This window comes from Dyadobacter sandarakinus, from assembly GCF_016894445.1.
Classification (GTDB): Bacteria; Bacteroidota; Bacteroidia; order Cytophagales; family Spirosomataceae; genus Dyadobacter; species Dyadobacter sandarakinus.
This window is the reverse complement of the sequence record NZ_CP056775.1, coordinates 870,001-985,343: the sequence shown is the minus strand read 5'-3', so window position 1 is coordinate 985,343 and position 115,343 is coordinate 870,001. Positions and strand designations below refer to the sequence as shown.

Annotated in this window: 83 protein-coding genes, 1 tRNA gene and 2 rRNA genes (2 of these 86 only partly in view); 26 read left to right on the top strand and 60 right to left on the bottom strand. The window is 50.0% G+C overall.

Translation table 11 applies throughout. The annotated features are described in order from the left end of the window. On the top strand, window positions 1-744 hold the 3' portion of the coding sequence (locus HWI92_RS03905; RefSeq protein ID WP_229248839.1) for a hypothetical protein. 9 nt of this gene lie to the left of the window's left edge; 744 of the gene's 753 nt are visible here — the last part of the coding sequence; the start codon falls outside the window, past its left edge; the stop codon is at window positions 742-744. Between the two features lie 235 nt (window positions 745-979). Here the strand turns inward: HWI92_RS03905 and HWI92_RS03900 are convergent, their stop codons facing one another. After that, window positions 980-2,644: an IS1182 family transposase gene (locus tag HWI92_RS03900; RefSeq protein WP_204660873.1), complete on the bottom strand. Its 1,665-nt coding sequence runs from the start codon at window positions 2,642-2,644 to the stop codon at window positions 980-982. 134 nt (window positions 2,645-2,778) lie between these two features. Between HWI92_RS03900 and HWI92_RS03895 the strand changes: the two genes are divergently transcribed. After that, window positions 2,779-3,033, top strand: a complete 255-nt coding sequence (locus HWI92_RS03895; protein WP_204660872.1) for a hypothetical protein — start codon at window positions 2,779-2,781, stop codon at window positions 3,031-3,033. 941 nt (window positions 3,034-3,974) lie between these two features. On the opposite strand, the gene HWI92_RS03890 is transcribed toward HWI92_RS03895, so the two are convergent. The 8 genes from HWI92_RS03890 to HWI92_RS03860 all read right to left on the bottom strand — a co-directional run bounded on the left by HWI92_RS03890 (window position 3,975) and on the right by HWI92_RS03860 (window position 10,796). After that, entirely contained in the window at window positions 3,975-5,153 is a 1,179-nt protein-coding gene (locus HWI92_RS03890) for a hypothetical protein (protein WP_204660871.1), read from the bottom strand. 174 nt (window positions 5,154-5,327) lie between these two features. Further along, window positions 5,328-6,329 (bottom strand): response regulator transcription factor, encoded by a 1,002-nt coding sequence (locus tag HWI92_RS25480; protein ID WP_310589513.1) that lies wholly within the window; start codon window positions 6,327-6,329, stop codon window positions 5,328-5,330. A gap of 2 nt (window positions 6,330-6,331) precedes the next feature. Next, window positions 6,332-6,583 (bottom strand): GNAT family N-acetyltransferase, encoded by a 252-nt coding sequence (locus HWI92_RS25550; RefSeq protein WP_204660870.1) that lies wholly within the window; start codon window positions 6,581-6,583, stop codon window positions 6,332-6,334. Between the two features lie 265 nt (window positions 6,584-6,848). Beyond that, window positions 6,849-7,103 carry a tyrosine-type recombinase/integrase gene (locus tag HWI92_RS25235; RefSeq protein WP_229248837.1) on the bottom strand — a complete coding sequence of 85 codons (255 nt, stop codon included), beginning with the start codon at window positions 7,101-7,103 and terminating at the stop codon, window positions 6,849-6,851. Continuing rightward, a complete protein-coding gene (locus HWI92_RS03875; RefSeq protein ID WP_229248835.1) occupies window positions 7,100-8,080 on the bottom strand; it encodes a site-specific integrase in 981 nt (326 codons plus the stop codon). Before HWI92_RS03875 ends, HWI92_RS25235 begins: the two co-directional genes overlap by 4 nt. Window positions 8,081-8,336: 256 nt before the next feature. Continuing rightward, a tRNA-Lys gene (locus HWI92_RS03870) sits at window positions 8,337-8,409 on the bottom strand. 484 nt (window positions 8,410-8,893) lie between these two features. Then, window positions 8,894-9,142 (bottom strand): hypothetical protein, encoded by a 249-nt coding sequence (locus HWI92_RS03865; RefSeq protein ID WP_204660869.1) that lies wholly within the window; start codon window positions 9,140-9,142, stop codon window positions 8,894-8,896. A 97-nt stretch (window positions 9,143-9,239) separates the two neighbouring features. Continuing rightward, window positions 9,240-10,796, bottom strand: coding sequence for a glycoside hydrolase family 43 protein (locus HWI92_RS03860; RefSeq protein ID WP_204660868.1), 1,557 nt, complete (start codon window positions 10,794-10,796; stop codon window positions 9,240-9,242). 192 nt (window positions 10,797-10,988) lie between these two features. Here HWI92_RS03860 and HWI92_RS03855 point away from each other — a divergent pair, with 192 nt between their 5' ends. Continuing rightward, entirely contained in the window at window positions 10,989-12,815 is a 1,827-nt protein-coding gene (locus HWI92_RS03855; protein WP_204660867.1) for a sulfatase family protein, read from the top strand. Between the two features lie 87 nt (window positions 12,816-12,902). Here the strand turns inward: HWI92_RS03855 and HWI92_RS03850 are convergent, their stop codons facing one another. Next, a complete protein-coding gene (locus HWI92_RS03850) occupies window positions 12,903-13,223 on the bottom strand; it encodes a hypothetical protein (protein ID WP_204660866.1) in 321 nt (106 codons plus the stop codon). An 88-nt stretch (window positions 13,224-13,311) separates the two neighbouring features. Between HWI92_RS03850 and HWI92_RS03845 the strand changes: the two genes are divergently transcribed. Further along, a complete protein-coding gene (locus tag HWI92_RS03845; protein WP_204660865.1) occupies window positions 13,312-13,833 on the top strand; it encodes a GNAT family N-acetyltransferase in 522 nt (173 codons plus the stop codon). 152 nt (window positions 13,834-13,985) lie between these two features. Next, entirely contained in the window at window positions 13,986-15,578 is a 1,593-nt protein-coding gene (abc-f, locus tag HWI92_RS03840; protein ID WP_204660864.1) for a ribosomal protection-like ABC-F family protein, read from the top strand. A gap of 48 nt (window positions 15,579-15,626) precedes the next feature. Here the strand turns inward: abc-f and HWI92_RS03835 are convergent, their stop codons facing one another. Next, on the bottom strand, window positions 15,627-16,178 hold the full coding sequence (locus HWI92_RS03835) for an HPP family protein (protein WP_204664230.1): 552 nt from the start codon (window positions 16,176-16,178) through the stop codon (window positions 15,627-15,629). Window positions 16,179-16,353: 175 nt separating this feature from the next. Between HWI92_RS03835 and HWI92_RS03830 the strand changes: the two genes are divergently transcribed. Continuing rightward, window positions 16,354-16,542, top strand: a complete 189-nt coding sequence (locus tag HWI92_RS03830; RefSeq protein ID WP_204660863.1) for a DUF3606 domain-containing protein — start codon at window positions 16,354-16,356, stop codon at window positions 16,540-16,542. A gap of 71 nt (window positions 16,543-16,613) precedes the next feature. Here HWI92_RS03830 and HWI92_RS03825 read toward each other — a convergent pair whose 3' ends face one another. The 5 genes from HWI92_RS03825 to HWI92_RS03805 all read right to left on the bottom strand — a co-directional run bounded on the left by HWI92_RS03825 (window position 16,614) and on the right by HWI92_RS03805 (window position 22,547). Continuing rightward, a complete protein-coding gene (locus HWI92_RS03825; RefSeq protein WP_204660862.1) occupies window positions 16,614-17,366 on the bottom strand; it encodes an OBAP family protein in 753 nt (250 codons plus the stop codon). A gap of 18 nt (window positions 17,367-17,384) precedes the next feature. Beyond that, window positions 17,385-19,562, bottom strand: a complete 2,178-nt coding sequence (glgX, locus tag HWI92_RS03820) for a glycogen debranching protein GlgX (RefSeq protein ID WP_204660861.1) — start codon at window positions 19,560-19,562, stop codon at window positions 17,385-17,387. Window positions 19,563-19,632: 70 nt separating this feature from the next. Beyond that, window positions 19,633-20,298, bottom strand: coding sequence for a DsbA family oxidoreductase (locus HWI92_RS03815; RefSeq protein ID WP_204660860.1), 666 nt, complete (start codon window positions 20,296-20,298; stop codon window positions 19,633-19,635). Window positions 20,299-20,899: 601 nt separating this feature from the next. After that, complete coding sequence (locus HWI92_RS03810) at window positions 20,900-21,382, bottom strand: hypothetical protein (protein WP_204660859.1); 483 nt, start codon at window positions 21,380-21,382, stop codon at window positions 20,900-20,902. Between the two features lie 7 nt (window positions 21,383-21,389). Then, window positions 21,390-22,547: a zinc-dependent alcohol dehydrogenase gene (locus HWI92_RS03805; RefSeq protein ID WP_204660858.1), complete on the bottom strand. Its 1,158-nt coding sequence runs from the start codon at window positions 22,545-22,547 to the stop codon at window positions 21,390-21,392. Window positions 22,548-22,716: 169 nt separating this feature from the next. On the opposite strand from HWI92_RS03805, the gene HWI92_RS03800 reads away from it, so the two are divergent. The 5 genes from HWI92_RS03800 to HWI92_RS03780 all read left to right on the top strand — a co-directional run bounded on the left by HWI92_RS03800 (window position 22,717) and on the right by HWI92_RS03780 (window position 32,196). Continuing rightward, entirely contained in the window at window positions 22,717-24,306 is a 1,590-nt protein-coding gene (locus HWI92_RS03800) for an FAD-dependent oxidoreductase (protein WP_204660857.1), read from the top strand. Window positions 24,307-24,778: 472 nt separating this feature from the next. Next, window positions 24,779-25,861: an efflux RND transporter periplasmic adaptor subunit gene (locus HWI92_RS03795; RefSeq protein WP_204660856.1), complete on the top strand. Its 1,083-nt coding sequence runs from the start codon at window positions 24,779-24,781 to the stop codon at window positions 25,859-25,861. A 28-nt stretch (window positions 25,862-25,889) separates the two neighbouring features. Next, complete coding sequence (locus HWI92_RS03790; protein ID WP_204660855.1) at window positions 25,890-29,096, top strand: efflux RND transporter permease subunit; 3,207 nt, start codon at window positions 25,890-25,892, stop codon at window positions 29,094-29,096. Further along, complete coding sequence (locus HWI92_RS03785) at window positions 29,086-30,525, top strand: TolC family protein (protein WP_204660854.1); 1,440 nt, start codon at window positions 29,086-29,088, stop codon at window positions 30,523-30,525. The genes HWI92_RS03790 and HWI92_RS03785 overlap by 11 nt, the downstream gene beginning before the upstream one ends. A gap of 150 nt (window positions 30,526-30,675) precedes the next feature. Next, complete coding sequence (locus HWI92_RS03780) at window positions 30,676-32,196, top strand: GH3 family acyl-acid amido synthetase (protein ID WP_204660853.1); 1,521 nt, start codon at window positions 30,676-30,678, stop codon at window positions 32,194-32,196. On the opposite strand, the gene HWI92_RS03775 is transcribed toward HWI92_RS03780, so the two are convergent. From HWI92_RS03775 to HWI92_RS03755, 5 genes are all read right to left on the bottom strand, one after another. Beyond that, the gene (locus tag HWI92_RS03775) at window positions 32,191-32,787 is read right to left on the bottom strand and encodes a hypothetical protein (RefSeq protein WP_204660852.1); all 597 of its coding nucleotides are present in this window, start codon (window positions 32,785-32,787) and stop codon (window positions 32,191-32,193) included. The two genes, HWI92_RS03780 and HWI92_RS03775, sit on opposite strands and share 6 nt — an antisense overlap. Window positions 32,788-32,970: 183 nt before the next feature. Further along, entirely contained in the window at window positions 32,971-35,352 is a 2,382-nt protein-coding gene (locus HWI92_RS03770) for an ABC transporter permease (RefSeq protein ID WP_204660851.1), read from the bottom strand. 192 nt (window positions 35,353-35,544) lie between these two features. Then, window positions 35,545-37,917 (bottom strand): ABC transporter permease, encoded by a 2,373-nt coding sequence (locus tag HWI92_RS03765; RefSeq protein WP_204660850.1) that lies wholly within the window; start codon window positions 37,915-37,917, stop codon window positions 35,545-35,547. Window positions 37,918-38,078: 161 nt separating this feature from the next. Next, window positions 38,079-40,511 carry an ABC transporter permease gene (locus tag HWI92_RS03760; RefSeq protein WP_204660849.1) on the bottom strand — a complete coding sequence of 811 codons (2,433 nt, stop codon included), beginning with the start codon at window positions 40,509-40,511 and terminating at the stop codon, window positions 38,079-38,081. A gap of 117 nt (window positions 40,512-40,628) precedes the next feature. After that, window positions 40,629-43,031 carry an outer membrane beta-barrel family protein gene (locus tag HWI92_RS03755; protein WP_229248830.1) on the bottom strand — a complete coding sequence of 801 codons (2,403 nt, stop codon included), beginning with the start codon at window positions 43,029-43,031 and terminating at the stop codon, window positions 40,629-40,631. Between the two features lie 424 nt (window positions 43,032-43,455). On the opposite strand from HWI92_RS03755, the gene HWI92_RS03750 reads away from it, so the two are divergent. Next, window positions 43,456-45,567, top strand: coding sequence for an outer membrane protein assembly factor BamB family protein (locus HWI92_RS03750; protein WP_204664227.1), 2,112 nt, complete (start codon window positions 43,456-43,458; stop codon window positions 45,565-45,567). Between the two features lie 59 nt (window positions 45,568-45,626). On the opposite strand, the gene HWI92_RS03745 is transcribed toward HWI92_RS03750, so the two are convergent. From HWI92_RS03745 to HWI92_RS03715, 7 genes are all read right to left on the bottom strand, one after another. Further along, window positions 45,627-48,305 (bottom strand): T9SS type A sorting domain-containing protein, encoded by a 2,679-nt coding sequence (locus HWI92_RS03745; protein WP_204660847.1) that lies wholly within the window; start codon window positions 48,303-48,305, stop codon window positions 45,627-45,629. A gap of 414 nt (window positions 48,306-48,719) precedes the next feature. Next, window positions 48,720-49,313: a DUF4833 domain-containing protein gene (locus HWI92_RS03740; RefSeq protein ID WP_204660846.1), complete on the bottom strand. Its 594-nt coding sequence runs from the start codon at window positions 49,311-49,313 to the stop codon at window positions 48,720-48,722. Between the two features lie 95 nt (window positions 49,314-49,408). Then, the gene (locus HWI92_RS03735; protein ID WP_204660845.1) at window positions 49,409-50,827 is read right to left on the bottom strand and encodes an efflux transporter outer membrane subunit; all 1,419 of its coding nucleotides are present in this window, start codon (window positions 50,825-50,827) and stop codon (window positions 49,409-49,411) included. 24 nt (window positions 50,828-50,851) lie between these two features. Next, window positions 50,852-54,016, bottom strand: a complete 3,165-nt coding sequence (locus HWI92_RS03730) for an efflux RND transporter permease subunit (RefSeq protein ID WP_204660844.1) — start codon at window positions 54,014-54,016, stop codon at window positions 50,852-50,854. A gap of 208 nt (window positions 54,017-54,224) precedes the next feature. Then, entirely contained in the window at window positions 54,225-55,409 is a 1,185-nt protein-coding gene (locus HWI92_RS03725) for an efflux RND transporter periplasmic adaptor subunit (protein ID WP_204660843.1), read from the bottom strand. 91 nt (window positions 55,410-55,500) lie between these two features. After that, window positions 55,501-56,133: a TetR/AcrR family transcriptional regulator gene (locus HWI92_RS03720; protein ID WP_229248828.1), complete on the bottom strand. Its 633-nt coding sequence runs from the start codon at window positions 56,131-56,133 to the stop codon at window positions 55,501-55,503. A 66-nt stretch (window positions 56,134-56,199) separates the two neighbouring features. Then, window positions 56,200-57,075 (bottom strand): response regulator, encoded by an 876-nt coding sequence (locus HWI92_RS03715; RefSeq protein WP_204660842.1) that lies wholly within the window; start codon window positions 57,073-57,075, stop codon window positions 56,200-56,202. Between the two features lie 577 nt (window positions 57,076-57,652). Here HWI92_RS03715 and HWI92_RS03710 point away from each other — a divergent pair. After that, window positions 57,653-58,972, top strand: coding sequence for a sensor histidine kinase (locus HWI92_RS03710; protein WP_204660841.1), 1,320 nt, complete (start codon window positions 57,653-57,655; stop codon window positions 58,970-58,972). A gap of 59 nt (window positions 58,973-59,031) precedes the next feature. Here HWI92_RS03710 and HWI92_RS03705 read toward each other — a convergent pair whose 3' ends face one another. The 10 genes from HWI92_RS03705 to HWI92_RS03660 form a co-directional block, all read right to left on the bottom strand. Then, window positions 59,032-60,237 (bottom strand): amine oxidase, encoded by a 1,206-nt coding sequence (locus HWI92_RS03705; RefSeq protein WP_229248826.1) that lies wholly within the window; start codon window positions 60,235-60,237, stop codon window positions 59,032-59,034. Between the two features lie 93 nt (window positions 60,238-60,330). Continuing rightward, window positions 60,331-61,485 (bottom strand): glycosyltransferase family 1 protein, encoded by a 1,155-nt coding sequence (locus tag HWI92_RS03700; RefSeq protein WP_204660840.1) that lies wholly within the window; start codon window positions 61,483-61,485, stop codon window positions 60,331-60,333. 120 nt (window positions 61,486-61,605) lie between these two features. Continuing rightward, window positions 61,606-63,264 (bottom strand): DUF8832 domain-containing protein, encoded by a 1,659-nt coding sequence (locus tag HWI92_RS03695; RefSeq protein WP_204660839.1) that lies wholly within the window; start codon window positions 63,262-63,264, stop codon window positions 61,606-61,608. Then, complete coding sequence (locus tag HWI92_RS03690) at window positions 63,261-64,412, bottom strand: hypothetical protein (RefSeq protein WP_204660838.1); 1,152 nt, start codon at window positions 64,410-64,412, stop codon at window positions 63,261-63,263. The genes HWI92_RS03695 and HWI92_RS03690 overlap by 4 nt, the downstream gene beginning before the upstream one ends. Window positions 64,413-64,464: 52 nt before the next feature. After that, window positions 64,465-65,784: a glucuronyl esterase domain-containing protein gene (locus tag HWI92_RS03685; RefSeq protein ID WP_229248824.1), complete on the bottom strand. Its 1,320-nt coding sequence runs from the start codon at window positions 65,782-65,784 to the stop codon at window positions 64,465-64,467. Window positions 65,785-65,925: 141 nt separating this feature from the next. Further along, the gene (locus tag HWI92_RS03680) at window positions 65,926-66,456 is read right to left on the bottom strand and encodes a 2'-5' RNA ligase family protein (RefSeq protein ID WP_204660837.1); all 531 of its coding nucleotides are present in this window, start codon (window positions 66,454-66,456) and stop codon (window positions 65,926-65,928) included. Window positions 66,457-66,527: 71 nt separating this feature from the next. Next, window positions 66,528-68,186, bottom strand: coding sequence for a carboxylesterase/lipase family protein (locus HWI92_RS03675; protein WP_204660836.1), 1,659 nt, complete (start codon window positions 68,184-68,186; stop codon window positions 66,528-66,530). Between the two features lie 147 nt (window positions 68,187-68,333). Next, a complete protein-coding gene (locus HWI92_RS03670) occupies window positions 68,334-70,580 on the bottom strand; it encodes a xanthine dehydrogenase family protein molybdopterin-binding subunit (protein WP_204660835.1) in 2,247 nt (748 codons plus the stop codon). A gap of 30 nt (window positions 70,581-70,610) precedes the next feature. Next, complete coding sequence (locus tag HWI92_RS03665; RefSeq protein WP_204660834.1) at window positions 70,611-71,594, bottom strand: FAD binding domain-containing protein; 984 nt, start codon at window positions 71,592-71,594, stop codon at window positions 70,611-70,613. Further along, window positions 71,591-72,223 (bottom strand): (2Fe-2S)-binding protein, encoded by a 633-nt coding sequence (locus HWI92_RS03660; protein ID WP_204660833.1) that lies wholly within the window; start codon window positions 72,221-72,223, stop codon window positions 71,591-71,593. Before HWI92_RS03660 ends, HWI92_RS03665 begins: the two co-directional genes overlap by 4 nt. A gap of 231 nt (window positions 72,224-72,454) precedes the next feature. On the opposite strand from HWI92_RS03660, the gene tal reads away from it, so the two are divergent. Further along, complete coding sequence (gene tal, locus HWI92_RS03655) at window positions 72,455-73,549, top strand: transaldolase (RefSeq protein ID WP_204660832.1); 1,095 nt, start codon at window positions 72,455-72,457, stop codon at window positions 73,547-73,549. Window positions 73,550-73,643: 94 nt separating this feature from the next. Here the strand turns inward: tal and HWI92_RS03650 are convergent, their stop codons facing one another. The 4 genes from HWI92_RS03650 to HWI92_RS03635 all read right to left on the bottom strand — a co-directional run bounded on the left by HWI92_RS03650 (window position 73,644) and on the right by HWI92_RS03635 (window position 80,775). Continuing rightward, window positions 73,644-75,233 carry a SusD/RagB family nutrient-binding outer membrane lipoprotein gene (locus tag HWI92_RS03650; protein ID WP_204660831.1) on the bottom strand — a complete coding sequence of 530 codons (1,590 nt, stop codon included), beginning with the start codon at window positions 75,231-75,233 and terminating at the stop codon, window positions 73,644-73,646. Window positions 75,234-75,271: 38 nt separating this feature from the next. After that, a complete protein-coding gene (locus tag HWI92_RS03645) occupies window positions 75,272-78,460 on the bottom strand; it encodes a SusC/RagA family TonB-linked outer membrane protein (RefSeq protein WP_229248822.1) in 3,189 nt (1,062 codons plus the stop codon). Window positions 78,461-78,602: 142 nt separating this feature from the next. Beyond that, the gene (locus HWI92_RS03640; RefSeq protein WP_229248820.1) at window positions 78,603-80,267 is read right to left on the bottom strand and encodes a mechanosensitive ion channel family protein; all 1,665 of its coding nucleotides are present in this window, start codon (window positions 80,265-80,267) and stop codon (window positions 78,603-78,605) included. Window positions 80,268-80,370: 103 nt separating this feature from the next. Next, the gene (locus HWI92_RS03635; RefSeq protein WP_204660829.1) at window positions 80,371-80,775 is read right to left on the bottom strand and encodes a hypothetical protein; all 405 of its coding nucleotides are present in this window, start codon (window positions 80,773-80,775) and stop codon (window positions 80,371-80,373) included. 308 nt (window positions 80,776-81,083) lie between these two features. Here HWI92_RS03635 and HWI92_RS03630 point away from each other — a divergent pair, with 308 nt between their 5' ends. The 6 genes from HWI92_RS03630 (at window position 81,084) to HWI92_RS03605 (ending at window position 89,655) form a co-directional block, all read left to right on the top strand. Then, window positions 81,084-81,806 (top strand): thioredoxin domain-containing protein, encoded by a 723-nt coding sequence (locus HWI92_RS03630; protein WP_204660828.1) that lies wholly within the window; start codon window positions 81,084-81,086, stop codon window positions 81,804-81,806. A 90-nt stretch (window positions 81,807-81,896) separates the two neighbouring features. Continuing rightward, on the top strand, window positions 81,897-82,247 hold the full coding sequence (locus HWI92_RS03625; protein ID WP_204660827.1) for a nuclear transport factor 2 family protein: 351 nt from the start codon (window positions 81,897-81,899) through the stop codon (window positions 82,245-82,247). Between the two features lie 113 nt (window positions 82,248-82,360). After that, window positions 82,361-84,553 carry an Ig domain-containing protein gene (locus tag HWI92_RS03620; RefSeq protein WP_204660826.1) on the top strand — a complete coding sequence of 731 codons (2,193 nt, stop codon included), beginning with the start codon at window positions 82,361-82,363 and terminating at the stop codon, window positions 84,551-84,553. Between the two features lie 44 nt (window positions 84,554-84,597). Beyond that, window positions 84,598-86,709 carry a T9SS type A sorting domain-containing protein gene (locus HWI92_RS03615; protein WP_204660825.1) on the top strand — a complete coding sequence of 704 codons (2,112 nt, stop codon included), beginning with the start codon at window positions 84,598-84,600 and terminating at the stop codon, window positions 86,707-86,709. 180 nt (window positions 86,710-86,889) lie between these two features. After that, on the top strand, window positions 86,890-88,260 hold the full coding sequence (locus HWI92_RS03610) for a hypothetical protein (RefSeq protein ID WP_229248818.1): 1,371 nt from the start codon (window positions 86,890-86,892) through the stop codon (window positions 88,258-88,260). 144 nt (window positions 88,261-88,404) lie between these two features. Further along, window positions 88,405-89,655: a dipeptidase gene (locus HWI92_RS03605; protein WP_204660824.1), complete on the top strand. Its 1,251-nt coding sequence runs from the start codon at window positions 88,405-88,407 to the stop codon at window positions 89,653-89,655. Between the two features lie 73 nt (window positions 89,656-89,728). On the opposite strand, the gene HWI92_RS03600 is transcribed toward HWI92_RS03605, so the two are convergent. From HWI92_RS03600 to HWI92_RS03590, 3 genes are all read right to left on the bottom strand, one after another. Continuing rightward, complete coding sequence (locus HWI92_RS03600; protein WP_204660823.1) at window positions 89,729-90,862, bottom strand: PepSY-associated TM helix domain-containing protein; 1,134 nt, start codon at window positions 90,860-90,862, stop codon at window positions 89,729-89,731. A gap of 30 nt (window positions 90,863-90,892) precedes the next feature. After that, a complete protein-coding gene (locus HWI92_RS03595; protein WP_204660822.1) occupies window positions 90,893-93,262 on the bottom strand; it encodes a TonB-dependent receptor in 2,370 nt (789 codons plus the stop codon). Window positions 93,263-93,396: 134 nt separating this feature from the next. Next, the gene (locus HWI92_RS03590; RefSeq protein ID WP_204660821.1) at window positions 93,397-93,774 is read right to left on the bottom strand and encodes a hypothetical protein; all 378 of its coding nucleotides are present in this window, start codon (window positions 93,772-93,774) and stop codon (window positions 93,397-93,399) included. Between the two features lie 96 nt (window positions 93,775-93,870). Between HWI92_RS03590 and HWI92_RS03585 the strand changes: the two genes are divergently transcribed. Further along, window positions 93,871-95,229, top strand: coding sequence for an MATE family efflux transporter (locus HWI92_RS03585; RefSeq protein WP_204660820.1), 1,359 nt, complete (start codon window positions 93,871-93,873; stop codon window positions 95,227-95,229). A gap of 20 nt (window positions 95,230-95,249) precedes the next feature. Here the strand turns inward: HWI92_RS03585 and HWI92_RS03580 are convergent, their stop codons facing one another. From HWI92_RS03580 to HWI92_RS03560, 5 genes are all read right to left on the bottom strand, one after another. Further along, complete coding sequence (locus tag HWI92_RS03580; protein WP_204660819.1) at window positions 95,250-96,275, bottom strand: LLM class flavin-dependent oxidoreductase; 1,026 nt, start codon at window positions 96,273-96,275, stop codon at window positions 95,250-95,252. Window positions 96,276-96,451: 176 nt separating this feature from the next. Then, window positions 96,452-96,688 carry a hypothetical protein gene (locus tag HWI92_RS03575; protein WP_204660818.1) on the bottom strand — a complete coding sequence of 79 codons (237 nt, stop codon included), beginning with the start codon at window positions 96,686-96,688 and terminating at the stop codon, window positions 96,452-96,454. 150 nt (window positions 96,689-96,838) lie between these two features. Then, entirely contained in the window at window positions 96,839-98,050 is a 1,212-nt protein-coding gene (locus HWI92_RS03570) for an MFS transporter (protein WP_204660817.1), read from the bottom strand. Window positions 98,051-98,495: 445 nt separating this feature from the next. Continuing rightward, window positions 98,496-99,839, bottom strand: a complete 1,344-nt coding sequence (locus tag HWI92_RS03565; protein WP_204660816.1) for a M56 family metallopeptidase — start codon at window positions 99,837-99,839, stop codon at window positions 98,496-98,498. A gap of 100 nt (window positions 99,840-99,939) precedes the next feature. After that, a complete protein-coding gene (locus HWI92_RS03560) occupies window positions 99,940-100,314 on the bottom strand; it encodes a BlaI/MecI/CopY family transcriptional regulator (protein ID WP_204660815.1) in 375 nt (124 codons plus the stop codon). A gap of 200 nt (window positions 100,315-100,514) precedes the next feature. Here HWI92_RS03560 and HWI92_RS03555 point away from each other — a divergent pair, with 200 nt between their 5' ends. Further along, the gene (locus tag HWI92_RS03555) at window positions 100,515-100,988 is read left to right on the top strand and encodes a hypothetical protein (protein WP_204660814.1); all 474 of its coding nucleotides are present in this window, start codon (window positions 100,515-100,517) and stop codon (window positions 100,986-100,988) included. Window positions 100,989-101,161: 173 nt separating this feature from the next. Beyond that, window positions 101,162-104,884, top strand: coding sequence for a DUF4347 domain-containing protein (locus HWI92_RS03550; RefSeq protein WP_204660813.1), 3,723 nt, complete (start codon window positions 101,162-101,164; stop codon window positions 104,882-104,884). A gap of 172 nt (window positions 104,885-105,056) precedes the next feature. Here HWI92_RS03550 and HWI92_RS03545 read toward each other — a convergent pair whose 3' ends face one another. From HWI92_RS03545 to HWI92_RS03530, 4 genes are all read right to left on the bottom strand, one after another. Continuing rightward, the gene (locus tag HWI92_RS03545) at window positions 105,057-105,704 is read right to left on the bottom strand and encodes a hypothetical protein (RefSeq protein WP_204660812.1); all 648 of its coding nucleotides are present in this window, start codon (window positions 105,702-105,704) and stop codon (window positions 105,057-105,059) included. A 220-nt stretch (window positions 105,705-105,924) separates the two neighbouring features. Then, window positions 105,925-106,677: a beta propeller repeat protein gene (locus HWI92_RS03540; protein WP_204660811.1), complete on the bottom strand. Its 753-nt coding sequence runs from the start codon at window positions 106,675-106,677 to the stop codon at window positions 105,925-105,927. A 241-nt stretch (window positions 106,678-106,918) separates the two neighbouring features. Next, entirely contained in the window at window positions 106,919-107,893 is a 975-nt protein-coding gene (locus HWI92_RS03535) for a helix-turn-helix transcriptional regulator (protein WP_204660810.1), read from the bottom strand. Between the two features lie 114 nt (window positions 107,894-108,007). Further along, complete coding sequence (locus HWI92_RS03530; protein WP_204660809.1) at window positions 108,008-108,400, bottom strand: RidA family protein; 393 nt, start codon at window positions 108,398-108,400, stop codon at window positions 108,008-108,010. 345 nt (window positions 108,401-108,745) lie between these two features. Between HWI92_RS03530 and HWI92_RS03525 the strand changes: the two genes are divergently transcribed. Further along, window positions 108,746-108,994, top strand: coding sequence for a hypothetical protein (locus HWI92_RS03525; RefSeq protein WP_204660808.1), 249 nt, complete (start codon window positions 108,746-108,748; stop codon window positions 108,992-108,994). Window positions 108,995-109,021: 27 nt separating this feature from the next. Next, window positions 109,022-109,363: a hexameric tyrosine-coordinated heme protein gene (locus tag HWI92_RS03520; RefSeq protein ID WP_229248816.1), complete on the top strand. Its 342-nt coding sequence runs from the start codon at window positions 109,022-109,024 to the stop codon at window positions 109,361-109,363. Window positions 109,364-109,505: 142 nt separating this feature from the next. On the opposite strand, the gene HWI92_RS03515 is transcribed toward HWI92_RS03520, so the two are convergent. Genes HWI92_RS03515 through HWI92_RS03505 form a run of 3 tightly spaced genes read right to left on the bottom strand, consistent with a single transcriptional unit; the run spans window position 109,506 to window position 111,125 of the window. Continuing rightward, on the bottom strand, window positions 109,506-110,084 hold the full coding sequence (locus tag HWI92_RS03515; RefSeq protein WP_204660807.1) for a MarR family winged helix-turn-helix transcriptional regulator: 579 nt from the start codon (window positions 110,082-110,084) through the stop codon (window positions 109,506-109,508). Between the two features lie 16 nt (window positions 110,085-110,100). After that, window positions 110,101-110,832 carry a hypothetical protein gene (locus tag HWI92_RS03510; protein ID WP_204660806.1) on the bottom strand — a complete coding sequence of 244 codons (732 nt, stop codon included), beginning with the start codon at window positions 110,830-110,832 and terminating at the stop codon, window positions 110,101-110,103. Between the two features lie 59 nt (window positions 110,833-110,891). Then, a complete protein-coding gene (locus HWI92_RS03505) occupies window positions 110,892-111,125 on the bottom strand; it encodes a thioredoxin family protein (protein WP_204660805.1) in 234 nt (77 codons plus the stop codon). 236 nt (window positions 111,126-111,361) lie between these two features. Here HWI92_RS03505 and HWI92_RS03500 point away from each other — a divergent pair, with 236 nt between their 5' ends. Next, a complete protein-coding gene (locus HWI92_RS03500) occupies window positions 111,362-112,780 on the top strand; it encodes an aminotransferase-like domain-containing protein (RefSeq protein ID WP_204660804.1) in 1,419 nt (472 codons plus the stop codon). Window positions 112,781-112,952: 172 nt separating this feature from the next. Here HWI92_RS03500 and HWI92_RS03495 read toward each other — a convergent pair whose 3' ends face one another. The 3 genes from HWI92_RS03495 to HWI92_RS03485 all read right to left on the bottom strand — a co-directional run. After that, window positions 112,953-113,849: an NmrA family NAD(P)-binding protein gene (locus tag HWI92_RS03495; RefSeq protein WP_204660803.1), complete on the bottom strand. Its 897-nt coding sequence runs from the start codon at window positions 113,847-113,849 to the stop codon at window positions 112,953-112,955. A 344-nt stretch (window positions 113,850-114,193) separates the two neighbouring features. Next, window positions 114,194-114,305, bottom strand: a 5S ribosomal RNA gene (gene rrf, locus HWI92_RS03490). A 155-nt stretch (window positions 114,306-114,460) separates the two neighbouring features. Then, window positions 114,461-115,343, bottom strand: a 23S ribosomal RNA gene (locus tag HWI92_RS03485) (it continues 1,941 nt past the right edge of the window).

Sequence of the window (115,343 nt, the reverse complement as noted above, 5' to 3'; positions counted from 1 at the left end):
TTTGAAGGTAAAGAGAGGCTGGCGGCGAGTATCGCAGAAAACGGGCGTTTTGTGAGTTTGTTAAAAGGTCCCTTAAGTATATCCTCCAACATAGTACTCTACAACAATAAAAATGCGTATTTTGTATTAAAAGTGCGTCAATCGGCGAGCTGCCTGCAAGCATTGACCGACCGTAACCTATCGACAAAAACATCGACAATGGAAATAGGACAGAAATTTAATAAGCTGACTTTGAAAGAGTATTTCTTTTATATTGACAATTATAAAAAATATACAGATTTTAATACGTTAGGGCTTTATCGTTCAATTATTGAAAATGATAAATTACACCTTGCCGACAAGATTGAGGTTCGAGAATACGCTCACAAGATTTTTAAAAATACCTTTGACTTTCTGCAATTGAAAGACCCAAAAACATATTTTGACATTACAACAATTGGGCAAGAGCTAACAAAAGCAGACGAACGACAACTTTGGAACAACATTATTGATAATCAACAAAAAATATTAGCAGACAAAAAATTTGGATACCGAAATTTTGGAGACTATTCAAAACACAATTGTGGTTATGAAACTTGTCCATTAAACGGACTTATGATTAGACAAGGTTCAACAATTTCAGAAGCACATATGACATTTAATTCAGACAAAAATAAATATGCCGCAAAAGACAAATCGGATAGACGAAAAACAGACAGAAAAAACGAGAAAGAAATTATTAGGGCAATCATTGGAATCGGATAATGCGAGCAGGTAACAGAGGATTATATTTATAGTAGACTGAATAAAAAAGACTTAAGCTCTGTTTTTATTATTAGTATAGGGTAAGGCTGACATTCCCCGATTTTCCGTAATCTGCCATACTTGATAAGTGACAAGTTTTAGTTTCAGTGCTCACTTCCTTTGCACTATCCTAAGAACTTCCCCAAAAACCCTTTCACCCCCTTGTTCTGTGTTTTGTTATTTAACATAAAGAGGGTTATCTGAACAAAACATGAGTTTGAGGTAAACGTTTTATAATATGGTCGTTAGCAGTATAAGTGTCGCACATAACGCTCGTGGCTGTTGCACAACTATGCAAGTATTTTACTGCACTGGTTCCAGCTCGGATCATATGAACGAAAAGCCAATTTCTGCACCCAAAGTGTAAGTTAAAATTGTCAAGTTGCTCTGAGAGATAATCTTTGGCTCTGTGAAGGGCATTTTCGGCGAACTTCTTGGTGTGACACTTCATGTATTTTCTAATGTTAAAGGCAATTGCTGCCATCAGCATCGTCTTGTGGGCCCCATCAATTCCGAGTACTGGAATCTTGTTGAGCCCATAATACTGAGTCAAGCTGCCGAAGACCGGTTCAACTGTTCCCTGTCTTAAACCTTTCATGCGTTTCCCGGTTGTCGTATGTTGGCGCAAATAAGCACGCTGGTATTCTTCCTCGTAGATCGTCTTCGCAATTCTTTTTGTGCCAGCCTTAGGAATACATTTCTGTTTCAGTGGGCATGCCGCGCAGTCACTCCTGGTAGTCCAATATGCCTTAAAGGGCTTACCTTCTTGGCTGTATTCGAGGGACCGAAACGGCAACTTTTTCCCATTAGGACAAGTGTACGAATCTGTTGCTTTATCGTACTCAAAGCCATCCACCTGCGGTCTGAACTTTCCAAAGACTGGGATCCAGCCCGTAATTTTGCGTTTTTCCAGGAATCGATAATTGTATCCATTTGAATAGCCAGCATCAGCCATCAGATCAGTTAGTCGCAAATGGTTTCTCCTAAGTCTATCCTGCAAGACACTCACAACTCTCGGTAAATATTGGCTATCCCGGCCGTCAGCAAAGTCGGCCTGAATATGACTTATAACCCCTTGGGCAGCATCAACTGACATTGAACAGTGATAGTTGAGTTTTCTAGCCTTGCCCGGTTTGATTGAAATTCGGGCATCCGGATCGTGTGGGTTGTAGTGCGTTTTATTACTAAGCAACTGCGCTTTTTCGTTACTAGCTCCCGGTCGTTTGGCCTTGGTAGCAATCAAGTTCTCTTGATGTTTTGCCAGGCTTTTGAGCTGACTTGCACTAGCAGTTATAGCCGCCTTATCATCTTCGTCACTTTCTTTCTCACTCAAATTGTCAGCGTCAACTGCTGTGAGATGCGCCTTAACTGACTGTGCAGGAACTCTTAAATCAAGATTTTCTATCGAGGCGTTTGCCTTCACAGGAGCTGAATCGACGGCGTGAGTGTGACCTGCTACCATTCCTTTTTCAACACACATGGCAAAGACTTTTTCAAACAACGACTCAAAAAGCGCGGTGGAATATAGTTGCCTGGTCCTGCTGACAGTAGAATGCCACGGCAGCGGTTCGTCAATATCATAGCCGATGAAGTACAGAATATCCATTCGCATCGAGCAATGATCCATAAGTCGACGATCCGATGTGATGTTTTCCAGATACGCAGTTAGCATCAGTTTAAAGAATACGAGCGGATCGATCGAAGGATTACCAGTTTTGCCATACAGCTCACGCGTGTCATTGTATAGAAACTGTAAATCCAGCGTTTCGCCAAGCCTGCGATAGAAATTTTCCTTAGGAACGCGGTCTGAAAGTTGGAAGCTGACGAACAGTTTTTCCGAGTAATTTTTCCTTCCTTGCATTCCTGAAGTTACAAAATTTCAGATGCATTGTGAAGGATTTAGTAGTCAGTTTTTGTTAAGAGCGGCTGCATACGATCATGAAGCATCGGAACTTGATTGAAGTACATCAATGCCTGTCCTACAATACAGTTGATATGAAAAAGGTACCAGTTCCAACGGAGGATGCATTCAAAGAGGCCCTAAATAATCCCGGTGGGTGGGTTTATGTCATTGACGAACCATATCAGGGCAAAGAAGACGTTCCTTCTGAACACATTTTGGGGGCTTGGAAAGTAGATAATGAGGGAAACCTTTCAGAGCTGTTCGAATTTAATCCGAACTACAAGTCGACAAGCAAAGGATTTTGGCGAAAAGTCAAGCGAGTATTCATGCGCGGTGAAGGAAAATAAAAAGATTATTTTTTGAGTTGTGCAACAGCCACGCTCGTTTTAAGCTACAGCAATCATCTACGACGTTAATACCACAGAAGTGACGTGGGCATTGCACAACTTCCGATTGCAGTTCAAATTTGATTTTGGCAGGCTACACATTAAACTTGGAGAGTACGAGTTAAACGAAGTGGAGATAGAGTACTCAGATACGTGTAAAAATGACCTTTACTCAGCCATTCGAGTTCATAACGATACCCACAATAACAAACCGAGGTTGACAGCGAGAAGAAGGGCCATGCACGCATAAGTAATCCGATCTGAGTTTTCATCAGACTGTTCCATACAAGATCTATCAAAATGGTCTTCCATAGTTGTACTTTAAATTATAGTTACTACTAATACATCAAAGTAAGGATATATGTTAAAGCAGTTCGTTTTAACGAAATTGCAATGTCGATGAATTTCTCATAGTAATATAGAAAATATCTAACCGCATTCAAGCACAACTTGGTATAGCCATGAAAATTTCCCATACGATGTTGTTAGCATCAATAACAGTACTAACTGGATGCGAAAGAGAAAACTCCATCCCTGTGCCCCTATACAACCCACTTTCAGGAGTTTACATTGGGGAAGTTACTTATGTTGGTCTTGATGGATCAGGCAATGTTGACCTCGAATTCCCACAAAAAAACATACTGTAAAATTTGAAATCGAGGGCGTAAACTTCAACCGACCTTAATGCGGCTGTGCCGGCGCAATTGCTGTCAATGAAACCGAGGCAACAGTGCAATTTACAAGCAAGGAAGGCGATTATCTGGGGATTCTTTATTGTCCCGTTGGCGCTTGTCTGGCTCTTTTGTTGAGTCGGCAACTTTTTTAGGTCCTGGCTTAATTCCCATGTCTATAGATGTTATTCTGTAATTAATCAATGATAAAGGCAAAAAAGATATGCCAGCTTAAAGCTCTTCAATTTGCCGGGTCAGTTTGGTGAGAAAGCTAAGAAGTTGCTCCTCATCACGTCCCTCGACGGAGTAACTTTTCGATCTTAAACTTCCGTGAGAAATGTCTTCTTTGTACGGAGTTGATAAGTAGGGCGCGACCGCTTGGAAAATAGCAGAAAGCGACTTAGCGGCGATAATTTTTGATTGGTCGGCTGCCTTGAAAAAAAGAGCTAACTGATCTACCGTTAATTTACAAAGTACCTTATCGGCAGTCTTTTTAATACAGCCATTTGACTTGGTAGCCGTGCTCGGGGCTTCCCTGCCTTTCCCTGTATTGCTTCGAGACCTGAATTCTATTTCGCATATAAACCAGTTGTTGATAGTCAGCGACAGGTCATCATGTTGTAGGTCGTAAGCCAATCCCTTGATTACCGGTATTTGATTGAATAACTTTTGTATGTAGGCTAACTTCTCGATACTATTACCAGATGCATATTCCTCCATGTGGCTGGTAAAGCGATTCGTTAGATATTTGACAAACTTCGTGGAGTTGAAATTCCTCTCAATGAGTAACAACTCTAAGCTGCAAAAATATTCATCACCGGGATTTTGCTGTTCGGGAGTGCATATTTGGTCATTGAGATCTTTCCAGTGCTTCGCCTGTCGTGGGGTGATGTTTGCCAGATTACCTGTACTAAATACTGCGTCAAATTCATCTTCTATTAAGGACGCAAGCGCCGGATGATTAGACAATAAGATGTTGTCTGTCGGTTGAGCAAAATCAATGACTGGCACCGCTAAATTGTATTTTCTTAGTGGCTCATCTGGATTTATACTAACTGTGTACCTGTTCAAAAGAAACGTATGAATGTCGGCCAAGCTGGCGAGGACAAGCTCTAGCGCTTTCTTCGAGATCACTGATTCACTGGCTATCAGCTTCAAGTTGAGCCTTGCATTGTCAATCAGATTATTCAGCGCACTGAAATATAAATCTAAAACTTCCTGGAATTTTCGCTTTTTAGGATACTGGAAGGCAAGCTTCTTTAAATAAGCAATCTGTCTGGCCGTTTCATCCATAACCTCCTTCAAAAAGGATTTAAAGCGATGATCCTCAAAGTTCGCAGACTGCGTTTGTGTAGGGTTGAATTCATTAATTGCACGATCCAACCATTCTAATACATACCGCTTTTCCATATCAATCTTCTATTCGTTTCGCATCCGTGGACTACTTGTCTGATGGTATGTAAAACTCGAAGATTAGGCGAGGAAAGTAAATACGAGAAAACAAGTATTTAGAGGGTTAACCGCTACGCATTATAGCGTATTTCGACTACGCATAAACACGTATATGACGGTTATTGGACGAATTTAGCCATTTTCCCAAATTTCTAGCCGACTAAGTAATTCAATTTTATTGGAGACGCCGAGCTTTTCGAAAACGTTCTGAATGTGCTTACTCACCGTCCGCTCTGAAATGAAAAGTTGGTCTGCTATGGACTTATATGACTTTCCTTCTCGGACTAAGCGAACAACATCTTTTTCACGGGAAGTTAGCCCAACTGTCCCGAGATTTATCTCAAAACGTTGGGCAGGCGAAATGCCGCTGGCTTCCAACTGACGAATCATTTGATCGATTAAATCGAGCTTGGACATTGACACCTTTTCATCTCCACTCGCCAATTTGCTCAGCCGATTGTATTCCTCCCTGCTCTCCTGGATTGACCTTCTTATGAAAAGCACAGTGATTACGATGAAACCCACATTAGTAAGAAGTGCTTCCGGCACTTGATGAATGCGGAAAAACGCGAAAAAGGGCAATGATGCCCAGGGGATCACTGCGAGATAAACGGCTGTTACTTCAAAGAAACGGCGGTTCTGTATTTCTTTTTTGTATTTGTCCTGAATGGAACGTTGAATAGTGTAAAGGAGCACCAGGGCGTATCCAGCCGGGATTATCATGCCATAATTAATCGCTGAGTCTATGTTTCCATCGAATACGAATTTGCCAGGAAAAATGATTACAAATGGCAAGAGGATAAACAGAGGCACGCCATATAGTGCGTGCCAGCGCAGGCGGCCAAGTTCGAACGCCTTATAGAAATAGTAAGGAAAATAAGCACCCATCAAAAACCCCATTCCGTAAGCAATAGCGTATTGCGCAACTAGCGGAGGGTAGTTCAGATTTGGATCTGGAAAAAAACCGCTCGCTATGTTTTTTAGTATGAGGAAAGACAATAAGCCGACGTAATACAGCCTCCGCTTATCCTTTGGATGGGATAAATAGAAAAATACCTGATACACGAACATGATCAGTTCGAGTATGATAAACACGAGTGTCACAACGTGCATATCTGTGCCTCCGACGCGCATTGCTATTGACCATTTCTGATGAGAAAAAGATTGTATCCAAAGTCTAATTGATTGTAGACGTTGAGTCCAAACTTCTTATACCAGGGCAGATTTTTGACTGTGGAGGTTTCCAGATAAATGGGCCTTTTCATCCGTTCCGATTCAGCGACAAGCTCATTCATAAGCTGTTTGCCGACCCCATTGTTTTGACTATCGGGCCGAACGCCAATAAACCAGAGATAGAGCCCTTCTAACAGTGGCCCCCGAATAGCCAAAAGGAAACGGAATAAGTGCCGGAGGCTGGCGGTCTTTTACTACATCATATATCAATGAGATACCGCCATTATGCCGTAAGCTTTTGGCTAACCTTATCGACAGGCTCGAATAATGGGCCACTTATTTAGCTGCCCTTTGGCCGAGTTTTGTTTGTCCAAACATGATATCTTATTGGCAATTGCTCTTCTTAAAATCTTAAATACTTTGAAACAAAGAGAACCGCCAAATCTGGTTTGACGGCTCTACCTTTTCTGACATACTTTGCTATTGACCTGTTCCGGCCTTCTTGGCTAATCGACCTTTTAGGGCTTGCATATCTTCACTCAGCTTCAAATCCAGGATTTTAGCATAGATCTGTGTCGTGCGGATGTTCGTATGACCTAACATCTTCGAAACGCTTTCGATCGGTACACCATTTTGCAAAGTAATTGTTGTCGCGAATGTATGCCTGGCAACATGGGAAGTAAGAACTTTGTCAATCCCACAAACCACCGCTATCTCCTTTAAGTAATCATTCATTTCTGATTGCTCGGAACAGGGAGAACTAGTTCGCGTGACTGAGAAACTGGATCTTCTTCATAACGCCTAATTATCGCTGGTGCCTCGGGAAGGAGGGGAATGTGAGATTTTACATTTGTTTTTGTCCGCTGAGTAAAAATCCATTGCTCACCATCAATCCCTCTTGAAATGTCGCTTCTTTCCAGACTCTGGATGTCTGAATATGCAAGACCCGTGTAACAGCAGAATAGAAAGGTATCCCTGACCTGGGTAAGTCGATCGCTCGCAAACTCTACTCCGGCGATCGCGTCAAGCTCTTCCTTGCTAAGAATTGCTTTATCGACTTTTTTAAATTTGCCCTTGAAGTTTAGGTACGGATCAAGGCTGATCCAGCCGTTTCCGAGGCAGATATTTACGATCTTGCGAAACATCTTCATATGTTTAACCACGGCATTGTTTCCCATTTTGCGAACTGAGCGTAGATAGAATTCATAGTCCGCGATGAAAGCAAAATCAATGCGTCTAATATCGAAGTCCGTGACATTGTAGTTTGCCTTAAGGAAGCTTTCGGTGTGGCGTCTCAGCACCTCGTACCGCTTGAAAGTTCCAATTGCGTATTCTTGGCCAATCAACGAATGCAATCGTCGATTGTGCTCTACAACCACCGCCATTAACATTCGTTGTTTTGGCCCGATCCCGAGAAACCTATTTTTTATGCTCTCGGCAGTGGCGAATTCTCCTTCCCGAACCAGTGATGCCTGAGCATCCAAGAATTGCTGTTCAAGGTTTCCAAGATATGCGTTAAGCGATTTCACCACTTCCTTGTTACCGAGCATACGGCCAGCTGCGGCATTCCACACTTTTGGCTCACATTCCCGTCCCGTCGCGATCTCTGACCTTTTACCATCAACAGTAACTCTTAAATAGATGGGTATTGATGCATCCTGATAATTTCTCGGCTTCTTCAAATAGAAAAGCAGACTCAGCTTTGTTTTCATAACCATTCTCTGGTTTAAAGGTTAAACAAATGTAGTCTTGCAAGCCTAGTCAGCGCAAGATGTCCATTGCGTGGACATATTGTCTTTCAATTAGTTACGTGATTTCTGGTGAGTAAACTTTGCAGACTGATTGACTCACCGAAGTACTCACCAAAACTTTGAGAATATTTGAACGTTTTGGTATAGTTGCAGCAAACAAAAAAGCCTGCAATCTGTTGATTTGCAAGCTTTTGATGCATTTTGTTACTTCTTGAAGTGATCCCGCTGGGATTCGAACCCAGGACCCATACATTAAAAGTGTATTGCTCTACCAGCTGAGCTACGGAATCTTGTTTTGCTGCTAACTTCACCTGTGGTGGGATTCGAACCCAGGACCCATACATTAAAAGCGGTCCGCCGCGCGGTGTCGGTTCGCCGAAGCGATTGCTCTACCAGCTGAGCTACGGAATCGGCATGCTATGTGCGGAAAACGTTCTCGGGGAATGTCGCTGGTATTTACTAGCCCGCAACCGTTTTTCGTGGTGCAAAAGTACATGTTGGAACATCAAAGTCAACATTCAGGCGATATTTTTTATGTGTAAATGTGAAATTAATTTTCCGGATGCTGACTATGAGCGACTTGTAAATGCTGTTTTTTTCGAAATTCACAGCATTGCTGTATACAATAAATGGAAGCCTGATACAGACTTCCATTTACGCCTCAATAACCCTTAACTAGCTCGTCAACTTAAACGTTCAAGAGTAATTCTACAAAAAGAATGCCAGGAACGAACATATTTTATAAAAATATTTATTTTTCTTGTAGTACTCGTGCTATGTACGCCCTTTATGGTCCCAGTGATCCTTCAACACCTTTCCGCTGGCATCACGTATGATGTTCCGAACAAAACGGTTGCCCCTGACCTGACCATCCGGCTTCAATGTCCCAATAAACAGCAAAATTGGATTTCCTTCGCTATCGGTTTTGAATGCCAGATCGTAACGCTCAAACCGGCTGTTGATCATGCTGTCGGGCTGGTATTTCTTGCTGAGTTCTTTTAACAACTTATCCCCTATCTTCATCTGTCAAAGCGATTTAAAAAAATCCAGCTGCTGCCGGGTGCATGGCTGTCATACAAAAATGTGCCAGATCAGCCTGCACGCATCGCTCAACAAATAGTTATTCATACCGCATTTGTACGGCACGGATGTCGCTTGTACCCGGTTTGTCGCCAGTTACGTTTACGCCCACACGTGGCGCACGGTCCCAGCGCGGCAGCCACGCCGCTTCCAGCCGGACCGGACTTGCCAGCGAATCGATCTTCTGACCTTTTACCCCCCAGGTAAATTCGAAAAACCGCCCGTACCGGCTGTTGACCGCAAGTTCGACCACCCGATACCGCTCCGGGATCTCTTGGGTGCGGATCACTTCCTTTTTTCCGTCTTTCAGCTGCCATAATTCAAGCATGTGCTGCCGTACCCCGAACCCAATCGCATTATCCGCATCGCCATAAAGCACAATGTGCTGCGCCAGCTCACTCATGCCAACTTCGGCACTGAATGTATAATTACCTTTTTTTACAACCATCCCCAGAAAGTTTCCCGTCAGCGCATGGTTACTGTTTTCAATCTGCAGAGCACCGTAACGCAGCGCATAGTTAGGTTTAGCAAAGTGGGCGTCGTACACCCATGGCAGCTGTAATGTGTCACGCTCGTAATCCACGGAAACATTTTGATTGACAATCATACTGGCGCCGAAAGGTGCCTCAGCCTGCGCCGGAACCGCCTTTCCATAGCGGAAGAGCGGCCATTTGGTCACCTCATCCCATACCAGTTCGCTCAGTACACCCTGGCGGCCACCGAAGGTAAAATCAACCCCGTTATAAGCATGATGCAGGTAAAAGTAGCGCTGATCAGCCGTGGTGACGACGGTGCCATGGCCCGGACATTTCCAGGTTTCGTCACCGAAAAGCACGGGGTTTCCCGCAAACTTTTGCCACGGCCCTTGCAGCTTTTCAGCTCTTGCAAAACCTACCTGGTAGTCGCACTGCTCGCCGCAGCATGCATTGCCCGAATAAAGCATATACCAGTAATTTCCGCGCTTGAATATGGCCTGTCCCTCAGCACCGCCGCCTTCCCAGCCCTGCTGATCCGCCTTGATAAATGAAAACTCCTTACCGGTCACCTTCAGCCCGTCCGACGAAAGCTCAGCCCCGAGCAGCTCGATGCTCCTTCCTTTGTCGAGACCATAGGCTTTCCAGGTCATAAAAAGCTTACCCTTATCCTCCACCACATATGCATCAATGGCTTCATTCGTCCATTCGAGCAGGACGCCGTGATCCCTGAAACCTTTCTTCAGGTCTTTGGTACTCGCCACGCCAATCACCGATTTTTTATCAGACTTGCGGCGGGCCGTGTAGTACACATAAAAAGTACCGTTCCGGTAAAACAGCTCCGGTGCCCAGTAACTTCCCATGGTCCAGGCAGGCAGATCTTTGAAAACCGGACCTACATACGTCCAGTCCACCAGGTTTTTGGAGGTATAAAGCGGATAGGCCGGCCCCCATTCCGAGGAGGTGCCGGCGGCATAAAACGTGTCCCCCACGCGTATGACCGAAGGGTCTGCAAAGTCGCCGGCAATGACCGGATTGCGGTAGGTAATCACAGGACCTTTTTGTCCGGATGCGAAGGACAATGCAAGAAGAATCTGGAAAATGGTCAGCGTAATATATCTCATGGTTGGGCCGGATGTTTGGCTTGGATGTGGTTTATGCAAAAATAGACATGTAACCAGGATAAACCAGCCACACCACATCCTTTAAACACAGAGGATATTTTACAAAATCTATAAATCCGATGGAGTAAATAAATTTTCATAAATTGCCGCTAGTACTTCGCAGGATTTCAGTTTAACCCATGTTCCGCTTCTATGAAACACTTGCTACCCATACTTACCATGCTGCTGCTGTCGGCAGCTGCACTCCACGCCCAGGAACCCGACAGGCCCAATATTCTCTGGATCGTCAGTGAGGACAATACAACCCTGCTGGGCTGCTATGGCGACAAATTTGCGACTACCCCGAACCTCGACCAGCTGGCCACCCAGGGTGTTTTGTACAAAAATGCATTTGCTACTGCGCCGGTCTGTGCGCCGTCGCGCTGCACACTGATCACCGGTATGTACCCGCCTTCACTGGGCACGCAGCACATGCGAAGTACCTACCCAGTTCCTGATTTCGTCACCTTTTTCCCGAAGTACCTGCGCGATGCAGGGTACTATACCACCAACAATGCCAAAAAAGATTACAATACGACCGACCAGCCCGACGCCTGGAACGAGTCGAGTACCAAAGCAACCTACCGCAACAGAAAGCCCGGACAGCCGTTTTTTGCCGTCTTCAATCTCAATGTATCCCACGAAAGCAGCATCCACACATCTGTTCCGGATGCTGAGCTGAAACATGCCCCGGAAAAGGTCCCGCTCCCGCCCTACCATCCTGATACGCCTGAAATGCGCCACGACTGGGCCCAGTATTATGATAAGGTGGAGGAAATGGACCGCCAGGCTGGTGCACTCCTGAAAGAACTGGAAGAGCAGGGTTTGGCAGAGAATACAATCGTGTTTTACTATGCCGATAATGGTGGCATCCTGGGACGCAGCAAGCGGTTTATGTATGAATCGGGCCTGCATATTCCGCTCATTATCCGTGTGCCGGATCGGTATCGCGCACTGGCCGGGGGAGCGCCGGGTACGGTTACCGACCGCATTGTGACTTTTCTGGACTTTGCACCTACCCTCCTCAGCATCACCGGCCTGAACATTCCCGCGTACATGCAGGGCAAGGCTTTTCTTGGAAACAAAAAAGAGCCTGAGCGTACCTATGCGTATGGATTCCGCGGAAGAATGGACGAGCGAACCGACCTTTCCCGCAGCGTGCGCGACAAGAAGTTCCGCTACATCCGCAATTACCTGCCACAAAAAATCTACGGGCAGCCGCTCGAATACCTCTGGAAAGCACCCTCCATTCCGTCGTGGGAAGCCGCCTACAAGGCAGGCAGGCTGAATGAGGTACAGCGACGGTTCTGGGAGGAAAAACCTGCGGAAGAGCTGTTCGACGTTGAAAAAGATCCGCACAACATTCATAATCTTGCGACTGAACCGAAGTACCGGGCGGAGTTGCTCAGGCTGCGGAAAGCCAATCACGATTACCTGCTCGAAACACGTGACGCAGGTTTCATACCCGAGCCGCTCCTCAGCGACATTGCCGGGTCTGTGCCGGTGTATGATTATGCAAAAAGTGGCAGGTACAACTATGCCCGGGTGATCGAAACCGCTGAAATGGCTTCACTAAGAGATAAAACGAAGTTCCCGGAAATCCGCAGGAGACTGGAAGACAAGGATCCGATGGTACGGTACTGGGCTGTGATCGGTACAATTGTGCTGAAAAAATATGCAGCTCCGGCACGGCAGTCACTCGAAACCTTGCTGGACGACAGCGACATCAGCGTCCGGATTGCTGCCGCCGAGTCGCTGCTCAATTTGGGAGAAACAACAAGGCCCGTCAGCGTGTTAAGTGCTGCATTGAAAAGCCCCAACCTGATGGCCCGGGTGTATGCTCTTGACGTGCTGGAAAACATTGGTCCCAAGGCCACACCCGCATTTGAAAATGCACGTACATTGCTCAGGGAAAACTCCAAAGAGGCCGATTACGACGTACGTGCTGCCAAAAAGTTATTACAGTCAGCCGGCAAGTAAGCTGGCGGCACATCTTTTTTCTGATTATTTTAAAATAAAACAGTCCCGGCGCGTACTCGTGCCGGGACTGTTTTATTTTGAACCATACTATTGCTGACCGTCCTTTTTTGCCGGCTGACCTGGCTGGGTTTTGGCCTTGGATGCGCTGGTAGCACCTTGCGAGGCATTACCCGGCTCGGCTCCCCTGGAAGCTCTTCCCGGCTGTGAAGCCTTGGAGCTGCCGCCTGGCTTATTGCCCTGGTGGGTACCGTCTTTGGTCTTCCGCTGACCGGTTGTGGTGGTGGTTGAGTCGCCACCGCCCGCGCCTGCTCCCTGCTTGGGATTTGTTGAATTAGTGGTACTCTGGGCCATAGCCGCTGCGGACATGAGCATCATACCGAATAGAGAACAAATAATTTGCTTTTTCATAATGCACGTTTTTAGAAAACTATGGCCTCATTACTATAAGAACTGTACCAAATTTTCTTATTTGCAGCATTACTATACTGATGAACGCATGCAGCCGGATATCCAGCCCACGCTCGAAAATGATCAGGTAATCCTGCAACCTCTGCGGGAGCACGATTTTGACGAACTTTATGCAGTAGCATCCGATCCCAAGGTGTGGGAGCAGCATCCCAACAGGGACCGGTGGAAAAAAGAAGTCTTTCAAAACTTTTTTGAAGGTGCGCTTGAAAGTGGCGGGGCTTTTAAAATTGTTGACAAAACTACCGGACATGTGATCGGCAGCACGCGGTACTACGATTATGACGATAGCGCCCGGAGCATTTACATTGGCTACACATTCTACGGCACCATGTACTGGGGAAAAGGGATCAACAGCCAGGTAAAAAAGTTGATGCTCAACTATATTTTCCAGTTTGTGGAACGCGTGCTCTTCCAGGTTGGCGCTGAAAATGTACGCTCCCAGATTGCTGTCGAACGCATCGGGGGCATCAGGACGGGTGAGCTGGACGTAGCTTATTACGGCGAACCTCCCCGGCGCAATTACCTGTACGAGATCCGCAGGCCGCAGTAAGACTGGTCACAGCGCTTCTGATTTTCGGTCCGGGATACTATCTTTGCGGTTACAAATCACTCAATTCGGTGTAAGAGCATCATTTTCTTTTGGCATAAAAAAGGCCTGTCGCATTGCGTCAGGCTGATTTTCTCATCCTCAAAGAACAACTGATGCTTACTTTGCACAACCTCACATACCTGCACCCCAACCGGGAGCTGCTGCTGGACGACCTTTATCTCACGGTCAACAAACACGAAAAAATCGCACTGGTCGGTAACAATGGCTCAGGCAAGTCAACCCTGCTGAGGATCATAGCCGGCGAGCTGCAACCTGCTGCCGGACAGGTAAAAACCGGATCCCTGCCCTACCTGGTACCCCAGATCTTTGGCCAGTACAATCACCTCACCATAGCCGGTGCCCTGCGGGTAGACCGCCGGCTGCATGCATTGCAGGAGATCCTGACCGGCAACGTAAGCGAAGAAAACCTGGCCCTGCTGAACGACGACTGGACGATTGAAGAGCGCATTGACCAGGCACTGCACCACTGGCAGCTGCCGGATCTTGATCTGTCACAAAAGTTAGGTACCCTCAGCGGCGGACAAAAAACGAAAGTTTTCCTGGCGGGAATAACCATTCACCAGCCTGAGCTGATCCTGCTCGACGAGCCGAGCAACCACCTGGATAGTGCCGGCAGGCAGCTGCTGTATGATTTTATCAAAAACACGGGTAAAACACTGGTGGTCGTAAGCCATGACCGGCAGCTTCTCCAACTCGTGAATTTGGTTTGTGAGCTGGACAAGGGCGGGATCTCGGTATACGGCGGCAACTACGATTTTTATCTGCAACAGAAAGAATCCGAACGCGAGGCATTGAACCGGGACATACAAAACCGGGAGAAAGCCTTGCGGAAAGCGGAAGAAAAAGAGCGTGAAACTTCCGAGCGCCAGCAGAAGCTCGATGCACGCGGCAGAAAGAAACAGGAAAAGGCAGGCGTCGCCCGCATTATGATCAACACGCTCCGGAACAATGCCGAAAACAGCACATCCAGGCTCAAAAGCGTGGATACCGAAAAGATTGAGGGTATTTCACAAGAGCTGAACGAGCTCCGCTCAGCCCGGCCCGATCTTGACCGTATGAAGTTCGGGTTTGACCATGCTGCCCTGCATAAAGGAAAGGTACTGTTTGCCGCCACGGAAGTAAATGCTGGCTACGGAGCACCATTATGGAAAGAAAACCTGACTTTTCAGATCACAAGCGGTGAACGTATCGCGATCCGGGGAACGAACGGATCGGGTAAGACGACGCTGCTCCGGATTATCCTGGGTACCGCCGAACCACTTACCGGAACGGTTTTCAGGGCAGAAAGCAGGACGGTGTACATTGACCAGGATTACTCCCTCATAAATCCCTGTCTAAATGTGTATGCACAGGCACAGCACGTTAATACGTCGGCATTGCAAGAGCATGAGGTGAAGGTCAGGCTGAGCCGGTTTTTGTTTACAAAAGATGACTGGGACAAACCGTGCCACGCACTCAGCGGGGGCGAAAAGATGCGGCTTGCGCTATGTTGCCTGACCATCAGCAGCGAGGCTCCGGACATGATCGTACTGGACGAGCCCACCAACAATCTTGACCTGCAGAACATTGAAATCCTGACAGCGGCTATTCATGAATACCGCGGCACGCTGCTGGTCGTATCCCATGACGAAGTGTTCCTGCGGCAAGTGGAAGCAGACCGGATCCTATCCTTGTCGCCAAGGTGATAAACCCGGAATCGGTGTGCTGATTTAATCCGGAAAACAAGCGGCCGCTCAGCGGTACCGGCGCTGCCAGACTTTAAACCAGTTTTTGTTTTTAGGGTAGTGCCGGTGGGCTGCGCGGTTGTTGACCAGTATTGCAACGATCAGCAGGATCAGTGCACCGGTAAGTACCGGGCTGAGCACGTACAGAAACCCCAGACTCTTGATTTTTTCGGAACCAATGTTGGCAATGAGCGCGGTGGCCCCACCGGGCGGGTGTAAAGTCTTGGTCATTTGCATGGCCACAATGGAGAGCGACACGGCAAAAGCGGATGAAAGCCATACTTCGCCGGGCACAAGCCAATGCACCAGCACTCCGATGAAAGCAGAAAAAACATGACCCCCAAGCAGGTTGCGGGGCTGCGCCAGCGGACTGTTCGGAATTCCGTAGATCAGTACCGAAGAGGCGCCGAAAGAACCGATCAGGAAAACATTGTCCGTTTCGGTGAACTGAAAATCATTGAGCAGGCCAATCAAACCGATGCCTGCAAATGAGCCGAGGAATGTCCACAAATGGTCCCGGAAATCAACAAGCGTTTCTTTGTATACCACATACCGCGCCATGCGGATATGCTTTCTGAATCTTTTTCTCAAAACCTGGGCAGCTATTGGATGCGCAAATTTACCGAATAAATGCTCGTGTGATTCAGTAAAGGTGCTGGTTTTGGTTCGCTGCAAATGCAAGCATGGTTTTTGTGTAAAAACACGCCAATATTCAAAACCATCAACATAAACGCACATGGCAGACGACAAAACCAAGAGAGACTTCCGCGACAGAAACCGGGTCTCCGCAGACGAGGACTATGAGCTCAGCTATCTTGCTGACAAGATGGGCGTAGACAAAGATGCCGTACGCGCCGCCATCAATGCAGTAGGAAACGACAGGCACAAGCTGGAAAGCTACATTCAGGAACAACGTCCGGCCTGACTATCCAGAAAAGCCTGATACCGGAGCTAATGCATCCGGTATCAGGCTTTTTTCTTTTGTAAAAACAAATGTTAATGCTTGTGCAGCGCAGAATCGGGCTTGCTGGAAATCACGAGCTGGCGCACCTGGCCTTTTTCCCAGGCATTGGCAAGCGGGTCTACCTGCGGCATCGGTATGTCGGCGCGGTTCTCCCTTTTCTTTGCGGTGGATACGCCGAAACGTTTGTCGCGCTGGTCGAGCAGCGGCTTTTTGAGCTGACCTTCTTTTGTAAATCCCATCATGATCATCGGCGCGCCCACGGGCAGGCTGCGCTCCTGGTCGGTATGCCAGGTATGGATCGTTTTACCATACGTCGATACCAGCTTTTCCATGAGCTCGTGCTCAGCCACTTCGGGTATGCCCGGCGCAATCAGACTACCTGATTTCACCTCGTGATGATGGCTGTGCCAAAGCAGCTTTTCACGGGGATCCAGCTGTTTGAACAACTTTTCCGTAATGATATACTCTACACCCATCAGCTTTGCATCGGCGGCATTACCGTCAAAAATAATGGCCTGGTACATATCCTCATTCAGCTGGCTGACGTAGTGATGCGCCTCCATCTGGGAGTTGATGTTTCCATTATAAAAGTGAAATCCATCCAGGTAAGCGTTGAAGCTTTTGAGGGGTGTTTTATCCTGCATGAGCTTGGCCCCTGCTTCCAGCACCTTGTCCTTTGCCGGCTTCTCGTCGCCGGGAGCCTGTACGTTGGAGCCGGTATTTTCACCCCCGCACCCGGCCAGTGTACACGCAGCAAATATCAGCAGCAAACTATTTCTGAACATAAACCTGTTTTTTTGAGGTCAACAATGGGGATTCAAAGCACATTTCAGCACCAGTACGGATCGCGCCTCCACTGACAGTGGCTCACCCGGCCTGATCTGCTCATCCTTTTCGCCAATGAAACCTTCACTGGTGCTGATCACAATGTGCCACCCGGTACCGCATTCTTCGGCCGGCAGCATGAAGTCGGCAGGCTCGTCGGTTGCATTAAATGCAATATAAAAATGATCATCCACAAGCCGCTCTCCGCGCATGTTTACACACCGGATACCTCTGCCGTTGAGGAACACTCCGAAAGCTTCTGCCACGGAATCCTCCCATCCATCTTCGGGAATCTGTCTGCCGCCGGGCTCAAACCACATGATGTCCTTGATTTCCGATCCGGTTACGGGCAGGTCCTGAAACCATCGCCGCCGCTGAAATGAGGGATGTTTTTTACAGAAATGGATCAGCTCGCGGGTAAAATCCAACAGCGAATGATCGACTTTATCCCAGTTAAGCCACGATATTTCATTGTCCTGGCAGTATGCATTGTTATTGCCGTGCTGCGTACGTCCCCATTCATCACCGGCTACGATCATGGGCACGCCCTGCGACAGCATGAGGGTCACAAAGAAATTCCGCTTTAACTTATTACGCAGTGCATTGATGTCCGGGTCGTCCGTCGGGCCTTCGACACCGCAGTTCCAGGAATGGTTGTTATTTTCACCATCCTTGTTATCCTCTCCGTTGGCCTCATTGTGTTTTTCCTCATAGCTCACCAGGTCGTGCAGCGTATAGCCGTCATGGGCAGTCAGGAAGTTGATACTGGCCGTCGGACGCCGGTAGGTATTGTGATAAAGATCAGGACTGCCTGTAAAACGTTGTGCAAATTCTGTCATCAGCGTTTCGCCTGCAAGCCAGAAATTCCGCACCTGGTCGCGGTACATGCCATTCCACTCGCCCCAACCTACCGGAAACTTGCCCACCATGTAACCTTCTTCCCCAATGTCCCAGGGCTCGGCAATGAGCTTTACCTGTGAAATAACCGGATCCTGGTGTATAATGTTGAAGAATGAGCTCAGGTTATCCGTATCGTGCAGCGTGCGGGCGAGCGCGGCCGCAAGGTCAAACCGGAAGCCGTCCACATGCATTTCCGTGATCCAGTACCGGAGGCTGTCCATGATCAAAGCCAGCACATTCGGCAGTTGCACATTCAGCGTATTTCCCGTACCGGTGTAATCCATATAATAGCGCTGGTTCTCCTCGGTCAGGCGGTAGTACGATGCATTGTCAAATCCTTTGAAGCTCAGGGTCGGGCCCATATGATTTCCTTCCGCAGTGTGGTTGTACACCACGTCAAGAATAACCTCAATCCCGGCTTTGTGAAACTCCCGCACCATCGTTTTAAACTCCCTCACCTGCTCACCAGGCTGGTGGCACCGGCAATACCGGGGGTCGGGTGCGAAAAATCCGAGTGTGTTGTAGCCCCAGTAATTGGTCAGGCCTTTTTCTCCCAGGTACCGGTCGGCCACAAACTGGTGTACGGGCAGCAGCTCGATGGCCGTAATACCCAGTTTTTGCAGGTAATCAATCACCGCAGGGTGAGCCAGGCCTGCATATGTGCCGCGAAGTTCCTCAGGCACGTGCTCAAATAGCTGGGTAAAACCTTTTACATGCGTCTCATAGATAACGGTTTCGTGGTAAGGCCTGTCAATTTTGCAATCATTTTCCCAGTCAAAATCTTCGTTGATCACGACTGACTTGGGCATAAAAGGCGCACTGTCGGCCGCACTGAAACTAAGATCCTCATCGTCGCTCCCCACCTGGTAGCCAAACAAGGCATCATCCCATTTGAGGGTACCGCTCAGGGCACGTGCATAAGGGTCAACCAATAATTTGGACGGGTTGAAGCGGTGCCCGTTTTCCGGTTCATAGGGGCCATGTACCCGGTAACCGTAAAGCTGACCGGGTTCAAGATCCGGCACATACACGTGCCATATATGGTGTGTTACTTCTTCAATCCTGATTCTGGCGTATTCTTCGTCTGTATCGTCAAACAGGCAAAGTTCGATACTATCTGCATTCTCCGAGAATACTGCAAAATTTACTCCTTTTCCATCCCAATGGGCACCCAGTGGGTAAGGTTTACCCGGGAAAGCCTCAAGTTGGCCCGGCTCATTGAACTCACTTACTTCATTTTCTACGTGCGGATCCATACAAGTACTTTTATGCTGAATAATAGCGGGCGCCCTGGTAATTTTCATGCCACGGGCCTGCGGGCGGCAGCTACCCTACGGACAGTACCTGGCGTAATGCCCCAACCAGCGTTTCAAATGGTCTGAAACCTGTAATCATCAACCCTTTGCCGTTCAGTGTGAAGGTAAATGTGGGGAAGCGCTGGATGCCGTTACTGCGTACTTTGCGGATATCGTCCTTGAAAGCCAGGCGACTTTCCCGTCCATTGAAGTCGGCTCCGAACCGGTGCATATCCAGCAGGCCCGGATTGGCGGCACTGGTCTGGCGGGCAACATCAAATAAAACCGAAGTACTCGAAATATTAAGTCCCTGCACCATTGCAGCTTCCCGCAGGTTGGAAAGGTACTTTTCAGCTGCCAGGTGCGACTGCAAACCGGCAGTTTTTACGGCAAGACAGGCCGGGTAGGAAGAAGAAGGCGGATCTTCAGCCCAGAGTTTTTCATTCAGCGAAATGCCTTGTTCCTGCTGCACCTGCGCCCAGAGCGCACCCATTTCGGTAGGATTGCTGATCGGGTTGGCCGGATCATTGAACTGCTTCCAGTCCTGGATCATGCCGGCAAGACAGTACTGGTAGGAAATTCTCGCTTCGTAGGTCTGGATAAACTGCTGCCAGCTTTTTTCCATAGCCCAGCTCCAGCAACAGAGCGGGTCTGTGTAATAAACGATTCTTGCTCGTTGTGAACTTCTGTTCGCCATATTAAAGTATTGTGGATGAACGACCGCCGGTTGTCGCTTGCTGGATATTACATGCTGAACATCCTGCCGGCGCATCGTTTTTTCGCCGCGTTTTGAACAAATAACTGTTCCATACAGAACCGGCGAAATGCCCGAAATCCTGCGGCGTACAGGATGTACCGGGCTCGTTACCGTAAGTCGAACGCAGGTAAGTATACGCACGTCGACGTATTTTATCTTACAACAACCTGGGTTACAGAAAAAAACCAGCTACTCATCCACCAACAAAATGGTGGTATGCCGGGCTGTAAACGAATAATCAATAGTGAAGATGTAACTGCAAAGAAACCTGTGAACACATTAGATAATGCCCGGCTTAGCCGTGCCACGAGCTATTTGTAGAATGATGGCGCCGGTATATTCCCCAGCGATTGTGGAACGGCGGCCACAAACAGGTACTTTGCCCGGGCTTTTTACCCTGGAACGATTCTTACAATGCGTGACGCCATTTTTTTGGGTACCGGCTTCACATCAATGTCGTTGTGAAGCCGGTGTTGTTGTATGCATAGAGGACTTTAACCGCCTCTTTTGTACTTACACGGCATTATGCCGTTTTCGGATCTTAATTGTTCTTTCTGATCAATGCGGTTACTACCAGTACCAGGGCAAGACCCACAGCTGCTTTCCTGGCTACACCTGCCGGATTGTGTTTCAGCTCCGACTTCCCTCCCAGCTCAGCAAATACATTTGGAACATGGCCTTTGCGGAAATCGTCAGCCACACCTTCAAACATATTGATACGGTCGGCGGCAAGGAGCAGGAGCCAGTGTGCCACGTGCGATTCACTGTACTTGAATGCATACCTGCGTATAGCGCCGCTCAGGCCGGAAGGCGGGTTGGGAGTACCAAATACGGCCGTCAGGTTGGGCCGCTCATTGGAATGCAGCACCTCCACCGTGGCAGGCTGTTGCGACGGACGTTCCCAGATCATGCCTTTGTTGTCGTTCTCTGTCCGCTTTTTCATCGGATATGCTGGTACGTCAAGCGGATCTGCATCGATGCCCCAGCCATTGATATGGTCGAAATTACCTTGTGTCCTTTTCATATTTGATCTATTTTCTTGCCGATGGCGGTATCAGGATTGGTTTGATGCAATTGTCGAGCTTGGCTGAAAAAATATGGTAAGCATCAGCTACTTCTTCCAGCGGTACCCGGTGCGTGATAATTTCGCGGGGAACGATGCGGCCTGCGCGTACATGCTCCACAAGGCGCGGCAGCAGGCGCTTCACCGAAGCCTGGTTTGCACGGAGCGTAATACCCTTATTTACCACATTCCCGATCGGAATCAGATTGGCGGTAGGCCCATAGACGCCCACGATTGATACTACGCCGCCTTTTTTCACAGCATTGATCGCCCAGTGAAGTGCTGTGGCAGAGCCTGCCTGCAGCATGAGCTTCCGACCGGTTATTGTTTGCACGGCGCTGCCGGCTGCCTCGCATCCGACGGCATCAATGCATACATCCGCACCGATCCAGTCTGTTGTTTTTTTGATAAACAGTACAGGATCTTCCAGCGACCTGAAATTATAGGCTTCGCACTGGGCGTACCTTTTTACAAATTCAAGACGGTACTCGATATGATCTATCACGATTACCCTTCCTGCCCCGAAGAGCCAGGCAGACTTGGCCGCCATAATCCCGACAGGTCCTGCACCAAAAACCACTACCGTATCACCCGGCTTGATAGCAGCCATTTCGGCCGCCTGGTAACCCGTAGGCACAACATCGGTGAGGAGCACGGCGTCGTCATGGTCCATGTCGTCAGGAATGACCATCGGTCCTACATTGGCATAGGGCACGCGCACATACTCAGCCTGTCCGCCATCGAAGCCGCCGGCGGTATGCGAGTATCCAAAAATGCCGCCCACTGCAGTTGCCTGGGGATTGGATTCGTGGCAGTTTCCAAAAAGGCCCTGCTCGCAGAACACACATTTTCCGCAAGCTACATTAAAGGGAACAATGACATTATCACCGACTTTGATGTTGGTTACCTCTGCACCAACTTCTTCCACAACGCCTATGAACTCGTGCCCGAAAGTGGTACCTACCCTGGTATCCGGAACCAGGCCATGGTACAGGTGAAGGTCAGATCCGCAAATACAGGAGCGGGTAACACGCACTATCGCGTCACCCGGATGCTCGATCCGGGGCATTGGCTTATCCCGGTCGACCCGGACCCGGTAGGGTCCGCGGTAATTCATTGCAATCATAATGCAGTAGTTTGGTTGATGATGGTTAATGGTACGCAGCAAACACAAAAAGCATTCCAACCAAGCCCGGATCAGGAACCTGGTAGTCTGTATCCTGATAGTCACCTGCTAACCCGTCAATCTGGTATGATATTTTGCAAATCACAGCCAAAAAATCTCATCAACAACCATGAACCAGGAAAACCGACCAGAAACTGACAAGAACCTTCCCAGGCGCGACGGCCGAAACGAGAGTTTGTGGCAGCAAAGTGCAGGCACAGACCTTCACACCACCCAGCAGCCCGAAACCGATACATGCGATGTACTGGTAGTAGGTGCCGGAATTACAGGACTTACTGCTGCCCTCCTGATGCAGCGTGAGGGTAAAAAGTGCATTGTATGTGACGCATTCCAGGCCGGATACGGCACCACGGGCGGTACAACTGCACACATTAATACTTTTGCCGATACCACTTATGCCGAAGTTGAACAAAAGTTCAGTGAGGAAGCCTCCCGGCAATTTGCAGAAGCCATCGCCAGGTCAGTCGGCACGATTCACAACCTGGTGACTACCTACTCCATCGACTGCGATTTTGAATGGAAGGACGGGTACGTGTATGCTGAGGATGAGCAGGAAACCAAAGAACTGCAGGATTTGTACGAGAGTGCACTCCGTGCCGGCGTAGAAACGGAGCAGGTAGCGGATGCACCGGCTCCACTACCCTACCAGGCGGCCGTCAGGTTCCCTAAACAGGCGCAGTTTCACCCACTGAAATATATCCGGGGTTTACAGAAGGAATTCTTGTCCCTGGGCGGCCGTGTAATTGAAAATACACTGATCGACTCGGTTGAAAAGGATGGGGAGTACCTCATCGCCAAATCGGGCGAGCGAGAAATCAAAACAAAGGCTGTTGTATATGCCACCCACATTCCGCCTGGCGGCATTAACGTGCTTCACATGAGAAATGCCCCGTACCGCAGCTATGTGATCGCGGCAACCCTTAAAGAAGACGTTTATCCGGAAGGCCTGATCTATGACAGCCAGGATCCCTATCACTACTTCCGGACCCACGTCATTGATGGTCAGAAATACCTGATTTCAGGCGGGCACGACCACAAAACAGGCCATGGAGATCCAGAGCAATCCTTCGCAGACCTGATTGCGTATACTTCCAAATGTTATCCGGTAGACCAGGTAACCACCCAGTGGTCGTCGCAATACTATGTGCCCTCGGACGGACTTCCGTACATCGGCCACCTGCCGGGTACTTCGGACGGGATTTATGCGGCAACGGGCTACAATGGTAATGGAATGATACTCGGAACGGTAGCGGCCATGGTCATGAGCGACCTCGTGGTGAAAGGCAGCAGCCCCTACGAAAAACTGTTTAACCCTGCGCGGGTGAAGCCGATGGGCGCATTTACGGAGTTTATCAAGGAGAATGCGGATGTAGCCGGGCGATTCATTGCAGACCGGTTTGGGATCGAGGAAATGGAATCTGTGAAGGAGATCCCCGCCGACTCGGGTAAACTCGTCGAGTTTCAGGGACAGAAACTGGCGGTCTACAGGGACAAAACAGGGACTGTGGAAGCACTTAACCCTGTGTGCAAGCATGCAGGCTGTATTGTCAATTGGAACAACTCCGAAAAAACCTGGGATTGTCCGTGCCACGGCGCGCGTTATGACCAAAAAGGGAATGTACTTACAGGTCCGGCGCGTGAAAAGCTCGACAGGGTCGCATTCCCGGACCTAGAAGCAGCCAGCGCACAAAAATCCTGAGGCACGGCCGGGTTCCGGCTAATATACAAACATACAGTAAAAACAGCTGTCGGGTCCTGCGGGACAAGGCAGCTGTTTTTTTTGTTTTTACATACTTATAAAAATACAAAAATAAAATACCTGAGTACCAGACCGGCTTCGGCACAATGCATCGCTGTACAGCTCACATTCATACCACAACAAGCAGAAAACCAGCCCACCACGTAAGGTAAACGACTGACCTGTAATATCTTGACTTCTAACATTAAAACACCGGCAAAAACTCTCAGGTCATTTTAATGCCTTTTTAACTTGCTTTTAACATGCAATTAAGGATTAGTAGCGGTTTTTGTATGTGTTTTATCCAAATCCGGTTCTATGAAAAGTTTAATTTCAAATCCCCTACACCGGCCGTCAAGCCCTCAGTGTTCCTGCACATCCCAGCAAATCAACATTTCAGTAACATCATATCGAAGAAAATAGAATAATCACCATGAGGAAAGTAATCATGCTCATGAGCTTGTGTGCCCTGTTTTTAAACACAAGCTGTGAAAAGAAAGAAGAAAAGAAGGAAGAAGAGACAGACTTCCTGGTCACCAGCCCCTTGCCAAAGGACACGCTGGTCACCAAGGAGTACGTTGCCCAGATCCGCGCCATCAGCCACATCGAATTGAGGGCTTTGGAAAGAGGTTATCTTCAGAAGATTTACGTGGATGAAGGGCAGACTGTTAAAAAGGGGCAAATGATGTTCCAGATCATGCCGATGGTATACCAGGCCGAAGCACAGAAAGCGGAGGCAGAAGCCAATTTTGCAGAAATCGAATTTAAAAATACCAAGTCGCTGGCCGACAGTAATGTGGTTTCGAAAAACGAGCTCGCGCTGGCCAAAGCGAAACTTGACAAAGCCAAAGCAGAGCTGGGATTGGCAAAGGTGCACCTCGGATTCACCGACATTCGTGCTCCGTTTGACGGTATCATGGACCATTTTCAGGTAAGGCTGGGAAGTTTGCTTGATGAAGGCGACTTGCTGACAACCCTCTCGGACAACAGCAAAATGTGGGTTTACTACAATGTTCCTGAGGCGGAATACCTGGATTACAAAACCAAAATCAACAAAGACGGTGGCCTGAAAGTGCAGCTGCTTATGGCGAACAACAAAATGTTCGACCATCCCGGAATTGTTGAAACCATTGAGGCTGACTTCAATAACGAAACGGGTAACATTGCTTTCAGGGCAACATTCCCGAATCCGAGCAGACTTTTGAGACATGGTGAGACGGGTAACATCGTTGTGACGCTGCCCTACAAAAACGCACTGCTCATTCCTCAGAAAGCGACTTTCGAAGTACTTGAAAAGAAATATGTCTTCGTAGTGGATAAAAACAATGTGATCAGGTCGAGAGAGATCAAGATCGCCGCTGAATTACCTCACATTTTTGTCGTGAGCTCTGGTTTGAACAAAGATGATAAAATCCTGCTGGAAGGGTTGCGTCAGGTGAAGGAGAACGAAAAGATACACACCAAGTTCGTAAAGCCTGATTCTGTGATCTCGAATTTAAGTCTGTATGCTGAATAGTCAGGTATTTTAAAAAGCACAAAAAGACATGTTTAATCAATTCATACGAAGACCTGTATTTGCGATTGTGATTTCGATCATGATCGTCTTTATAGGCATCCTGGCGATTGAGAAATTACCGATTTCCCAGTTTCCGGATATCGCCCCGACGACCGTAAACATTTTCATCGCCTACCCGGGTGCGAGTGCCGACGTACTCGTAAAATCCACGCTGATCACGCTGGAACAGGCTATTAACGGGGTGCAGGACATGCGTTATATTGCAACGGATGCAACCAGTGCGGGGGAGGCGACGCTCAGGATCATCTTTGAGCCCGGGACCGACCCCAACGTAGCGGTAATCCGGGTGAAAACGAGGGTGGACCAGGTTATGCCACTTTTGCCGGAACTGGTACAACGTGAGGGGGTAATTATCACGCCGGTACAGCCGAGTATGTTGATGTACGTCAACCTGTACTCGAAGGCCGAGACGATTGATGAAAAATTCCTATTCAACTACGCTACCGTAAAAATGATCCCCGAGCTGCAACGTACCAAAGGTATCGCGCGGGCGCAGATCCTGGGTAGCCGCCGGTACGCCATGCGTCTGTGGCTGAACCCCGAGCGTATGCGTGCTTATAACGTTTCGACCGAGGAAGTTATGAAGGCCGTAGGCGAGCAGAGTATCGTGGGCCGTCCCGGCCGTATCGGACAAAGCTCCGGTATCGCCGCTCAGTCTCTGGAATATGTATTAACCTATAAAGGCCGGTACGATAAGCCGGAAGAGTACGAAGGCATTATTATCCGTGCCAATGCGAATGGTGAAAGTATCCATTTAAGGGATATCGCCAAAGTGGAGCTCGGTAGTGAGTTCTTCGATATCTATTCTAACTTGGACGGACACGCTTCTGCGGCGATCGTTTTACGCCAGAACTATGGTAGTAATGCGAGTGACGTAATTGAAGAAGTGAAACAAAAGCTCGATGTGATGAAGAAAACCTTCCCTCCGGGCGTGGATTACAAAATCAGCTATGACGTATCTCAGTTCCTCGACGCGTCTATTGAACAGGTAATCGACACTTTGCGGGATGCATTCATCCTGGTAGCCCTTGTGGTGTTCATATTCCTGGGCGACTGGCGTTCCACACTGATCCCGATCCTTGCGGTACCGGTATCACTCATCGGTGCATTCTTTGTGATCCAGGGTTTTGGTCTGTCGATTAACCTGATTACGCTTTTTGCACTTGTATTGGCGATCGGTATTGTGGTCGATGATGCGATTGTCGTCGTCGAGGCCGTGCACGCCAAGTTTGAGGAGGAGCCGGGTATCTCACCATTTAATGCGGTGAAAAAAGTATTGGCAGAGATCAGCGGCGCGATCATCGCAATCACTGCGGTCATGGTTTCGGTATTTCTTCCGATCTCCTTCATGTCGGGCCCGGTGGGTACATTCTACCGCCAGTTCTCGATCACGATGGCTAGCTCTATCGTAATCTCGGCCCTTATTGCCTTGACATTGACGCCGGTACTTTGCGCCATGCTGCTGCAAAACCACCACGGACATCCGAAAAAGAAAAATATCCTGACCAAATCACTGGACGCTTTCAACCGGGTATTTGACAGGTTGACCGGACGATATGTAGGCTTGCTGAAAAGAATCGTAAGCCGCCGGGTAGTTACCTGGGGTGTATTGCTGGCCTTCTGCGCGGGTATTGTGTATGTCAACAAAGTGCTTCCCTCAGGCTTTATTCCGAATGAGGATCAGAGTACGATCTATGCGATCATTCAGACCCCTCCGGGATCGACGCTGGAAAAAACCAATGAGGTTTCAAGACGTCTTCAGAAGATTTGCGAAGAAGTGGAAGGAATCGAGTCCGTATCTTCTCTGGCAGGTTACGAGATCATGACCGAGGGTCGTGGTTCGAATGCAGGTACCTGTTTGATCAACCTGAAACCCTGGCACGACCGTAAGGAAAACGTAAAAGAAATCATGGAAGAGCTGGAAGGCAAAACCAGAGGACTTGGAGCGGTCGTTGAATTTTTCGAACCACCAGCTATTCCAGGTTTCGGTACTTCCGGTGGTTTCTCGATGCGTTTGCTGGATAAAAATACGGATACAGACTACGCAGAATTTGATAAGATCAACAAGAAATTCATGGAAGATCTGGCCAAACGTCCTGAACTGACCGGCTTGTTTACCTTCTTCGCTGCCAACTATCCGCAGTATGAATTGCAGATCGACAACCAGCTGGCGATGCAGAAAGGCGTATCGATCGGAAAAGCGATGGACAACCTGAACATCATGATTGGTAGTACTTACGAACAGGGTTTCACAAGATTTAACCAGTTCTTTAAAGTATATGTGCAGTCCGACCCAAGTTTCCGGCGGCTTCCATCCGATCTTCTGAAGCTTTTCGTAAAAAATGATGCAGGTGAAATGGTGCCTTATTCATCTTTCATGAAACTGAAAAAAGGACAGGGACCCAACGAGATCACCCGTTTCAACCTGTATAACTCAGCTGCGATCCAGGGATTGCCTGCCAAAGGGTACACCACGGCTGATGCGATCGCCGCGATCCGCGAGGTAGCTGCCAAAACATTACCTACGGGTTATGACATTGCATTTGAAGGTCTTTCTTATGATGAATCGATCCGCGGAAATGAGTCGCTGGTGGTATTCATGATCGTACTGGCATTCGTTTACTTCGTACTTGCGGCTCAGTATGAAAGCTTTATCATTCCTTTCGCGGTCGTGTTATCACTGCCGGTCGGGGTGTTTGGTTCATTCCTGCTGCTGAAACTGATGGGCCTGGAAAACAACATCTATGCGCAGATTGGTCTGATCATGCTTGTCGGGTTGTTGGGTAAGAATGCGGTATTGATTGTGGAGTTTGCCGTCCAGAAGCGGCACCAGGGAGAGACGATCCTGAATGCGGCTATTGAAGGAGCGAAAGTACGTTTCCGCCCGATCCTGATGACTTCATTTGCCTTTATCGCCGGTTTGATCCCATTGATCAGCGCGACGGGTGCAGGTGCGATCGGTAACCGTACCATCGGTGCTTCGGCACTAGGAGGTATGCTGTTCGGTACCATTTTCGGGGTCATCATCATTCCGGGATTGTACGTCATATTTGGCTCTCTGGCCGACGGCAGAAAAATGATTAAAGGTGAGGACGACGGCTCGTTGTCTGAACAATTTGTTCACGCGGTCGACGCTTTCCCTCAAACGCAAGAAACTCAAAACAATGCGCAATAAAAGAATATTGAAGTATGTCGGGGTAGCATTTGTTGCCCTGACGTACTACGGTTGCAATGCTCCGTCGATGGTGCAGAGAACGCCTAATCCAGCTTTGAATGCAAGCTATAATGCTACCCAGGACACGGACTCAACCAACACAGGCAAAGTAAAATGGAGGGATTATTTTACAGATCCTTACCTGGCCGCCCTGATTGACACTGCATTCAACAACAACCAGGAGTTGAACATTACCCTGCAGGAAATTGCAATTTCGAAAAACGAAATCCGTGCAAGACAAGGGGAATACATGCCATTTGTAGGTCTGCGTGGCGGTGCAGGCGTGGAGAAAGCTGGCCGCTACACGCAGGTGGGTTCCAGTGAGGCTACTACCGAGATCAAGCCGGGCAGAGAAACGCCCGAGCCTCTTCCGGACTTCGGGATCAATCTGGTTGCGCGTTGGGAAGTCGATATCTGGCATAAACTGCGCAATGCGAAAAAGGCAGCAGTTTACCGGTATCTGAGCTCGGTCGAAGGCAGAAATTTTACCATGACCAATTTGGTATCTGAAATCGCGAACTCCTACTATGAACTCCGCGCACTGGATACGCAGCTGAATATTGTAACTCAAAATATTGAGATCCAGAACAATGCGTTGAAAATTGTGAAAATGCAGAAGGAAGCGACACGTGTTACCGAACTGGCAATTCGGCGGTTTGAAGCGCAGGTGCTTAATACCACCAACCGGCAATATGCAATCAGGCAGCAGATTGTGGAAACGGAAAACCGGATCAACTTTCTGCTGGGACGATACCCGCAGCCTGTTTTAAGGGATACTACCAGCCTTGAGAGCCTTGTACCAAATGTAATGCAGGCTGGTATCCCGACCCAGCTGCTGCAGAACCGCCCGGATGTTCGCCAGGCGGAGCAGGAACTGGAGGCGGCAAAACTCGACATTCAGGTGGCAAGAGCTAACTTTTATCCATCGCTGGGCATTTCGGCTGCACTGGGTATACAGGCATTTAATCCAATTTATCTTGGCAATGTCCCCAAGTCAATCATGGGCGCTCTGGTAGGAGACCTTGTAGGGCCGCTGATTAACAAAAATGCAATCCAGGCAACTTATTACAGTGCCAATGCAAGACAAATCCAGGCGGTATACAACTACGAGCGGACTGTATTAAATGCTTACATCGAGGTAGTGAACCAGCTTTCAAATATCAATAACCTGAGCCAGAGCTATGACACCAAGCTCCGTGAGGTACAGGCCCTGAACGAGTCGACCAACATTGCAAACCGGCTTTTCACCTCCGCCCGTGCCGATTATATGGAAGTGCTGCTCACCCAGCGTGAAGCCCTGGAATCGAAATTTGACCTGATAGAAACCAAAATGCAACAGATGAATGCGACGGTGAATATTTACCGCGCATTGGGCGGCGGCTGGAACTGACAGGATTATCTTTCATCAATAAATGCTGAAAAGCTTTCCCCAATGCGCGGGAAGGCTTTTTTGTTTTGTATAAGCCGGGCTTCCCTGTTCGTATAGTGGTATGGATTTTTTTATCCGCGCTACAAACGAACAAAAAACTCCAAAACTGAAATGGCTGTAATCGGAGAGATTATCAAAAAAGCAATTGACCTCACAGGCAAAATCATCAGTGAGCCCGACCCGGTTGAAGCGCAGAAAGAAACGTTAAGAAAACTCCTTGATACGGCCAGGCTGACTGCTTTCGGCAAGGCCCATGAATTTTCAGAGATCCTGGCCAGTGAAGACATTGTTACTGCGTTTCAGGCAAAGGTTCCGGTGCATGATTATGATAAAATGTATGCAGACTGGTGGCATTACCTACTCAAAGGACATCAGAATGTAACCTGGCCGGGCGGACAGCGCTACTTTGCACTCAGCAGCGGCACTACCAGTGCCAGCAAGCACATTCCGGTCACAGACGATATGCTCAGCTGTATCCGCAAGGCAGGCATTTCAGAAATCACCAACCTGGGTGCATTCAACCTGCCTGCTGAATTTTTCACCAGACAGATCCTCATGCTGGGCAGCAGTACCAGCCTCATTCAAAAGGACGATCATGAGGAAGGCGAGATCAGCGGGATCAGCGCAAGCAACCTGCCCGGCTGGTTCGGAGGCATCTACAAGCCCGGACTGGAAATCGCATCCATTGCCAATTTTGACGAAAAAATAAAAAGGATAGCCGAAGAAGCCCCGAAATGGGACATCGGCTGCATTTCGGGTATTCCTGCATGGGTAGACCTCATGCTCAGGGAGATTATCAGCCACAACAAACTCAGCAACATCCACGAAATATGGCCCAACCTGATGGTCTACACGACGGGGGGTGTTGCTTTTGAGCCCTACCGGAAGAGCCTGGAGAAGCATTTCGCATTTCCGCTGACTTACATTGATACCTACCTTGCCTCGGAGGGTTTTATTGCCATTCAGAAGCGTCCGGATACACCGGCTATGGCGCTTTTTCCGGACAATGGGATCTTCTACGAATTTGTCCCTTTCACCCCTGAAAATGTGGACGAGGACGGACTCGTAAAACCGGGCGGAACCGTATTGTCACTGGCAGAAGCGGAGGAAAATACGGAGTACGTACTGCTTATTTCAACTGTGTCGGGAGCGTGGCGGTACATGATCGGCGATACGGTTACGATCACAGACAAGGCCCGGGCAGAAATACAGATCACCGGACGTACCAAGCATTACCTCAATGTGGTAGGGTGCCAGCTGGCTGTCAATCAGATGAATGATGGACTGCGAGTTGTGGAGCATAAGCACGATGTGGTCATTAAGGAATTTATTGTTGCGGCCGTGCACCGGGACGATGAATACATCCACAGGTGGTTTGTAAGCTGCGACAAGGATACAGACTGTGCTTCCGTAGCCCGCACCCTGGATGACACTTTGAAGGAAAATAATAAAAACTATAAGGTGGCCCGGAGCCGCGCACTGAAGGATGTCGAGGTTGAACTGATCCCCGAACATATATTCTATCAGTGGAGTGAAGAAACCCGGAAAAAAGGCGGTCAGGTCAAGATTCCCAGGGTAATGAAAGAAGCCGATTTTCTGGAATTTGAAGCATATGTCAGGGCGCACTTATGACGGCAGCACGCGCGTAGCTTCGAGCTTACGCACCTGCTCCACAATATCATCCGGCGATAGGTACAGGCGGGCTATTTTCCGCTTGTATTTGTCGGATAATGCCGCATGATTCAGAATGAAGTGCTTGGTTTTGAGAATGTAATTTCCCAATCCGTGATTAACGGCAAAAGTATCGGCGACACGTTCAGCCTCTCTGACAAACCTGCGCGAGAAAACATACCCCAACCCAAACCTGATCATGCTGACCGTGCTCCGGCACTCATAATCCATGACATGCCCGAGCTCATGCCCTATCCAGCCCACAATCACATCCGAAGGTATCTGCTGTATGGGAATGGCCGAATGCGTCAGCCTGAACATGGCGCTGATATTGATATTGTACGCCCTCGTACCACGCAGCATGGTACTGAACTTAGGCTGCGCCTGCATGACCGAGCCACGTATTTTTCTTTTAAACACAAAGAATATGGGTGTTTCTTTCAGCTCCGGGTAGCAGGAAAGTGCACAAAGAATCTCTTTTTCCAGAATCTTCGGAATGCATTTGTTGGTTCTGAAAACCTCATATGCGCTGGTATCTGATGTCGGCAGCATGTGTAGTGTATTTAGGGTTACTACTTTTTAGCAGACGAAGTAAAAATTGGGCCAGAAGTGGGGAGGGAGAATGGAGGAAAGGAGGATGGAGGATGGGACGAAGGAGAAAAGGAATAAAGGAGGAAGGAACAATCGCCCTTCCTCCTTTTCTCCATTCCTCCATCCTCCCGTACTCCCTACTTTCTATTCACTCCTCAACGACTTCACCGGGTTCATCAAAGCTGCTTTAATACTTTGGAAGCTGACGGTGAGGAAGGCTATGGCGAAGGAGAGACCCGCGGCAACGGCGAAAATCCATAGGTAAATATCCGTGCGGTAGGCGAAGCTCTGCAGCCATTTGTTCATGCCGTAGTAGGCGATTGGTGAGGCGATGACAAAGGCCAGTACCACCAGCTTCAGAAAATCCCGGGAAAGCAGGCCCACAATGCTGCCCACCGAGGCGCCCATCACTTTTCGTACCCCGATTTCCTTGGTACGCTGCATGGTACTGTACGAAGCAAGCCCCAGCAAACCCAGGCAGGAAATGAAGATCGCGAGCACGGCAAAGTTGAAAAACAGCTTTTCAAACCGCTCCTCAGCCCGGTACTGCCTATCGAAAAATTCATCCAGAAAATAGTAGCTGAACGGACGGTTTGGAATGACCGACTTCCACTTGTCCTCCATCGCCGCCAGCACGCCCCTTACCTTACTTCCTTCAACCTTCACGGCAACCAGCTGGGTACCATTGGGCTCAATGCGCATGGTGAGGGGTTTGATGGTTTCCTGCAAAGACCTGAAATGAAAGTCCTTGATAACCCCGACGATTTTACCTTCCCTGCCCCACTGCCGGAACCGACGGCCGATCGCCTGCTCGGGCGAGCTGTAACCGAACAACTTGACGGCCGCTTCGTTCATGACCATCGCCTGTGTGGTATCGGTACCGAATTCGCGCGAAAACGGCCTTCCGGCTACCATTTTTAACCCGAAATTCGGAATGTAGTCGAAATCCACGAAGTAGAGATCCAGGTTGGCAATCTGAAGATCCCCGCTTTTGTTTTCAATCTCCGAATAAGCACCCGGGTTGCCGCTGCCGGGCACACTGGACGATGCCGATGTACTTTTAACGCCTGCCAGGTTCATCAGGGACTGCCTGAAAGATTCTTTGTTGGGATCGCCTTCGGTATTGACAATCACCATCTGCTCTTTATTAAAACCCAGATCGCGGTTACGCATGAAGTTCATTTGCGTGTACACGATGATCGTCGCGATGATTAGTGCAATGGATATGGCAAATTGCAGTGTAACCAACCCTTTCCGGAGTAAAATACCCTTTACACTGGTCGTAAAACGACCTTTCAGTACTACCACAGGCTCAAAAGAAGACAATACAACGGCAGGATAGCTGCCCGCCAGAACCCCGATCAGTACCGCAGCCAGAAACATGACAGGCAGGAAAGCGACATTACCGAAAATACCTGTCGTGACTGTCTTCCCGGCGAGGTCGTTGAACAAAGGTGCCACTACTGCCGAAAGTACAACCGAAAATACGAAGGCGATAAGGCACAGGAGGACTGACTCCGCAATGAACTGGGTGGCCAGCAGCGATTTACGTGCACCTACCACCTTGCGTACGCCTACTTCCTTGGCGCGCTCCACGGAACGTGCTGTCGTCAGATTGATGAAGTTGATACACGCAATGAGCAGGATGAAAACCGCCACGGCGGAGAAGATGTACACATTGTTCATACTGCCGCGCTCCTCCGAGTCGCGTGTGGAGTGCAGGTACACGTCGCGCATGGGTTCCAGGAAAAGCTTATAATACATCTGCGATTCTTTCATCGTCTTTCCTGCGCGGTTTTGGAGGAAGGCGGGCAGTTTCTTTTCGAGTGCCGTAGCGGAAGTACCGGGTTTCAGCAGCAGGTAAGTTATCGCCCCGAAGTTCCCCCATTGATCGTCCAGTCCCTTATTGAAGCGCTGGGTCATGGACACCATCGACACGATCATCTCACCCTTGATCTGCGAATTTTCGGGAATATCCTCAATAACGCCTGTCACCTTTGCAGGCAGCCCATCGCCCGAAAGCAGGAGGGTTTGTCCGATCGGATCAGCGTCGCCGAAGTACTTTTTAGCTGTTTTTTGTGGTAAAACAATGCTCAGCTGATCCTTTAAGGCTGTTTTAGGATCCCCGGCAATCATCTTGAAGTCGAATACCTTAAAGAGTGTGGAGTCTGCAAAAAGGGTTTTGTCTTCCTGGAATTTGATATCTCCTTTCCGCACCAGAAAACTACCGCTGCTCACGCGCGTAACGGCTTCCACCTCTGGAAAATCGGCCTTGATGGCAGGTGCAAAAGCCCAGGAAGTGACACTGGTGTTGATGGTTTCTGAGGGCGTCTTGATGTCCGTCACCAGCCTGTAAATCCGGTCTCCCTTCGTATGGAATGCATCATAGCTCAGCTCAAAAGACACATACATGAAGATCAGAAAGCAGGCCGACATACCGACGGTCAGGCCCATTACATTCAGAAAAGAAAACACCTTGTGCTTCCAGAGATTCCGAAACGCGATTTTGAGATAGTTTTTTAGCATAGTTTAAGTTGGAAAGGTGGATGGGGAAGAAAGGAGGATGGAGGAAGGAAGGATGGAGGAAGAGAAGAAAGGAGGATGGAGAAAAGAAATGGTTATTTTTGAAAAGGAAGAAAACCATAGTAGCATATTCCTTCCTCCTTCCTCCTTTTTTCCCTCCTCCTTTTCTCCCTTCCTTCTCGTTCCTTCCCCCCCCTAATCACTTCTCAAAGATTTTACCGGGTTCATCAGTGCTGCTTTGATACTTTGAAAACTCATGGTGGCGATGGCGATGAGGATGGCGGCCAGACTGGCTGAAAGATAGATCCACCAGGGAATCTGGATCCGGTATGTAAAATCCTGCAGCCATTTTTCCATAAAGTACCACGCAAGCGGTAATGCGAATACAATGGATAGGGTAACCAGTTTCAAGAAGTCAGCTGAAAGAAGTGCAACGATACTGCTCACCGAAGCTCCCAGCACTTTGCGGATCCCGATTTCTTTCACGCGGGTTTCGGCGGTAAATGTCACCAGCCCGAACAAACCCATGCAGGCAATGAAAATCGCCAGTCCGGTAAAAACTGAAAAAAGCTGCGACATGCGGATCTCAGTACGGAAATTTTTGGTAAATGCTTCATCCAAAAAATGGTATTCAAAAGGCCTATCCGGATAGTAGGTGCTGAATAGACCTTCCACTGTTTTAACTTTTGCTTTGCTGTCTGTTTGCGGATCAATGCGCACATACAGCGCCCCTGAGGCACCCACAGACTTACCCAGACTTGCGGTATCCGTTTTTACTACCAGCGCGACGGGCTTTATTCCACCTTGCGGCGTAGTAAAGTAAAAGTTCTGCAGTACCCCGGCTACCTCATCAAAGTCCGGCAGTGTTTTTCCGAGCACGTTGCTGCCTAAGCCCAGCTCTTTCACTGCCAGTTCATTAAGCAGCACATGTGGCCGGTTCTGCAATGTGCCGGGCTCCGGCGCCAACTTCCATTGCAGGCCAAGTGTCTCAACAAAATGACGGTCGACTGCCATTACCATGAGTGCAATGTCCTTTTTCGTCTTTGCATTCTTTTCAAATGAAATATCATAACTCCCGAAAATGGTACTGGCCGCCACGGCTGCGGACTTGATTCCGGCATGTCCGGCAACTTCGTCGCGGAAGGCTGCTACCTTACTGATGCTGGTTTCCGAAAACGGGATGACCATCACCTGATCCTTGTTAAAGCCGAGCTTCATGGTTTGCATAAAACCTACCTGCTGACGTACCACAAGGCTGCACACCATGAGCGCAACAGATGTTGCAAATTGAAATACCATAAAACCTTTTCGTACTCCCGCACCACTACTACGCCCCGAAAACCTTCCTTTCAGGATCACAATCGGTGCAAAGCCTGAAAGTACCAGGGCCGGGTAGCTTCCGGCGAGGAGTACGGATATGAGAAACAGCAGCGCCAGAAAACACAGGAATTGCGGTGAGTACAGGAATGCGACGTCAATCTTCAAACCCAGCAGATCATTGAACGGCCGGCGCAAGACCTCAACAACAACCCAGGCAATGATGAATGCAATCAGACAAGTCAGAACCGACTCGGTATAAAACTGCCTGATTAAAGCGCCCCGGCCTGAACCAACCACCTTGCGTACGCCTACCTCCCTGGCCCGCAGGGTAGCACGGGCGGTCGTAAGGCTCATGTAATTGAAGAGGGCCAGGGCCAGTGTAAGCCCGGCAATACCCGCAAATATGTAAATGAGCCGTGCATTGCTGGTACCCTCCGTATTGTTTCCCAGGTGTATATCGGTCAGGCTTTCGAGCAGGAAGGTTTCCTCGCTTGCATCTTCATGCTTCTCAACGTGAGCATTCAGTGATTTTGCCACAGCCCTCGATGCGCCCGGGGAGTCCAGCAGCAGGTACGTATTAAAATTACCGCCAGCCGCCCATTTCGACCGGTCGGTACCATTCAGCAGAGGGAATGCTTTAAGCGGTACGACAAAATCAAATGCAAGAGAAGAATTGGACGGGGCATCCGCAGCAACTGCGGTGACTTCCAATAAGTGTTTGTTCTGAAAAAGAAGCGTTTGACCCACCGGATCCGCATTCCCGAAGTACTTGCGCGCCGCAGTTTGCGAGATGACCACACCCGTGAGCTTTTCCAGTGCATGTGCGGGATTTCCCTGGATCAGTTTAAATGAAAATACCCTGAAAAAAGCCGGATCAGCATAAAGAAAATGTTGCTCGTAAAATTTCCCGTCCGGCATCGCAGGATTGCTGATCACGATCCGGTTATGGGCCGGCATCATGCGTACATAGTCTTTGACGTGCGGACTATTTGTCTTGGCCAAAATCGCGAAATCAGCAGGGAATGCATTGAGCTGCATACTATTTTCTCCGATTTTCAACCTCGAAAAAACCTTGTAAATACGCTTATGGTTCTGGTGAAAGCGGTCGTAGCTGAATTCATGCATGACAAACATCAGTATCAGCATGGAAGCCGCCATACCCAGGGACAAGCCGGTAATATTTATAAATGAATACACCCTGAACTTCATCAGGTTCCGGAATGCGATTTTGAGATTGGTTTGTAGCATCGGAAATTTGGAGTATGGAGGGGTGGAGTAAGGGAGGAAAGAAGGATGGGAAGATGGAGGAAGGGAGGATGGAGGAAGGAAAAAATTTTAAATGTAATAAGGTCGGCAGCACAGCACCTTCCTCCTTTCCTTCCTTCCTTCCTTCCTTCCTCCCCCTACCCTTATTCCATTTTCAAACTTTTCACCGGATTCATCGTTGCGGCTTTGATACTTTGGAAACTTATGGTGACGAATGCAATCAGGATGGCGGAGGCGGAGGCGATGCCGAACATCCACCAGCTGATGGAAATACGGAATGCAAATGCTGCCAGCCACTCGTTCATCACGTACCAGGCTACCGGCGAAGCCAGGACGATCGCAATAAATACAAGCGTAATAAAATCGCGCGACAACAGTCCGACAATGCCGCTTACCGATGCGCCGAGTACCTTTCTCACACCGATTTCCTTCATGCGCTGCTGTGCCATAAAGGTAGCCAGTCCAAGCAGTCCGAGGCAGGCGATGAAAATGGACAGGCCCGCGAAAATCTGGTAAAGCAAAGTCATTTGCCTTTCCTGCTGGTAAAATGCCTCAATGCTGTCGCTGAAAAAACGTCCCTGGAATGCCACTTCGGGAAATACGCGCGTATGGACTTCCCTGATCTGTTCTATCGCACGTGAAATGTTCCGGGTCGCTATTTTGATGCCGCCTGTCCAGTAAAAACTTTCATTGGTCAGGATCAAAACAGGCTTTACAGCGTCCCGGGCCGAGTTGGTTTTAAAGTCGCGGACGACGCCCACAATGGGCTGCCACTGGCCGCCCCCAAGCTTGATGTTTTTTCCGATGGCATCTTCGGGATTTTTAACACCAACCTTGGCAAGCAGCGTTTCGTTGACCACGCAGGAACCTACCGAATCTCCGGCTGCATACGGCCCCCCGGCGACAAACTGCAGATTGAAAGTTTTGAAATAATCATGGTCGGCAAATTTGTACGAAAGGTGAAAGTCTTCATCTTTCCCCCGGTTCCCGAATGCGAAATTACCCGACCAGTTGTCGTCCGAGGAAGGAACATCAGAAGCAAAGCTGACCGAGCTGATATCCGGACTTTCGAGCAGCTGGTTCTTAAATGTTTGAAAACGTGCCTTATAAGCTTCGTCCAGGACTACATTATAAACACCTTCCTTTACAAATCCCAAATCCATCCGGCGCACGAAGTTCATCTGGCTGACGGTTACGATGGTACCTACTACCAGGATTTGCGTAACGCCAAACTGGACAACGATCAAGGTCTTTTGCAGGGACAGTCCGGCAAAAGAACGGCTGGAAATCCGGTTTTTGATCGCCTCGATGGGCCTGAATCCTGAAATGACGATGGCCGGGTAAAAGCCTGCCACAAAGCTGACCAGCAATGCCAGTACCAGCACAAAAAGCCAGATGCGCGGATCGCCAACTACGGGCAGCTCTGCCGGCACCTGCGAAATCCGGCTTAACAGCGGCATGCTCAGGATGGCTATGGCAATGCCCAGGACCACGGACAATCCAACAACCAGGAACGTTTCACTCAGAAACTGGCGTACCAGTTCGGCCCGGCTGCTGCCCAGTACTTTCCTCACCCCTACTTCCTTCGACCGGCGTGCAGCCTGTACCGTAGCAAGATTGATAAAGTTGATACAGGCCATCGCAATGATCAGTGCACCGATGATGCCCAGCGTGCGGAGTACCGTGCGGCTTGTGATATGTTTGGAATAATTTTCAAAACGGCTGTCATAATGCTGGTCTGCGAGGGGTGACAGAAAGTGCCTGATTTTTTTATTTTCTTCTCTTTCAGAATAGTGTTTTTTTACAAATGCTGCAAAAGAGGCCTCCATGCTGCGGGGAGACGTATTTTCAGGAAGCAAAACAAAGAGCTGATCATTGCTGCTGGTACCTCCCCAGTTCTCGAAGTCACCCCAGCCAAACAGCAGCGGCTGCTGACGTTTGGTTGCATACGAAATCACGATATCCACCGGGAAGTCGGTATTCAGCGGAGGATCGGCCAGAATACCGCCGACCTTCATCACCGTCTTATTATTGATCCTGACAAACTGGCCTACGGCCTGCTGCCATTTTCCAAAATACTTGTCTGCTTTCCGCTGAGAAAGCACAATCACATTGGGATCCTTCAGCACCTCTTTCGTGCCCATCACCCAGGCAAAATCAAACAGCTCGAAGAACTCCGGGGTAGTAACCAGTCCCTCATCATCCTCCCTGAACTTCCTGTCCAAGCCTGCTGCATTCATATTCTTTCCGAGCACGGTTACCTGGGGTTCCAGCGTGCCATATACCGGTACGATCTTGCCAAGCTGCGGCATATCGACCTTTAACGCCGCTTCGTAAGGAAGCGGGTTGCCGCCCGTAAAGTCGATCTGCCCGTTCGGGAACTTCGTCTGGCGCACGATCCGGTAAATACGGTCGTACTTCTTGTGAAATTTATCAAACCCCGACTCATAGGTATAGACCACATACAGCAGCAGACAGGACGCTACGCCCACTGACAAGCCGAGCACGTTCAGCGTCGTGAATCCTTTGTAGCGCACCAGGGCGCGCCAGGCGATTATAAGGTGATTTTTCAGCATAAAGGGTCGTTCAACAAATGTATGCCATGTTAATAGGCATTGACAATCAAAAACATAGCGTCCGATCTCTGTTCGAAATCGGACGCTGCGTGCATTGGGCAGAAAGAAATGCTGGTACTAATTACCGTTTTGAACGTCATCATTACGAATGCTCCGCTTGTTCTTTTTAATCGCATCTTTCAACTTGCCGAACTTATAATTAAGGCTGAAATTGAAGCTGCGGAAGTAGTCGCGGCGATAGTCCAGCTGCGAAAAGTCCGGGCCATTGGTGATGCGCTTGTACTGCCGGTACCGGGTAAATGGATTGTTGGCCGCCGCCGATATCGAAAGTTTATCCTTGACAATATCTTTACTAAGGCTGACCGAGTAGCTGGTATAGGCATTGTTGATTCCCTGCAGGTTGATATTACGTCCATTCAGCTGAACGTTCGCATTGAGGCGCCACTCCTTTTCAAAGCGGTAGCCCATGGACACGGACGACTGGTGCATGATGCCCTGGTTGGTCACCGGCACATTGTTCACGGTACCGTGCACCCGCCCATGCGCTGCACGCACATTCACACTCACGTTCCATTTTTTGGTAAGCGGGTAATTGATGTTCGTCATGAGCATAAGCAATCTCGCCCGGCCCGAGTTGGTGTAGGAAGTGCGTGTAATACCCGTCGTCGGATTGTAAACGGCTACGCCGAAAATGAGGTCACGAAAAGTATTCACGCCGGCCCCGAAATTTATGGACCCCTTTTTATTGAGACTGTAATTCAGCTGGACATCATTGACAAAGGCAGGCCGCAGGTTAGGATTTCCGGTACGTTCAAAATTAGGGTTTGAGCGATCGACAAAGGGATTGAGCTGCCAGATGCCCGGGCGCTGGATCCGTTGGGTATAGCCCAGATTGAGCGAGCTGTTGTTTTTCAGCTTGCGGTTTACCGACACGGACGGGATCAGGTTAAAGTAGTTCTGGCGCACCTTGGAGTCGGTCGAAAAGAAGTCTGCATCAACGATCGTCTGCTCAATACGGAGCCCCGCTTTAAAGCCCCAGCTCACAAGATTGTACTGGTATGTATTGTAGGCTCCAAACACATTTTGCGTGTTGCGGAACCGGTTGGTCATGGCAGGATCCACCTCGTAGCCGCCATTTTCCAGCGCGGTTTCATACCCGAAGTTGCTTTTATTAAGCCGCATAATCGCTTTCAGTCCGGCTTCAATGCTCAGTTTACGGATCGGATAAACATAATCTACCTGCACCGTCTGCTCGGCAAAGCGCTGGTCGTTCACCTGCCTGTAATCGGGTACGTCATAGTTCAGCTGATCGGTAATACGTAGGTCATTGTCTTGTTTATTGGTAAAACCAAAATACCGGTACGACAAGGTCAGCAGCCTGTTCTTGTCTGCTTTGGAGGTCCGCTGGAAATTGATGGCCGCATCAGCTCCCTTCCCGCTCCCTGCATTCACATTGTCGAGCCGGTAGCGTTTCAGCAGTTCACCCCGGCTGTAAAGCTGGGAAGTCTGGTAGGTCAGTCCCGAGGACGTGCTTCCATTGATATTCACCTGTGCGCTCAGCAGGTTAAGGGTATCAAACTCATAACTTACCTCATAGCTGAGGTACCCGCTGCGACTATCCGACTTTGCAAATCCATGCTGGGCAATGTCACTGGCCTCCGCCCCGAAAGTCGACCGTTGTACCGTATTGAGCGTAGCAGGTACCCGGTACTGGCTTCCACCGGCCGTGGCCGTCATTCCGAGTTTTCCAAATTTGGCAGAAAGCGTACCACCCAGGCCAGGTCCTCCTACCCGGAAACGTTCACTCGCATTCACGCTGCCATTGTATCCGTTATCTATTTTCCTGTAGGTGATAATGTTAATGATGCCCGCCAGCCCCTCCGCGTCGTATTTGGCCGGAGGAGTGGTAATGACTTCAATGCGCTCGATGGAGGAGGCAGGCATGCTGCGCAGCACTTCCTTATAGTTGCGCTCCATCATGCTGGAAGGTTTTCCATTGATGAGGATCTTGAAATCTGTATTTCCTTTGAGCTGAATATTTTCGTCGGCATCCAGGGCCAGGTAAGGCACTTTCCGCATCATGTCCAGCACGCTGTAAACCTTGCTTTCAGGGTCGGCCTGCATATCGTAGGTAATGCGGTCCACCTCCTGTTTAACAACCGGTCTAGCCGCAGATACCGTTACCTCCTTCAACCCCGTGACCGAGGGAGTCAGTGTGATGGTACCCAGGTTTGAGCCCGAACTGTCTGTAAGTGTCACATCAACCTGCCTGTTCCGGTAACCCACACCCACGATCACCAGCTGGTAACCACCCGCTTTTAGACCGGAAAACAAGAAGGTACCATCGGCCTTGGTATAGTCTACTTTTACCACGGTTTTGCTGGCATCAAGCAAGTTCAGCGTGATGAAGTCAAGCGGCTTACCCGCAGTGGAATCGGTAATCGTTCCGCTGATCTTTCCAGGCCCGGCCTGGGCGGATACAGTTCCGCAGCACATCAGGCCGGAGATCAGTAAGGACATAAAAAACAGGAGTATTTTATTCATGGCAAAAAGATTTATATGGCTAATAAACTATAATGACACAGCGATATCACACAGAGATTCAGGCTCTTTCAAAAATGTAGCAGTACATAGTGGGACGTGGGAGTTGTGGCGGCAGGCACGAAAATCTGTCCTTCACCTTAGCCAGACAAATGTATCAGAAGGTACTTTGTGATGCAAGGTACTATATGAAAATTTGATGTAATCGTGACAGGCGGTAAATCTGGAATGCTAAGCGGCTCAACATAAAGTCTCCCAAAACAAATCGACTGTACACATCCATCGGGGGGTTCCGGTGAGGAGAAATGCCGACCTGCCTCGTTTTACCAGCATCAGCATGTCCGGCCATGCACATGGATTATATTTTCTGTGCGGTGCCGGCCCAAAAGCTTATTTGAACATGATGTTGTATCAAAGACGAGTCCTGATCCTGATGGCATGCCTAGCGGCGGCCGCAGCGTTTCACAAGGCAAATGATGCGGATTGGCGGGAGTACAATGGCGATGGGGCACGCTCACACTACTCCGGCCTCACCCAGATCAAACCCGAAAACGTCAGCAGCCTGAAAGTTGCCTGGACGTACAATTCAGGCGGAGCGGACACCACGGGCAACCGGTCACAGATCCAATGCAACCCCGTCATCGTGAATGGTATCCTGTACGGCGTTTCGGCCGGGGTACAAGCCTTTGCACTGGATGCTGAGACAGGTCGGGAAATATGGAAAACAAACGTCGCCGACAATGCAGGAACCCTCAGCCGAGGTGTAAGCTACTGGACGGATGGACAGGAAAAAAGGATTTTTTTCGGTGCGGGCAAGTGGCTCTATGCGCTGGAAGCGAATACAGGAAAAATGATCCGGAGCTTCGGCGACGAGGGACGCATTGACCTCACAACCGGGATCAGGCGACCGGGTGGCGACAACTACATCCAGCCCAATACACCGGCTACGATCTACAAAGATCTCGTGATTGTGGGCGCGCGCCTGAATGAGGGCGAAACTGCCCTGCTTGGGGATATCAGGGCATTTGATGTGCGCAGCGGGAAGCCGGCATGGACCTTCCACACCATTCCCGAACCCGGCGAACCGGGGTACGAGACCTGGTCACCCGGCCACCCGCGGGAGCGCATGGGAGGAGCCAATGCATGGGCAGGCATGGCCATCGACCGGGACCGGGGCATCCTGTACGCGCCGACGGGCTCTGCTGCGTATGATTTTTACGGAGGCAACAGGAAAGGTGATAACCTGTATGCCAACTGTCTGCTTGCACTGAACGCCGGTACGGGCAAGCTTTTGTGGCACTTCCAGCTGGTACACCACGACGTATGGGACCGCGACCCGCCTGCGCCGCCCAACCTGCTTACCGTCACCATGAAAGGTAAAAAGATCGACGCCGTGGCCCAGACTACCAAGCAGGGACATGTTTTTGTTTTTGACCGGGTTACAGGAAAACCACTTTTCCCCATTGAAGAAAAACCATTTCCTACTGATGGGATTGCGGGTGAATCGCTGAGCCCTACACAGCCCATCCCGCTGAAACCGGCACCTTTTACAAAACAGACCTTTACCGAAGCTGACATCAATCCTTGGGCTTCCAACAGGGATTCCATTGCCGCAGTGCTCCGGAAAGCGCGCACCGGCAGTCCCTATATGCCACTGACGGGTGAGATGACGATCTTCTTTCCGGGAACTGACGGGGGCGCACAATGGGGCGGCTCGGCAGTGGACCGGTCGGGTATTATGTACATTCCGGCCAAGCAAAACCCCTGCTACTCTTCGCTGGTACTCCGGCCGCAAAAAGACCGGAAGTATATGAATACCGGCGCGCAGCTTTACCAGAATACGTGTGCGGCATGCCATGGACAGGACCAGCGCGGCAGTCATGATGGCTCCTATCCTGCCCTGCTTGGCATTGAAAAACGTCTAACCGAAAAACAGATCCGCGGGGTTTTGCAAAACGGACGGGGAATGATGCCCTCCTTTAATCATTTACCAGAAAAAGAGCTGCTGGCCATCACAGCATTTGTTATGGGGAAAGACGACCAGCCCGCAACCACCGCAAAGGCCGGCGCAACAGTCGCCAGTACCGAAATCCCCTACCAGCATACGGGCTACAACCGCTGGTACGATAGTAAGGGTTATCCCGTGAGTGCGCCGCCCTGGGGCACGCTCACAGCCATTGATCTGAACAGCGGCGATCACCTGTGGCAGGTGCCACTGGGAGAATACAGCGAGCTGACGGCCCGCGGGATACCGCCTACGGGCACCGACAATTACGGCGGACCGCTGGTGACCGGCAGTGGGCTTCTTTTTATTGCTGCGAGCAAGGATGAAATGTTCAGGGCATTTGATACGAAGACGGGAAAGGTGATCTGGAAAGTGAGGCTGCCTGCTGCGGGTTTTGCATCCCCCAGCACGTACACTGTCCATGGTCGGCAGTATGTGGTTATTGCCTGCGGAGGCGGAAAGCTCAAAGCCCGGTCAGGCGACAAGTATGTAGCCTATGCGCTGCCATAGCTAACAAAAAGAGAAAGGAGGCTCAGGGCCTCCTTTCTCTTTTCATCTTCTCAGAAAACCTATTTGTTCACAACAACCTTCCGGAACATTGCGGTACCGTCATTTTTTTCAAGACGGATCACATACATACCGGGGATAAAGGCAGAAAGATCAATGGCATTGCTTACTTTGTTACCTGACTGGTAAACGACTTTTCCATTGATATCAAAAACCTTCACGCCACTTACCTGATTCCATCCTGCGTAGGTGATCGTCAGGCGGTCGCTGGCAGGATTGGGATAAATGCTGAGCGAAACAGCCTGTCCGAATTCAACATTGGCAATGCGGCTGAAACCGAAAGAACCGTCCGCATCCACCATTTTGAGCCTGTACAGGTTATCGCTGTCGGCCAGGGGTGTCTGATCTGTAAAATGGTAGGACTGCGTTGTTTTGCTATCACCTGCTGCCTTCACCGTTCCGATTTCTGACCATGCTTTTCCGTCCAGGCTGCGCTGAACAATGAAGCGGTCGGCCTGTACTTCGGATACCGTAACCCAGGTAAGATTAGCCTGGCTGCCCTCGGCCCGGGCGGTAAAGGATTGCAGCTTAACAGGCAGCGGACGGTCGAAGGTTATCGTATAAGTAGCAGGCTCACTTGCAAGCCCCATCATATCTAACAGAACATAGTCGAAACTGACTGTCTGGTATCCGGATCCAGTTAATTTAAGTGTAATTGCACCTGGTGCAATGGCGTATACTGAGTCAGGATGCGGCACTTTGCCGGCAACTTTAAGTTCACCGTTCTGAGGTAACTTTGTAATCCTGAAACGCATTCCAAAGGTGATTTCTCCTGTGTCCGGATCACGTCCACTGAAAAGGGGCAGATTCCCCTCTAAACCATCAATTATCAAAGAATCGCCAGCTGCTGGCACTGTAATCGAATTGTTTATATCATCCGCCACTGGCTGCTCATTAATCGCGAAAATAATATTTTCGTAGCCGGTAATATCAACGACTGCGTCCAGCATTCCATCAGGGGTACCATCGCCCCACCGGTTCCAGTCTAGGAGGGCCTCTCCGCTTGGACCGTATTTCAGATAATCACTGCTTGTTGCATCAGGAAAATTCAACCGAATGGTGTAGCTGTCCGGGAAAACATTCTCGAATGCAAATACACCTTTTTCCACGGGTAATGTCGCAATCACTGCTGTGTCGCTCAAAACACTTACTGTAAGTCCATCAGGCAAATCATCTGAGGGTCCTGCTAGTGTATAATCGGTGTTTCCATTACCATCCCTTACAACTGTACCTCTCAGCTTATAACCTTGGATGAGACATGCACCCAATTCCGGCAAAACGAAGTCTCCATTATCGGAGGTATTGTTGAATGTATTCTCTGATCCTTCAAAAACAAACGGAATTGTGGAACTCCCAGGCTCTGCCTGGTATGCGTTGGCACTTGTTAGCTGCATCTTACTCCCGGTCACTTGAACGTTTCCACCATAACGAACACCTAAATCACTGCCGAGTGCATTTGACTTATTGTTAATTTTATTACTGAAAAACAAACTCTGATCTATGGTTACGCCAGTTGCAGCTGAAATGTATACGGCTCCACCCGACTGCCTTTCCTCTTGTGTAAGAAAATTGCTGATGAAGCTGCTGCCGGATATTGCTGCCTTCCCCTTGTAGTTAATATTTATAGCTCCCCCGCCACCTGCTCTGTTTTTATAAAAAACAGAATTTCTGATTCTGGTAGTGTCGTAATTCTCTCCTTGCTCATACCAGATTGCGCCGCCGAGGCCGGGTGCATGGTTATAGTAAAACTGGCAGGCATCCAGTTCAACCTGGCCAACCCATATTGCCAATGCCCCGGCATGGTACTGGGCAGAATTGTTGGTAAAAGAACATCCCCGGATGGTCGCACTCCCCTCATTGACAGAAACTGCCCCTCCAAAGATATCGCTGTAATTCCCGCAAAACTCGTTATTCTCAATGACAACATCATTTGGATTTGTGGAGGTTCTATAAAGGGCTATCGCTCCTCCACCCTGCACACCGGTATTGCTTGAAAACGTTGAATTCTGGACTCTTAGCCGGGTAGGCGTCACGTTGTCGTCGCTTCTTCCCCATACGTAAATTCCACCTGAGCTATAATTGCCTTGATTATTGTAAAAATTACATCTGTCAACAGTTACATGGGCGGATGTATAGCGCAGGTATATGGCGGCTTCATCAAATTGCATATCGTGTACCGATATATTTGTAAAGTTGTATTTGCCATAAGCGAATGCATGATAGAAAATCCCACCCTGCCCAAATCGCTGCTTGTCTACCGCACCCGTTAAATCCAGTCCGACAATGTTTGTTACGTCAGTGGAATCATCCTGCTGATTGTACTCCACTGTGTAAAACCGGCTGGCCGTACCATTCTCCATTACAATGTGGGTAGGATACTTTCCCGGACTGTTACTTGAGATATCAGTACCAGTCAGGAAGTTTGGAAACCCTCCCTGTATTGTAATGTTTCCCTGGGAAAGATCCGTTTCATTGTTGACCGTGTAGGTACCCGTACCAATGTAAATCTGCGTTCCCTCGACAAGACCCCCCGTCGGAATTGTTCCTGTAGCATTATCCCAGGATGAGCCGTCGCCGGTGGCACCCTGGCGGACAAAGATTACCGGTGGAACCTCCTCCTGTGCCTTTGCAACCTGGCAGAGCGTGAGCAGGAAAATGATGGTGCTGTAAATTAATTTCATAAGCAAACGCGAAATGTGAAAGGATTAAGATAAAATAGTTTGACATACCACTTCTAACAAAAGTAGTATTAGTAGTCAAATTCCTGTCATGATCTCCTGCATTACAAGTTTCTTTTCACCGGCGTATATACATGAAAATACAAATCGTATATAGTTGTACTAAAATGTTTGTACATCTCCAAAACTGCATTTCCCGCTAATTTTAGGGGGTTTTTACCTCCCTGATCATTTGCTGAAAAAAATTTTGAAAAAGATGTAAATTTTTCTGTCGGGCTGCCTGAATTGTACTGCTTAAACACCAGCAATGCAGTCATCCGGCGCTGCTTAAAAACAAAATCACCCTGCCGGCAACGAAGCCGGCAGGGTGATCATACCAGACCCTGGTGTTTGAATTTTATAATCAGGAATGCTTCCCTACGGCCTGAACCGATGCACAATCCGGCTGCCCGTCTGGACGGTCGTACCGCTGAGCTCGATGAAGGCTACATGGGGGTTCAGCTTTGTGCCGCCATCAATATGGATAAACACTTTTTGAAGGACTACATCTTTTCCATCCACTGAAATATATGCCTGGTAGCGGTTTTCCTGTGGAGCGTATTTCAGCCGGATAGGCATCTTTTTATAGGCTACAAGATGAAGCTGTATCAGGTCATCCTCATATTCCTCGGTCCTGATCCCATAGCCTAGCTTCTGTACATTGGAAAGTGCTTTGGTGCTGTGGTTCACGTCATTCAGCAGCCAGTAAATGTTTACGGGATTTTCTGTGTCCAGTCTGCGCCCGCGGGATTTGTCTTCCGAAAAGTTAGCTTCATAGATCACCGAATTCTGGTCGAGCGATCTCTGAAGATAAAAAAGCATATTGGGAATGCGGGCAGGAACCGGGTAAGCCCCGGCTCCCGATCTTGCGGGACTACCCGGATCCACACTTACCTGTGCACTTGCTGCGAGCGTTGCCAGCAGCAGTGTAATCACAAGCAAAAAGCGGTTTGATTGTTGTGGTGCCATCATTTATGCTACCTGTTTGTCCTGCAAACCTCTCTGGTTACCGCCTGGTTCCTTGGCGGCACTTACCTGTAAGTAAGTACCTTACGCGTCGTGGCAAGCTATTTCCAACCGCCTCCCAGACTGCGGTACAGGTCTACCCGTGCCGTAAGCGACTGGCTGCGGATGTAGGCGAGGTTGAGCTCGGCCTGCAATGCATTGCCCTGGGCCGTAATGACTTCCAGGTAGTTGGCCATGTCGCTTTGGTACAGCATCTGTGCATTCACAATCGCCTGTTTGAGTATCCCTGCCTGGCGATCTGCAATCACTTCCTGCTCTTTGAGTTTCTGGGTTTGTACCAATGCATTGGAAACCTCTCCCACCGCATTCAGCACCGACTGCCTGAACTCAAGTACCGATTGTTCCCGCTCGATTTTGGCTACTGCCAGGTTGGTCTTCAGCTGGCCCCTTGCAAAAATCGGCCGTGCAATCGTTCCTGCGGCAATACCAAACAGCGATCCCGGAATGTTGAACCAGTTTGAAGACTGGAAAGACTCGACGCCTGCACCGGCGGAAATCACCAGCGAAGGATACATGCTGGCTTGCGCCACACCCAGGTTGGCATTTGCAATCAGTACCGAAAGTTCGGCAGCGCGTACGTCGGGGCGGCGCGAAACAAGGGCCGCGGGAACACCCGTGCTCAGGCTGTCCGCGGATGAAAAATCAGCCAGCTGCACTTTGCGCTCCACGGCAGCAGGCATTTGTCCGGTCAGGATCTGCAGGTTATTTTCCTGGATTGAGATATCCTGTTCAAGCTGGGGGATCAGCAGCAGCACAGCCTCACGCTGTGCCTCTGCCTGCTGGATGGAGAGCGAGTTCACCTCACCCGCATCTTTCAAAAGCCTTGTCAGCTTCAAAGTATTATCGCTCAGGGCAAGGTTGTTGCGGGCTACTTCCAGTTGTTTATCAAGCATTAATAAGTTGTAAAAACCTCTGGCAATATCGGCTACCAGACGCGTCTGCACTGCATTTTTAGCCTCCTGTGTCTGCAGGTAAGTGGCCAGTGCAGCCTTTTGCTGGTTTCTTATTTTGCCCCAGATGTCGGCTTCCCATGACAGTGTCAGCCCGGCTACGTAGTTTTCAATGTGTTTTGATCCTAAAAAGCTGCTGGCACTGATCCCGTTCAAGCTGTTGCTCGACGGGCGGTTGTACTGACCCGTAATGTTCAGGTCAATGCGCGGAAGTTGCAGCAGGCGGGCCTGTTTGGCGCGCTGCTGGGCAACATCGATGCGTTTGATCGCAAGCTGCAAATCGTAATTGTAGGCAATGCCGCGCTCGATCAGTCTTTGGAGCGTGGTATCGGCAAAGAACCTTTTCCATTCCACATCCGCAATGGTAGCGGTGTCCGCAAAGGGTACCTGCCGGTAAGCTTCGGGAAGGCTGAGTTCCGGGCGCTGGTAGTCCTTCGTCACCTTGCACGAGGTGAGCACAACCGTGAACAGCACAGCCGGGAGGATTCTAAAATCTATCTTGTATTTCATGATTATTTCAAAAATGTAGGTCGATCAGTGAACAGGCTCGGGCGCTGTTTCCGCGACGGGCTTTTTAACAACTTTCTCCTGCAGATACTGGAAGATCACGTAGAGTACAGGGATCACAAAAATCCCGAAGATCACTCCCGTAAGCATTCCGCCGACGGCACCGGTACCAATGGAGCGGTTGCCCAGGGCAGATCCGCCGGTGGCACGCATAAGCGGGATCAGCCCGACGATAAAGGCAAAGGATGTCATCAGGATCGGACGCAGACGCAACTGCGAGGCTTCCAAGGCAGAGTCGATAATGCTCATGCCCGCTTTCCTGCGCTGTACTGCATATTCAATGATCAGGATCGCATTTTTGGCGAGGAGACCGATGAGCATGATCAGACCTACCTGCACGTAAATGTTGTTTTCAATGCCCATCATATTGATGAACAGCATCACCCCGAACACACCCAGCGGGATCGTCAGGATCACAGCCAGCGGCAATATGTAGCTCTCGTACTGGGCAGCAAGGAGGAAGTATACAAATACAAGGCTCAGTACGAATATCAGCAGGATCTGCGAGCCCGCATTGATTTCCTCCCGCGTCATACCTGTCCATTCCGTTTTATAGTTGTTCGGCAGTACATCCTCTGCCGTTTCCTTCACCGCACGGATCGCATCGCCTGTACTGTAACCAGGCTTTGGAGTACCATTGATCATCACCGCATTGTAGAGGTTGTTGCGTGTTACGGTTTCGGGACCAAATACGCGTTTAAGCGTCACCAGCTGGTTGGCCGGCACCATTTCGCCCTGCGTATTTTTGACATAAATACCATTCAGCGACGTCGGGTTGGTACGGTAGCTCGGATCGGCCTGGGCCATCACGCGGTAGTATTTACCAAACCGGTTAAAGTCCGACACAAAGCTGCTCCCGTAATAGATCTGCAAGGTTTGCAGCAGCTCGTTCACAGGCACATTCAGCTGCTTGGCTTTGGCATTGTCCACTTCCAGCATGTACTGCGGGTTGCCCGTGGCGAAGGTGGTAAAGGCATAGGCAATTTCCTTTTTCTTCATCAACGCTGCCAGGAATGCATTGGTGCTCGTGCTCAGCTTTTCCAGGGAACCGTTTCCACGATCCTGTAACATAAACTCAAAACCACTCACGTTACCAAAGCCGTCCACCGTCGGGAAGGTGAAGAAAAATGCATTCGCATCATTTACGGCGCGCACCTGCTGCGACATCATTGCCACGATCTGGTTGAACTCCTGCACTTCTCCCCGGTCGGCCTGCGGCTTCATGCGAATAAAACCTACCCCGTAGGGTGATGCATTGGAGTTGGAAATGATGTTCATACCCTCTACAATGTAGCGGTGCTCCGCAATGGGCGAACGTTTTACAATGCTGTCAACCTGCGCCATCGCCTTGTGGGTACGATCCAGCGAGCTGCCCGGAGGTGTATTCAATGCATACAAAAGAAAGCCCTGGTCTTCGGTCGGGATGAAGCCCGTCGGGGTTTTCTGCGTGAGCCAGAGCGTAGTTCCTGAAATAACGACCAGACCAACGATGGTCACCCATTTGCGTTTGATCAGAAACTGCAGACTTTTCACATACCTGCCGGTCATACTTTCAAATCCGGCATTGAATGCAGCAAAAAAGCGGGCTGAGAATCCTGCACGGACGAGTTGCAGGTTGCCGGCATTGGGCTCTGCATGGGGATTTTTCAAAAACAATGCGCAAAGCGCCGGGCTGAGGGTCAATGCATTTAATGCAGAGATCAAAATTGCGATGGCTAACGTAAATGCAAACTGCCGGTAAAATACACCCGCCGGTCCCTGCATAAAACCAACGGGAACAAATACCGCGGCCATGACTAGGGTAATGGAAATGATCGCGCCGGAAATCTCGTTCATACTCTCAATCGTCGCGGGCTTGGCTGCCAGGTGCGACCGCTCCATCTTGGAGTGCACCGCCTCCACGACCACAATGGCATCATCGACCACAATACCGATGGCAAGTACCAGTGCAAACAGCGTGAGGAAGTTGATGGTAAAACCAAAAAGCTGCATGAAGAAGAACGTTCCCACAATCGCTACGGGCACCGCAATGGCCGGAATAAGCGTGGAGCGAAAATCCTGCAGGAAGATAAATACAACAATGAACACAAGAATAAAGGCTTCAAAAAGCGTGGAGCGAACCTGGTGGATCGAGTCGTCGAGAAAATCCTTCGAGTTGTACATGATCGTCGTCTTCACACCTTTCGGAAGTGATTTTTCGAAGTCTTTCAACAATGCTTCCGCCTGGATCAGGATGTCATTTGCGTTTGTTCCGGCAGTCTGAAAAATGGCCACACCGGACGATGCGTCACCATTCAGTTTACCATTGGACGAGTACGTATACGAACCAAACTCCACCCTAGCCACATCTTTCAGCTTAACTACCGAGCCGTCGCTGTTTGCTTTGATAATAATGTCTTCGTACTCCTTGTTCTGCGTGAGTTTTCCCTTGTATTTTAAAACGTATTCAAAAACCTCGGTACTTGCCTCACCCAGCCGCCCCGGAGCTGCTTCCAGGCTTTGCTCGCGGATGGCCCCGGTTACTTCCTGGGGTGATAATCCATAGGCGGCAAGACGGTCCGGTTTGAGCCAGATACGCATGGAATAATCGCGTGTACCGAAAGGCTGCGCCTGACCGACCCCGGGTATACGCTGCATCTGCGGCACCAGGTTGATCTTGATGTAATTGAGCAGAAATGTTTCGTCATAAGTACTGTCCTCACTGGAAAGCGCTACAAACATGATAATACTGTTCTGCTGCTTTTGTGTGGAAATACCGGCCTGCACTACTTCTTGGGGAATCTGGCTGACGGCCTTGGAAACGCGGTTCTGGACGTTGACGGCTGCAATATCAGGATCAGTACCCTGCTTAAAATAGACGTTCAGCGCCATCGTACCGTCATTATTGGACGAAGAGGTCATGTAAGTCATGTTCTCCACCCCGTTTACGGCCTCTTCAATGGGCGTGGCTACGGCCCGCGCTACAACTTCGGCGTTCGCTCCCGGGTATACGGCGGTTACTTGCACGGTAGGCGGCGCGATGTCGGGGAACTTGGTGATCGGTAATGTGACCAGCGAAATGATCCCCAGCAAAAGTATGAGTATGGAGATCACGGTCGAAAGGACGGGCCTTTCAATGAATTTCTGAAACATGGTTGGTGGTGTTATGCCTCGCCTGCGCGGGGCCTTGTTATGGCATTGATATTGATTCGGTCGCTTTGTCGCTCTGAGTTCCTCACATTTGTCGCTCTGAGTTCCTCACCTTTGTCACCCTGAGCTTGACCTCTTTTGTCACCCTTCGACCGCCCGGCGGCCCGGTCCGCTCAGGGTGACAAAGATCTAATCAGTAAAACATTTTAAATCAAATCGGGTTAGCGCTTAGCAAGCTATCCATGGACATTTTCTGCGGGTTGATCGCCATGCCGTCGCGGAGCCTGTCCAGACCGTTGTAGACGATCTTTTCACCTGGCTTCAAACCGTTTGAGATCAGGTAATAGCGTCCGCTGCGATCGGAGATGGTGACCGGGCGGCCTTCCACTTTGTTGCTGTCGAGCAAAGCGTAGACGAACACTTTGTCCTGCACCTCGAAAGTAGCTTCCTGCGGAATGAGCACGGATTTGGCCAGCTCGCGCGGTATCCTGATCCTCCCGGTATTGCCCGATCGCAGCAAACCATTTGCATTCGGGAATGTTGCCCGGAGCTTGATGGCGCCCATGGTTTTGTCAAATTGCCCGTCCACGATCTCAACTTTTCCTTTTTGCGGGTATACACTGTTATCTGCCAAAACCAGTTCTACCGACGGTATTTCCCTGATTTTCTGCTCAATGGTATTTCCTGCAAATTGTTTTTTGAAATCCAGGAAGTCCAGCTCGCTCATGGAGAAGTACACGTGAATATCCTTTGTTTCGGACAAAATGGTCAGCGCTTCCATCGTTCCTTTTCCAACAAGGCTACCTGTTTTGAAAGGAATGGTACCGATATAACCGTCGGCTGGGGCTTTGATGGCGGTGTAGCCGATATCGATTTTGGCGGCATCCACAGCAGCCTGGGCGGATGAAACATTGGCAACAGCTGCATTGTAAGAAGCTTTTGCACTTTTCAGCTGCACGTCCGACACTACGTTGTTGGCTACGAGCGGCGTGAGCTTATCTACGTTGATCTGCGCACTTTCCAGGGCAGCCTGGGCAGATGCCAGCGTTGCTTTGGCGGTGTTCAGTCGTTCCTGGTAAGGTCTCGGATCAATGTGGAAAAGAACCTGGCCTTTTCTGACGTAAGCACCTTCATCTACTGAAATGCGATCGAGGTAACCGTCCACCTGCGGGCGGATCTCGATATCGCGGCTGCCTTCTACCGAGGCAGTGAACTCACGGTAGGCAGTTACCTGCTGGTCGGTTACCGTGAGCACGGGAAGTGACTGGGCAGGCGGCTGGCCTGTTGCAGTGGTGTTGGCAGTACTCGGGCCGCAGCTGTAAATGCCGGCAGCCAGTGCGGATAATAGCAGGAATACAGTAATTCCCTGTCTGGAGTGAAATAGAGACTTTTCCATGGATGTGGACGAATTTGTGGTGAGATACAGAAGTTTGCGCCGGATAGCGCGGTTATTATAGCTAACAGTGTTAGCGATTAAGGAAAAAAATTTACAGATTCTTAATAAAAGCCTCAACCGTTTCGTCGAGTACCTTTTTGTTCATTGTAGAGTCGTCAATGTCTGAACATCGCATCATGACAATCGATACAAGTCCGTGAATAACAGACCAGAATGCGTGGGTCCTGAAACAAACCTCGGCATCAAGCCTGCCTTTTTTATCAACAATTTCCTCAATAGCATCACCGATATGATCGCGGAACGCATTGAACTCCGGCTTGATTTTTCCGGATCCGCAGCACGGCATGCCCAGTCCGTACATCAATTGATAATACTCGGGATTTTTGAAAGCAAAGTTCCAGTAAACGTCTGCGTAGCCTTTCAGGCGTTCCACCGGATCCGGGTACTTTCGTTTATTCTTTTCCAGCGTGCGTTGCAACAACCGGAAACCATCCAGAGAAAGTTCAAAAAGAATGTCTTCTTTATTGGCAAAATGGTCGTAAATGACAGGAACGCTGTATTCGATGGCATCTGCAATTTTACGGATCGACAAAGATTGCCAGCCCTCATCCTTGACCAGCTGCAATGCAACTGCCAGAATGTTGGTCCGCATATTCTCCTTCTGCCGTATTTTTCTTTCCAGAATGCCCATAGCCTCGTTCAATTCTCCTAACGATGTTAGCAAAGGTAGGAGCGTTTTATCTTTTTGTCAAGCATTAATAAAAAATAGTCACCGGATGCGCATTAAAAATCACATTTTTGGAAAACTGAACGTCTTCAACCAGAAATGCGACAGGCTTTTGAAGTACTCCGGCCACACACTTGCATCCTGCGGCTTTACCAGGTAAGCGTTTGCCCACTTGCCGTAACAAGCCCTGATATCGTCCTGGTGACCCGAGTGGCTGAATATGATGATCGGGACTTCGGGCAGGTTATTTACCTCTATAAAACGGCGGATACTGGCCAGCAGGTCAAGCCCCTCCTCCCGTGACGGCAGGTACAGGTCCAGCAGGATCAGTTCCGGCACCACATGCCCATTCTCGAATTGCGTATTGAGCAGCTCCATGGTCGCATTTTTGTCCGTCATCCGCACAAGCTGAATGTCGGGCATGGTCTGCGTGAGCGAAAAACTCATGAGCTCCCAGTGATCGTCACTGTCCTCAACCACCATGATCATCTTGTTCTGATGGTATTTGGGAGAGCTCACGGGCAGCTCATACTGCGAGCTATGCAGGAAGCACACGTTGATCGCCATAGCCATTATTTCATAGTCCGAAGCAATCACAGGCTTGATCATGAATGCATTGACGCCTCTCCGGTAGGCCTCACCGATCAGCTGCCTGCTGGATGTCGTCGAGATCATGACGACGGGTATATGGCGCGTGCGCTCATTGTCTTTGAGCTTTTTAACAATTTCAAGACCGTTGATAACAGGCATGTTCATATCCAGCAGGATCAGTTCGGGCTCGTGCTGAAACCTTCCGGTTTTCATCAGTGCCATCAGGTGACTGCCACTGGGTATTTCTATAATATTGAGATGCTTGATGACAGTACCAAGTGCCTCTAATAGTAGCATCCTGTCGTCCTCATCATCATCAACCAGAAAAACGGTTTTCATCTTTTTCATATCCATGCTACTTTATGTCCGGCAAAAATGAACACTCCGGAAAGCTACTTTTACGGGCAGGAAGATACCTTCGATAACATATATGAGCAGAAGCGTGGGCGGTATTTACTCACAAAAGACATGCCAAAAAAGGTTTTTTCCAAAATCCGTATGCCGCATTGTGCCAGTACCAGACGACTGATTGCGACAAGTAAAAGCTGAATGTATCAAAATAGTGCCCATGCAGGTGGGATACTTCCTGTAAAGTACCCGCACATTCGAGGCGATATCCTTCATGATCAGAGTATTAACTAATAAGACCGGGCCAATTATTGCTGTTAAGTCATGGAACTAATCAATTCTATGACCTAGCGCAAATGTTTGGTTATCAGTATGTCATATACTTTAAAGGTCATGTGTAAAGAAACAATAGCCGCCGGCCGGTGTGCTTCTACTGGCTCTGATCCGGAATATTTCTTCGCTATACGTTTGAATAAAAATCACTAATTTTCGGTTGACCGGGCACACACAGCTTCGAGGCAAGAGCCCTCATAAGCGTATGCCGGCAGGACAAATAAATTCAAATACTTACATCGAAATGCACGAATTCGAACCGGCTGAGCTGAAAGAAGTAACCAACTATCTTTTTACCAGGCGCGAAGCGATCCTGAACAACTGGCGTAATGCCTGCGAGCAGGACAAATCGCTGACCAAGATTTCAACCATGAGCCGGGAGGAGTTCAACAACCTGCTTCCGATTGTGCTGGATATTCTCGAGCAGCGTTTGCTGAGCCAGCCCGAAGACGAGGACCTGACTTACGTATCGGAGGGGCATGCGCTGCATCGCTGGCAAAAAGCACTCTCACTGATGGATAGTGTGCGGGAGCTGAACCACCTGACACAGGTTTTCCACCACGAGCTTGAAACCTTCGATGAACTGTTTCCGGAGACAAACAAGTCCCTCCTGCTGCACGTATATGGTAAGATTGTATCCCTGATGCAGGAAACGGCTACCGGCAGCCTTACCAAATATGATGAACTGCAGCGTCTGAAAGCGGCCGCGCGCGTGCAAACGCTCGAACAGGCGTTGGACAGGATGAACTCGCTGGTACAGAACCGGGGCGATGTGCTCCGAAAATCGTCCCATGACCTGCGCAGCAGTGTAGGTATTGTATCGTCGGCAGCGTGGCTCCTGCAGCTGGACTCGCTGACTGACGACGACCGCAAGAACTACCTGGACATGCTCAACCGGAACCTGGATAATGTACAATCCATGCTGAACGATCTCATGGATCTTTCACGCCTGGAATCCGGGCGGGAAACCCTGCAGCTGGAACAAGCCGACGCGAGCCAGGTACTGCGCGACCTGGTGACCGGCGCTCAGGGCATTGCACAGCAGCACCATGTGGTACTCCGGGCCGACGGCCCCGAAACCCTCCCGGTTCAGACTGACCTGGTGAAACTGCAGCGGATTATCCAGAACATTCTGATGAATGCCATTAAATACACGGAAGCCAGTGATGAGAAAAAAGCCCTTGTTTCCATCTCCTGGTCGGCGGAAGGAAATTTTCACTGGATTTTCAGCATCCAGGATTCAGGGCCCGGCATGCCCGACAATATAGCGGGGGTGTTTGCTGACCAGCTCAGGCCAACCGTGGAAGAAACCAGCGTACAAAGTCCGCATGAAGCCGAGCCAGTGGCAGTAACGCCCGAAAACCTGCCCGAAATTCCGTCTCCCGAGGAACTAGAAGTTCTGGCCAAGCATTCATCGCCAGGTGAAGGAGTAGGTTTGCAGATCGTAAAGCATTTGTGTGAAATGCTGGATGCCAACCTCGATATTGAAAGTCAGAAAGGAAGGGGTACACTTTTTCGCGTCAAGCTACCGATAGACTATGATGCACAGGGAATAGCATTATAGTGTGTGTAAACGTGTTTATGCCAAATACAGTGTATGAAATATTTTCGCCAGGTATCCTCCTAGCACAGCAAACGCTGTCCTTCGAGCGCTTCTGCAACCACTTGCTGGCCAGCCAGCAATGCATCAACCGATTCCTGGTGCAGGACACGGGCGTATTTGCCTGATGAGTCGGTGTCCCAGATGCCCGCATGGTGCCAGATGTGCAGATGGTCCCAGTCGGGACGGTCGATGATCGGATAAAGGCATACACCCAGCAGGGGTACACCACGGCTGATGGCAGCAGCACTTTCGGCAGCAACCATTTCGATCCATATAGGACGGTCTTCCTTAGGGTGGCTCGTTTCGGAGAGCAATACAGGTTTATTGTACCGTAAATATCCGGCTTCCAGCAAGTCCGACAGCGGGCTCCACCTTGGATCGAGTACCCTGTCGTTCCAGCCGAGTATCCCCCGGCCGCCAGCTACCCACTGGTTGTCGTAATAATAATTGAATCCCACAATATCGAGCAGGTCCTCGCTCCCACCCAGTTCCGGGCAGATCCTTCCGCACAGCATGTCCACAGACTGGAACTGAAGCTCATGCTCCCAGGCAGCGGTTTCCACATCGGCAGGGTTGGCAGGGTCTGCCGATACCACATTGACGAGCGGCTCGGTCGTGACAACCTTCACCAGCGGGCTCAGCTGCTTCATGGCCTTTACGCCAGCGATATATGCGCGCATCAATGCATATTTCAGATCCCAGCCATTTTTTGTACAATAAGGAGCAGTTCCTGCTACCTCTCCCCCGAGCCACGAGATAAAACTCACCTCATTCACAGGCGTTACAAAAAGAGGCTGACCTGGATGATGCTGGGTATAAAAAACAGTGAAGGCTTCGCAAAGCGACACAAAGCGGGAAGTGAACCTGGGATGAAACGGACTCAGATCATCGGGATAGCCAAAGTGGCAGATGTCCCAGATCTGCTGCACACCTTTTTCCCGCCCGGCATGCATCATATGCAGTACCGGATCAAAATTGTATTGATATGGCGCCGGCTCTACTACACTCCACCGGATTCCCTCGCGCACTGTCCGGATCCCCAGGGAACGAATCCGGGAATAATCTTCCCGGACGAGTTCGAGGTGACCGGTTGCTTCAAGCAGATCCACGCGGTATCCGCTGGCATTCATCTGGTCCGTACACTCAAAGCCAGCCATCCAGAAGCTCTCAAACGGACTCTCATTTGCATTGATAACCGTGGGAGCAATCGCATTTTCAACCTGCATGGGGGCTTGGTTTAAGTAAAACTTATGGTGAGGGCAGAGCGGTTTGTTCTACCCCTTAAAAAATATGATCAAAGCGTTATCAGAACACAGGTACTAGCTTGCGCTTTTGAGCTCGCTGGTCAGGACCACCGGGTTCTTTTGCTTTACCGACAGCATCAATGCATTCATGGATTTGAAAGTGTCCTGCCACGACTTGTCGGACAAGTATTCATCCACATCATTGAGCCACTCTTTCCTTTCAGAATTTTTGAGCTCGTACTCCACTGCGGCAATAAATGTATCGGCATCATCTCCGATGCTGACCAATCCCATTTCCCCATATGGAAAAACCACATCACGGATTGGTGTAGATACCACAGGCTTGCCGGCAGCGAGGTATTCAGGTGTTTTGGTCGGGCTGATGAACCGTGTGGATTCATTGAGCATGAAAGGGATCATAGCGACATCCCAGCCGGCCAGGTATTGCGGAAGTTCCTGGTAATTTTTGCATCCCAGGTAATGAATATTGTCAGCCTTGGGAAGTGCGGCAGGATCAATTTTTACGACCGGCCCGATCAGTACAATATGCCAGTCGGGACGTTTGGACGAGATTTCCCGGATCAGCTCCTGGTCAAACCGCTCGTCGATCACACCGAAAAATCCAAGACGGATGCCTGGGATCGAAGCCTGGTCAGCAGGCTCGGGCATTGTTTTCCTGGCAGCACCGAAGTGTGTTTTGTCAATACTGCTTGGAAAAGGATGAATGTTGTGGTGACTGCCTTTCTTGGCTTCATACAGGCTGACCCCTCCGGTAAATACGAGATCTGCCTCAGCCATAAGCTGTTGCTCCATGATCTTGATCTGCGGCGGTGCAAACTTGAAGGCAGAAAGCTCATCCATGCAGTCGTACACGATCAGATCCGGCGTAAACGATCTTGAAAATTCAAACGCCACCGGAGTGTAGTACCAGAATGTAAAGTTGCTGACATCGCGGTCATCAAAAAACGACTTCAGAAGCGCCTTCATAAGCACGACCATTTCCGTCTGGGAGGTTCCCGGCGGCATATGCGGCACACATACCTGCAGTCCCGGTAGTTTCCTTTCAAACTTGAGATAAGCCTTGTCCGGACTGTCGAACATGGGCTCTTCCAGGAAATACACATTCGCGACTTCTGCGAAGCGTGTCATGAGATGCTGCGGGCGCTGAAACACAAAGTCCCACCGAAGGTGGGAAAAACAAAGTAGGTCCCTGGTTGATTTTATAGCCATAAGTGATACATGTGAGGAAAGGATGCAATTTCTGATAAGAACTATGCCAGCGATTTTCATCCATTTCTTACACTATTGCAAAGGCCGCGCCAGCACCACTTTCAAGGGTAATACCGGGGCTTATAACACCCCATCTGTACCCCTCACTTTTACATCAAATGCACCCGTTAACACCCTGTCATTACGTTTTACCTGCAAAAACAGGCGGTAGCTGCCCTCCTTCGGAAACGAGTAGGGAAACGAGATCAGGTTGGTATGGTTCATCCCGCTCATACTGGCATCGCTGGTGTCGTACATACCCATTTCAGTCATCAGAAATTCCTCCCTGACGGGGACCGACATGGCTGCCAGTCGGGACAGGTAACGGTCCACACTATCCCTGAATACCGCCGGGACCGGTCGCTTCATCACCTTTGTGGTGTCGGCCAGCCGGTTTTTAAACAGTTGTCCGGCGGCCATCGGGAATGATCCGGCCGGATGCAAATGAATGTAAACGGAGCCGTCAGTACGTACGACGGCCGCATGTCCGAGCATACCCAGGTAAGGCTCCGGCAAGCACGCACTTCCGTCGGGATTGAAAATCGCGAATTTCAGCTGGTAGGGTTTTCCGGCTTCCAGGGCTTCATTTCCCTGTCCTTCCCAAACCACGTAGGACCCGTCTTGAAAAACGGTTTTCGAGCCGGGCTTTCCGCAGATCACGAAATTATCAGCCGGGCCTCCTTTTTCCCGGGCATCAATCGGATTGGTAATCACAAATGCATCTTCGGCGGAGGAGGGCAGTGGCGCCACTGCAGTGGTATCCTTCCTTTCGGGGATTAGGAGTGTATCGGTGATTGTTTCGGCAAATCCTGAATAGCGGACAATATCTGCATAAACCAGGTATTTGCCTGCCGGCAGTCCGGGAAGTACCGACTGGAATGTGGTACTGTCTTTCCGCTCCGGATGTACGTGCGCGAAAGCATCCATGGCCGGAATGCGGATGAGAAAAGTGTGCATCAGTTTGCCGTGATCCGGAATGAGCGTGCTTAGCATACTTCCCCTGTTTCGGGCCTGCCAGTCTGTTGTATCAATTTCTAATTCAAAAATGCGCTGATTGTTGGTCAGCCTGATGCGGGATGTACCCTGTAAAGGCCGGTACATATACTGGCTGTACTCCTCCGCCCAGCTGTTCCACCAGCTGCTTCCGCCATACAGAACGAGTGTACAAACTACCGCTGCAATACCCATATTCATCCACCTTTTACGTTTTTGCGCAGCACTCAAAGATGCACCGGCAGGAAGCAGCGCGTCACTTACACTCGCTCCGATGGTGGTGATGATCAGCAAAAACAACAGCAAGCCCAGGATGCTCAAACCCAATCCAAGTCCCTGCGGCATACCGCGCTGTGCCGTGGATACTGCCATCATCGGCACGATCAGCTCTGCAGATCCCTGGTCGCCTTCCATATGGATCTGTACACTGGAAGAACCTCCCTCCATGAACCAGACAATGCCCTTAAACTGACCAGGCTGGCCCGGAACAACTTCCAATGCATCTGCCGAAGGCGCACCTTTGCCTCCCGATTTGAAGTAGATCGGCCTCGCCGTCATCCGGGAGGCTTTACCCGTTTCAACAAAAACAGAAATGCTGGCAGTACCCGGAATGACATCGGGCGGCAGCACACTGACCAGGACCTGGTACGGACCAGCCTGTGCCTGCATTTGAACACCCGAACTGCCTACATGCGCATGGGCAGCACCGGAAAGGAATATCAGTAACAGAAAGAGTAGCTTTTTCATCGTTGTATTTTGTGCATCCAGTTGCCCCATGCTAATCCGATGCGGGTAGAAATCAGACAGCACACCCATGCCACCGCCAGTCCTTTTATCAGCTCAGGCGTACTTTCGAGCATCCAGGGTGCAAATTTATACCGGAACTCCCAGTTGGGATCATTGCCGAAATACCACGAGCTGCTGCCGAAAACCCAGTTTCTCGCATAGGGCGACTCCATCAGGAAAGCACCGGTATACCATTGCACAATGAAGAAAATAACAAGGAATGCAGACGCAAGTACGGGTGTTAACATCCAGTCATTTAAAAAGGCAAATTGATGCCTGAGCAGATCAATGGCCAATGCGGGCATAACGAGCAGTAATGGAAATGCAAACGGCTGATAATGGTCGAAATGGTTGAGAATGGGACCCAGTTTCGGCTCGGCCGGGAACAGCGGGATGATCCATAAGGTGCCCAGCATCAATGCGGTATAAACGCAGGTAACCGCGGTAACAGTCCACCGGTGCTTCACCGCTTTACCCACCGCCATTAAAAGCAGCGGAAATGCCGATGCACCGAAAATATAAAAACGTGAATGGTGCGACTCCATCCTGCCGAGCTCTTCCGACAGCAGCGTATACCAGATTGTCAGCAGAAACCCCGCGGAGAGTGAAAAAAGCCAGAATAAGGTGGTATCGGAACTAGTGTTTTCAAACTTATTCTTTACCCGGAAAGAAAACTGGTTTTTGACTGCAATAACACTGATCATGGCCCCGAATTGAATGCCGATAATCCCGAGTATCAGTACCGTATGCGGGGGAGAGAGAATTTTTACGTCCAAGCCGTAGGTATTATGCCACCAGTCATCAAACGGCGCCGACGTAAGCATGGCCAATGCCCCCCATACGCAGAATAATGCACCAAGTGAGCTGTAAAAAAATCCCCAGATCCTGACACTGCCAGCTTTTTCATCTGCACTGCCGCGGAATGTCTTTCTCAGAATTTCATACCCCGAAAAAAGACCGGCCACAACCGCACCCAGATAGATGATCAAATGCGGGGGCGACAGCAACCCGTCCCGTCCGATGCTCAGGTGCCAGCAGATGTCCCAGATCAATCCGGTAATCACGCAGAAAGAAGAGAATACCGTAGCAATAATGTAAAAGCTGCGCATTGATTTTGTTAAATCGTTTATAAAAAGCCAACGTTCAAAGAACCCCTGAAACCTACCGGAGAAACTTCTGCATGTACCGGATCATCAGCGTCCAGTCTTCCGGGAGCACGGTATGACCGCCATCATGCATGTAGTACCCCAGGTCGCTCATCAGTAAAGCAGTATCGCCCGCATCCGGAAAGGGCGCATTTACAGGAGCTGTTTTGTTGAAAAGACGGTAAACAGGCGCTGCCGCCAGGGCCGACAAGTACTCCCCTTTCGGATCCGACCAGTAATCCGTACTGCCGGTTTGCAGCAGCAGCGGGCGCGGGGCCATCAAAGCCACCAGCGCATGCGCATCAAAAGGCATATTTTGCACCTGATCCGCATAGTTATGGTAATTGGCCGCAAACTGATAAAGGTACCTGGAAGGATCTGTGATGTGTGCGATTGTTTCCCCGTAATTCCGACGCGCCAATGCAGCCCCACCCTCGCCGGAAATGCTGGCGATTACCATGGCAAAGCGCGTGTCACGTATGCCTGCCCAGAGTACCGTTTTTCCAAGGCGGGACGCACCCTGCAAGGCCACACGACCCGCATCCACCTTTCTATCGGTCTGCAGATAATCCAGTGCCCGGCTCAGGCCCCAACCCCAGGCCGCAATCGCACCCCATTCGTCGGGTGCAGGCTGAGCCTGGCCGGCTTTCAGGTAGCGGCTGCGGATACCCAGCGGCAAACCATCCTTGAAGTCGGGCTCGATGTCGCCGTAGTAAACGGTTGCAAAGCCGATCTCCGCATCCATGAACTGGTCAATATTCATCTTCCCGAAAGTACCGGGCTGAGTGGCCGGGATCTTTTTTCCATCTTTCCAGATATTGCCCACGTGCAATCCTTCGTCTTCGATAATCTGGTTATAGGCCAGAAAAGAAATGTTCAGGAGCAGCGGGACGGGCTTTTTGGTTGCAACCGGGGTATATACGAGCAGGTCCATGTAGTGATCCGTCGTGTCGGTGGTGAGATAAATCCGCACCTGCCGGCGGATGGCTTTACCCTGCAATGCGATAGTTTCTTTTTCCAGCAAGCTGGCCCTCACCTTTCCGGGAGCCGGGGGCATTTTGCCGAACTGAGTTTCCTCCACCATTTTCAGCAGCTCGGGACGACGTTTTTCAGTCCACATTTTTGCGCTGGTGACCATCTGTCCGTCGCTGCATTTCAGCAGGTCGGGGAGCACGTAGGTACCCGTGGAATCTTCGCTGTAGTTCACCGGAATGCCCGCTACGACCGTCGGGCGGTTGGCTGCCTGCTGGGCCGGGGCAGCTGTGCGTGCAGATTGTCCGTACACTGCAGTGCCGGCAGCAAGCAGCATGGACAGGATTGTAAAACTGAGTTGCATAGGATTGGAACAGGATTGTGCATTGATCTGACCGTCCGGGCAGACGATGTAACTTAAAGCGGAAAGCAGGCTAAACATAACCATTCACCCTCACAAGCGCAGTTCTGACCGCTCAGGCGGCCCGGAGTCAGGGGTGTATGGTCAAAGAAAATCATAGCTTTCGAGGTACTCCCAGGGACCGCCGAGGTAGCGCCATAGCCTGAATCCCGTCACAGCAAAGCTGAAAGGTTTGAACGCATGGCCCAGTTCGGCCTGCAAAGCTTTGGCGCGGGCAGGTTCCACCTTGTTCTGTATCGTAATGTGAAAGTTCCTTTTTTGCCGGTCCTGGTTGGTCAGGGCGTCATGCCAGTGCTTCTGAAGCTGCTGGTGCAGGGCTGGCAGCGCCGGGGCCACGATCTTGAAAGCAGTACCATAACCCAGGGACACAATCTGCTCAGCGACCGCATCAAAGGAAGGCTGCTGCCTTGCAACTCTTTGCAGCTCTTCCCGGATCCCGGGCTCGTCGGGCAGTGCATGGAAAAGGGTCAGGTGCGCATCCAGATAATTGCGTTCCGGAGGAAAATAGGTCCGTCTGAGCTCATTGAAATATTCCTGAACTGACGGGTCGATCGATAGGGTTGCCACCAGCGGCGGACGTGCCTCCTCCCGGGGCATCGTGTGTGCTTGTTCCATTGAATCGTGTAATAGATGTACCAGTCACACCTGCCCAGGATTTTCGTGCCAGCCCTCCATGTTCATCCTTCCTAAACTTTCCCGATCGACTTCCACATCGCAAGTTCTTCTGCAAACCGGTTGTCGATCACCTCGCAGCGGGTATCAATGCGCATGGTCGGGCGGTCTTCCAAATTGTAGGCAGGCCATTCAGGAACATCGGCTGCGGCGGGTTTTCCGGTGCGGGCAAAGGTTGTCCACAGCTCGGCAAAGTGATGCGATGCAATAAAACGCTCGGGCCTGCTTCCGCCAAAAAAGCTTTCACTGGGCTGAGAGGGATCTTTTGGCGGCACTTCGTTATTGAACTTGAACGAAATATCCATGGCATGGGGCGTCCCCATAGGATAGTCCGTGTCAAGGATTTTTTTCTCTGATTTGTATCCAAAATTGTACAGGTAAACCGGCGCTCCATGCTGGTTTGCCTTTTTTTCTGCAATATCGATCGAGCCCAGGCCCATCATGGCAATAGACGAAATTGCCACGAAAATATCCGGTGCAGAGGCATCGGGCATGGTTTTCCGGTATGTAGCAATCATTTTGGCCGTATCGGCCCCGTGAAAAGGTTCTAGCTTTTTCTTAAGTCCTTCAAAATCCATTTTCAAGAGGTCTACCTCTTTCCGCTGCCAGATGAAGAAGTTGTACTCATCCTCATTCCAGCCTACGAGCAAGGGTTTATTTTTGGAAATAGACGGAGCTGTGGGATCAAACGGATGGCCGGGAAGCACTTTCCCGTCCACCACCGGACCAAACCCGCCGGCGCCGGGCGTTGGTTTTTTCTTCGGATTGTCTTTGTCGATAAAAGGTGGTACGAAAGGTAATCTGTTCTGTACCGCAAGCAGATCTGCCGCCGGGATGTCGAGCAGCTTTCTCCAGTCGGCAGGAGCAATATTCAGTGTCCTGAGAAGCATGGCCGTGGTTTCAGCGGCAACCTCTTTGGGTGTCATCCGCACGCCCGGGCCACTTTCAATGGAAGCTTTATTAAAATAGGAAGCAGCCGAAGGCATCGCATACAAACACGACGTTTTGGCTCCCCCACCCGATTCACCAAAAATCATGACATTTTCAGGATCGCCGCCAAACTGCGCAATGTTGTCGTGCACCCATTTGAGTCCGGCCACAATATCGAGCATGCCCATATTACCCGAGCCTGCATACTCTTCCCCCGCGATTTCGTCCAGGTAAAGAAAACCGAACAAGCCGAGACGATGGTTGGTTTGTACCACAACCACATCGAAATTCCTGGCCAGGTTGGATCCATCCTGGCTTTGCGATGCACCCGAGCCGATCACGAATCCGCCTCCGTGATTATAGAACATCACCGGGCGTTTGCGGTTGTCGTTAGCCGGCGTCCATATGTTGAGGAACAAACAATCCTCCGCGGGTGCAGGCTCGTTTTGCCGGGGAGGTTGCATGGCCGGCGCCCCGAACACCGAGCTGCGGACACCCGCCCAGGGCTCCACCGGACCCGGTCGCCGGAACCGCCTGTTTCCCGAAACTTTCCCGCCATAGGGAATTCCCCTGAAAATGTTTACACCCTCATGCCGCACGCCCCGAAGCCGGCCCGGCGCAATTTCCACTTCTACAAACTGGTCGCGTCCGGCTTGTACAGGAAACGTAAAACCGCCCGCCGCCACCGCAGCCGAAGCCAGCGACAATCGGGACAGGAAACTTCTTCTGGGTATGAGGCTCATGGTTGCAGCGTAAATGGATGGGATCTGCACATGTAAGTCCCGCAACTGTGCCTTTATACTGCAAGCGAGAAGCTTATCAGCAGCAATCCCCCGAACTACCTGCTGCCAGCTGTCCGGGGGATTGAAAAACAGGAATAATATAACAACTCAGATCAGCTTGTCAGGTGTGATCGGCAGCTCCCTGATCCGCTTCCCGGTCGCATTGAAAACCGCATTGGCGATGGCCGGAGCCACCCCGATGATGGCGATTTCGCCCAGTCCCTTGCTGCCCACGGGATCCGCTACCAGGTCGGGTTTGTTGATAAAATGAACTTCGATCTCCGGCACGTCGGCATGAACCGGCACGTGATAATCGGCCAGATCTTTGGTTACGTACCTGCCAAACCGGTGATCGATCACGGCTTCTTCGGTGAGTGCCATGCCAATACCGCCCGTAGCGCCTCCGATCATCTGGCTGGCTGCTGTTTTAGGACTCACGATCGTACCTGCATCAGCACAGCACACAATCTTTTTGACCCGCACCTGTCCGGTGGCCGGATGCACGTGTACCTTGGCGAAATGCATGGAAAAGGCATACATAGAGTACTTATTGCGGTTTTCATCGGGCTTGGACTCCTGGGTTGTCTCTATCTTCTCAACACGAGCCTGACTGAACAGCTCCGCCAGCTTCAGCGTCGCCGAAGATTTTCCAGCGAGGCGCAGCTGTCCGTTTTCAAGTGAAATATCCTCCGGCTTCGCGGAAACAAACGCCGGTGCACCTTTCGAAGCCAGCGTAATAAGCTGTTCTTTGAGTGACCTGCATGCAGCCATTACTGCCGGACCAACGCTGTTTACCGTAGAAGACCCTCCCTGCAGGCCGGCCGCCGGAAACTCGGAACTGCCGAGATGGAACGAGATCCTCTCGGTGGGAATACCCGTTTCGTTTGATGCGATCTGCACCATGGCGGTGCCTGTACCGGGGCCAATGTCCGTGATTGCGCAATGCATCACAAGCCTACCATCCGCATCGAGCTGCGCATGCACGGTGGCGGCATTACGGTTGGCGCCGAACGTACCTGTACCCATTCCATAGCCCACCAGCCACGCTCCTTCCTTCACCTGTCCGGGCTGCAGTTTTCGGTCATCCCAGCCGATTTTCTCTTTTCCGATATCATAACATTCCCGGAGGTATTTGGTTGACCAGGGCATGTTCTTATCCGGATCGGACTCGGTGTAGTTTTTCAACCGAAACTCGATCGGGTCCATTCCGATTGCATGAGCGATTTCGTCCATGGCCGATTCCAGTGCAAATGCGCCCGTGGCTTCTCCCGGCCCGCGCATCCAGATGGGTGTGGCCACATTCAGAGGCAGCAGGCGGTAGCGCGTACTCACATTGGGCGAGGCGTACATCATCCGGGTTTGCCGCAGCGTCGATTCGGTAAATTCCTCGTAGCTGGACGTTTGCCCTATGGAGGTGTGATTGAGCGCCACGAGCTTCCCATCCTTCGTCGCCCCGATCTGGATCTTTTGCCAGGTCCGGGGCCGGTAACCGACCATTGTAAACATCTGCTCACGCGTCAGTACCAGCTTGACGGGCTTTTTCACCTGTTTTGCGGCAATGATCGCAGCCGTTTCGTGGGGCCAGTTATGCAGCCCGTTACCGAATGCCCCTCCCACGAAAGTGGTGATCACCTTTACATTTTCCTCCGGCAGGTTCCATTCCTTGGCAAAGTTCTTCTGGGTCATTTTTGTACCCTGTACCTTATCGTAAACGGTCAGTCGGTCGTCGGCTTCCCAGTGGGCGATGATGGCCTGCAGTTCCATCGGATTATGTACTTCGGTCGGGATCAGGTATTCGGCTTCCAGCTTGTAAGGTGCGGTATCGAATGCGCCGGCCTCGCCCCGGTCATAATCCGCAGTCGGCGATTTCGGGTTTTTCTTAGCCGAGGCAGGCACCACAGCATCTGCGGTATGCGCGTCGAAATCGGTCTTATGTTCTTCCTTATTGTACTGGACCTTCACCAGGGAAGCGGCATGCCGGGCCTTTTCCAGCGAAGTTGCTACCACAACTGCAATCGGCTGGTCGTTTGAATAGATTTTATTATCAAAAAACACGCGTAGCGGCTGCCCGCCTGTAGATGGCTCCGACGGGTGCTCTCCCTTGGGCTGGTAGCCGGGCACCTTAATGGCATTCACATGTGAGATCACGCCAAGTACGCCCGGTGACCTTTCTGCCGCTCTGGAGTCGATACTTTTGATCGTGCCTTTCGCGATCCGGCTTCCGACCAGTACCGCATAGGTCATATCCGGCAATGCATACTCGGCGGAGTATTTGGCAGCACCCGTCACTTTTAGGCGGCCATCCACGCGGTCCAGCGGCTTGTATTCTTTTTTATCAAAAAATGCTTCACTCATGATTTTCTCAGTTCAGGGATTAGGTACCTTTTACACCAGACCGGCTGCATTTTTCAATGCTTCTACAATTACGTTCGGACCAAGTTTCAGCTTGAATGCATTGTATTTGAAAGCCTTCGCTCCCTGCATCGCCAGCTCGGCGGCCTGCCTGAAAGTCTCCTCTGTGGCTGGCTTGCCTGCGAGTGCCTTTTCGGCTTCTTTGAGGCGCCAGGGCTTGTGGGCCACCCCTCCCATCGCCAGACGTGCCTCTCTGATCACCTTCCCGTCCATATCCAGGGCCGCAGCCACAGACACAAGCGCAAATGCATACGAGGCCCGGTCGCGGATCTTCATATAATAGGCGTGCTTGTTAAATGCATAGTCGGGAATCTCGACAGACATGATCAGCTCATTGCTCTGAAGTGTATTGTCCTTTTCGGGCTGAGTGCCCGGCAGGCGGTGAAATTCCTCAAAAGGAATCCGCCGCTCACCCTTTGGCCCGGCCACAACGACCGTCGCATCGAGGGCTACCAGCGCAATGCACATGTCGCTGGGGTGCACCGCAATGCACTGCTCGCTTGTCCCGAATATGGCGTGCATCCTGTTCAATCCTTTGAGCGCGCCGCAGCCCGATCCCGGCTCCCTTTTGTTACAGGGCAGTGCGGTATCATAAAAGTAGGGGCAGCGTGTGCGCTGCATCATATTGCCGCCCACGGTCGCCATATTCCTGATCTGCGCGGATGCGCCGGCATTCAGGGCCTGGGAAAGCAGCGGATGGTTATCAATGATCAGCTTGCTGTCGGCCACCTGGCTGTTCAGTGCCAGCGCGCCGATGCTCGTTTTCCCGTCTTTTCGCTGAATGTCTTTGAGCGGTACTGCATTAATATCAACCAGGCGGGCCGGCGCCTCTACCTGCCGCTTCATCAGGTCGATAAGGTTGGTACCACCGGCAATGAATTTGGCCTGGCTGCTGCCGGCCAGGCTGCTGATGGCTGCCTTCGCCGTGGAGGCACGCTCGTATTGAAATTGTATCATGATTTGAGCCCCCCGTTTTTAACTTCCTGAATTGCCTTTACAATGTTGGGGTACGCCCCGCAGCGGCAGATGTTGCCGCTCATAAATTCCCTGATATCGGCTTCGCTGCCGGCATGGCCTTCGTGAATGCATGCCACGGCAGACATGATCTGTCCGGGTGTGCAGTATCCGCATTGAAAACCGTCGTGTTTGATAAAAGCCTGCTGCATCGGGTGGAGCTCCTCTCCTTTGGCAAGTCCTTCGATGGTCGTAATTTCCTGTCCCTCATGCATTACTGCCAGGCTGAGGCATGATAGTACCCGCTTGCCATTGACGTGCACGGTACAAGCGCCGCATTGCCCATAGTCACAGCCTTTTTTGGTGCCGGTCAGGTCAAGCTGCTCGCGCAGTACATCCAGCAGTGTAGCGCGGGGTTCGAGTTTAAGCTGCTGTTTTACCCCATTTACTGTAAAACTTACCGGCATGGTTTCCAAGGCAGCATTGACTTTCTCTACAAAGCCCGACTGTGCGGCTTTGACAACAGCGGGCGGGGTGACGGCGATAGCTGTCAGTACAGACGTGGTTTTCAGAAAATCCCGGCGGGACTCCTGACTTTCGTCGGAATGTTGATGGGGTACCTTCTTGTTCATGGTGATGTTTGGCTTCGTGCTGATAAGTGCGGCCGGACTCCGGAACAATTCTGTCCGGGCGTGCGCTCCTGAAGTATAAAGATTGAGCCAGGACGTGCTGCGGCTATGCGAAAATCAACCGATAAATAGAGGAAAGTGTAATTAAAATCGCCTCAGCATGGTTAAATAAGCAGGCGTAAAGCATTATCAAGATATATTCAGTATCATTCAGTAAAAAAAACATTGATGATTATGGCTAACAAGGTGAAACAAATACACGACTTCGGTCAAAGCATCTGGCTGGACTTTATAGACCGGAAAATTATTTTTTCGGGTGAACTTAAAAGGCTGGTTGAAGAAGATGGTGTGCGGGGCGTGACTTCCAATCCTGCGATTTTTGAAAAAGCGATCAGCAGCAGCGCTGATTATGATGCAGATATCGCCGAATTGTCGAAGGAACAGCGCACCAATGAGGAAATATTTTTCGGCCTTGCCATTTCGGATATCAAACTTGCCTGTGACATTCTGAGACCGGTTTACGATGAAGATGTGGTAGGTGCCGACGGGTATGTAAGCCTTGAAGTATCACCGTTTCTTGCATTGGATACCGAGGGAACCATTGAGCAGGCGCGGAAGCTCTGGAAAGAGGTCGACAAGGAAAATGTTATGATCAAGATCCCGGGTACCGAGCCAGGTTTGCCTGCGATCCAGGCCGCGATTGCTGATGGCATTAACGTAAACGTAACCCTGCTTTTCGGCCTTGACCGGTATGAAGCGGTGACGGAGGCTTACATTGCCGGGCTGGAACAAAGGGCTGCCGCAGGTTTGCCGGTAAATAACATTTCGTCCGTAGCCAGCTTTTTCCTGAGCCGCATCGACGTGCTGGTTGATCCGCTGCTGGATGAAAAAGGATTGGGCGAGCTGAAAGGTGAAGTGGCGATTGCCTCTGCCAAAAAAGCCTATGAAATTTACAAACGCGTGTTCAGCTCAGACCGCTGGAACAAGCTGGCTGAGCTGGGAGCTGTGCCGCAGCGACTGCTTTGGGCAAGTACCAGCAGCAAGAATCCTGCATTTAAGGATACCAAATATGTGGAGGCGCTGATCGGACCCAATACGGTGGATACGATCCCGATGGAAACCCTGGAAGCCTACCGCGACCATGGAGATCCTGCAAGCCGGCTTGAAGACGACCTTGAAGGTGCAACCAAAATCCTGGAACAGATTAAGGAAGCCGGTATCGATATTGATGCCGTAACCAAGCAGCTGGAAGAAGAAGGGATTGACAAATTCAATAAACCCTTCCAGAAGTTGCTGGATGCAATAGAGAAGCAGAAAAGCGAGGCATAGCAACGGTGCGGCTTATCAAAGCCTCATTTCCATGATGTTAAAAGGCCGTCTTTCTAATGGAAGACGGCCTTTTTGATTACCGGAAATGCTTTTTCTATTTAAGTAACCAGATCTTATCATTGATATCATCTTTTCCCCCGAACTGGGCATCAATGGCCGCTTTATAGTTGGCTCCATTGGTGGTACGTTCCGAGATCGGGTACTGCCAACGAAGTGCAATCCGTTCCGAATTGCCTGTACCTACGCCGGTCATAAATTTCGGAAAACCCGTACGGCGGAAATTGAAGTAGGCTTCCATACCTGAGTTCATGAAAAATGCCAGGTACTTCTGGGTCAGTATTTGCTCGAGGCCGGTAAGGTTGTTTCCGGCATACTTTACCAGCGGCTGAGCCAGGTAGTTCGCAAAGCTGAAATTAACCGTATAACCTACAAAGTCACTGGCTTCCCTGCCGCCGGTGCGGGAGTACTGCATCGAGTTGGCGCCCTCCTTGATCCCGTAAAACTCCATGGAAGCCTTGATGCCCGCCTGGTACCACTGATCGGCATTGCCGCTTACCCAGCCGCGGTTGATCCCCTCCGCAATGTTGAAGCACATCTCGGGATACCCAATGATGAATACGTTCTCGCCTGTGTAGTTGGTGTAGTACCGCGACCGGCTCTGGAAAGAATATGCGCCCGGCGCGAACCCGGCTCCGTTGTCGATTCCCGCCTTCGCCGACATGTCCGCCAGGTCTTCGCCCGAACTGGCACCCACATAAGCCGTGTAGTCCGACGGGGTCTTTCCGGCTTTCAGCTGGGCACCCGCAGGCTCGGCCGTAATCATAACGCGGGGATCCTGGCGGGCAGTAAGCAGGCTTACGTACGTAGCGGCCATGTTCTGACGTGTGGCGTCAAAACCAAAGTTATCGGGATTGGACGGATACTTATTGTAATTGTTTGAGATAAACTGAAGATTGTCTGACATGCCTGCAAACAACGGGTACCTGGCGGGATTGTTAATGATCTCTGCAAATTGTGCCCTGATGTTCAGGTCTGTATCGGCTTCTTTTTTGCTCAGGCGCAGCAGCATTCTAAGCCTGAATGCATTGATCGCCCGCTGCCAGCTGGCCAGTTTACCTGCAAAATAAAAATCACCCTCCACGGTTGTTTCTCCTTTCGCGATCAGGGAAGTAATGTCACTGTTCGCTTCGTTGAGCAGGTTTAGGATCTGTACATAGATCTGTTTTTGGGAATCATATCTCGGATTCAGGTTCTCACGTCCGAGCAGGGCTTCGCTCATCGGCAGGTCACCCGCCCTGGCCGACATCTGATCCATGTAAAATGCCCGGAAGAATTTACCCAGCGCCGTGTAACCGTTGATGTCCGCTGCGCCGGTTTTTTTATGTTCCAGCTCCATCTGCACCACGTTTTTCAATGTTGAATAATGGTTTGTAAATGCAGACCATTGATACTCATTGTTGCCGTAGTAATTATAGTTGACCGCATAAAACTGGTTCCAACGCATTTCGGAGCTGAACGGCCGGCCTGTATTATTGTACATATCCCACTCAATGCCCTGCAAAATAAGGGACGCAGGTGCGGTGATCGCGCGGTTCGGATCTTTTTCAAGTTCCTCAAAACTCTTTTCACAACCTGTAAAAAGCAGGGCTGTAAAAGCCAAAACAGCAATAATTATAGAACGCATGATGGTTGATTTAAAATTTTGAAATGTTAGGCTGTACCTCAGAATGAAAGGTTGATGTTCACTCCGTACCTGCGCAGGGATGGTGTCTGCGGGGCAGACTCACCGCCGGATATGTACTGGTTCAGGTCAATATCCTTGCTGGCTGCAAAATAGAGCAGATTACGGCCCACCAGCGATACCGAGGCATTGCGGATAAACCTCGATTGTGCCAGCCATTTCGACGGAATGGAATACCCGATCACCACTTCACGCAACATACCGAACGACCGGCTCATGAGATTGCCTTCCTCGGTATTGTAGTAGCGGCTTACCCAGTCCTGTACGTACTGCTTGGTGATGTTTGGTGCAAACTTCAGCTCATTGAGGTTCGTGATCTTACCGTCCACATCAAAATTGAGCGCGCCGCCGTTACTGACCTGCACACCTTCACCGAGGTAGTTCTTATTGTCCGTATCGCCGTTTTTGAAACCTACCCAATCCTTGTAGCGGGCCTCGCCGAGGGCACCCTGTACGAGCTTGGCATTGCGACCGCCCCGGAAGGTCTGCTTCTGCACATAGTTTGAAATCACACCGCCGATCCGCCCGTCGAACTGGAAGCTCAGGTTTACATTTCTGTAAGCAAACTTATTATTGATCCCGAACACAAACTTCGGATTCACATTGCCCAGATACTGGCTTACAGGCAGGTATACCGGTCTTCCGGAGGCGTCATTGATAATCTGACCGTCGTTTGTTTTTGCAAAGGCACGTCCGTAAAACTTGTCCATCCTGTCCCCTACCTTAAAGAAGGTATTCAATGCATTCACGCCCGGGTAAATCTCCGTCAGTACTTCCTTGAAGGTGGAGTAATTAGCTACTACGTCCCAGTTGAGCCCGGTGCCGCTTTTCAGCACAGACCCTGTCAGTGCAAGTTCAACACCCGTTTTTTTGGTGCGGATTCCATTCACCAGATAGGAGTCGTATCCTGTGGTGGAGGAAACCGGGAGTGCGAAAATCCGTGGTCCCTCATGGGAGACAAAGTACGTCGCATCCAGCCCAATGCGGTTCTTCAGAATACGGACATCGAGGCCCAGTTCCGTTTGCGAGGTAGAGCTTGGTTTCAGGGACGGATTGTTGAGCGTGTTGGTAAAATACGCGGCAGGCGTGTTGTTATAGGCAAATGGTGTGGAATAAACGGCTGCATTCTGGTAACTCGGTCCGTCATACGGCGAATAATACTGATCTCCGTAGCCCAGCGGGTTGGCATCGCCCAGCGCCGGCGTGGTACCGATAGTCGATTTGGTCAGGGCATCCTTTACGTTGGCGTAAGAAGCACGCAGTTTCAGGAAAGAAACCATTTCGGGGATTGGCAGGAAGTCCGACAGCACGGTAGAACCCGCCACAGATGGATAAAAGAAAGTATTGTTACCAGCCGGCAGGGTCGAAAGTTTGTCGAGGCGACCTGTTGTGGACAGCGTAAAGAATTCACGGAATGTAAAATCCGCCGAGTAATAAGCCGAGTTCACACGCATGGCCGAGTTGAAGTTCGACGTACGTACAGGCCGGTAGCTGTTGTTGAAATTATACAGGCCGGGGACGTTCAGGTAGTCGGTGGAGCCGTATTGGGAGTTATATGCAAAGCTGCGGATGTTGCCACCAGCCCAAAGTTTTGCGTTAAATCCGTCAAAAAGATCTTTATCAAACTTGACGAGAATGTCGGTATTGTTCTCAAACAGATTGCGGCGGTCTTCGCGGTAGTCACCCTTGCGCTCCTCCCGGCCGTATGAACCCGCCGAGTATGGCATCTTTTCATTCCTGAACAAGTTCCAGGTAGTTATCTGCGTGCGCAGGGTGGCTTCCAGAAAGTCGGTAAACTTGTAAGACATGGCTGCCTGACCAATAATGTCTGTTTTCTGATGACCGCGCAGCCACTCGTAGCTCATAAAGTACGGATTGTTATAGCGCTGGTATTCCGCATAGATCTGCTGAATGCCCTCTTTTCCAGGCTGCCAGTAATTGCGCATATCATCCACGTTCCAGTCTGCACCCGCCCAGAACACCATGTTATAGATGATCGAGTTTGGACCATAGTTCACGTCGGGAATATTGGGAGAATACTGCCGGTTATACTGAAGGCTCGACGTAAAGTTGAGCTTTTCAGAAAACTTGAAGTCTGAGGTTACATTAAAATTGGTAATGTTCAGCTTCGTGTTAGGCACGATGCCTTTCTGGTAAGTATTGGAGGCCGAAAAGCGGAGGTTGTACTTGTCGCCGGATGAGGAAACAGATACGTTGTTGGTTGATAAAATACCTGGCTGAAGAAAGCGTTTCAGGTTATCCTTTCCCCGGTTGATCCACGGGGTGCCTGAGCGTACACCTGTGATCGGATCTACCGGGCTGTCGTACTGGGTAATAAGCTGGCCTTCAAACCTTGGGCCCCAGCCGCCATCGTAATCACCGTCATTCAAGCCTCCGCCCGCACCATTTACGAATGCATACCGGCCATGGTCGCCCGGGCCGTACTCGTCCTGTACCTTGGGAATGGAGTAAAATCCTTTGTCCATCATGGTCGACGAGTTGATATCGACCGAGAACCCGCGCTTGTCTTTGGTACCTCTTTTGGTGGTGATCAGGATTGCACCATTTTTCCCCCTGAATCCGTATAATGCCGAAGCACTTGCACCTTTCAGTACCGAGTATGTGTCGATATCGTCCGGGCTCACATTCCAGGTATCTGAGTTCACAGGCACACCGTCCACTACAAAAAGCACGTCTGTATTACCCCGGAGCATGATGTTGGGCCTTCTCAGCAATTCAGGCTGCGCACCGATCGTCAGACCGGCGACCTTGCCTGCCAGTGCGTTAATCGCATTCGGCTCCCGGGCCTTCACCGTCGACGAGCCATCCACAGTCTGGATTGCTACACCGATCCGGCGCACATCTTTTTTAATACCCAATGCGGTAACTACGACCTCGTTCAGCTGTTTGAGGTCGGTGCTCAGGATCACATCCAGCTGCGACTTGCCATTCAAAGCAATCTCCTGCGATTCAAATCCTACAAAAGAGAAAGTAAGGGTTGCATTGGGATTTGCTACGGTGAGCTCGTAAAATCCTTCTGCATTCGTACCCGTACCTGCATTGGTACCTTTTACAATAATGCTGGCTCCCGGCACACCTTGGCCGGTCTCCTTATCGGTTACTTTTCCCCTGACGTTCACCTGTGCCACGGCGTGGAGCGTACCGAGCATCAGTAAGATGAAACAAAAGGATTTACATTTTCCGGAAAAATTAGTCATAGAATATCCATTTACGTTGAAGGACGCAAATCTATATTCCTAATGTTAAGCCAAATGTGCTGATAAGTTAAGCATTTGTAAACAATGCACTCTCTTAATCCGGAGCGATGATCGGACTATCAGATTGCTGTGATCCATGATCTTTGGCAAAATAAATAGTTTGTGCGGGAAGTGTGAATCCGGTGCCGCTGGCAGCCACCACATCCATCATCTGCAGAAGCAGCTCTTCCTGTATTTCCAGGAACACATCCATATCTGCGGTATCTACATAGGAAAATACCTCAATTTTGATCCCATTCAATCCTACCTCAATAAACCTGACACGGGCAGGCTCAGGATTGACGCGCGGATGTGTAAGCAATACCCTGCGTAGTTCCTGGATCACGTGGCGGATCTGATCGGGGGTGGTCTCCACGCGGAGGTAAAAAACCGGATGAAACCAGAAGCGTTCGCGGTGCGCGAAGTTTTCGATTTTCAGAGAAGAAAGCTCTCCATTGGGAATCGTCACCACCGTGCGGGCATTGGTCCTCACCTGTGTCGCACGCATACCGATGCGCTCAATGGTGCCTGTAAACTCGCCGATCCTGCAAAAATCACCTACCCGCACAGGCTGGTCTGCAATGATGGTGACACTGCCGACGAAGTTCTCCACCGTTTTTTGTGTACCCAGTGCCAGGGCAATACCACCAATACCCAGGGCAGCAATACCGGTGGTAACATCAAAACCGAGCGTATCCAGGATCATGATTGCCCCCACAATCACCAGGGCGATCTTCAATGCCCGGCGCACAAAAAGAATGGCTGACACTGCGGACTGGTTGCGGTATCTTTTCATGCGCTGCTCGGTCACCATACCGATCACGTCCAGCAGTTGCCAGATGAGCAGGATCACTGCTACAAAGCCAATGATGAGCGCAAGGTTGCTGAAATGCTGCCTTACCACGAGTGAAATGCCTGCTTTCTGGCTGAAAGACATAAACGACCAGATCGCCAGGTACAGCTGGGCGGGCAGGGAAAATGCCCGAATGAAGTCAAAATAGGGTTCTTCTCCGGCCTTCCTGTAAATTCTCGGGATCAGAAACACTATTACCCGGGTAATAGCCGATGCAAGCAGATACGAACCGATCAGCAGGATGATGGTGGCGATCCAATGCGCGATGGGTACACCGTTCCACTTGTTGTTCTGTAAAAATGCAGGCGAAATATCACTGATGAAAGTGGTCGTTTCAAGATCATTCACGTTCAGCGGTATACGCTCGATCGTCTGCGTGGAAAACAGCCAGACGGGGTACCCCTCCTTGTCCTTCACGCTTTCGAGGATTAGGTCAAAAGACTCATTATCGATGGTAACCGCACCGATCCGGTCCAGGTTGGGCCCGAGGTTATCGTCTGTTTTTCCCTCCGGCTCATTGCTGATCCAGGAGTAAGGGAAAATGCGTCCGTTTACTTCCAGCAAAGCCTGTAATGCTTTGGCCTGCCGGATGGTATTCTGTTTCTTTTTAAGAGCCGGGTCGCGGCGGATGTACAGCGCAGCCCTTTCGTAATTTTCCTGGTAGCTGGCTTTCAGAAAGCCGTCGATCGTACCCCTGGGCGTCCGCCGTCCCAGCGAATCGGGCGGGTAAACGGGCTTGGCGGGCCGGGCCGTATCGCCCGGCATCACGGGCAGCTGTGCAGAAGCTGGATATTGGGTAACAAGACACAGCAGGCAGCCTAGCAGCAGGCGCAAGGCGAAGGAGATTTTGATTTTTGTATTCAGCATTTTCAAAGGCAACATAAGTAAATGCCGGCGTAAATCTTGTGCCAGGCAGAACGCCACTTCCTGTATGCGTCCGATATTGCAGCTTTTACCCCGTAAATTGATATTAATCCCTGAATGTGGCACTTATTGTCAGACTCCCCTTTACCGGCTGCCGGATCGGCAGGTACTGTACAAAAAGCGTATCTCCCTTTATTTCCGAAATAATCACCGGACTATGATAGCCCTGCTCCGAAATCAGTATTCCTGATCGGGAAGTAAATGAAGTATCCTGCGAAAATTTGACTACTGCAAGATTGGAGATTGTACCCTCAACCGTCACCTCCACACTGTTCGAAGCGCGCGCGTTGGGAATGAAAAAGATGGTGTCACGGGCAGCATCGGGAACATTCAGGTGAAAAACCTCGACGGGTTCCGGGGGACGGTAGCCTCCGCACGAAGCAGCCGCACCGCAAACAAACAGCATCCAGCTTCCTGCGAACCATTTATTTATAGCGTGTTTGCGTTTCATGTTCATTGATGCGTTTGCCTGATCGGTTGGTGCTTTTGGGTAAACTTTTCACAAAAAAAATGCTGTACGATACGCAGGGCCAGTTCCGATGTTTATGCAAATACGTGAACACACCTTCATTGCGTGACGCATGCCCCGCATTAAAGTACTCAATTTTTGTCCTGACACTGCACGGCCCGGAAATCTTTGTGGGGTTTGTATGCCTGAATTTGGGTTTTCGCATGCATTACGGGTGGCTTCGGGTGAATAATAGATGTAACTTGTCCTTTTTAAAACCTGGTGGCACATGTCACCGTAATCCCTTTTTTATGAAAACATTTTCGTTGAAGCGGCCTTTGATGCAGGTGCTGTTTTTTGCATTGTCCGGCATACTGACCAGTGTCCAGGCTCAGACGCAACTTAGCGCCGATGAATTTGAAGCCAGGCTGAAAGCGACGCCCGGCGCGCAGCTGATGGACGTACGCACACCTGCCGAATACCAGGACGGACACCTTGCCAAGTCAAAGAACATAGATTATAAAGCAGCAGACTTTGAGGATAAGTCCAGAACCCTCGACAAAAACAAGCCTGTATTTGTATACTGCCTGTCCGGCGGGCGGAGTGCAGCAGCTGCTCAAAAGCTGGCTGCCAGCGGCTTTAAAGAAGTTTATGATATGAAAGGCGGGTACCTCAAATGGTCATCATCGGGCAAAGAAGTGGAAGGAGGTACGGCTACTGCCGCCAGCGGCATGACCCTGTCCGATTTCACGAAGCTGACGTCATCCTCAAAAGTGGTGCTGGTTGACTTTTACGCAAAATGGTGTGCGCCCTGCGTGCAGATGCTGCCGACGATTACAAAGCTGAAATCGGAATATAAAGGCCGGGTACAGATTGAGACCGTCAACTATGATCCTAACAAGTCACTGGCCAAAGAACTGGGCATTTACGAAATTCCTGCGTTTCTTCTCTACAAGGACGGGAAGCTGATAACGCGCAAAAACGGGTTACTGGAAGAGCAGGACTTCCGCAAGCTGCTCGACAGCAATTTGTAACAGTGCATGCAGGTACTTCCGGCTTGTGGCAGTACCTGCATGTATGATCCGCGTGTGTGATCCGGTTTTATAACAAATTAAATTCATTTCATGACAGCTCAGCAGGAACAGTTGATCAGGAAAACCTATGCTGCTTTCAATGCCCGCGATATCGACGCGGCATTGACTGTTATGCATCCGGACGTAGAATGGCCGAAGGCTTTTGAGGGAGGATATGTGCAAGGCCGCCAGGCCATCAGGGACTACTGGACAAGACAATGGACAGAGATCAACCCAGAGGTGCAGCCTTTGAAGATCACCGGACGGCCTGACGAAACCCTCGAAGTTACCGTACAGCAGAAAGTAAAAGGACTGGACGGCAGCGTGCTATCTGACGGTATAGTAAAGCATGTTTACACCTTACAGGAAGGTCTTTTACGTAAGATGAACATCGAAATCTAGCGCCTGCTACGATTCTTTGTAAGTGTTTAGGGGAGCCTTGATGGTATACTTTTTTCGAACTAGTTGTCCAAAGTTCGAATCAGTTCGGACAGGTGTATCTAAACAGCTGTAATATGACCGTTATTTTCTCCTACAACCTGCACGGAAGGAACATTCTTGCGTTGTGCTTCATCATCTTCATCCTATTTCCAAAACCTGTACTTGCCCAGCCTCCGTCGGCTTTTACATATCCTTCGCCGGTAGCGTACATTGCCAATGTGAGTAATGTGTTTATTTCTCCAACTGTCTCAGGAACAGTGACGAGCTACTCGATGCCTGCCTCTCCGGCACTGCCTGCCGGGCTCACGTTCAATCCCAATACGGGTGTGATTTCCGGGGTACCTACCGAGGCACTGCCTGCGACGGTATTTACGGTAACTGCCACGAATGAATCCGGGTCGGTAAGTACAAGTTTTACCATGACCATCACGAACAATTATCTGAACAATAATAATAATCAGGTTCATTTCGGGGGAGCAGGGGTGACCATTTCACACCCGAGTGGGTCACCGACAGGACAGGTTGCCGGTGACATAACCCTGTACCAGAATGTGGCCACCATCAGCGGGCAGACGATTGATTGTATTATTACTACAAAGGCAGTAAACAATGTGAGTTCCTGGATCATCTATGACCAGCCCGATGTTTCCGGAAGTTCGTTTAACTCCAATTCACCCGATTTTTTTTCCCCGCAGATGAACTTCGGTACCGGCGGCGGCTATGTGAGCTATGAGTTCCAGTTTATCTTCGGAGGAACCTACAACAGTACTACCAAAACCGGCCAGAATGTAGTACTGCAGAATGTAAAGCTGAATACCTACGACATTGACGGCAACGGTAATACGGACGCGTATCAATACAATGAGTTCAGCGGGTTCAGCACCAGTGAACTCGGCGTATCGCCTACGGTGCAGGCTGTATACAACAATGAAACCGGCCTGACCAGGTTTGTCTCGACTACTAATGCCAATTCATTGACGGTAACTGCCGCTGCTACCCGCGTGCGGGTATCGTATGCCAATATGAGCAACTTCTCCATTGTGGTGGGTTCGCGCGGGGTAGGTATCGCCTTGTTCTTCCTGGACTTTTCCGTGGGCTCTACCTTTACTTCCGTCACGACATCGAGCCCGTCAGTAGACCTGAATACCAGCATTGTAGGGATTACCAATGAAGGTGCAGGATGCGCAGGAAGTCTACCCCTCACCCGCCCTTCCCAAACCAACATCAATGCCCAGGGTAGCCTCACAGGCATGGAAGTAAGCTACCCGGCATCCGACATCCGCGACGGCGCTGCCGAGCTGCTGACGGCTGCGGGCGCTACTGGTAGCAATGTATTGTCCCTGGGTTTTACGACAGGCTCATCGGGCACGCTGACCATAGGCGGGGTTACGTTCAATTACACCAAAAGCGTATCAGGCGTGCAGGGAGCTGCCACCAACAAAATCGCATTTACAAGAAGTACCGGCGGCACTACCTTCACCAGTGCAGAAGCTGAAACGCTGCTCGATGCGCTGCAATACAGTAACACGGCAGCCAATCCGACGATCGGGGACCGGCACCTGTCGGTACTGGTATACAATGCGGTTTTCAAAAGTCCGAGCGCCATGTTCTCGGCTACGGTAAACTGCGTAACGCTGGCCGGACATATCTTTAAAGACCAGAATGGACTACTGGGAACGACCGACTTCAATACCATCAGCGCGAATGCCACCACAGGCCAGTTTGCCGCAGGAGCAGCTTACGCGGTGGTGGTTGACCCGGCAACAAACCAGGTTATCGAATCGCGCGCGATTGCTGCGGGAGGTGCATTTAACTTCGGTACGGTTACGCCCGGCAGCTATTTCCTGTATGTATCCGCAACCGCGCCGGCAGCCGGATCCGTATTTACGCAGGCCACTTTCCCGTCCGGCTACGTCAGCGCGGGCGAAAACCTGTCGGCTGCGCCCGGAAGTGACCTGCTTAACGATGGAAAGCTGATCGTGACGGTAGGCACTACGCCGGTTACCAATGCCAATTTCGGCCTGAACTCGCCACCCACCGCCAATCCGCTTAATGCAGCTGCCCTGCAAAATCCGGGTGGAACGCAGCGGGTGGTCGTGCCGGCACTGACGGGCAATGATCCCGAGCAGGGAGCACTTGCGGGCGGCACTGGAAATGGTATTATTATCACAACTTTTCCTACAAATGCCCGCCTGTTTTATAACGATGTTGAAATTACCCCTGAAAGCGCGCCCATTCAAAACTATCAGCCGGCCTTGCTGACATAGACCCCGATGATGGTGCGCTGACGGCTTCATTTACCTACCGGCAGGTGGATGCTGCCGGCCTGACGAGCGAGCCCGCACTGGCAGTGATCCCATTTACCGACTTTACGATTGGTGGCAGGCTTTTTCATGATGTAAACGGAGTTGAGAACAACACGATTGATGGCGACCCCATCAGCTCAGCCGGACAAAGCCCCTGTATGCAAACCTTGTGTCCGCTCCAACCGGGTGGTAGCCGGCAGTGTACCCGTCGTGAACGGAGCCTTTTGTTTGGAACACGCAATGGTTTACAGGCAAATACCAGCTTTTTCGTCGTGATCAGCACCTTGGAAGGTATTGCTGGAACATCTATCGGGGCTACTCCCCTGCTGCCGGCAGGATGGCAGAATACAGCCGAAGGGTCCGGCACGGGCGATGGCATTCCCAATGGCGCATTTGAACTGAATACTGCATCGGAAACGACGCCTGAAATCAGTTTCGGAATACAAATGCCGCCGGTTGCATACCCGGTTACTGCACTGACCCAGGTTAATCCCGGCGGCAGCAAACGGTTGCCGGTACCTGCCCTGAACGGACTTGACCCCGAGGATGGCGTACTCGATGGCACGGTGCAGCCTGGTACGCCCGGCAACCGGGTACGGATCACAAGCTTCCCGTCCAATGCAACCCTCTATTACCAGGATGTGGCACTCGACACTGCCACTGCATTGATCACGAACTACGATGCCACCCGCCTTTTTGTGGATCCCGATCATGGTGCGATGACCATTACATTTACCTACCGGGAAGTGGATCAGGGCGGACTGGCCAGCGATGATGCGCTGGTAACAATGCCTGTCACAGACCTGTTTGTAAGCGGCAGCGTGTACCAGGATGCAAATGGCACGACCGACAACCTGCTCAATGGCATACGCATCAGCCAGGCAGGATCAGCCAGTCCCCTTTTTGTAAATCTGGTTAATACAGCCGGTCAGGTAGTGGGCAGTGTGCCGGTCAATGCCGGTACCTTCGAATTGGGAACTGCCGCGGGCCTGGAATCGGAAACGGATTTTACGCTGGTACTTTCGGCCACGGAGGGCATTGCGGGGACGGATACGGGTGCCGGATCGGAACTGCCTGCCGAATGGGCCAATACGGCAGATGGCGCCGGAACCGGGGACAGCAATGCCGACGGAGTACTGGCTTTCACCATGGGATCGGAAACCGTCGAAAGTGGATTTGATTTCGGCATTGAGCAGCTGCCCACAGCCGGAAGCGGCAGCCATGAGATGCGCAATGAGCCAGGCGATATCCTGATCAAAATTCCAGCCGATGCATTCAGCAACGACATAGCCAGCTCAGACCCGGACGGTGACGTGAGTTCATTGCGCATCACGTCATTTCCCGCCGGGCTGGCCGCTATCTCCATCAATGGTACTAGCTACCGCAGCAATGTGCCCGAAGAAGCGGAAAGCCTCACGGCATTGCTGCTCCCCACAGACCAGAGCGGCAACCCGTCGGCCAGCATGGCCATTGACCCCGGGCTCACAACTGAAACCAGGATTGATATTCCATTTGAAGTGGTTGACAATGCCGGCAAGGCAAGTACCAATACGGGCCATGCGGTCTTTGTCCTGACTGCGCCCCTACCGGTTACGCTGATCAGTTTTGATGCGGTGAAAGAAGGAAGCACTGCGCTGCTCACTTGGGCTACCAGCGAGGAAAGCAACAGCCAGTCTTTTGAAATCCAGCATAGTGCCGACGGAATCACCTGGGCAAAAGCCGGGCAGGTAGCGGCAGCCGGGAATAGTACTCAAATAAAGGAATACCGATTTGTGCATGCACAGCCTTTGGCAGGCAACAACTATTACCGCCTGAAAATGACGGATGCCGATGCTTCATTTGCATTCAGCAGGATCAGGACGGTAGCCTTTGGTCATGCGGGAGAAATCAGCATTTATCCTAACCCTGCGCGGGATATTGCATCCATTCAGCTGGAAAACTGGCAGCAGGTAAGCCGTATCACCATCATAGACAGCCGCTCCAATGAAATGTTACGGCTGGAACATCCGCAGACCAACACCATCGACCTGCGCAGCTACACGCCCGGTGTGTACCTCGTGCGCGTGGAGCATAACAATGGCATTGTCATAACGCGGAAAGTTGTGGTGATCAGGTAGAAGGCAAAAAAGCAGCATGGCTGGTGACAGGGGCCGAGCTGCTTTTTGTTTTAAATACACAGAAAGCGTACCCGCATTTTTAAATAAATCCTACATTTATTCCCGGCAAATGTGCCCCGCCAATAACTTGCGCGAGCAGCGTACGCATTGGCATCTCATTCCTAAACACTGAAACACGACATGAAGCTGAAACAACAGGCCGGTTCTCCTGCCGGCGAGCCGGACCCACTCCCCTCGCCTCACACCGGCGAACTCAACATCAATCTCACCCGGCGGCAGATGCTGGGTATGGCCGGCATGGCCGGTATCGCCTCCCTGGCGGGCGTCGCTCCGCATGCCACCGCACAGGCCGCTCCCAAGAAGCCCCGTATTGCATGCCTGGTCACTTACTGGGGAGCTACGCGGTCGCATGCAGACTGGATTATAGCCAAGCTGATGGACGGTTACTGGTGGCAGGGCGCCCATATGCCTTCGCGGGTGGAAGTGGTGTCCGTTTACATTCACCAGTTTGACACCAGCTTGCTGGCACAAAAAATATGTAAATCCAAGAACATCCCCATTTTCAAAACCGTGGGCGAGGCAGTATCGCTCGGGGGTAAGGAGCTGGCTGTGGACGGGGTGGTGATTGTCGGGGAACATGGCGATTATCCGACCAACCTGAAAGGGCAATGGATGCTGCCGCGCTGGTGGATTTACCAGCAGGTTGTCCGGGTTTTTGAACAAAGCAAGCGTTCCGTGCCTGTTTTTAATGATAAACATCTGTCCTATGACTGGGGCGAGGCCAAATGGATGTTTGACAAATCACGCGAGCTGAACTTCCCGCTCACCGGAGGTTCCTCCATCCCGACTTTTTTCCGCAAACCGGAAATAGAACTCGAAATCGATACGCCCCTCAAATACTCCATTGTGCTGGGAGGCGCGCCCGATGAAGGTGCTCTTTTTCATTGTGTGGACGTTCTGCAGGCTTTTGTAGAGCGGCGCAAAGGAGGCGAAACGGGGGTAAAATCCGTGCAATGCATCCGCGGGCCGGAAACCTGGAAATGGACCGAACGCAATGCATGGGCGGGCAGGTTACTGGAAGCTGCGCGAAAAAACCTCGACCTCAAACCAGGGCACTTCCAGGAAATTGATAAGCCGAATGTTTGTATCGTCGAGTACAACGATGGAACAAAAGCGGCCATATACTCTGCCAAAGATACCGGCTGGACTTACGCGGCAGAAGTGGAAGGACGTGCCGAGCCGACGATCATCTCCATGCTGGGATGGCCGGGACCATTTTCGCAGTACCACGCTTCCAACTCACAGCCCCACTGGATTACCGAGATGATGGTGACGGGGAAAGAACCGTTCAATGCGGAGCGGCTGCTGCTTTCCACCGGCATTACTGCCTTTAATATGGAATCCAACTGGGAAAACGGGCGGTACTCCGAAGTGGGTCGCCGCATGGAAACGCCGGTGATGAACATGAAATACAAATCGACCCGCGGTGCCCAGTTCAGCACAGGCGAGCGCCCGCCGAATGTGGCTTACATGCGGGGTTTCGCAGAGTAAGTGAATGAATCTGGGTAGTGATACCCTGATGAGGCGGAAGTAAAATTATCTAAGCTACTTTCTATAAAGGTGTTGACAATGTTAGGGAGTGCACGCTGATGTGCACTCCTTTCTAACTGACCTTTGCAGGATAAATTTATAAATATGAAACGCAGAGACGTTCTTAAAAGCCTGACTCTTTTACCGGCAGCTGGTGCTGTTTTATCAAGACAAACCTTACTGGCCACTCCTGTGCCAGGAAGCAGGCACATGCCTGATCTGCACCGGCAGGCATTTGTAATGGATGGACATACGCATGTAATGAGCCGCGAGCTCATCCTGAAAACCGATATCGGGCAGCGGTACCCCGACGGTACAGTTGACCTGCCAAGGGCGCGGGAAGGCGGGCTGGATGCGATGTTTTTTTCTGTTTACACTCCTGAAAACTATTATCCCGGCAGGTTTGAGACCAAAAACACCTTTCGTGTCGTGAACCTTGCCCTGGAACAGATCAGGAAAAACAATGCCGTGATCGAGCTGGCACTCACCGCCTCTGACATTGAACGCATCAATAAAAAAGGCAAAATGGCTGCTTTCCTGGATCTGGAAGGCGGATATGACCTTTACGGGGACCTTGACCTGCTGCGTGCGCTGTACAAGCTGGGCCTGCGTTCCATGCAGCTCACCGCACACAGTACTACCAATGCATTTATCGATGCCTGCAATGATGTATATACCTGGGGCGGCATCAACGAACATGGCAAGGCGCTGATCAGGGAAATGAATGATCTGGGAATGGTGATCAATGTCGCGCACGCGTCCAATGACGCAATCCTGCAATCGGTAGAGGCGAGCCGTCATCCGGTGATTTACAGTCACGGCGGATTTTACAAGATCGTAGACCATCCCCGCTGTATTTCTGACGAAGCTGCGAAGGCGATTGCAGCAAAAGGCGGTGTGATCGGTGTGCACTTTGGCAGTTTGTTCAACAACCCGAAGTACTGGGCATGGCAGAAACCTAATAACCCGGTGCGCATACAACCCAATCCTCAGCCCAAAATACCCAGGATCCTTGCCTCGCAGGTTACCACCCAGACTATTGAAGATGTGGACCGGGAATTTGCCCGCGAGCTTCCGTTTACTTTTAACGGAAAAATTCCGGATGAGTACTGGATGCATGTAGACCAGCTTGCCAAAGTGATTGACTATGGCGTAAAGCTGGTGGGTGAAGACCACATTGCACTTGGCTCCGACCTTGACGGCGGTCCCGAACTACCCCATGAAATCAAGGATATCAGTGATTTTCCACAGATTACCATTGCATTACAAAAGCTGGGTTATACAGATCAGCGGATTAAAAAGATCCTGGGCCTGAACTGGCTGCGGGTGATCAGGAAGGTGACAGAAGGAAAATAAATCTGCGGCGCTACACCGGCAGCGCCGCAGATTGAATTCGTATGGGTCTGCAAACTTTCCGCATGCAGCAAGATCATACCGGAGTAATCCGGGCGCGGGATACTGCAGCCCTGAACCGCTGCCGTCGCCACCAGAGCAGGAAGCCCGTGATGGCCAGCAGGCCAGGTGTAAGACCAATGATCACATACACCAGCTTCACCCAAAATCCGCCAAAGTTCCCGACGTGCAGCGGAAAAAAGGCAGCTTCAATGCGATCTTCCAGGGGTTTGTCGGTGAGGCGGCTGATGCCGCTGATCTCACCGGTTTGCTGATCGATCTTTACGGAATTGGCACTACCCCATATTTTGAACTGACCGTCTGTGAACCCCCTCACCTCGAACTTGCGTGCGAGCTGCGTGGGGAGGTACACATAGGTAGGTTCGAGGTCGGGCATGGCTGCGAGTGCTTGACGGTACATCCGGTCCGCAGGCACAGCTATGTTTGTATTGGGCAGCGCGGGTGCAAGTTCATTCTGCCAGGTCTTTGGTTTAAATGCAAAAAGGTTCATCCAGAACCCTGTAAAAAATATAACTGCATTCAACATCAAAGACCAGACCCCCACGATCCGATGCAGGTCTGAGCTGACCGTCCGCCAGTTTTTCCGGTTGATCTTTACCCAGAATGTCAGGACTTTAAGAATGTTTTTCCGGTAGACGAATACTCCCGTGAGCAGTGATACCAGCATGGTCATACCCAATATGGCAGTCAATGCAGCGCCGGGAATACCCAGCTGAAAACTGAAATGAAACTGGAACAACCAGGCCATAAAGCTGGGCATAAAACGGTCCGAAGGTCCCTCGCGCAGGACCTTACCGGTATAAGGATCCACGGAGATCAATGCCAGATCATAGGTCAGCAGCTGCCCATCGTTATAGTAGATCCTGAAATCGTAAGCGTCCCCGGGCCCGGCATCAGGATTTAGCCACGCTATACCGTCCAGGTTAGGATACCGGCTGGTAATCCGGTCATAACAATGCTGAAGGGCTTGCTCGGGTATGGGCATTTGGTGCGGAACATGCAGCAGTTCTTTGTTGAAAAACCGGTCGAGCTCCGTCCTGAAAACCAGGAGGGAGCCGCTTAATCCCAGCAAGATTAGAAACAGACCCGTAACCAGGCCAAACCAGCTGTGCAGTTTGAAAAGGTTACGGCTGAGCCATGCTTTTCTCATAGGAAAATGGGTGGATCTGATGCTTAGCATTTACCAGAGCTGGTAGCTCAAACCCAGCCGTACATTCCGAGGATCGCCCAGTCCTCCCGTCGTAACACCTGACCGGCTGCCGGTAAAGTAATGCCGGTTGGCGAGATTATACGCGTTCAACTGAACCTGAAACCTGTTGCGCTGGTAAGTAAGTGCCGCATCCAGCACCGTGTAAGAAGGAAAAACGAAGTTTTGGTTGCTCAGCAAACCAACCTGGTCGCTTACGTAGCGAACACCCGCCGCAATCCCGAAACCGCTGAGCACCCGGAAGGGAAGCGCGTATTTACCCCAGAAATTGATCTGATGCTTCGGCGCATTGGCAAAGCGGTCGCCTTTTTTGCCATAGGAGCTGGTACTCACCAGCACGTGCTCGTTGAAAGCGTACCCTGCAATGATACTGAGCCTGTCCAGGTTGCCCGTCAGCGAAAACTCCCCTCCCCTGCTCCGGGTACCATCGATCACTGCCTGCCGGTGGGAATTTTCTTCGGTGGGCGCAGCGGTCAGGATATTGGCATAGTTGATCTGGTACATGGAAACGACGGCCGACAAGTGGTTGCTCAGCAGGTCTGCCTTGGCACCGGCTTCATACTGGGTTGCTTTACGGGTGGGAAATGGCCCGCCGGCAAGCGCATTGTTGGAAGTCTGGGGATTGAAGGATTTGAGGTAGGTACCGTAAATGGATACATTCCTGACAGGCAGGTACACCAATCCTACCCGCGGAATCCATCCCGACGCCTGCAACTCATCACCCTGTTTGTCATCCTGGTCCGACAGGGGCGTTTCTTTTCCATTATAATGATCATAGCGGAGCGAAAAAAGCACCTTCACTTTGCTACCCATACTCAACTGATCCTGAACATAGCCTCCGATCAGGTTCGTGACGCGCTTGTTGTCGTCCGACTCATCAGCAGGAGCCGCCGCATCAGGGATACTGCCGGTATAGTCCGGGTGGAGTATGGAGATACGGGTAGAAGATTTGAAACGGTAATCGTTTTTGGTCCAGCCGTAGCGGTTGTAATCTGTTCCTGCAATGATCTGGTGACCGATGAAGCCTGTTTTGGCCGTGTAGGTGGCAAATGCAGTGGTTTGCAGACTGAACCTGTCGGTTTCCCAATCCTGGAATCCCCTGCTGATCGAATCATTCCGGATTCGTCCCACAGGAATATGGTCTGTGTAGTCCAGTATATTCCGCACGGCCCTTTCAACGACCGTCAGTTTGAGATGGTCGCTGATCTGATGGCTGAAAGTTAGCGTGGCGGAGCCATTGTGTGTTTTACCATAATCCGTCGGGCTCTGGACTGTCAGATTTTTTGGATAGTAGTTGAAGTCAAAGCTGCCGTCGGCACGGGAATAAATGTAGCTTCCATTGTCGTACTGCTGTACTGCTTTCTGATAGGCATAGTTCAGTTCCAGCTGCAATGAACTTCTGCTGTTAAACAGATAAGTGAGTGAAGGAGCCACAAACAGGTTTTTCTTGTCCTGGTAATCCCTGAAACTTTTTGAACGGTCGTACCCGATAATTGCCCGGTACAGGAGCTTCTTCTGCTTGCCCACCGGGCCGGTAAAATCCAGCGAACCCCTGCCGAATCCCCAACTGCCAGCCGACAGATCTATGCCGGCCTGTTTTTCCGACAATGGTTTTTTGGTTATAAAATTGACCACTCCCCCCGGTGAACCTTCACTGAATAGCGCACCCGACGGACCCCGCAGCAACTCTACCGATTCCACATTATACAGCAGGGGCTGCTGGCTCCACAGGAAAAGGTTGCCCCGGATACCATTGTACAGCAGGAAGCTGGCATCATTGGGTGAATAGGCGGTAAAGCCCCGGATCTGGAAATTACCATTTCCGTTATTGACTTTCATCCCTGTAAATGAGCCTGCAATTTCATTCAGCGTGAATGCCTGCCGGTCGCGCAGCACCTGGGACGACAGTACCTGCACCGATTGGGGCGTGGAAAGCAGGGGTGTATTGGTACGGGTAGAAGTGGCTGATGCCAGCACCTGGTAGCGGTCTTTGGCTGTACTCACCAGTACTTCGTCCAGCTCCTGCCTGCTTTCCGAGAGTTGCAGGTTAAGAAATGAATTTGTCCCTCTTGCAACCCTGATGAGCTGGGTAAATGCCGTGTAGCCTATATTGGAAACCGCAAGAACATAGGATCCCGGCGTAATTCCTGCAAGGCTGAAGCGACCATCGGCGTCGGTGGTTGTACCGGTACCGGTGTTCTGCAGGATGACAGAGGCACCTGTAATAACCTCCCCGTCTGCATTGACGATGCGCCCGCTCAATGTACCCTCTGCGGATTGTGCAAGGGAAATGATGCAGGTATGGGTGATAAAAAATAAGAGTAATAAATATCGGATGTTCATTAAATGGAGCATTAAAGACCTACCCCGGTCCGCAATGCGGGGGGCGAAAAGAAAATCTGAAGCAGGCGCATTTTCCCGGCTGAACGCGTGCATTCACCGGCTCAGAAGCCGCTTCTTACATAAAAGCCGGGAAGCTATGAACAGGGAGGCGGAACTGCAATCGAGAGCGGAGCCTGGTAAAAAGCCAGGCGGTAGGCAAACGCATGTTCCCGAGGCAGTACAAAATGTCTGGATAAAAATTCAAAGGAGGCTACCGGAGAAGCAAACAACTGAATTACAGGTATATTCTGAACCTGCTCGGTGGTCTTCTGATCCTGTGCTTCCTGCTGCTTTTTCAGCTTTTTGGCCAGATAACAATGACCATTGCAATGCAGCTGGGGCTTGTCGCGGTTTTCGCAGAGTACGCGTGCGATGTATTCCTTGTTGAGCTGATAGTACGCGATAGTCCCCCACTGACTGAACGTCGGAAGGATGGTGGTGATCAGCCAGATGTAGATGATGATAGTACGCATGCTCCGGGCAAATATAGCAATTCCTCAAAAAGCCCGGTCCATGATCGATTGTGTAATTTTCGGTTATATTTGCGCCCCCCTTTTTTCCGCCGCTCCATGACTGGTACCAATCCCCTGGGACAAGCTCCCATCAAGGCTTTGTTTTTTCAGTACTACATCCCGGCCATTGTGAGCCTGCTTTCGTCGGTCATGCACCAGGTGATCAATGGTATTATCCTGGGGCAGCAGGTCGGTAAGGACGGGCTGGCGGCCGTCGGATTGTATGGTCCGGTGATGATCGTGCTGGTGGCCCTGAGCGTGCCGGTGATGATCGGCGGCGGCGTCATGATCGGCAAGAGCATTGGCGCGGTTGCATTTAATAAAGCCCAGCAGGTGTTTCAGTTCGCTACGACGCTGGTACTCGCCACCGGTATGCTTGTGGCACTTTCGGCACCCTGGCTGGCAGAAATCCTGGGCCGGTTCCTGGCTGGGCCGGATAGTGGCGTGCTGGCACAAAATACCGCCGACTATGCATTCTGGCAGCTGGTTGGTTTGCCTTTCTTTTTCCTGGCAATGGTGTGGGGAAACTTCGTCCGGGCCGACAATGCGCCCCGCATATCAAGAAATGCCGGGATCCTGGCCGCGATCGTCAATATTGTGCTGGACCTTGTGCTTATTGCGGGATTTCACCTGGGCGTAAAAGGTGCGTCGGTGGCCACGTCCGTTGCCCTGGCGTCCGGGGCAGCCTACCTGTTCTTTTATATTCTCAATGGTCACACGCATTTCACTTTCACCGCTTTCCGCTTTACGCTGCGGTTTGATGCATGGCGGGAGTTCTTGAAAACGGGCATGCCTTCATTTGCTTCCGAGCTCGCATTTTCATCGGGATTGCTGCTGATCAACCAGGCGCTGATCCCGTACGGCTCCCTGGCCGTTGCGGCATTCGGGCTGGTCAATTATCTCAGCTTTTTACTGATCCGCCCATTTACGGCTGCCATGATCGCCGCGCTGCCGATCATTTCGTTTAATGTCGGCGCAAGGCAGCCCGGCCGGGTGCTGGAAGTTTTCCGGTTTTCGCTCGGCTTCACGGCGGCGCTGGGACTAGCAGTTGCTGCGGCAGGACTGCTGATAGCCAGCCCGCTGCTCCTCCTGTTTTCCGGCGACCAGTCGGACACCTACCGGACCATCGCTGTCGAGGCCATGGGATTATACTTCCTGCTGTTTCTGGCTGCCGGGCCCAACTACATCATGGCAGCGTTTCTCCAAAGTACGGGCAAAACGACCTTTTCATTTTTAATCAACCTTTCAAAAGGCTTTCTGCTGGTCGTACCCGCGCTGCTGATCCTTCCTGCTCAGCTCGGCCTGCCGGGTGTGTGGCTATCACGGTCGCTGGCCGAGATACTAACCTTCGCCCTTGCAGGAGCTTACACCCTGTACCATAAAGAGCGGTACTTTTCCTCAAAAGCCATTATTTGAGAAGCCGTGGGCGTGATCCACTACGCGAGTACCTCCCTGCTTTCATTCTGCAGGCTCTTCAGAACCTCGTAGCTGTGAATCCGTGCCTGGGGATCGTAAATGTGGCTGGTCACCATGAGCTCATCGAGCTGGGTATGCTTCTGAAAATAGGTAAGGTCACTGCTGATCTGTTTTTTGTCCCCGATAAAGGTGTACTTCATCATTTGTCTTACCGCAGCCTCCTCATACTCTCCCCAAAGCCCGTCCATGCTATCGACCGGCGGCTGCAGCGCCCGGCGCCTGCCTGTAATAATCCCCGTAGCCAGCTGGAAGAAAGAGGTAGCAAGCCGCTCGGCCTCCTGGTTTGTATCCGCGGCGATCACATTGACACAAGCCATCACATAAGGCTGGGCAAGGTACCGGGACGGGCGGAAGTTACGCCGGTAAAGCTCGATCGCACTCAGGAAGTGGGTTGGTGCAAAATGACTTGCAAATGCATAAGGCAAACCCAGATGCGCGGCAAGACGGGCACTATCGGTACTGGATCCCAGTATCCAGATCGGGATGTCCAGTCCTTCACCCGGGATCGCACGTACTTTGGAGCTGCTGTTTTCTGCTGAAAAATACGTTTGCAGCGCCATCACATCATCCGGAAAGTCCTGGGCAGATTCCATGTAGTTACGCCTCAGCGCGCGGGCGGTCACCTGGTCGGTGCCGGGAGCACGCCCGAGTCCCAGGTCAATGCGGCCCGGGTATAAGGATGCAAGGGTACCGAACTGCTCAGCCACGACCAGCGGCGCATGATTGGGCAGCATAATGCCTCCGCTGCCGACCCTGATGGTACGCGTGCCGCCGGCAATATACCCGATCAGCACCGAAGTGGCCGAACTGGCTACGCTTTCCATATTGTGGTGCTCGGCCAGCCAGTAACGATGGTAGCCCAGCTCTTCCGCGTGCTGCGCGAGGCTGAGACTGTTTTTGAATGTTACAGCCGCATTGTTTCCCTCGGTGATCGGTGCAAGATCAAGGATGGAAAACGGGATGTCTTGTATGAATTTGTCTGTCATGACGATGAATCAACTTTAAGAATGCTGCTGATAAAATTCATTTCACCAGCCTGTGAGTTCCTTTGCGCAGTTATTTGTATAACAAAAACAAAAAAAGCCCGGTAAGCCGGGCCTGGGTTGATCCTCTGTCAGGATTGAAAATTACATTTTTCAGAAAAGCATTCTCCTGCATGAGCTTATAGCCCCTGCAAAGTCTCTAAGATTGCGGTAATCAGGTGCTTATCCACATGGTCGGGTCCGCTCCCGGAAAGGTCGATGACGCGGTACTGTCCTTCGTCGTCTTTCTCAAATATCAGTGTTCGCCCCTGGACCTGTATATGCAACTGGTAGGTATAGCCCAGGGTTACGATATTCAGTGGAAGTTCAATGGTTTCGCCCTGGTAGTCCACGGGCAGCATAATGGTTTCATTCATGCTCTAAGTTACTTAAAATGTTGTTCCACCAACCGATAGAAAATACGACAGTTTTAGCCAGATGCGAGATGCGGTCCATGGTTGCTAAGACCAGTCGCCCGGACTTCCCGGGAAGAATATCCGGTTTATAACCCTGAACCGGCACAATCATCAGGCGCTTTTAAGCCTCGGTAAAAGACCGGTGGCCATACCGATGAGCGGTAAAAAAGAACACAGGCGGAAGACGTAGGTAATGCTGGTTTCATCGGCCAGGTTTCCCAGAAAAGCAGACCCCAACCCTCCCATTCCAAATGACAGTCCGAAGAACAATCCGCCGATCAGCCCTACCTTGCCGGGAACAAGTTCCTGGGCATAAACTACAATAGCAGAAAAGGCAGATGAGATGATCAGACCGACGCAGACGGACAATATGGTAGTCCAGAACAGGTTGGCGTACGGGAGCAGCATGGTAAAAGGTGCCGCGCCCAGGATCGAGATCCAGATCACATACTTTCGTCCGAACCGATCCCCGAACGGACCGCCCACCACGGTACCCACAGCCACCGAAAGCGAAAATATAAACAACCTGATCTGGGCCTGCTGAATGTCGAGCCCAAATTTATCCATCAGAAAAAAAGTATAATAACTGGTCATCCCGGCCAGATAAACGTACTTCGAAAAGATCAGTACCAGGAGGATAAATAATGAAAAAACAATGCGGTTCCGGCTGAATCCGAGAGACTTATCCGTAGCTGGCTTTGCAGACCTTGCCACCATACTTCCCTTGTACCAGCCGCCGATCCTGACTGCAAGGAACCCGCCCAATAAAGCAGCCAATGCAAACCAGGCCAATCCGTGCTGACCAAATGGCGCCACGATCAGCGCGGCCAGCAGCGGACCCAGTGCGCTTCCTCCATTACCGCCCAGCTGAAACACCGCCTGCGCCAATCCGCGCTTGCCGCCGGAAGACAAGTGCGCGATCCGCGATGATTCGGGATGGAAAATAGAGGACCCGATCCCAATGAGACCAACGGATAACAAGATCCATTCAAACGAGGGAGCGAACGCCAGCGATGTAATGCCCATCATGGAAAAGCTCATTCCCGCCACGATGGAATAAGGTTTGGGATGCTTGTCTGTGTACAAGCCCACAAATGGCTGAAAAATGGAGGCAGTAAGCTGGTAGCAGAGTGTGACGAGACCGATCTGAGAAAAACTCAGCTGAAAATTATTTTTGAGCATGGGGTAAACCGACGTGATTACCGCCTGCATGGTGTCATTCAGCAAATGGGCAAGACTCACCGCCAGAAGAATCGGGTAAACCGTCTTTTCGATGATTGGGTCGGCAGATGCTGGCTGGCTCGCAATTGTTTTTGTAATCATATTATTCAACATGTAAATGCCTTTTAAACCGATCGGGAGCTCAAAATAGCTACATAGTTACCTCAGTAACCACAAATCCGCTCTCCCGCAGCAGTTGAATTAAGCCGGTTTTGAATTTCAGATGTGCAAGACCTACCATTACCGCCGGGAAAGCTGAGAAGGAGAATGAGCCAGAGGAAGCAAAGTTTTTTCATGATGGATGCAAATCTTTGTCCGAAATTACAATGGTGGTATCCAAATCCAAATTATCCTTTTTCAGGGCGGGAACACATTAATGATTGTAGCAATGAATATGGGCAGGTATGGTTTTCAGGGAAACGCATTAAATGCTCCCGATCAGCGATGACAAATATTAATCAAGTCTGGAAAAAGAAAAGTTCTGCAAGCCGGTGACTTGCAGAACGGAATCAATTAAAATAAATCGGAAAATTGTTAACAGCCGCTGCTATTTTGAGGCACGTTTTGGCTTGGTTTCAAACCGTATCATTTTACCAATCACCACCCGGTTGTGCACCCGGTCATCAAAAGTTTTGTCAAAATAATCATTGGTCATCAGATCAAGCTGGTATTTATAGGACCTTCCTTTTAATGCTTTTCCGTATAACTTACTTAAACTATACTCAGCAATATCGGATGCCTTGTATTTATTGAGATCGGTATTGGGAACATGTCTTTCATTGATCCAGATACCAAATACCGTGGGCTTTTTCCAGTTTTCAAACATGGCGGCATCCGGTGCTTTTTTCACAGGAATGTCCATTTGAAATATCACAATATCGGAGTCACGTACCGCTTGCTGCTGTTGTTTACTCATCTGCTCATACAAGCTAAAAACATGATTTTCCACCTCAACGGGCATTGTAACTGCCTCACTGGTGCGGCCGCTTTTTTGGGTTACAATGGTTGTGTGCTTTGATATGGTGCCAAAAAATTCGTCGTATTTATCCTGCGCAAGTCCGGTACCCGCAGGTACCTGGCGAGCGGTGGGACTTGGTTCCGGCTTACCAGTTTGTGAATACGTTTTATCTGAAAAAATGAACGTCAGCGCAATCATAAGAATTGCAATGGCGCATTGCTTTACATACTGACCTTTCCGGTTTTTAATGGCTGTCATCATGGCTAATCTTTTTTTGGTGATAGAATAATTGAAACTACTCGTGAAATGCAGATTACTATTGAGAGCAATGGCATTAAGCAGTAACAGCTGGTAACTTCTTACATCGGGATATTTAATCAGAACGGCTTCATCCGCCAGAAATTCGTGATTGATCCGGATGGCTTTCCGGTAAAAGAAGAGAAACGGATTAAACCAGAAAAGTGCCTGAACCAGCTCGGTAAGAAGGATGTCCAATGAGTGAAGCTGCCTGGCATGCGCAAGTTCATGCGTGAGTACTTCGTCCCTTACTGCCTGATGGCGGTACGAATTTTCCGGCAGAAATATGTTGTTGAGAAAGGTGTAGGTTACCGTAGCTCCGGGTACCAGGATCAGGTTTGCTTTTTCAAATACAGTACTGTTACACCGCGATTTCAGACGCAAAATCACCAGGATATTCCAGGCATACCTGATTAATAAAACCAAACTCACCAAAGCGAGCAGGTGCGGTATATAATGCCAGATAGCAGCAGGTGTATCCGTATTGTTATCTATGACCGCAGACGTAATTTGCCGGGGAACATTTACCGGAATTTGAAATGAGTGGCTTTCGGAAATGTTGGTATTAACGTTTTCCGGAAGGCTTAAATCCAGTGAAATCAGCGGGACACCTAGTGAAAGAGCAAGTGCAGCCAAAAGATAAAATCTGTTGAACTGATACATTTTCTCTTTCGACAGAAGCAAATGATAAACGGCAATCAGAATTCCCGAACAAATCACTGACTTAATTAAATAGCTAGTCATTTTTCTTCCTGGTTAGTTCCTGGTCGATAATATTCCGGAGCTGCTCTAATTCCTGCGTGGAGAGATCCGTTTCTTTTGCAAAAAAAGAACCGAACTGTGCGGCGGAATTATTGAAGAAGTTCCTGATCAGGGAATTCACATGCTGCGAGAAATAATCTGTTTTCGATACCAGCGGAAAGTACTGCCTCGAATTTCCAAACAACTTATAGTCTGCAAAGCCTTTATCCTGCATGCGCTTCAGCAAGGTAATGACGGTTGTAGAAGCCGGTTTAGGCTCCGGCAGCAGCTCAATCAGTTCTTTCAAAAACAACTTTTCGTGCTGCCATAACTGCTCCATGATCTGTTCCTCTGCTTTTGTAAGATTCATTGCTCTACAATTATATTTTATACTCTACAAATGTAGAATAATGAATTGATAAAGCAAGTTTTTATTGCACAATTTTATTGATAACCCCACTTACATTAAACCTACTGCATGACGAAGCTCATCTGCAAACAGGATCATGGTCAGCATTTACGAAAACTTACAGGCTTAGTTTTGCAGCATTCCCATATTGATAACTACCCATGAAAAGTTTTTCTCTTCTGCCTGTTCTTTCGCTTTTTTTACTGACAGCATGTAACTCCGGGCCAACCGAAAATACCGGCATCAACCGCAAGCTGTCCGACGACGATACGACATTTAATGTGTGTTATACGTCAACTTTCAAAAAAGATACGATCCTGCTGAACGGGCTCATGTACGGCGACAGCATCAAAGGGAGCCTGGGTTACAAGCTGTACGAAAAGCAGCAACAGAATGGATCACTTACCGGAATGATGCACGGGGATACGATGTGGGGTGTTTACACATTTATGACTTCCGGCTCCGAGACGGTGAATGAAATTACCTTCCTCCGCAGCGATTCGCTCCTGATTGAGGGACTGGGCGAAAGGCATCTGGAAAATGGTAAATTCATTTTCAATGACAAGTCAAAAATCACGTATACAGGGGTACGATTAACCAAAACAGATTGCAGGCAGTTGCCCGAACAAAAATAATTTTCAAGTGAATGCGTGGTCCAATAAAGGACGATGGGGCATTCTGGCAGTAACTATCTGCATCATTTGTCAATAAATATTAGGAATATAGATAGAAAAACGTTTCACGTATATAGGTATATTCTGCGTCAAACTGAGTCTTAGCTAATATCAAACTATTGCTACGCTCACCTATGACAAAATTAACCTTTACAGTTTCTCTTGGTCTACTTTCCATCGTCACGGTTCTTTTCATCAACTTTCGGCAGTTTGCTGACCCTGCTACACCCGACCTGGTGATCATTGATGAATCCCTGCACGACTACCGTTCGCTGGCAGCCAACTTTGCACCGGGGTCGCAGGTCATTTATGTTCCAAATAATGCCGAAGGCTTCCAAAAGCTGTCCAAAACGCTTGCCATGCACGGCAAGGCGGAACGCGTCCACATCATGACCCACGGTACCAGCGGCAATTTTGTGCTTGGGCAAACCCAGCTCCATGCCGGAAACATCAGCGAACATGCTGCTTTCTGGCAAAGCCTGGGTAAGGTACTGGAAACGGGCCGGTCGTCGCTGCTCATTTACAGCTGTGAGCTGGCAGCCGGGCAGGCCGGTGAAAACTTCGTAAAGCGGCTTCATGGCATGCTCGGCGTACCGGTTGCTGCCTCAGATGACCCCACCGGCAACGTACACCGGGGCGGCGACTGGGACCTGGAATTTGCTGCGGGCAAGCTGATCAAATCGCATGTACTGGAGGTGCTGAACTTTAAAGGTCTGCTCGTGCCGGCTTTCACGCAATTTACAGGCGCATCGAGTCCTTTCAGCCAGATGGTTATCCAAACCGATGATCAGTTTATTTACGGTGATTTCGATGCAGACGGCGACATCGATATTCATTCTTTTGACGGCAGCTCTCCGACAAACGATTTCTGGCAAAACAATGGCAGCGGGTCCTTCTCGAAAGTAAGCGGTACAGCCAGTCCATTTGAAAATATCATTGAAAATGCGGTTTTCTACACGGCAAACAGAGCCTTTGTGGCAGACTGGGACAACGATGGCGATGCCGACATTTACGTGACCATGCGTAATGAGGGTAAAAATGAGAAAAACCTTTTTTACCATAACGATAAGGGCAAATACGTGCAGGTTAGTGGGGCGTCCAGTCCGTTTGCCAATATTACGGTAAGCGGGTATACCCAATTGATCGTGGGTGATTTTGATAATGACGGGGATGTCGATCTGCATACCTATCCGGGAGGTTTGCTGGACAATGAATTCTGGCAAAACGATGGTACCGGCGCATTTTCACGCGTTACTGGCAGTAACAACCCTTTCAACAACCTGCCCGATAAAGCGGCATTTTCCAATGCGGAGTGGGCCTACGTGGCCGACTGGGATAATGACGGGGATGTAGATATTTTGAACACGCGTCGGGGCAGTGTGTCGGTAAGGGATTATTACCGCAACGACAACGGAAGTTATTCGCTGCAGACCGGCGCAGCCAATCCGTTCAACGGCATGGCAATCGATACGGATAACCAGATACTTTCCGGCGATTTCGATGCAGATGGCGACCTTGACCTGCATGTGTCAGATGGCTCCACTACCGTCATTTTCTGGCGCAATAACGGAAGCGGTACGTTCACCCGGGTGACCGGGCCGGCAAACCCGTTCAATAACCTGCCTAATTCGGGCGCTTTTTATAACAACTCCAAAAAAGCGTTTGTGGCCGACTGGGACAATGATAAAGATGCAGACGTATTTACAACCAATTACACGGCTGGAAAACAAAACTTTTTCTTCCGCCAGAACGATGCACCGCCTTCCATTACAACGACCAGTCCGGCTAATCAGGCAACCGGCGTTTCGGTGAGCGGCAACATTTCGCTTACATTCAGCCAGCCCGTGACCGGCGCAGCAGGCAAAAACATCCAGATCCGACGCTCCGACGACAACAGTGTTGTGGCCAGCATTGCAGCAGCGGGCCCGCAGGTGACCGGCAGCGGAACGACTACGATTACCATTGATCCTACCGCCGACCTGGCCGGCTCCACGAGCTACTACCTGACGATTGACAAGGCTGCATTTGTGGACGCTGAGGGTCGTATTTTCCTTGGCACCAACATTGGTACGCTCCGGTTTACTACGGGTACGGCAACAACCATCGCTACGGTCACTACGGCTGCCATCACCGACTTTGGCGAAACAACCGCCCAGCTTGGCGGCACGGTAAGCGTGGACGGCGGTGCCACAATCACGGAGCGGGGAATTGTATGGAGCACATCCCCTGCGCCAACCATTTCGTCCAATAAAGTGCAGATTGATGCAGGAACAGGCACATTCAGTACGAACGTCACCGGTTTGCCGGCGGGTTCGCACATTTACGTACGCGCATATGCCACCAACTCGGCGGGTACTGCTTACGGTAACGAGACTGACTTTTATACCAAAACAAGTGTACTTTCTGTCACCGCGCAGGAATCCAGTCCTACAAATGCAGGCTCGGTGACGTACCAGATCGTGTTTGCGCAGGCTGTGACGAATGTGGATGTTTCCGATTTCTCACTTACAACCGCCATCGCCGATGCGTCGGTTTCCGGCGTATCAGGCTCCGGCACGACTTACACGGTTACAGTGAACACCGGAACAGGAAACGGAACTCTGAAAGTAAATTTTACACAAACAACCGGCACAGTACCGAACGTCACTGCATCTTTCAGCACGGCACCTGTTTACACCATCTATAAAGTGTCGAATGCAGGTGATTATTACAGGAGTGCCAATGCTTCCGGTACCTGGACTACGCCGGATGACTGGCAGTCGTCGCAGGACAACAGCTTCTGGATTACGGCTACGGCAGTACCTGGCGGCGAGGCAACCAGTACGCTCATTAACAGTGAGCAAACCATCCGTATTCCCGACGATAACGAGCTTGCTATCAACAATCTGATGATCAATGGAGGCCTTTACTCCGGGAATGCAAGGCTCAGCATTACGGGTACTTTTACGAACAACGGCATCATCATGGGCAACGGAACCTTCGACAATGCAGCATTGACCAATGGTGGGACGCTGGCGCCGGGTGAATCGCCCGGGAGCATAAGCTTTACCGGTAGTCTGACCCAGTCGGGCAACTTAGTGATGGAAATCGGCGGAACCGTCCCGCTTTTCGACTACGATCAGATTCAGGCAGGTTCATTTACAGCGGGCGGAAGCGTGTCTGTTTCGTTGGTAAATGATTTCGCGCCGCTGCCCGGCGATGCTTTCGACCTGGTGAATGCAACGAGCATTTCCGGCACATTTACGACCTTAAACCTTCCCGACATCGCACCCAATGTTTGGAGCACGTCGTACGAGAATGGGCGGTTTACCATTACCGTGCTGAAAAACCCGATGCCTGTAACCCTGGTAAACTTTACTTCGTCCAAAAATGAAACGACCGTAGCCCTCAGCTGGAAAACCTCCAACGAGCTGAACAGCAGCCACTTTGATATCCAGCGCAGTGCAGATGGAAAAGTCTGGGAAAATATAGGCAGGGTCGAGACGCGCAATACCGACATGCAGCAGTACCATTTTACCGATGCTGATCCACTGCCAGGAGAAAACTTTTACCGGTTGCGGATGGTGGATGCGGACGGCACTTTCACATTAAGCAAGATGGAGCGCGTGAGTTTTACGGAGCTGAAAGGCACAATCACATCCTACCCCAATCCTGTAACCGACCGCATATTTTTGAATGCAGCAAAGGTGGCAGATATACAATCGGTTGAAATTTACGCAGCGACGGGCATATTGCTGTATGCGGGAGCGTATTCCGGCGAAGGCATTGATGTAAAAACGCTGCCTGCGGGTATGTTTGTGCTCAAAGCGACTGACGCGCGCCAACATACGTCGGTCTTCCGATTTGTAAAATACTGACCTGTCCTGAAAGGCTGCATTTTTAACAAGAAACGCCGGAACGTACGTTCCGGCGTTTCTTTTGTATTGGACTTACCAGAAAGTTACCGGTACTGACAGCAGTTCTCCAAAACGAACATTTTGCAGGAATGCATCGATTTAGCCATTCAAATCACGGATCATTTTTCCCATACTATCTGGCTCCTGCAAACTGGTATTTTACAGCAACAATGCCCTGAAAATAGCCGATAAACGGATCGGACTGAGCAGATCCTGCGCCGGGTTGGTAGTTGCGCTGACGGCTCCCCAGATAATTGTCTCTGCGGATAACAAAAGATTTCTGAACGCCCCATTCCAGGATGAAAGACCGGGTTAGTTGATGTTGAAAGCCAATCGTTGCAGCCGGAAACAGCGTGGTACCTTTGGCAGATACCCATGTATATTGCTCTCCAAATCCCGAATCCTGCAGCAAGTCCCGCATCAATGCGGTTTGATTGTAATGAGAGAATATCAGAAGCGCGCCTGCAAAAAACCGGTTTCTCTGCTGCTTTCCCGACAGAGATCCGGGGTAAATTCTGCCTCCGGCTTTGAGAAAAGTCCCGGAAGTTTTTCGCTGACTGATCCTGTCGTCTACTTTGTAATCTGTAAGACCGATATGGCTGCTTTTAAAAGTTTGACCCGCCTGAAAGATTAACGAATATCCCGGATGCCGGCTGAGCTCTGAACTTACCTCCACAGACCTGGCGATCAGCGGGGGCAAATTAATGCCTGCGCTGGCTTTCCATTGTGCATGACAGCTTACGGACGATAAAAAAAGCAGAAACAAAAAAGGGAGCTTCATAAGGCAGGTGGTTTATTTTCAACTTTGACACCGGTAAGTTCAATTTGGTTGTCATAAAAAGGAAACTTCCCTATGCATTTTATCAAAGCCTGATTTGTTGTGATTACCTGTTTTATGCTTTATGATTTTAAATGCACGTCATCATTTTCAAAAACGCGCAAACGAATATTTACAGAAGCATTTTCTTTTTTTTGACATACAGATTACGCTAAAACATACTTTATGGCAATGCTTTTTTGGAGACGTATATTACGCCTCTGCCCGCCCGGCTGTTACAAAACATGAATGTCTCTCCACGACTGCAAACCGCATCACTTCCGGCAATATAAAGCCGCTGCTGATTGTCAAAATACAGGCTTTCCAGTTGATGAAGCTGTGGAAGGTCAATTCGTTCTCCTGAGGATTTGATGACGCCCGGCGTTTCGAATAGGCCGGAAACAGCATCTGGTCCGTCACGGAATACTTTGTTGATCTGGTATTTAATTGTATTGGAAGCAATAATGGGATTGATCCTGAATTTTTCAGATGCATCAAATTCAGGAGTATCCCTTAAAGCTTTATTTCTGCCGGTATATTGCTGCCAGGTTTTTCCATCATCAACACTGAAATTGTCGGCGTTTACCAGTATTTGCTGGTACATATCACCCCTGGATTGATTGGACAAGCCGTTCATGGTGAATAAGGTATCCTGATGCCGGACAATGCCGAATATACTGACAGACTGCTGATGAACCTGCTGCCAATGCCTGCCTTTGTCGGTGGTACGGTACACATTAAACAGGGTCGAGATGAGAACTGTTTTGTCATAATTACCCCAGACACCTACAATCCGGTGATCAACCGGAGCTTTCAATGTATACCATTCCGGATATTCATCCGCAATGGTGTCCGGTTTAGTAAACTCAGGATCAGGTCCGGACTTTGCACAGGAAATGGCTACCAGGATCAATAATGAATAGAATAAAAACTTCATAGGTGCGGATTCAATGCGTGTCTAGTTTGTCTTTATTTAAAAAGGGATGTTACAAACATTTATAATTATCCTTTTAGTGAAGTGCAGGAATAAGACTGTTAATATTGATTTAAAGTGCATAAATAGAGGCACTTTCCATTTGGTGGGAAAATCAGGAATAGGCGTTTTATTAAACCCCAATCATTTATACTAAAATACCCAATTGAAACTCCTGATTACTAGTATTACCATTCCAGATAAATTACGCTATATAAAAAGAATCATGTGCGCGTTGAGCGAGTTGTGATAAATGCGTGCGCAATGACGCGGGTTCCACGATTGTGACCGCACCTGCAAACGGTAAGAGCCATGTCGCCAGGTAAGGAAGTGATCCTACGAGAAATAGCATTTCAAAGCTCCCGTTGTCTGAATTCTGTTCGTGTACCCAGCCATAGTGGTGCTTTGTGTCATGAAGCTGCCGGACCTGGAAAGGCAGTATCGCTGCCGGATCAAACCGGATCACTACTTTCTCCTTGTCCCTTCTGTTTGCCTCGTCGGCCCAGTACTGCTGCAATGTTTCCGGACGTGCTGCAAACAATTCACCGGTAACAACCAGGCTGCTGATACGGTTGAGGCGGAAATCGCGGAAAGCCTGCCGCAGCCGGCAGTATGCAACCACATGCCAGTGCTGACTGAGATAAAGTCCGATCGGCTCAATATTGCGCAAGGTAAGTTTGCCGGTTTCCGCAGCCTGATAGCCGATTTGCACTATTTGCCGGGACGCAATGGCAGTAACCAGTTGCTGGTACGAATCAGGCCGGTCCGGGATCGTGGCAGGTTCCATCACCTGGATAAAAGGCGATATGGTTTCCAGATGGTCACGGTCGGAATGCCTGAGCGCTGCCCGAAGCTTGTCCATCGCCGCCCCGGTAAGCCGGGCAGTAGTTGCGTCGGTAAGGCTGGACCCAAGCTTTTCTGCTGTCAGCAGCGCCAGCGCTTCCTGACGTGTAAACATGACAGGCGGCAGGCGGTACCCGTCCAGCATTGCATACCCTTTTCCTTCCCGGGTTATCACCGGGATACCGGCACTTTCGAGCGTCCTGATGTCGCGGTAAATGGTACGCGTACTTACTGCAAAACGGTTGGCCAGCTCCGTTGCACTGATCGTTCGCCAGGTTTGAAGCAAGGTAAGCATTGCGACGAGGCGGGACAGGCGATTCGTTTCGGTATCGTTCATGGCTCAGGCTTTTCTGCCAATTTAATCGGTTTCATTTTCCCAAGGGCATGAATTTGTGCCCGCGAGGTAAAATAGCGCATGATCTGGCACCTTTACCTCGCGGGAAACAGCATATTACCGTACAACAGTTGCTTCCAGCTCGACGGTAAGCCCGCCGAACAAGCCTTTTACTTCCAGCATGGTAGTAGCCTGGCGGATACCATGTTTTTCAATCCAGGCCTGGTAAGCCGGCAAGCAGCTTGTGAAGAATTCCTGGGTAGAGGTTGTGTACACATTCAGTCTTACAATGCCGGCGGGATGGTAGCCGGCCTCGCTGATCAGCTGCTCGAGGTTTTGGATCGTGAGCGCTAATTGCGACTCCATGTCGCCGGCAACAGGCTGTCCGTTCGCATCAATTGCCACCTGCCCGGAGCAATAAAGTGTGCCCTGGGGTGCTTTGATCTCAACTGCCTGTACTGAATTCGTGTACTTGCCCCATGCCCAGGGATCGGTCGTGTTCTTTTCCATTTTTGCTTGTGTAAACGTTTTTTGTAATTGTTTACACAAAGCTCGGCGGGCCTGGTGACAGCCTTATGTCATACCTTCAAACATTATTTTTATTTAAATAAAAGCAGCCCGATCAATGCCTGATGAAGAGGCGGGAAAACTGGGAGAACATATTAAAACACGTCTGAACACATCCAGTTTCATATTGGAAATGTAAAATCTGGACCAGAAAACAGCCAGGTAAATCCAATATATTAGTCTAGTATTATCCATGAATACATCCACCAGTATGCTTTTGTTTCGTCGATTTTCTTGAATCTATTAAGGTGATAGATTTTTTCTCAGACTCATTTAACAATTAAAACTATGGACATTCGGACAACATTAGCAGTGAACGAAACCTTTATGGAAATGCTGCGGGATTGCAGAAACCGGGGAGTTAAAGGAGAAATGATTCTGGACATCAATGGCCTGGTTCGCGCTGAGGGACAAATTCAGGAGATTTACACCGATGCTACAAACTCATACCTCACATTACAGGACGGCACAAAGATTGAGGTTAAAACAATTATTGCAATGAATGGCATTTTCCTGCCCGAGTACGCGGAATGTTAGGAGCTTCTATTTTTTCTGTGCAAATAAATGATCGTCCTGGACCAGTTTAATTTGAAAATACTGGACTATGAGATACACCTGAGACTTCGCCACATTTGCGGACAAACCATTAAAGGCGAAACAGATATGTCGGAATCCATTGAACTGGTGCCAAATGGCACACTGATTACACCCACCGCGGAAGAAGGAAGGCAACTAGCCATTAAAATGGCGAGGCTGATCATCAAAGCTACCCAACCGGACGCAGCTGTCCGGGCAACACTCAGGGCTGTATACGCGGACGATGCAAACATGCTGATCGCCATCGGGCAAACCGTGGCGACAGAGTTTGCTACCATTGCAGCGGCCAATAATTACTGGCGCAAGTGAGCTTTACCAATTTGCCGGGAGCAAGTTGCATGTGCATACCCTACAAGTTTGTCCCACCCAGATTTCCGGGCAGGACAACTTTTTAGGGTATTTTTATTGTAAAAACTAAGGCAGCTGATCCATTACTGTATTCAAGAAACCTTTATTGATTTGTAGCCTTCGAGTGCTCTGTACAATTCAGCCTGAGCATTTCATACGTTAGATTCGATTCCAGCAGTCTGCAAGAATGCCCGCCAAGGATGCTTTCGTAATGAATACAGGTAAGGCACATTTTCTGGACACTGATGACGCCGGCCGTATGAAGTCCAAAGATCGTTTGAAGCAATCCCGTATAAATGGCTTCCTTTTGCAGCGCATTGAGCGAGTCAAGTGACTTTTCCAATTCTGAAATAAAGCCGGCAGATTTCAGGGCCATCTCTTTTCCTCGATCTGTCAATAGGATGGTGCAGCTTCGTTCATCGGCCGGATCCGGGCTTTTATGAACCAGGCATTTATGCAAAAGTGACTTAATGCTGTCACTCACCGTGGCTTTTGTCAGGTCGAACTCACCGGCCAGGGCGGTAATCCTGGAACTTCCTCCTGGCTGCAACAGGAGGAAGATCAGGATCTGGGTTTGAATCGGGCTCAATGCATTGGATTGACTTTTATTGCGCAGCAACACCCGAACCGCTTGTGATACCCGGTCCAGCGCGCTCACGATCTTGACATCTATTTCAGCCATGCGAGGCAATTGTATGTTACTTCACTTTATAAGGCAACGTCAGCTTTCCTGACAGTACACTATATACGTTGTACACGCCCAGCATCGGTTTGTCCATAGACATTCCCCCAGCCGGCGCCGAAACCTGCATGTAACAGCTTACTGCGTCGTAGTTGAAGCTCACCTTATTGTTGATGCGGTAAGCAGGCACCGAAACGCGGATTGCATTTTCCTGCGTAACAACAGGATAACCCGGTGAGTCCATGTACATCGGCATATCCGGCGCTGTGGTTGGCTTGGTGATCTTGTCAGCTTTCTTATATTCTTTTACCGAAAGTCCACCCTTCACACGCTCATCCTTGACCAGCACCACCCAATGCGGATGCCAGACAATTCCGTCATTGTCAAACTTACCATCGGCATTTTCATCCCAAAGCGGACTGTCGTCAAAATCCGGGTGGGAAGTAAGTGCAAGTGCCACAATGCCCTCAGTGGGACTGAAACCAATATCTTCCGCTTTCAGTGTAGTAGGAAAAACGTAGCCCAGCACAGGTGCCATATCCAGTTTACCGACAGGCGTAGGGACCGTCTTACCGGCTTTCCCTTCCACAATGATCTCAAATTCAAGGGATCCGAATTTCTTATTATGGATTACCTGCGCTGATTTAATCTTAAAATCTTTCGAATCTTCAAATTTCTTACAATGCTCGCAGGCATTGGCAGCTGTAAATGCGAATAATGCCGCAAGGATAAAAATGGTCGTTTTCATTTTCTGTGATGTTTTTTGGGAAATGAGATATACCGGCAGGGTCGCTGCCGGCGTGTTTTTCAGCCTTTCACGTCTGCCAGGGAAGCCCCAAAATTGATATGCAGCACATTGCCGTTTGGGGTTACCAATGCGGGTACGGAAGTGATCCCGGCAGCTTCCGCCTCTCCGATCCGGCTGCGGTCTTCACCAATATTTACAATATCCACCTGATCCTGACCGATCAGATTGACGATGTCATGTTCTGCACTTACGCATACCGGGCAGCCGGCGTGATAAAAAATGGACTTGCTCATTGTATTATGATTTGAATCGCTGTGGCACCATTGCCGATTCAAACTTAGTAAGGAGTCCTAACGATGCTGGCTGGACCATTTTCATTTAAAAATACTGGCCTACCTGCACCTAATCACGCAGCATGGAACTTGGTGGACTGACTTGCAAGACATACCGCTATCCTTAGTAACATTGTGGAACTATTGTACTTTTGGACCAGCAATCTGACAATTAATCCATAAATATCCCTGGTCCAATGCTGCGCCCCTGGAAACTTGAAATCCGTATTGATCATCAACTGGAAAAAGCGGTGTACCTGCAAATTGCGGATGCGATTATTTCAGACATTCAGCTTGGAAGATTAAAAATCGGTGAAGCACTGCCGGGAAGCCGGAACCTCGCGGAAATGCTGGGAGTAAACCGCAATACGATCTTGGAGGCACTCAATGTGCTGCTGAATGAAGAATGGATTATTTCGAAGGAGCGAAAGGGAACTTTCGTAGCGGAAACTTTGCCTGATTTTTCCAATCAGAGAAAAACCGACGACGCTCCACCCCATGCAGCCCTGACTAAAAAGCAGTTCCGGATCACGTCTGATGACGGCTACCCCGACAGCAAGATTGCACCGGTCACCGAGCTGGCGCGTGCTTATCGACAGATCTTCAACCGGAATGCGCGCTGGCAAATGATGGGTTACAGTAATGAATATGGCAATGCCGATTTTATTGATGCGCTTGTGCAAATGCTTAACCATCAGCGGGGAATGAAGGTGCGTAACAATGCGCTATGCGTAACCCGCGGCAGTCAGATGGCGATGTACCTGGCGGCTCAGTGTTTGTGTAAAAAAGGCGATTTGGTAATGGTGGAGAGTCCGGGTTACCAGCCGGCATGGAAAGCGTTTGAAGCCGCCGGAGCTACATTACTGCCGGTTAGGGTGGATCAAGAAGGATTGATGATCAGCGATGTGATGGCACATTTAAAATCCAGCCGAAAGATCAGGGCCATTTACACGACGCCTCACCACCAGTATCCGACTACCGTCACACTAAACCTGCAACGAAGATTAGAGCTGATCCGGCTTTCGAATGAATACGGGTTCACCATTATTGAGGATGATTATGATAATGAATTTCATTTTGGCTATCGCCCGGTTTTGCCTATTTCGAGCTTCAAAGAACTGAAAAGTTACGTCTACATCGGCACGATGAGCAAGGTGGTCGCACCGGCATTGCGGATCGGCTACCTGGCATCCAGCGATCCTAATTTGATGGAGCAGATTGGCTCACTCCGCAAGATTATTGATGTGCAGGGCGACGGGATTATGGAACAGGCTGTATTGCAGCTGATCAATGACGGGACGATCAAAAGGCACATCAGGAAAGCGACGGGGTATTATAAAGCAAAACGCGATTTCACCGTATGGCTGTTGAAAATTCATTTGAAGGATAAAGCAAACTTTACCATTCCGGAAGGTGGACTTGCATTCTGGATCGAACCCAGGCAAATTCTTGACTGGTCAGAAATAAGCCGCAAAATGGCAAGTAGCGGAATTAAGATCCTTACACCCGACCATTTTGGAAACGATCCGTCAATTAATGGAATCCGGGTTGGATATGGATCTCTATCCGAGAAAGAATTAAAAGAAGTTGTAATGCTTTTAGCAACTCACTTTTAATTCTTTCTCGGATAAACAGTTGAAAGTAGTAAAATGATACTAGTTATTAGGGCGTATATGAGTGGATCTTATTCCCATATTTTTGCATGAAAATTTAAACACAGGAGTTTAAAGTCAAGACTCAGGAGTTAGAATTGATTTAGCTAAACAACAATGCTCCTAATTTTCAATATTACTTTGCAAAAGTCCGAATATAGCTTAGTGCATTTGTCCAGCTAACATTAGGGTAATGTTGATTTGCAAGATGTGTATGGTGCGTGGAGAACATAGAGTACATGTATTGTGCCTGCTGCCATTTTGCATAAAGCTCATTTTCGCCAGCCGGATTTTCCGCCCTTTGTTTTTTGATAAATTGAGCAAAATCTTCAAGGCTGGATAGTTGATAAATTTTGAACTGCTGACCGGTGGTTGTTTCCAAAGCAGCATGCAATTCATTTGGACTTATTTGAAAACTCGCAATTTGCAAGTCTCTGGGTGCACGATCGTCCAGAGCTGCTTCGGCCGTAAAGGCAGCGGTATCGTCCATGGTAGTAAAGTCCAGTTGCCAGTCTGACTTCTCTCCCCAGTATGCGATATTCTTATCTTTCAGGTTCAGGATGGGTGTATTGTATTTCAAAATATCAGCAAATGCACCATTGAAGATAGAAGTGGATTGAATTGGAGTTGTATCCAGGTACGCTTTAAAACGTCTTCTTAAATCAAAATTTCTGTTTTCTCCCGGAACCAAATGATTGTAATCGGTACAAAAATCAGAAGGAATAAATCGCTTCACACCTCCTTGTATTGCAGCATTTAATAGTGTTGTTTGTAAATCAATAATAACATCCTCCAAACCGGCTAATGCTGAAACCACACAATCCTTTTCCTTACAAACTTCCGATAACTCATTGAGACTATTGAAGTTCACCTCAATTACACTTACTGCCATTTTTTTAAGTACCTCAATCTTTTCGACGTTAGTATCAGCGCGCACAATAGCACTGACATCTGCATTTCTATTGACCAACTCCCTGCAAATCCGCTTTCCTAAATTACCTGTCGCACCAGCAACCAATATGCTCTTTCCCATAAATCAGATTAAGTTTTTAGAATCTCCATTACACAAGCCTCGAAAAGGAAGCTTTGAACTTATTAATGTATACATTAAAATATAATGCCTGGTAATTAGGACTCAGTACTGTTAATTTACTGGAAGAAGTTTAATGCTTTTCGTCCTGCAAACAGCGAGGCGATTTACAGTAGCATCTCATATAATAAATCTTCAATAAGCTTGCATTTACAGCAAAGTAGGAGACTCTTAACAATGTGAAGGAAGGTATTGAAACATGCAGGTTACTTTCTGTGACCTGCTAACCCACTATGCCCTAAAGCGAAAAAAAGACCATCTTTGAGGATGGTCTTATGGGTTAATGATTGTGGCGGCTACCTACTTTACCGGGTTTGATCCAGGTATCATCGGCGGTACGGGGCTTAACTTCTCTGTTCGGGATGGGAAGAGGTGTACACCCGTCCAATAGCCACCAACAAGCTCTTTGAGTTCAATGATTGAATGATTGAATTTCGAATGATTGAATAATGCTTTATTCTCTCATTGGGTCACCGCAGCGGCGGGCCGTTCATTCATTCGGTCATGCTTTTTCATGTCATATTGGAAGTAGAAGAGAAAAAGATAAAGATTAAATGTGCAAGCTGTTGGGTAATTAGTACTGCTCAGCTGAATGTGTTTCTACACTTATACCTGCAGCCTATCAACGTCGTAGTCTACAACGACCCTTATGTGGAAGATTCATCTTCGGGCTAGTTTCGCACTTAGATGCTTTCAGCGCTTATCTATTCCCCACATAGCTACCCGGCCATGCTACTGGCGTAACAACCGGCTCACCAGCGGTGGGTCCAACCCGGTCCTCTCGTACTAAGGTCAGCCCCCGTCAATCTTCCTACGCCCACCACAGATAGGGACCGAACTGTCTCACGACGTTCTGAACCCAGCTCGCGTGCCACTTTAATCGGCGAACAGCCGAACCCTTGGGACCTTCTCCAGCCCCAGGATGTGACGAGCCGACATCGAGGTGCCAAACCTCCCCGTCGATGTGAGCTCTTGGGGGAGATCAGCCTGTTATCCCCGGCGTACCTTTTATCCTTTGAGCGATGGCCCTTCCATACAGAACCACCGGATCACTATACCCTGGTTTCCCACCTGCTCGACCCGTCGGTCTTGCAGTCAAGCCTGCTTGTACTATTGCACTCCACACACGGTTACCAAGCGTGTTGAGCAGACCTTTGGAAGCCTCCGTTACACTTTTGGAGGCGACCACCCCAGTCAAACTACCCACCATGCACGGTTCCTGACACAAGTCAGGTTAGATCCCAGGCCAGCGAAGGGTGGTATTTCAACGTTGGCTCCTGAACGCCTGGCGACGCCCATTCACAGCCTCCCACCTATCCTACACATCCCTGACCCGAAAACAATGCAAAGCTATAGTAAAGGTGCACGGGGTCTTTCCGTCCCGTGGCGGGTAAGCGGCATCTTCACCGCTACTACAATTTCACCGAGCTCACGGCC

Coding starts and splice junctions, on each gene's coding strand:
- HWI92_RS03800 (WP_204660857.1), top strand. CDS start 22,717: ATGAACCAGGAAAACCGACCAGAAACTGACAAGAACCTTCCCAGGCGC.
- HWI92_RS03770 (WP_204660851.1), bottom strand. CDS start 35,352: ATGCTAAAAAACTATCTCAAAATCGCGTTTCGGAATCTCTGGAAGCAC.
- HWI92_RS03850 (WP_204660866.1), bottom strand. CDS start 13,223: ATGAAAAAGCAAATTATTTGTTCTCTATTCGGTATGATGCTCATGTCC.
- HWI92_RS03865 (WP_204660869.1), bottom strand. CDS start 9,142: ATGAAGATAGGGGATAAGTTGTTAAAAGAACTCAGCAAGAAATACCAG.
- HWI92_RS03560 (WP_204660815.1), bottom strand. CDS start 100,314: ATGAATCTTACAAAAGCAGAGGAACAGATCATGGAGCAGTTATGGCAG.
- HWI92_RS03585 (WP_204660820.1), top strand. CDS start 93,871: ATGACTGGTACCAATCCCCTGGGACAAGCTCCCATCAAGGCTTTGTTT.
- HWI92_RS03600 (WP_204660823.1), bottom strand. CDS start 90,862: ATGAGAAAAGCATGGCTCAGCCGTAACCTTTTCAAACTGCACAGCTGG.
- HWI92_RS03665 (WP_204660834.1), bottom strand. CDS start 71,594: ATGATACAATTTCAATACGAGCGTGCCTCCACGGCGAAGGCAGCCATC.
- HWI92_RS03745 (WP_204660847.1), bottom strand. CDS start 48,305: ATGAAATTAATTTACAGCACCATCATTTTCCTGCTCACGCTCTGCCAG.
- HWI92_RS03590 (WP_204660821.1), bottom strand. CDS start 93,774: ATGCGTACTATCATCATCTACATCTGGCTGATCACCACCATCCTTCCG.
- HWI92_RS03740 (WP_204660846.1), bottom strand. CDS start 49,313: ATGATGGCACCACAACAATCAAACCGCTTTTTGCTTGTGATTACACTG.
- HWI92_RS03890 (WP_204660871.1), bottom strand. CDS start 5,153: ATGGAAAAGCGGTATGTATTAGAATGGTTGGATCGTGCAATTAATGAA.
- HWI92_RS03835 (WP_204664230.1), bottom strand. CDS start 16,178: ATGGCGCGGTATGTGGTATACAAAGAAACGCTTGTTGATTTCCGGGAC.
- HWI92_RS03515 (WP_204660807.1), bottom strand. CDS start 110,084: ATGGCTGAAATAGATGTCAAGATCGTGAGCGCGCTGGACCGGGTATCA.
- HWI92_RS03620 (WP_204660826.1), top strand. CDS start 82,361: ATGACCGTTATTTTCTCCTACAACCTGCACGGAAGGAACATTCTTGCG.
- HWI92_RS03845 (WP_204660865.1), top strand. CDS start 13,312: ATGCAGCCGGATATCCAGCCCACGCTCGAAAATGATCAGGTAATCCTG.
- HWI92_RS03660 (WP_204660833.1), bottom strand. CDS start 72,223: ATGAACAAGAAGGTACCCCATCAACATTCCGACGAAAGTCAGGAGTCC.
- glgX (WP_204660861.1), bottom strand. CDS start 19,562: ATGGATCCGCACGTAGAAAATGAAGTAAGTGAGTTCAATGAGCCGGGC.
- HWI92_RS03875 (WP_229248835.1), bottom strand. CDS start 8,080: ATGAAAACAAAGCTGAGTCTGCTTTTCTATTTGAAGAAGCCGAGAAAT.
- HWI92_RS03690 (WP_204660838.1), bottom strand. CDS start 64,412: ATGCGCAGCTTTTACATTATTGCTACGGTATTCTCTTCTTTCTGCGTG.
- HWI92_RS03825 (WP_204660862.1), bottom strand. CDS start 17,366: ATGTTCAGAAATAGTTTGCTGCTGATATTTGCTGCGTGTACACTGGCC.
- HWI92_RS03795 (WP_204660856.1), top strand. CDS start 24,779: ATGAGGAAAGTAATCATGCTCATGAGCTTGTGTGCCCTGTTTTTAAAC.
- HWI92_RS03510 (WP_204660806.1), bottom strand. CDS start 110,832: ATGAAAACGACCATTTTTATCCTTGCGGCATTATTCGCATTTACAGCT.
- HWI92_RS03550 (WP_204660813.1), top strand. CDS start 101,162: ATGACAAAATTAACCTTTACAGTTTCTCTTGGTCTACTTTCCATCGTC.
- HWI92_RS03670 (WP_204660835.1), bottom strand. CDS start 70,580: ATGAGTGAAGCATTTTTTGATAAAAAAGAATACAAGCCGCTGGACCGC.
- HWI92_RS03765 (WP_204660850.1), bottom strand. CDS start 37,917: ATGCTACAAACCAATCTCAAAATCGCATTCCGGAACCTGATGAAGTTC.
- HWI92_RS03535 (WP_204660810.1), bottom strand. CDS start 107,893: ATGAACGATACCGAAACGAATCGCCTGTCCCGCCTCGTCGCAATGCTT.
- HWI92_RS03610 (WP_229248818.1), top strand. CDS start 86,890: ATGAAGCTGAAACAACAGGCCGGTTCTCCTGCCGGCGAGCCGGACCCA.
- HWI92_RS03505 (WP_204660805.1), bottom strand. CDS start 111,125: ATGAGCAAGTCCATTTTTTATCACGCCGGCTGCCCGGTATGCGTAAGT.
- HWI92_RS03705 (WP_229248826.1), bottom strand. CDS start 60,237: ATGCAGGTTGAAAATGCGATTGCTCCCACGGTTATCAATGCAAATGAG.
- HWI92_RS03680 (WP_204660837.1), bottom strand. CDS start 66,456: ATGGAACAAGCACACACGATGCCCCGGGAGGAGGCACGTCCGCCGCTG.
- HWI92_RS03805 (WP_204660858.1), bottom strand. CDS start 22,547: ATGATTGCAATGAATTACCGCGGACCCTACCGGGTCCGGGTCGACCGG.
- HWI92_RS03595 (WP_204660822.1), bottom strand. CDS start 93,262: ATGAACATCCGATATTTATTACTCTTATTTTTTATCACCCATACCTGC.
- HWI92_RS03815 (WP_204660860.1), bottom strand. CDS start 20,298: ATGGCGAACAGAAGTTCACAACGAGCAAGAATCGTTTATTACACAGAC.
- tal (WP_204660832.1), top strand. CDS start 72,455: ATGGCTAACAAGGTGAAACAAATACACGACTTCGGTCAAAGCATCTGG.
- HWI92_RS03675 (WP_204660836.1), bottom strand. CDS start 68,186: ATGAGCCTCATACCCAGAAGAAGTTTCCTGTCCCGATTGTCGCTGGCT.
- HWI92_RS03810 (WP_204660859.1), bottom strand. CDS start 21,382: ATGAAAAGGACACAAGGTAATTTCGACCATATCAATGGCTGGGGCATC.
- HWI92_RS03775 (WP_204660852.1), bottom strand. CDS start 32,787: ATGCTGCCGACATCAGATACCAGCGCATATGAGGTTTTCAGAACCAAC.
- HWI92_RS03575 (WP_204660818.1), bottom strand. CDS start 96,688: ATGAATGAAACCATTATGCTGCCCGTGGACTACCAGGGCGAAACCATT.
- HWI92_RS03540 (WP_204660811.1), bottom strand. CDS start 106,677: ATGAAGTTTTTATTCTATTCATTATTGATCCTGGTAGCCATTTCCTGT.
- HWI92_RS03750 (WP_204664227.1), top strand. CDS start 43,456: ATGTTGTATCAAAGACGAGTCCTGATCCTGATGGCATGCCTAGCGGCG.
- HWI92_RS03605 (WP_204660824.1), top strand. CDS start 88,405: ATGAAACGCAGAGACGTTCTTAAAAGCCTGACTCTTTTACCGGCAGCT.
- HWI92_RS03785 (WP_204660854.1), top strand. CDS start 29,086: ATGCGCAATAAAAGAATATTGAAGTATGTCGGGGTAGCATTTGTTGCC.
- HWI92_RS03755 (WP_229248830.1), bottom strand. CDS start 43,031: ATGTCCTTACTGATCTCCGGCCTGATGTGCTGCGGAACTGTATCCGCC.
- HWI92_RS03895 (WP_204660872.1), top strand. CDS start 2,779: ATGAAAAAGGTACCAGTTCCAACGGAGGATGCATTCAAAGAGGCCCTA.
- HWI92_RS03695 (WP_204660839.1), bottom strand. CDS start 63,264: ATGAAAAAGCTACTCTTTCTGTTACTGATATTCCTTTCCGGTGCTGCC.
- HWI92_RS03725 (WP_204660843.1), bottom strand. CDS start 55,409: ATGGAAAAGTCTCTATTTCACTCCAGACAGGGAATTACTGTATTCCTG.
- HWI92_RS03645 (WP_229248822.1), bottom strand. CDS start 78,460: ATGCTCGGTACGCTCCACGCCGTGGCACAGGTGAACGTCAGGGGAAAA.
- HWI92_RS03530 (WP_204660809.1), bottom strand. CDS start 108,400: ATGGAAAAGAACACGACCGATCCCTGGGCATGGGGCAAGTACACGAAT.
- HWI92_RS03525 (WP_204660808.1), top strand. CDS start 108,746: ATGGACATTCGGACAACATTAGCAGTGAACGAAACCTTTATGGAAATG.
- HWI92_RS03730 (WP_204660844.1), bottom strand. CDS start 54,016: ATGTTTCAGAAATTCATTGAAAGGCCCGTCCTTTCGACCGTGATCTCC.
- HWI92_RS03500 (WP_204660804.1), top strand. CDS start 111,362: ATGCTGCGCCCCTGGAAACTTGAAATCCGTATTGATCATCAACTGGAA.
- HWI92_RS03555 (WP_204660814.1), top strand. CDS start 100,515: ATGAAAAGTTTTTCTCTTCTGCCTGTTCTTTCGCTTTTTTTACTGACA.
- HWI92_RS03635 (WP_204660829.1), bottom strand. CDS start 80,775: ATGAAACGCAAACACGCTATAAATAAATGGTTCGCAGGAAGCTGGATG.
- HWI92_RS03715 (WP_204660842.1), bottom strand. CDS start 57,075: ATGAAAAAGATGAAAACCGTTTTTCTGGTTGATGATGATGAGGACGAC.
- HWI92_RS03570 (WP_204660817.1), bottom strand. CDS start 98,050: ATGATTACAAAAACAATTGCGAGCCAGCCAGCATCTGCCGACCCAATC.
- HWI92_RS03650 (WP_204660831.1), bottom strand. CDS start 75,233: ATGCGTTCTATAATTATTGCTGTTTTGGCTTTTACAGCCCTGCTTTTT.
- HWI92_RS03780 (WP_204660853.1), top strand. CDS start 30,676: ATGGCTGTAATCGGAGAGATTATCAAAAAAGCAATTGACCTCACAGGC.
- HWI92_RS03545 (WP_204660812.1), bottom strand. CDS start 105,704: ATGAAGCTCCCTTTTTTGTTTCTGCTTTTTTTATCGTCCGTAAGCTGT.
- HWI92_RS03735 (WP_204660845.1), bottom strand. CDS start 50,827: ATGAAATACAAGATAGATTTTAGAATCCTCCCGGCTGTGCTGTTCACG.
- HWI92_RS03900 (WP_204660873.1), bottom strand. CDS start 2,644: ATGCAAGGAAGGAAAAATTACTCGGAAAAACTGTTCGTCAGCTTCCAA.
- HWI92_RS25235 (WP_229248837.1), bottom strand. CDS start 7,103: ATGAATGATTACTTAAAGGAGATAGCGGTGGTTTGTGGGATTGACAAA.
- HWI92_RS03830 (WP_204660863.1), top strand. CDS start 16,354: ATGGCAGACGACAAAACCAAGAGAGACTTCCGCGACAGAAACCGGGTC.
- HWI92_RS03640 (WP_229248820.1), bottom strand. CDS start 80,267: ATGCTGAATACAAAAATCAAAATCTCCTTCGCCTTGCGCCTGCTGCTA.
- HWI92_RS03580 (WP_204660819.1), bottom strand. CDS start 96,275: ATGACAGACAAATTCATACAAGACATCCCGTTTTCCATCCTTGATCTT.
- HWI92_RS03790 (WP_204660855.1), top strand. CDS start 25,890: ATGTTTAATCAATTCATACGAAGACCTGTATTTGCGATTGTGATTTCG.
- HWI92_RS25480 (WP_310589513.1), bottom strand. CDS start 6,329: ATGCGCGTCGGAGGCACAGATATGCACGTTGTGACACTCGTGTTTATC.
- HWI92_RS03625 (WP_204660827.1), top strand. CDS start 81,897: ATGACAGCTCAGCAGGAACAGTTGATCAGGAAAACCTATGCTGCTTTC.
- HWI92_RS03630 (WP_204660828.1), top strand. CDS start 81,084: ATGAAAACATTTTCGTTGAAGCGGCCTTTGATGCAGGTGCTGTTTTTT.
- HWI92_RS03700 (WP_204660840.1), bottom strand. CDS start 61,485: ATGGCTATAAAATCAACCAGGGACCTACTTTGTTTTTCCCACCTTCGG.
- HWI92_RS03685 (WP_229248824.1), bottom strand. CDS start 65,784: ATGCAACTCAGTTTTACAATCCTGTCCATGCTGCTTGCTGCCGGCACT.
- HWI92_RS03710 (WP_204660841.1), top strand. CDS start 57,653: ATGCACGAATTCGAACCGGCTGAGCTGAAAGAAGTAACCAACTATCTT.
- HWI92_RS03860 (WP_204660868.1), bottom strand. CDS start 10,796: ATGAGATATATTACGCTGACCATTTTCCAGATTCTTCTTGCATTGTCC.
- HWI92_RS03495 (WP_204660803.1), bottom strand. CDS start 113,849: ATGGGAAAGAGCATATTGGTTGCTGGTGCGACAGGTAATTTAGGAAAG.
- abc-f (WP_204660864.1), top strand. CDS start 13,986: ATGCTTACTTTGCACAACCTCACATACCTGCACCCCAACCGGGAGCTG.
- HWI92_RS03760 (WP_204660849.1), bottom strand. CDS start 40,511: ATGCTGAAAAATCACCTTATAATCGCCTGGCGCGCCCTGGTGCGCTAC.
- HWI92_RS03520 (WP_229248816.1), top strand. CDS start 109,022: ATGATCGTCCTGGACCAGTTTAATTTGAAAATACTGGACTATGAGATA.
- HWI92_RS03855 (WP_204660867.1), top strand. CDS start 10,989: ATGAAACACTTGCTACCCATACTTACCATGCTGCTGCTGTCGGCAGCT.